This window comes from Paenibacillus graminis (genome assembly GCF_000758705.1).
Taxonomy (GTDB): domain Bacteria; phylum Bacillota; class Bacilli; order Paenibacillales; family Paenibacillaceae; genus Paenibacillus_AQ; species Paenibacillus_AQ graminis.
The window spans coordinates 5,301,106-5,412,726 of the sequence record NZ_CP009287.1; the positions used below are offsets into that span (position 1 = coordinate 5,301,106).

Here is a 111,621-nt window from a genome sequence, read left to right on the forward strand (position 1 = left end):
GTTGAATTTATCACTTATGCTTCGTACCATAATGTCATTACTAATCATATTGTTCCTTACTTCGAAGAAAAGGGGTTATTTCTCAAAGAATTATTACCAAGTCACATACAAGATTACTATCAATATGAGCTTGAAGAAAATGGAGTAACAACCAATACGGTTCTCCATTATCACGCTAATATTCGCAAAGCGCTAAAGCATGCTCTTAAAAATGATTTAATTAACACTAATCCCGCAGATAAAATCGAACGACCTAAGAAGAATGATTTTGTCGGCAGCTTTTACAACAAGCAAGAGATCAATATCCTGTTTGAAAAAGTAAAGGGCGAACTGATAGAGCTAGCAGTCATTCTTGCCGCTTTTTATGGATTGCGGCGAAGTGAAGTAGTTGGGTTGAAATGGACAGCTATAAATTTTGAAAACAAAACGATTAGTGTTAGGCACACTGTAACTCCGGTTTATTTTGAAGGTCAGGAACACATCATTGAAAAGGACCGGGCTAAAAACAAACCAAGTCGCCGCACCTTACCTCTTGTGCCAGCCTTTGAGGAATTACTGCTGCGTATTCGTGAGCTTCAAGCTCTCAATAAAGCCATATGTGGTAAATCCTACTGCACTGATTACGAGGAGTATATCTATCTGGATAAGTTGGGACAACGAATTAAACCCGGCTTTATCACACAGAACTTTACTAAAACTCTTAAAAAAAATGGTCTTCGTCATATTCGTTATCACGACCTGCGTCATAGTTGTGCAAGCCTTCTACTCGCTAATGGAGTCAGTATGAAAGAAATTCAGGAATGGCTGGGACACAGCAACTATTCTACAACGGCCAACATTTATTCTCATCTAGAGTACAGTTCCAAAGTATCTTCGGCATCAACAATGAGTGGTGTTTTGGTCTTTTAATAAAAAAAGATCGTAATCCCCTCAACATTTCATGAGAGTCATACGATCTTCTCCTCATTCTCTCCTTCGGAAAAAGGAGAGAACTGCAGGAGAGAACTCGATAAAAAGTTCTCTCCCAAGCTGTTTCAAAAAACAAGGTTTTTCGGAAAAAACCCTTATAAATCAAGGATGCCGAGGACGGGGGTCGAACCCGTACGGTACTCACGTACCGCAGGATTTTAAGACATGAGTTTTCATATCAATGGAATGGAATAAAGCCCAAAAATCCAGTCAAATCAAGGCTTCAACCCGTTCTTGTATTGTTCTCGTTTGGACTGGTTTCTACTGGTTGACCTACAGCCTGCCCCCAGTTCGTCCCCAGCCCGCCCCCTGATTTTATTTGAGAAGAGCCGTATATTCTATAGACGGAAGTACCACTTTTACTATAACAGGAGTTTTGATCCCTTGCGCAGAAATTAAAATCTGTGCAAGGGTTTTTGCTGCTTCCTGGGTTATTGTCTGATTAATATCTATTTGGTGTAATTGCATGCCGCACTTCCTTTGCGCTCAATAATTATATTGTCAAATAAAAACTAAATGCAACCATATCAATTCCTTGAAACGATCTGGTTTCGAATTAACACATTTGTCAATAGGAATTTAACGCGCGAACCGGGTTATCAAGTTCGAATAAATGTGTTACATTGTAAATGAATTTTATAGTTAAGTTGCTTTCTTAAGGGCTTGTCTGCCAGGACAGGCCCTTGAGCATTTTAATGCCAGTTATACTGGATTTTTGACTGATCCCGAATGCATCATGAAGTGCTTTGTAACCTCCAGTGGACATAGTACATCGTTTTGTGTCCCTGGTTATAGAAGTATCAAAATATGCTATCTTATATTCCGAGTCCACCGCTTTTATTTTATTCAAATTTGCTAATACACCGCGATCCAGTCGTATAAAATTCAGTCCTACCTTTCCAAAAGCTGACTCCCAAAATCTCAGTGGGCCTACAGTATAATAATGACCTCTATCAGTATAGATAGATATTAAAACGCCATTATCAAATTGCATGTAGAGTATCTCATCGATTAATAATTGCTGAAGTCCTGCCCCATTTTCATTCTCCGTAACAGTTAGGTAATTCATAAAACCCCTCCATTCATTTTTTTCACCCCTTCATTAAGTGCCATCAATTTGTCCTTGTGTTATAATTCTCTCAAATCACCCTCTTAATTAAATATAGATATTGGAGGTATTATGGCGCTTCTTCAAGGGAAGTGCCTACTGCGGGATCTCCGAGAATCTGTCGGTTTTACTCAGGCAGATTTATCCACTCAACTTATGGATTTATATGGAGTCTCGATATCCACCAGCCACCTCTCGCGAATTGAGCGCGGAGAAAGACCCATGACAACTCTTCAAAAGAGAGCTGTTTGTTTGGTACTAAATTGTACTGAAAGGGATCTGTATGAATGGATATTAACGTAGTAGGCGGAGTGTTTGTCACTCCCCCGCGATAGAAGTTCCCCATAACACGCAATCCAATTCTAGTCAATAATCATTCCTAGCGCGAATATAGTTATATTAAATACCAAATTGTGTATTCTGTATATCTTATTTGGCTGGACAGATTTCCATAGCAAATCCATCTTAGTCTATTTACATTTTTACCTTTTTGTGATATAAAAAAGAGCCCTTCAGGGCTCTACGTAATAACTAATGTTGGGTTAAAAGAAAGTATCTGATCCGCCACCTCTTTAAATCTATAACTCGCTATCATACACCGCTTAGATTTATTGGAGATATCGTGATCGAAATATGCAATTTTCAATGTTTTGTCAAGCACAGTGACTTTTTCTAGATTCATGGAATTGCTACGATCAACTATCCCAAATCTATACCCACTACAATTCAGAACTTTATTCCAATATTTCAGAGTACCAACCATGAAGTAAACATCGTCCGCAGTATGTACGGCAACCTTGTCTGAACTCAATGCAAAATTAAGCATTAAAACAAGACCAGCGTCGATATTCAAAATACCTGATGTTCCTTCGGGATCGCGAGTTACGGTAAGTAGTATCACGTCCCCACCCCCAACCCCCGATTATTTAAGCAGTTCTTCAGGCACTTCTCCTGAATATACATACCACGCACTGTTTGTGCTTACTGTTCCCAAGGCAATAAGTCCCAAAAGCGCTGCCACATTAAGCAATGTATATCTTTTGATTTTAAAATAAATATTTTTCATGTTTTTTCACCTCCTTTCAATCTAATCAGTGAAATGCTTTGAGCGAAAAATGCGGCCGCCAGTACAGAAGAACCAATAAATATGTTTAGTGAAACAATTATCATAGAGATTAACTTTAACAAGGGGTAATACTTTTTTGGTGTTCGTGATTGCTTTTCAATGTTAGAAGGAGCATAAATGGCCACCAATATCAGGCTGATCAGCCCTACACTTAAGATATGTTTATATTGGAGGTCTGTCAGGGATATTGCGGTGATGAGTGCGGTAGAAAACAGCACGCATTTCATCCCAGACTTCATATGATATCCTCCTGAAGCTTGACGTAATAGTGGAAACGCCAGTAGTGCAATTATTACTTCTGCAATTCTCCCGGTGATCAATGAGATTAACAACGATAAAATAATGATCATTGCTGCATTGATAACTACCGAGAGCGCAAATCTCATTACCGCTGTTGATGTAGGGCTATCAGGGACATTTCTTTTTATACTTTCAGCCATTCTCATAGCAAGATATTCAATCACGTTCCTTCTCCTTTTTAATCGCAAAATAGATAAAGAATAATAGTGCAATTGATACAGAAATTACATCCGTTAAACTATTTCCGTTGTAAAGCAACCATACAGATGTAACAAGCGCAATGCCAATAAGTATGCATACATATAAAGTCTCGCGTCTCAGTCTCAGTCTTTCAAATTCGAATGTGAACCCTCCACCTAGCGCATAAAACATCCTTGCACCACCGATGCCTATTACGCTACTTATCACTTGTAGAAAGTAACCCTTCTCCGGATGTGAACTTAATTCAGAAACAGATAAATATCCAAATGATAATTGAACTAAACCAACTTGCAATAATACAAATGCGAAATAGCCCATAACTGAAATAACGGCTGACCACATAACTGGTATGCGAGTTACAGTAGTAAATAATAATATGAACAACAAAATGTTAATTAGAGGTACAAACGCTGGTAATTCTAGGTCTTTCCTCAGGAAAAAACTTTGTAAATCCATTAATAAAATAATAAATAGCGCCGGGAAAATGATCTCAGAAGGTTTTAGTCTAAACAGTGCACAGGTGATGAAATAAATAGCTATAAACTCCAAAGTTGAAAAGAAAACAAATCCCATAGGTTCCCACGACACTAAACAACACCGCCTGACATAATTTTCATCTACTAGATAAAGTATAAAACTTTTGACCTATATGAGTATAGTAAAATTTACATTATAACCACTTGCCAGGCGGCGTGTTTTACGGTTATTCACACTTCAAATTCAGACCAGCCAGGCGGCAGTTTTCCCTCCGAAACAAGGTCCAGAAATTCTGCCTCTATCAACACCAGAAACACACCTCCAATCTCCACGCTCGCACCTATAATCACCTGTTTTTTATCCAAGGTTACGGACTCACCGACTCCAATTACAACTCCCTGCTTGCCGCCATACCCGCTACCATGTCCTTTAGCGATCCGGACCGGCAGCCCAACGTGCAAATCTTCAAATTTCATTGCATAACCACCTTCCCGGTACGGCGCAGCCAATCCATTTGGGCGGTGATGTGCGTTTCCCATTTTACATCTTTTGTTCTTCGGGCTTGGATCAATTGGTTATTCAGGAAATTCATGTCCAAGCAATAATCGGCATTCGCTTTAAGGCAGTGCTGCAGTTCTATAAACAGTTCCTCAGTTAATGGTCCCTTCAAATTTTCCTGGAATATTTCAGCTAGTCTGTGATGTGCAGGTAACATACTTCATCACTCCTATCATGTGAGGACGCGCGCAGTCCTCGTTTGGCGGATTCCGCGACCATCCCGGCATAAATATCCGGTAGGTTTCGACCAGCCTGCCAGGCCGGTCCAAGGCGCCGCAGCGCTCATCAGGCGGTTAATAATATTCATCGCGCATACCTTTTGCCTAATGACTTTCACGGGAATCCTTTGGTTCGTGAAAGTTGACCGGCTCACCGTAAATTCCGTAGAAAGTTGCTTGCACCCCAGAGATTCGGCCCGCGCAGGCCATTGCATTTTCTATATCTCCGGCTTCTCGCGCTTCCTGCATATCCCGCCGGTACATCTCTATCACATTTTTAGCCCATGCTCTCGCTTCGATTACGCTTTTCATTTTAAGACCTCCAAGGTTAATGCCCTCCGGCTGTAGTTTTGTGGGACCGTAGCCCCGTGTTATTACAGTTGATTTTTGAAGATAAACTTTGCCTGCTGGAAATTTTCCGTTTCCGCAATTTCTATCCCTGCGACCAGCACTTTGAATTTTGGCATTACGCGGGTTTCGAACATGGTCGGTATTTTCACTGAATGATCCCTTACTTCAACCGTTTGGCCGTCCTTGTTTTTACTTCTCATTTTCACATTGTCCATATCCCTTATCCCTCCTGCGTATGCCCGTCCGCATTACCCTTGACTCTAATTTAGTGTCGGTTGATGTATCCAATATATCACGACCCTATTTTAGTGTCAATAACAAATTGACACATTTTTCGAGTCATTGTATGCTTGTCTTGAGGTGATTACATGAAGAAAGTCAGATCGAACCTAAAAAAACTTGCCGACGATAAGGGCAAGTCGATTAGGCAAGTTGCAAAGGATATAGACTACCGGTTCGAAACCGTCCGGCAGATGTATAACGATGAATCAAAACACTTCCCTCGGGATCTTTTGGACAAGCTGTGTGCCTATTTTGAATGTGATATAAGTCAATTACTTGTTTATGAAGATAATGAAGAAACCCCGCCAGTATAATCACTGACGGGGCATTTTTATATTAGACTCGAAACATATCATCTGTTTCGGTCCGGCTTTAACTGCATAATTCAATTTATTCTCTCTATTTGTTGAATAATACTAAAATTTGGGATATAATGAAAATATTGATTTTACCACATTTTTGAAAAAAAGGAGTGATTAGATTGGTTAGAAAAAAAAGAGTTTTATATTTTTTACTAGCTTTAGCTCTCATTGTTTTCCCTTTCAGTAATAAGGTAACAGCAGATTCCTCGGTTACTTCTGATGTGTACTCTTATATTGAAGTTCCTGGAATAGTAGACAAAATACCAGATAATCACCAGATAAGATTGAATACACAAGCTATACAGGCTTACCCATCTTGTAACAAAAATGGTTGGACTTATGGAGATACAGGTTCTACTCGTTTTACATCTCAACAATCTTTTAGCGGAGGATTGCAATGGGGCTTTGAAGTCACACCTTCTGGTTATGCAATCTTAGGAAGCCCCCCAACTATTACTGTTTCTATGGCTGGAGCTTCAGTTACTAAATCAAGCGGAATAACCAGAACATTATACCCAGGTTCTTTGTATAGCCCGCATACTTATGGTTATCCTGCTACTTATCACGGAAGCATAACAAACTATAATTATATTGGTAGTACAGCTCCTGCTTACTTTGAGTCAGGCGATTTATTAGGTCTGACGTTTAATTTTGTTGGTTCCACAGGTGGAAGTGGAACAGCTTTTGTTTATTGCGAATATCAATAATAGGATGTGGATTATGAAATGGATGAAAAGAATAACTCATCTCAGGAACCAACAAACTATTTCGAAACCATAATCAGTTCTAAGAAAACTGCGGGCGACAATATCCCTCAAAATATCAGTTGGTATGAAGAGCCTATGATTTTTGACACCTTACGTGAAGCAGACGAATGGATTGGTAGTGAAGCTTATAACAAAATTGGTTATGAGTTTGATGGCTATATAACTCTAGATGCTAAACTTGCTTATTCTTTGGTCTACCAGTTGATTAGAAACAAAAAATTCAGAGAATCTGCAGAGGTTTATGCAGATGAAAGGTTCATTCATAATACTAATTACTATTTTGTATGGATTAATAAGGAAAATTCTAAAAATTAATAAAGATTCAAAAAGAGTCATATATGAATACGACTCTTTTTTGAATTCTTTTCTTACTATGAGTTAATTATGGCTACCGTCCGTACCCCACGTTATCGCCGCAGGCTGGTCCTTGATCCGCTCCCAGCTCTCGATCACCACCGCGCTCTCTGGTGGACTCCCGGGCTTCCACTCAATGTACACTTCGTCTGCCAGCTCTTACAGCACTACTTTGATCTTTTCCGGAGTCCGTCCACTTTTGGTCTCCAATTGTGCAAGGGTGGGCACGTACCTGTGATGCACTGAACTATGCCACATGATCATCAGCAGCTTCCGTGCCATATCATCAAGCATATCTCCGCTCCTGCACCGGCTGCCAAGCGAGGATATTGGCGGACAGGAATACCCGGGGCGCGCCGGTAGTTAGGCAGGTCGCGCGTATACGGCCATCACGGATGCCGTGTACATCAATCTTCCTCTGCGTGATCTTCCCTGCTTTATCAACATATACGATTTCGATGGTTTGACCTGCTGCCATTTTCATCTTCATCGCCTCCAAAAAAATAAGAACATTTGTTTGTATTATAACCAAACGTACGTTCTATATACAATATGTAAGATATTCTTTTACTAGGATAAAAAAGATTTTCATCATATTTACTCACTTTATTACATATATAGGCATATTTGTTTAGACAATCTTTCTTTGTTTTTGTAAAGTCAGGTAGCATTAATACATAATAAGGAGTGTACCGAATGAAGAAAATCAAAATAATATTAATGTTTTTGCTTATTTTCGCAGCTTTTCCTATTTCCAACATCTTAGCCGCAAATGAAGATTTATTGTCGGGCAAGTTATTTGTTTCACCTAATAATAAAGTTAGCAATCTAGCTTATATCACTGACAATAAAGACAGTACAACATCATGGTGGACTGGAATTGAAACTATTTATTATGAATTCTCTGAGCCAGTTAACATTTCTAGTGGTAGATTTATACTTAATACTTCAAACTCTAAAGCTGGAGTTAAATTATATGATGATACGGGAGCACAAATATATTATTCAAACTCTTCGGCTGGTACATATACCATTGGGGCGCTATCTAATGTAAAACGTATTGAGGTTATAGGTACATATTCCAACGACTTCGGTGGATCAAGCATTGCGGATTTTAAACTTTATGGATCTGTGACTGTTCCAACACCGACGCCAACAGTAACGCCTACACCTACAGCAACACCTACTGCAACACCAACACCAACACCAACACCAACACCGACAGCAACACCTACTGCAACACCAACACCTACTGCAACACCAACACCGACAGCAACACCAACACCGACAGCAACGGCAACGGCAACAGCAACACCTACACCAGCGCTTGATCCTACTCTTGATGTAGCCATCGCTCCCGAAAAAATCGGTGTAGGCAAAGAGTTTACTGCTGATATTTCACTTAAGAACGTGAAGGATATTTATGCTGAAGACTTCGAAATCAGATATGACAATAAGCTTCTCCAATACCTAGGCTTTGAAGAAGTAACTGGCTATAAGGTATATAACAATCCAACCGATCAAAACGGTTCCGTTCGCTTTGTAGTAGCCAGCCAAGGGGAAGAATATGGTATTAACAAAGACACTGTAGTTATAAAACTTAAGTTCAAGGCAAAAGCGGTAGGAACAGCTGTGGTCGATTCTACGAAGGCAAGGATCGCGGACACAAAGGAAGAATATGATCTAAAAAAAGACAACTGCTTAGAGGACAGCATTATTATTGAGGCTGCTGATGTCAACAAATCAGGACAGTACACCCTACTCGATCTCTCAATTGATGCTAGATATTTCAAGTATTTCGCGGCTGATGTTGACCCTGTAAAGTACAACGCACAGCAAGCCGGTGATGAATACGTTAATGATGATGATCTACTCTTCATTGTGGATCAAATGCTAAACAATCCAGACTACCAGCCTAATACTTAAATACAATATCAGCAAGAAACCCGTCAAGCTCAGACTTGACGGGTTATTTTATGTATACTCTAAACTCAAAACGTTCCCGGATAAATCGGCCACCAGCAATCTTCACACTTTCTGGAGAGTATCCCTCTACTATACCCCCGTAATCCATGATATGCCCTTCAGGATCGTCTTCTGGCCTGAACCATACAGATACCTTAGACTGCGTCAAGGCTGCGACCAGGAAGTCCATATCACTCTCCAGGACTTTATATGTGGTACTCAAGCAATCACTCCTTATGAAAATACCCCGCCGAAATTGGCAGGGTACAGTACTTCCGTTACATCTATTTTAGCTTGGCTGGAACAATGTGTAAATGCTATTTCGCAGAATATTCATCCACACTGAAGGTAAGAATCTTATCGAAGATCACATATTCAGTACGTTTGCTGAACGGCCCTTTATTATTGTCATGCTTGTTGATTGCATACGATGCAGTACCTGTACCGGCTTGCTTATTCTCATACCAAGTAATGAAGGAATTTACTTCTTCCATGCTCAGGTCAAACTCTTTTTCAAGGCCGGTGTTCATCGTCACAACCAGGATTGCCCGATCGCCTGTAGGCTGCTCTGGTGTTGGAGACGGGGTTACAGTTGGTGTTGGCGTAGCTGTTGGTGTTGGCGTAGCTGTTGGTGTTGGCGCTAAGGTCGGTTCTGGTGTTACAGTAGGCTCTGGTACCGCTGTTGGCGAAGGTGTTGGTTCTGGTGTTTCTTCAGGTTGGCTATACAAATTAAATTCAACTAAATTAAGAGTCGAAGATGGTCCTTTTTGTACAATCCATACCTGTTTCACATTTATAGCTGGTTTAGAAAATCTGTAGATACCACTATCGCCAATAATTTCTTCACCGAGAATGCTCCCATCAATGGTATTCCCCTTACTATCTAATAGAAAAATGAATATTTTCTCCTTATTGTAATTTGTTATTTTCATTTTATAAGAATTTATACTAACAGGATTACTGAAAGTGTAGAATATTGTATCTGATTTATTACTATCACTTCGCTCATATATCCAAGGAAAGTATGTTTGGTCATTATTGTCCGTTATTACATTCGTATTACCTAATTGATTAGTCGTATTTGAACCAATAGCAATTGTTTGGCCATCCAATAGACCAACAGGACTTTCAGCGGCTTTTGTTAAATTTGGTACAGCAATTAAGATAATCAAGCATAAAACTAAGAATCCAGCAATTTTCTTTTTCAATATCGTTCACTCCTTCAATATGTATGCATCAAGCCTACACTAAATAAAGGCGAACAAACAGTCTGTTATTCGACAGAATTTTACAATACACTTAAGGGTTATTGAGGAAATATGTGGATTTAAGTCAATGAACAGAAAAAAGCCCACCGACCACTTAAGGGTTGATGGGCTTTTACATTTTCCGATGCTTTCGGACTGCACGCTCGGTGCTTCCGATCCGTGTAATAATACAATATCACATTTGGAACATTATGTATATGACGATAAGGAAAATTTTCCTGAACGCAAAGAAATACCCCACCATTATCGGCAGGGTACGGTACTTCCGTTACATTTATTTCATTGTACCTGGAACAAGTTGTAAATGTTATTTCGCAGAATATTCGTCTACGCTGAACGTAAGAATCTTATCGAAGATCACGTATTCTTTTCTGCTGGTAAATGGGCCTTTATTATTGTCATGCTTGTTGATTGCATATGAGGCGGTACCAGTGCCGGCTTGCTTGCTCTCATACCAAGTAATGAAGGAATTCACTTCTTCCATACTTAGGTCGAATTCCTTTTCAAGACCGGTGTTCATCGTTACAACCAGGATTGCTCGGTCGCCTGTTGGTTGTTCTGGAGTTGGAGACGGGGTTACAGTTGTTGTCGGCGTCGGCGTCGGTGTTGGCGTCGGTGTCGGTGTTGGTGATGCTGTTGGAGTTGGTGTCGGTGTTGGTGATGCTGTTGGAGTTGGTGTCGGCGTTGTGATTGTTATTGATTCCACTGTACCGATACTCCTATTTGCAGTAGTGTTTGAACTCCCCCCAATGACAAATATTTGATCTTTGTACACAACAGCACTAGTCCCGCTTCTAGCTTCATTTAAATTACTATGCAACTCCCATTTATCAAGCAAAGGATTATAGAATTCTGTTGTTTTAGTTTCTGAAGTGGGGCTTACTCCCCCGACAGCATAGATTCGATCATTTACTACACCGACTGCCGGTCCTCCTCGAGGATAGTTCATGCTTGCCTTAGTATTCCATGTATCGTTCTCAGGATTATATACACGCAAAGTATCGTAGGAATTAAGTGATTCGTTACTAAAGACCCTTCCACCTACCAAGTAAATATTATTGTTATAAGAGACTGCGGTAGCTACATGCACATTTCTGTCCATATTATTTTTCTCTGCCCAAGTATCATTAATTGGGTCATATTCATATACATTGTTATGCGAAACATATCTGTCTGTGAATGACAATCCCCCAAAAAGATATATTTTTCCATTATAGCTTGCTGCAGTTTGCCCCATGAGAGATGCCGGCATATTTGTCTTTTTTGTCCATGTATTAGTCGCCGGATCATAAACTTCTACATTGTTGCTAAAAACTCCGTTGTTGACCGTGTAATAATTACCTGTGTAACCACCAAAAACATATATTTTTCCATCAACTTCAGCAAATGCAGAACCAGACCTTGGAGTTGGGATGTTTGCTTTCATCTCCCAAGTTTTGCTTTCAATATTGTACTTTTGAACATAATTGAAAGACATATCACCCCCAGATCCACCAATAACATAGATATTTCCATTGACTTGGGCGACAGCCGCACCCGCCACAGGATGAGGTAGGTCAGCAACAACTGCCCAGCCCCCACTATTTTCTGCTGCGTTTGCTTTAGGGAATGAGAAAGATAGACCTATCAATATAGCGCATAATAACAGCATTCCCTTTTTTATAGAATCTCTTTTCATATTAATTTCCCCCTATTTTTATGTTACTTCGTAAGGGTACTCTAAAAAATGCCAAACAAACAGTCTATTATTCGACATTTATTTACAATACACTTAAGGGTTATTGAGGGAATATGTGGATTGAAGTCGGGGAGATGGCTTATATCATTGGGTAGGGAAAATTTCCCTGAGCACAAAAAAAGCCTACAATCTATATAGACTGTAGGGGCCTATTAATATTTAGGTTTCGTCTTCTTCTGCCGGATGTTTGGAAATGAGATCACTAACGCTCGTTTGTAATATAAGAGAGTCAATCTTTGCTTTTATTAAATGCAAAAAGTTTGCTCCATTTGAAATCATTCTAAAATCCTCAATGTTAAAATCAATAATGGAAATTTTCTCGTCTAATCTTTCTTTTTGAAGGAACAATTTTTTAGTGAGACCTATTGCAGAATCCCAACCACCTCTTGCTGCCATACCATGAAATGAGAAGAGAAATCCGAATCTCGAAGAATTAGTACAGGTTAAAGAGTAAAGTTTCCCTACCCAAGTAACACTTATTTTTTTGTCATAATTTTTGCATTCCGATACCAAAAAACTGCTGTTAGTTTTATTTACAGGCAGGAACTTTTCAAACATTATGCCTTTGAAATTAAACTCAACAAGTTGATCTATTTCATTTGTGCTGTTCCGGATGTTGTCATGAACTTCAAAAAAACCAGATTTCTGCCAAAGAAACGAAACTAAATTTTCTAAAGCTTTACCTTTTTGTAGTGTATTGTTATCACCTTGAGTAATTTTTGTTTTAGTCACTTTCTTTTTGTTAACTTCCTCAAGGTTTTCTAGTAAGACTTTATACTCCAACATATCCTCGTCACTAAGTTTTGACAATGTATTAAAATGTTCTTCAACATCATCAATGTCTGTAAACTTCAGATAATCTAATGGTGAATAACCAGCACTACTCATCGGTTACCACCTTAAATACAGCTACGCTGTTCTTAACGTGCTCTAACTCACAATCACATGATTCGCAGAACGTAGATTCGGGAATTTCAGCAATAGTATTGTATATTTCCCCAGTAAATTGCCCACAACGATGACAGTACATCTCAAAAACAACATTGATAATTTTCAAACGTTTGATTATGTCCAACACCTGATACGCAACCGACATAGTGACATTTAACCGACGTATTAAGAGACCCGGATAAATAAGCTGCCCCTTTTTATAAGTCGATAGGATCTTTAGTAACTCCTCCATCTTCCGATCCGTCAATATTTTCGAGTCGATCAAACTCGATTTTATTTTTAATAATGTAGTCGGTGACATTATTCATCTTCTCCATATTGGATTGTTGTCCATAATACTGCAAAAAACTATACTCTTGATTTAGGTAATCATGCTTAAATTTCACTGTAGTACTCTTGCCTTTATCTGTATCTTTCCAAATCAATGCAATCCAAGGCAAGCTCGCGTTTGTCTCTATTTCTGCTATAAACCCATCGAGAAGTTGCTTTATCTCTGAGCTTTTCTCAAAAAGCTCCTCATTGGCTCTAATTAATTCCTTAAGTTCACCAAGCAAGGGAAGGATATAATTTTCATTAGCCCCTGCGTCGAGAACAGCTTTACCACCATTAGGTAAACTCATTGACTGCGAGTGTACACTTACTTCGTCTTGTTCAAGGGTTTTTATGTAGTCGATTACGGCCGGAAAATTGATATTTTCAAATTGGCAATTCAATTTCCCTTTAAACCAATTTAACACAAGTTCGATCTGTTGAGTGTAAAAAAAATCGTCATCTTGAAAATAAGGCTTGACTCTATCCATTCTAATTTCTACGACATTAAGGTGTTTATGATAAACAGCTATGATAGGGTACTTGTACTGTTTCTTTGTTTCTGTATTTGGAGGGAAGCCTGAAAGAAGCCGACTGAATTTGAACATAATGATATTTCCAATGGAGTATTGGGTTGGAATAATTGAAGTAAACCTCTTTTCATCAAACACGTAGTCATTGGGTCGATTGGCTGAAAAAAAATCAACGCTTTCGCCAGATTTGAGTCGGACATCAATAAGACTTTCGTCAATTTCAGTAAGAGAAAACAAGACTGCGAATTTATATGATTTTAAAAATTCGTCCTTTTCTATGTGCCTAACCACCGTTTGAGCCCTTGCGATACCTTCTGAGAGTTGAAGTCCTTCATCTTCTATATCAGATAAATCCAAGACAGATTTACCTCTCACCATTGTCTTACTCTTTTTAAGACGTACAACATCACCTTTTTCCATTTCTTTCAACAATTTAGCGCGAGCATATTTCGGATAACTTTCACTTACTGTTGAAGAAAGTATTTGCGAATAATTTGTTACGTTTTCTGGTATCTCCTGCGTCTCATTGTTAGGATGTTCTGTCATTAATCTCACCTATCATTAGTATATTTGGGATATTCCACCTAAAATATACCATCTAAGCTTAAGGAAGGATATGGTTTTCTTATTTATTTGCCCACCAGCTTAAGCCAGTGGGCAAATGTACATCTAGTCCTTATCAGTATATCCCTTGCCTGCCTCCGGGTTGCTTACAATCCCCAGTACTACCAGGATGCCCAAGACCGCATTAACTGCCGCTGTCACCTCGTCATACTTCTCCGGCGCCAGTTGAAACCCGAAGATCGCTCCAACGGTCTGCACTCCCAGCAGCACTGCTGCCGTCAAAGATACCCACAAGCCACGATTCCGCCATTTGCTGTTCATTATTTAGCCCCCTTGGTTGTGAGTGTGGCCGTCTTCGTTACGTTGTTCCAATTCACCTTAGCGCCGAGCGCCTCGCCTACGGCAGCCAACGGAACATATACTCTACCCTCAATCAAAACGCTATCGTCCGCCAATCTGTTACCGTTGACTACTGTTCCTGCCTTATCCACTTTCATGTCTTCATCCTCCTTTGTTTTTAACGCGGCATATAATCGGCTCCACGGAAATTTGGGTCCGGGGCAGTGTGGCTTTCGAACCGGGTCCACCTGAAAATGTCCAATGACATGCCGCTCGTCCAGAGCTATAGGCTTGCCGTAGAGGCGCTTAACCTCAGCGCTGATATATTTGTGCAGCCATACCGTAGCGGCGAACTGCGCCTGTGTGAGCGTCCCGTCCGTGCCCTCATGCTCAATGCTGACGGTGTATTTGTTTGGGTTTGTGGGCGATTGCTCCTTTATTAGTGGCGCTGTTGCTTTTGCGATTGAAGCGACTGACAATCCATTCGCCCAGGCCATGAGGTCAATCGGTACATACTGATGGATCTCTCCGGCCTTGGATACGCCAAAATGAGCGCTGCTCTGTTCGTTGCCTGACGATGTAAACCAGGCATCCATGCTGCTCATGGTGCCGCTGCTGATATGGTCCACGATTGCAATCGGAGCGTGACCGTCCCGGCTGCTGCTGTTGGTATACTTGTTGCCTTTTTGAATGATATTCATATGAACCTCCTTATGCTGATTGGTCATTGTCTGGATGCTCCGGCTTGGCCGGGTTGTTCTTGGCCTTATCCTCCGAAAGCTGTAGTAAAAAGTCTTTCATGACTTGCGGCAACGGCACACCGATAACGCCAAAATTTTCAATAACCGATAATCCTTCGCGGCCGGCATAAAAAAGGATCGCAGCCATCCGGAATACCGGCGCTCCAGGCTGCACCCAATCGTCCACCAGCGCTGCCAAGCCGACAACAAAAAGGACGGTTACCTTTCGGATACCGCCCCAGAACATAATGTCACTGCTGACCGTCTTGGTCTTGATTGCCCCCGCTACGCCGCTGGCATAATCAGCAAGCATAAGCACGATAAGCAATTCCAACGGTTTGTCGTACCCTCCCAACCAACCCGCAGCCATAGCAAGCAGTCCGGCCCCCGCACTCGTTACGCCCGTAGCTATCTCCCGTGTGCCAGAGCCTACGGCAGCTGTGTAGACCGTAGTAACGATATTTTTAATATGATTGAGCATTCCCCCTGCTCCCCTCTATTTCTAATGTAAAAAAGTAGCCCCCGGGGATCCGAGGGCAAAATAAAAACGCCTCTATGGGCGTCGATGATGTGTTGTTATTATGAAATAAAGAAGCACCTCTTATGAAAAAGAGGTGCTGGTGTTTTTGCTAATTAAATTAATCGTAAACTGCAAAATTTAAACGATATGCAGGAGCAGTCGTAAAATTTGGTGCATCAACAACTAGATATACAGTTGCCCCTGGAGGGACCATAACATTTGAAAACAATTGTCCCTCGGCAGTACCTGCTTGAGCAGTATAAAGCGGTCCGAGTTCGTTCTGATTAATATAACTAACAATCAAGCCTGCTCTAGTAGGTCCGTTTCCACTCATTCCACCAATGCGAGGCACCACTCTTTTATAGCTAGATGATGTATTGGTCCATTTAAACCAGTCCTGATCCGTTGGGCTTTGTATAAAAAGATCGTAAATAGCACCTCCACCATCATTGAGGACAATAGATACTGCCGTTGCGCGAGTATCTCCAACACCTACAATATAAGGTGTCACTGTACCAGTAGGAGCAATTTCAGTTGAATTAACATCTTCGGCAAATGCGGAAGCCGATGGTACCATAACTACTGCAGAGATAAGAAGTACAGAAAGAAGCTTTTTAATTTTCACTATTCTTCCGCCCTTCGATACATTTGTTAATCGGCCGACTACATAGTAAATATTACCTTAATTCCCATCTAGATAGTATAGTCCAAAAGATGCCAAATCTTTATTTTTATCAGCACAATAAATTTGTTAGATATTGGTGAAAAACAGATATAGAAGTCAATTTCTGTTTTCTATCCTTTTCTATGCATTTATAATGTAGGGAGAAAGCCCCCGGACATTGTCCGAGGGCAAAATAAAAACGCCTTGAATCGGCGCTGTGTAGGTTTGCTTCTCACTAAGTTGATTCTTTCAACTTTTCTTTTGGTTCCGGTTCTTCTTTAGGTTGTATCGCGGCCAACATTTCACCGACTGTATGATCTACCTTCTCTAGAATTTCATGTTGACGACCCGGGTAGAAGCTAAGAACTGAAATAATGGTTTCAATGAGTTCATCTGCTGGTTTTGTGAGATCAATCGACAGCTCGATCTTCTTTACAACCGTCAATGGTATTCCTCCTTCCGGACAACAGTAAAAGGCCTCTCCGTAAGAGAGACCTTCTTAGTTATAGGATATAGTAGTTTATATGCTGTATTACTACGGGTTTATTTTAGCATCATCAATCGTTGTTTGTGTACCAGCTATGCATAATTCAACAACTATGATGCTTGGTTACTTTGGCAGAAGATTCAAATCCTTTCGAGGGAATAAAAAGATTCCTAAAAAAGACTCAAAGTTCATCACCATATAGTTCATTTTCCCCTCCGGCATTCTTATAGGCCGAGAGAACTTTCTGCATTGCCTGTTTCTGTCGTTTACTCAAAACTATGTCTTCCTGGTACAATCCCCCTCCAATACATCGCACAATTGTTTTCTCAGCATTAGCCATAGCCTTTATCATTTTTAAATCATCAAGATAAACATCACTATCATAAACTTCCTGAACAGTGGTGTAAGAAAAGGACTTTTGTATTAAATTATCTGCATGATTAATTTCAAAGATTTGTCCATCAGCATTTATCTTAATCCACCTTGTGTTGATCTGAGCTGTACCGATATAATTAACTACAAATCTAAGATCTGAGACAATACCTTCTTTATTTTTGATAAAGTAAACGTAAGCATCACTTTTACCTATGTTATCTATGGTTGTTTGTGCATAATATGCCGAGAATTCTTCTACCTCGTCCCTTTTTTCAATCAGACCAGATAACGCTTTTTTGACTTCTTCGGGTGATTTCGTAGGTTTAGGTGGTGTATTATTCGCCACATTTGAAGAGCACGCGGTTAAGAAAATGGCAGCAAAGAATAGTAGTAATAGTCTCCTTCTCATTCTACTTCAGCAACGCGGCAATCTTCGCATCAAGATCTGTAAGTTGTTGTTGGAGTGTGGACAGTTCAGTTTTGCGTTGCTCCAGAATAGACTTATATGAATCAACAGTACCTTGAACCTGTTGGGCCAATGCACTGTTTGTACTTAAGTCTTTGACCTGTGCTTCATAAAGAGGTATCACATTCGTTTCCAGGTCAGTAATATTTGCCTTTTTTTGCTCAATGACTGCACTTACCTTTTCTCGCTCAACCTGCAAATCAGCAACACTTTTCTGCTCAGACGTCGCCGTTGCTGACGACCCTTGGTTTGTTTCACTCATAATAATTTTCTTCCCTTCTACTTTAAGCCCGGCACCAGTGGCCTCTGCGACAGCGCGGACCGGTGCGTAAGCTGAACCGTTTATAATAACTGCTTCAGCTACCTTCTTTCCGTTCTTCTCAATAGTGTAGACTCCCGACACTTTTTTTCCAATTAAGCTGACTGATTCCGCAAAAACAGACGCTCCTCCAAATAATAACGCCCCGACGATTACACCGGAAACAAACTTTTTCAATGTAAGCACCCCTTTGGTAAAGATTTCTACTCTTATTATCGTCATAGAACGATAAAAGTTTCAAGCTTATTTGGGGATATTTACTTGTGCCAGAAGTATTCCCGTAGCGCTCCAGAGTTTCAAGTTTCTTGATGTTGGGTCAAAGGTCATGTTGCTCGCTGCTGTAGTATTGCTAATTTTTTGATCTAGGATATCTTGCAAGGTTGAGAGGGTTGAATTATTGAAAAGCTGATTCCAAGACGAGATTCTTACATATCCACTTGTCGGATTTAGGTTAACATCTGTCCCGGAGATTGTCGCGCTACCTAATGCCTGAAATATGAACCCTGATGTCGGAGAATTAAAGATCGTCGATTCGCTCCCGTTAGCAAGGAAACGAATCTTACTGACTCCACCGTCATACGCCGGAATTAAGATCCCACTATTGGCATCGGAGTATACTCCAAACGCTACACTTGTAGGATCAATTTCTACTCTCGGATAAACACCAGATGATCCTGTTCTAAATCTAGCACCTGTGATAATACCTCCAATAATCTCTCCACTGGCATAAATGTTCCCCTCGAACGTCCCACCTCTGGCATTAATGGTTCCTTGGAATGTCCCATCACCTGCAAACACACTACCGGCAGAATTAACAACAAATCTCCCGTCTCCCACATTAATAGATGATCCCACGATAGCCCCGCCTGAAAAATTAGAATTAGCGATGGACGCATAATTTGCCGTCAATTTATTCGCTACCAAATTCCCGGCCATATCTACTCTGAACGGTGCTTCATTGAAGTTTGCATGTCCCGCAGCAATCCCATTGGTATTAATCTGGGTAACTGCATTCCCGCTCCCGATTAGCATTGAGACAAAACTACCAAATTGCCCAATAACCGTCTCTGCAAGCACCCCGCGTGCCGTCACCGCCGACCGGACAGTCTGCCATCCATCAGTTGAAATACCTAGCCCTTTAGAAGTAAGCCTGACTTGTTCAAGGGGATTTGTCTTCTCTTGCGCCAATATTCCGCCGTCAGGTGGATATATCAATTCTGTTTTTGAGTTATTAATATCTATAATGACTTGCTTTGCTACAGCTTCGAAAAGTTCTGTTCGAATCCTGCCATTTGAATAGAGATTATCTACAAGTTTTTTGCTCTTATCCAAATCGGCAATAATATCATCCATATCTTTTACTGCAATATTGGATAATGTGGCCTGTGCGTGCTTCTCTTTGGTATATGGGTATTCTGTCAATTCCATAATCCGGGCCTTTAAATTAACTAGTTCTATGTCTGGGTCATGGCAATAGGCAGTGTCTCCAAGGTTTGGCTTGGGTTCGCCGCTTTTAATTTTGTATAGGTCAGCACTGTCGGCTGTAACCTCGAAACTCGGGGTCTCCTTTTCTCTCAGGGTCTTCCTTCCAACTTCCAAGAGGTCGGAGACTTCTTCGATATCCTGTTCAATTATTTCCCCGTCAAAAAACGGCACTGAATTACTTGCCCAAGTTGCAGCGTAGGGAGAAATAAGGTAATTGACTTGCAGGATTCCGTTAACAATTGCCCCCGGTACAGCCTCCAGTAACGTCCTCTCTTCGTTTGTCAGGATTGATGATGGTTGACCTATCCACGTTCTGCCGTCCTTCATTTGGCAATACAGACGGGTTACAAGCGATGATGCATCGTCTTTAAATTGGTCTGAGACGATATTCTTCTTTATCCGGTACTGTAACCCGTTGTCTGCTCCGATTTGCTTTTTGAGGTGAATAACGAAGTTATCAGGTTCAATCTCACACCCATACATTTCAATAATCTTGTTGAGCGCTTGAAGGCAATTTCCTTGTCCAAAATCCTTAACATCATATAAGTCAAAGGTGTCGTCAATAGAAAACGTAAATCGTCCCCCTGTGGCCGCAGAAATTAAGTTGGTCAATTGCGAAATATGAACACCGTAAGCTTCAGCAATGTAGGAGGCGTATGGAAATTTGAAATCTGTAAGTTTGAACATTACGTGCGTACACATAATGGATGCCGTAAGCTTCCTATCTTCTCGGACTCGGGACCGACTATTGATTACATAATATTGTCCGCGTTCGTCCTTGACATGGCCTTTGATCAATATCTTTTCAAGATAGTCTTTAGAATTCATCGGCACCAAAAAAGACAACTCATAATCTGAATTGATACGGCGTTTACGCTCGACATCATAAACTTTCACTAGCGCTCCGATTGGCACCATATTTTTATCATAGGCCTGAAGGTAGTTCAAATAGCATCTTCCTCTCCTTAAGGAAAAGTTTCCTTACGTACAAAAAATAGCCCCCGTAGATCCGAGGGCAAAATAAAAACGCCGCTAAGGGCGCTACCTGTAATTTTTATTTATCTTCAGCCAGATATTCCAGTCCGCTTTCGGTCAAAACCTCCAACACACCAGGACGCAGTGTAGACGGCACTTCCACATACTTGGTCTTACCCAAGATTACACGCTGTGCGAAAAACATAACTACCATGATATCACCCCCTCTCCAGGCCAGTAGCCAATAGAGCAACCGCCGGATCATTTGTACAGTTGACTTGCCATTTCGGAGATTACATCCTCGATAAAATCCGACCGTTCGGATTGTGCACTGAGTTGCGCCTTCAGCAGTGCATTCTCCTTTCGAAGCACTTCAAGCTCTGAAGGTGGTAATGGTGGTGCACTCGCCTGTTCACCGGCTAGTTCTTCGGCCGTTTTCTCTCTTATTTCGTGACCGTCTAATTTGTACCGGCCAGCGCCTTGGCTAAGTTTGTGCCAATCCTCCGTGTCTATTGGCAATGCTGATTCTGGTATGTCTTCTCCATGAATCGTGTCTACATAAAAACCAGTTATATTTCCATCACTTGCAAAGTCTACATAGTACTGCATACTCTTATCCTCCTTATATCCACCAGCCAATTGCCATCCAACGCACCCGCAACAAAGACGTTGAGATATTCTGAACACTAAAGCCCGTCCGATTGATAGTGTCTAGTACCTTTGCATTTAAGTCACCCATTGGCGTTAATAAAACTTGAGGAGTACATCCCGTCGCAAAAGCGATCGGAAAGATAATATTCGATGTTGCACTGACACCAAGAACCGCCGTACCCCATGCAATTAGCAGACCGTTGGGCATCTGGGTATACCCGTTGTCTCCCTTAGAGATTGGCATAAGTGTAGCCGTCATACCGTAATGCCAGATTTCCCATCTATTCGATCCGTCATAACTTTCTACTTCTGGGTTTGTGTCTCCGGCATGGCGTTTTAATACAAGCCCCGCACCCGATTTTTTGTATATCCGACCCCCGCCGTTAAAGGTAACCCCTTCTCCATCGTCCGAGAAGTTAATCTCGCCGGACATCGTTCCCCCTGCTCTAGATAAAGCAGCATTGGCTGTAGTCTGTGCTGCTGCTGCTGCTGAAGCAACACTATCTACATCAGCTTTACGTGCAATATCTCCCGCTGCTACAGGAGCAGCAACCTGTGCTCGTCCACTTGCATCTCTCTTTATGATTGTGTTCGGACTGGCTGTAATAACAGCATCACCTGTTATTACTTGTGTATTACTACCTGTACCATTTCCAATAAATAGCTCATTTGTGTCCGTGCAGTATCCCGGCTCTCCCTGCGCTAACACCCCCAGCGTTGCTAATTGCGCCTTGGTTCCGCGTCTTAACTGTATCTTATTTGCCATAGTGCGCCTCCAATCTTAAAATGTACCGCCGTCAATGACTGCCGTCTGCGCTGCGATTGCCTGATTTGTCCGCTGCGGCGTCATGTATTTGACAGCGCTTGTGCCTGCCTCAGCTTCCGCCTGCGTTGCGATACCGTAGTTTCCCACGCTGCCCAACCCCACGTCCGAGGCAGCGAGTGTAACAGCTCCAGTTTTACCGGCTACCGATGATACCGCAGCAGTCGGGGCAAGTATCTCCTGCCAATTGGCAAGCGTAGAGGCACCGGCCACACGCAAAATAAACGTTTTGCTAAGATCCGTCCGGACAGCAATATCTCCAACCTCTGCTGTTAAAGCCAACATTGCCGCTTGAGTGGCGACTACGAACGTATCCGATATCGCTAGGGCAGGAAGGACGCTTGTGTCCAGCTTTCCCCCGCTGTCAAGCACAGGGACGTTACCAGCGGCAGTGCCTGTATTTTTGCTTGCGGCTGTCCCGGCGTCCGTGATCTTGGCAAGTGTTAGGCTCGGGATATCTGCCGCTGTGAGTTGTGTTGCGCTTGTTACCTGTCCCTTGGCGTTAATTGACAACTTGGTATATGTGCCAGCTGTAGCGATATTGGGCAGTACAACCGTGATGGTTGCGTTGGTAGATCCATCAAAGGAAGTGGAGCCCGTTGCATCTCCAGAGAGTCCAATCGTTCGCGGCGTTTTAAGCTTGTCTGCTGTGGTCGCATTAGCTTGGTCCGGATTTACCGTCACGTTGTTCCCCTGCCCATCACCAATGAGTAGCTTACCTGTATCCACCACGAAAGCCGGTTCCCCTTCTTGCAGGGTTAAACCCGCGAGATTCGAAGCCGGTCCGCGCCGGAGTTTTATTGTTGTCACGGCCATAAAATGATGCCTCCTTTATATTGTTCCGCCGTCAATGACAGGACCCCCGGGTGATGTATCGAACCCGCCGCCATCAATCGGCATATACGCCAAGAAATTCTCTAACGCCGTCACTTTCGCTTTCAAACTCACTAGCTCTGGTATTGGGTCAGATCCATCACTGTTATGGCTGCTACCGTGAGCTCCAGGCGTGGCTGTCCCAGTAGCCGTTACCGTCATTGTCTTGGTGGTTGGGTTGGTTGTAACTGTGATGCCTGTACCGCCTGTTACCGTGAGGGCATCAGATTTTGCTGCTGCATCAATGTTGTTGACCTTAGCGAAGGAGTTTTGATTGACTTCAGCCCCCGCCGCAATCCCCGCCAGTTTTGTTTTTTCAGCTGCTGTAGTGTGCAGGTTGACATTGTCCACGTGTGCCTTGGTCGTTTCCAACGTAATAGCCGGGGCAGTCAAGGCGCTGGGCTTCCCAGTGATACCCTTGATCAAGGTGAATAAACTGGAGAATAGCGCCGTTATAGATCCGGTCAGGCTCGGCGTTGTATTGTCCGTTGCTGTCCGGTTGCCGATTACAGTGTCTGTGGCAGAGTTAGCCCCACCGGCTCCAGCCGTAATGCCAGCTAGTTTTGCCTTTTCAACTGCGGTAGTGTGGATGTTGCCATCCGCAATGTGGTTGGCTGAGTTTGTAACCGCTATATCATGTGAGTCTAATGTTGTTTCGATGTCCGTATAGTTGTCGTTGTGTTTGTTTAGATTCGCCATATCGAGTTCTTTGTTTATGACTCTACGATTAAATGCCAAAGGTATCCCTCCTTTCTACCTAATAGAGATATTTGTACCTAAAGATAAATGCGAGGTTGAACGCTAATGAACCACCTGACGCTGTGAATGTTGTATTCCCAGGCGGGAGTTCAAAGAAAATTCCACTGCTTCTGGAATAGGCATTCTGACCGTTTAGGCGGACAGTGCATTCTCCTGGATCGCAGTTGATCTCCCAAATGTCTGAAGCGCTACTTGTACCAGACAAAACAAGGGTAGAAACTCCGTCTGTTAGACTTAGATTTGAAAAAGCACCACTAATCCGTAAGATTGGATATGCCGGTATACTGCCTTCATTGCGCACGACAATACTTTGTCCACTGGAACCGATCCACACTGCATAATCACTGTACAAATATCCTTGACCAAACTCCAATCCTTGACCGTATTCACGGACAGTTGTATCTTGGGTTGACTCAGGCCATGGGTTATTCATTTTGATAGGGATCGTTACCTCACCATCAAAGATGAGTTTGGTAATGTCCATCGTTCCCGCATACCTTCCAACAAACCTCTTTCCTTCTAAATCGCTAAATGTAAATACAATGTCACCTTTTCGGATATTAAAGAGAGCCGCTACAAGAGCGACTCTCCTTTGGTAATCCATTGTTGGATCATCAGCCATGACAACGCACTCAAGGTTGAATATACGTGGCCCGTAATTGCTTCCAAAATCCAAAGCTCCATCCCGGTCCGCTAGTTCAATTGTGTTGTCTTTAGTCGGGGGCAATACCGGAATATTGTGAGATTTCAACCCAAGCCCAATAGATTCAAACTTAACCCCGTCTGCCGTTGCTCCAATCAATTATTTCGCCCCCGATCTGGCCTGTGCTCTTCGAACAAAATTATCTCTCTCATTCCAATAAACCTTAATATCTGATTGGTTCTCAAAGTAATTATCTCCTGAGGATAGTTCGAAATGGTTGTGTATTTGCTGCGGATTTGAACCCCCTGATGCCGCTGGCATCGAAAACTGAGGCATTGAGAAATTTAGTGATGGCATTCTGAAATTCATTAATTTGAGCAAGTTATCCTGTTGGCGCTCATTCATAACAATTTCACCAGCATGCCCTTTTACCATCACCGATTCTCCGCGTGGTCCTAGTATTTTCCCACCTTCCTTGAAGCTTTGGAGTTTTCCAGTATCTTTGATGATTCCGTATTTCTTACGTAATTCCTCATTACGTGCAGCTAGTCTTTCCATCTCTGCTTTATTCCCTGATTTCTTGGCTGCATCCCAGGCGTCTTTGTTGGCGTTGTATTCAAGTACATCTGAAGTCTTTTGTGCTATACCTCCTACACCCACAGCACCGTTTGTCACGATGGAAGTAATAGCAGCATTGTTTACGGAAGGTGACAGAGCATTTATTGCACTCATCTTTGCTTGATAGTCCAAGATAAATTGATCCAATTGAGCTAATATCTCAGCATTCTTCTCAGATTCTTTGAGTACCTGAATGTTTTTCAGGACTTCGGCACGGTTTGCAGTGTCCGAAGAAAATCTTTCGAATGCTGAAATCAGATCCTCATAATGAGATTTGGCAGTTTCAATATCCCTATCAAATGCCGCTTTTTTGGTGTCTCGCTCGTCCTCTATTGCTTTTTTTTGTTCTTCAAGACTCCGCTTTGCCAAATCGCGGTCGTGGTCCAGCTGCAACTTCTCAATGTCCTTTTGAACCTGCTTACGCTCCGTAATTCCGTCCGGGCCAACTGCTGAAGCCAGCAATGCCAGTCGCGCTTGTTTTTCTGCTAAGGCAGTTGCAAAATCTACATCTGCATTTAACTCTTGCTGTTTGCTGAGTAAATCATCAATTGCTTTAATCTCAGCATCTTTCCCAGCCACATAGGCATCCCGTTCCGCCTCAATTGCTTTGATTGCTGCATCCCGCGCGGATTCGATTTTAGACTTATAGGTGGACCCTAAAGTCTCAACAGTCTTCGTTTCATCTTCAATCAACTTCTGCCGGAGTGCATATACCTGCTCGTCAGCTTCTAGGCGCTGCTCTGTGCCTACGCGGTACATGGCTTGGGTTTTTAACCACTCCTGCAATTCCTGGGCTGTATTGACTTCTCCTATAGCCTTACGGTGGTTCAAGTCCTTCTGGAAGTCCGAGAAGCCTTGTTCAATCAGAGCCTTCTTTTGTTCATAGATACTCTGTTCTAGAGCAAAGCCTTGCTCTGCCGTTCTGTTCTTGTCTTTTGCCATGCGCTGAAAGGCCGACAGCTCCATGTTGATAATTTCGACCTTACTCTTTCCGGCCATCTCCATTTTTTTAGATTCTTTGTCGATCCAGTTGATGGAGTTGGAATAGCGTAGCTCGTTGTATTGCTTAGTCAAGTCATAGACTTGCTTTTGAGCCTCGGCTTTTTGACCCGCAGTAAGATAAGACTTCTTCTCTTCCTTGGTGTAAAAGTCGAGCGAAACCTTTACCATTTCAACCTCTTGAAGGTTAGCCTGGCGCATCCGTTCTGTCTTCTTTTCTAGGTTCGCCTTGTCTTCGTCATACCGCTTATCACTAAGGGCGACAACATCGCGGCTCCACTGCTTCATAGCGTCCTTGTCTTCCGCTAGGTATGTTGCATGCCGCTTCTTGAGTCGTTCATAACCGGCTGCTTGTTGATCTATGGTCCAGTTTTGGCGCTCGGCGATGTATTTAAAGTTATCCAGGTCTTCAGCATATGCTTCTTTTCGCGCCTCTGCTGCTTCTCTGGCGGCTTGTTCAGCATCCTTCTTCGCCTTGTCTGCCGCCTTCTCAGCAGCGCTTTTTCCGCTTTTCTCTTTCTTTTCTTTATCTGCACTTACACCAAAACCCGGGTCCTTATATAGAGCACTCAATGCATTTATTTTATTTTGGTAATCAATTTGTTCCTTAGCATAAGAATCATATATCTTATCCAGTTCACTTTTAGCCGCCGCTTCCTGTTTGGCCTTTTCATCCAGGATGCCGCCTTTATCTTTGAATGCTGGTTTGAAGTACTTCAAATCATCGCCCGATGACAATACATCAGAAGTAACGCCATTCACAGCCGCTTTCAACTGAGCTAGGCTTTTAATTGCTTCAGCTTCTATCCCATAAGCTTTAAGGCGCTCGTCAATCGCCAATCTGGTGTTAAAGGACGAGGCCTTTTCAGACTTAAGATCGTCAATCGCCTTTTGTATTTTGGCTTTTCTCAAGACTTCAACAGCGTCTTTTTCAAACTTCCATCCATCGGCTGTCTTATATATTTCTGTAGCCAATTGTGGGTATTTCAAAATCAAATCTGCTGCTGCCGAAGCGTTAAGGGACTGCTCCCCGGTCATTTCTTTCAACAGGGTATTCATTTCACTAATCGCAGTTCCATTGCCCTCGATTTGTTCTCGAAGATCAGACAACACTTGTGCTTGATCCTGGGCAGATTCTGATGATGTACCCGCCTTTCCGGCGAATTGATCAAATTCAACAGCAGCTTGACCTAAAGATACACCTACATCTGTTATCGAGAGAGTAAGTTTATTGTTTTCTTGTTCTAACGTTTTGATTTTTTCTTCTAACTCTGCTGCATCTTTTTTAAATTCTCCTGTACCCAAGGCCTTGCCAATCGGATTAGCAATTATTTTCTGCACTCTTTCAAGTTCTTTAGTAGCTTCGGTAATTTCGTTTATCTTTTGCTTCTGCTGATCATACAAATCAGCTTGTTGATCCTTCAGGACATTTTGTCTCGCTTCATTCTGCTTTAGGATGAGTTTATTGAGCGCCTCTACTTGAGTTTGGACGGCTTTGTCTGTGTATCCGGCTGATTCAAGTTGCTTGGCTCCTTCTTTGCCCAGGGTAATAACCAGCGCCTGAGACACTTCATCGAGTTGTTTTTTAACCTGCGCCTGCTTTTGTTGAGAAAGATTTGCTGATTGAAGAGACGCTTCCAAAGACTTATGCGCGTCAACAAGTTTCGGCAAAAGCTCGATTTGCCGCTGGTATTGGCTAATCATTTGTTGGCTCGCAGCCTCATCATCTTTCATTTGCTGAATACGATCTCGTTCGGCCTTTTCAGCTTTGCCACTCTGGAAGATATAGATTGCTATAGCGCCCGCCAGCAGCGACAGTCCAGCGGTTGCTGCTGCCATCGTAACCGTTGACGTCGCTTGTGCTGCTGTCATGGCTGCTGTGGCTGCTGTAGCTCCCTCCGTGGCTGTTGTCAGAGTACCCTGAGCAATTACCGCTCCTTCCGTTGCGGCTTTCCTCTGGACCGTTGTGAGTGTTGCTCCCTGCGAGGTGACGATATTCACCTCATTGGCAACCGTGTTGGTGGTTACTGCCGTTGTTTCGGCAGTTTTTGCTGCCGTCAGGACCTCAATGGCTGTTACAACGTTCATAATCGGCGCTCTCAGTGTTTTGTACGCAAGTAGTAATCCAGCTAATGCGGCTGTTCCTTCAAAAACTCCTGCTGGCACTTTGGTTAAACCAATCAATAGTTGGTCAATGGCGTCCATGACATCTTTAATTGTCTTTCGTAATCCGTCATCACCGGCATTATTGAATATTTCAAGTAAGGACGCTTTGGTCTGTGCCGCTTTCCGGCTAATCGTATCCATCTGTACCTTGAGGTATTCTAGGGTTGATCCGGTAGAGCCGATGGATGCCGCTGTTCCAAGCAAGATATCGCCAGCATTCAATGACGCAGCCAGTTTCGCGTATTGATAGACCCCTCGCGAGATATCGGCATAGGATTTTGTCAAATCATAGTTCTTATCGATAACCTTCGTGGAAAGGTCAAGCAAGATATCGTCAGCTCTACGCCATTGTTCCTTTCCGTCAACGACTTCTTTTGTTGCAACGCCAAGGCTCTCGATTTCTTTGACGGCTTTATCTGTGCGAATCGTACCGAGAACCGTCTTCCACATGTTACCTAGGTTCTCCCCGGATAGGGCAGTGTTGCGGATACCGGATGAAATCAAACCGTTCATCATATCAAATGAAACGCCTGTTTCGGCAGCAATTTTACCTGTTCGTTCAAAGGCAGCTCCCAAATCTTTAGCCGGAGCCATCGTGTCATGTGCTACTTTTGACCAGGAATCCAGAATGCGCCCACCGAGCACGGCAGCATCATTAGCGTCTTTGACTTGAACGCCATACTGTGCCAATGTAGACTCCATACTCTTTGTGGCGTCTTCTAGGCTTACTAGATCGACTGTGGACAGCATAGTGGACTTCCGGACCATTTCCTGCACTACGCCTGCATCTTTGTACATACGGCCCCAAAGACGTGCTGATTCGGTTACATCGGTAATCTCAGCTCCCAGGTCATGGGCTGTTTGAATAAACTTAGTTGTTTCATCGTGAAGCAATTTTGTATTCATTACTGCTTCTTTCGTGCCTTCGTTGTACTCCAAGAAATACTTTTCGTTGGTCTGCACATATCCGGCCATGTTCGATTCAATGTCCACCAAACCGACTCTTAGGGCTTCCTGTACTTCGTGGATGCCTCGGTAAACAGTATTGAATACAAGGGCATGCGCTGCCATTTGTTGCAGCCTGGAAGCCCATGCTGATGTGGTCGAGGTCATATCCCCGCCAATATTAGACCCGGAAAGTTTACTTGTCTGATTGGCCGTCTGTTCCATAGCACGGCGAATCTTTTGTTCTTCCTGGAGGACCTTCTCTCGCAATTGCGCTTCTTTGATCTCGCGCGTCCGCAAGGCCTTAATCCAAAACTGCTCGTATGATGCAGCATTAGCCCGGGCTTGTTGGCTTTCTGTTTCCCCTAGTTGGATTAGCTTACGTCGAATGTTTTGTTCTTCCATTAGTACGCGTTCTCGGGTCTTGTCTGATGTACTGTACCCATTAGCTGCATTTGCTTTTACCGCACTGGCTGCAGCTTTGTTTTGGAGTGTTTCCATCCTCATTTGATGTTCTCGCTCTTGCTGTTCAATGGCATCGTACCTTTTCTTTACGATGGCCTCTTGTGCCGCTAGTTTGGCATTTACGATTTGATTCGCTTGGTCCATTTGGTTTTTCTTTGTATTAAGCAAGTCAGCCTGAGCCGTCCGTTGTTTTATCAATGCTTCGGACTCAGCCATAATCTTCTTTCGCCGTTCGTCAGATGTTAGTACCATTTTATCGGCTGCTGCTGCCAAAGAAGTATAGTTCTTTGTGGTAACGGTTATCTCTTGATTCAGTACTTTGAAGGTCTCTGCATTGCCTTTAACGCCTCGGTCAATTGCCTGGAATGCTGGCAACATTTTCGAAGTATCAAGGCTAAGTCTAGCTCCAACTACGTCTTTGCCCATGTCTGTCAATGTATCTTCACCCCTTGTTATGTGATAAGGAAAATTTTCCTGATCTATTGGGAAACGTCCGTATATACAGAAAAAGAGACCTGCCGCTTGGTGACGGAGGTCTCTTCAATTTATTTTTTGGGGTAAAACCCTACGTCAGAAAGGTATTTTACTTTCTTCGGTTTTTTGACTTCTATTTCCCCGCCATGCAGGATAATTTCGAATTCTCTGTTCTTATTCTTAGCTTTCATGAGGGCTCTAATTTTAGGAATCGTCATGTCGATCCACTCACTATCAGATATGCCATTGCTTACGCACAAAGCCCACATCTCAAGCCAATTCGTTTCCTGTTTGTCTTCCTGGTCTTCGTCGTCATCTTCTCCTTTATCCGATTCAGGATCTGGAGGAAACGATTCTTTATAGAAATCGGTCCAGGAGTGTATCCAGCACCTCAACATTTGACTGTTCATATTCTTCGTCGGTTAGTCCATCGACAAGCACTAGGCTAAATGCTTCGCGATATGCCGCTTCAACCGCTGGGAAGTCAATTGTTTTTTCCTCGCCGTTGACTTCACCGGTCCATGTGTCCCGCCCAATAGAGTAAGAGAAACTATACTGTTTGTCCTTCATTAATTGCCGGACTTTGCGAATCAGCCCGATACTCCCAATTTTAATGTTCTTTACAATGCCTTCGGCTAATTTAATTTCATTGCCAATGTTTAGGGTTTGGTCGATTTGAGTGTCCAATGAGTATTCCTCCTTGAAATGAACATCCCCCCGCTTGATGAGCGAGGGAATAAATTTGATATTTGATTAAATGCCGAAGATCAATTCAACTGCAATCCCGTCTGGATTTTCCGCAGAAACGTCAGGTTCCATTATTTCAAGAGTCATGGTGTTTGTCGTCGGCTTTTTCCGCTCCTGAGAAACGTCCAGTGTTCCGCCACCAAGAGCTTTCCAAATGGTCAGTTGGCAAGGGACTGGATTTCCACTCACATCATCAACGAGTTCAAAACGATGGACCAGTTTAAATGGCTTGGGTCTGCGTTTTCCGCTCAGTTTGCTCTTTGTAGAATCATCTTTCGTCCATGAATATGTGATAACGATAACCTTGCCGTTATTTGCGGCATCGGACGTAACCTTTCCCGCAGCGGTAATCATGTACTGTACTGCGGTTGGTGCCGATGCAGCACGAGTTAAAGGGACAAGTTCTCCGGTCTCTGCATCTTTAAGAAACACTTTATCGGTAGCCGCTACGAATGTTCCGCCGTATTTTGTGGGTGCCTTGACTGTGTAGCCATTAGTTGGGTCCAAGACACCAGTTTCCGTTTCATCAAACTTAACTGACCCGCGTTCTGTTTCTGCACCTTGTGAGAGTTCAGCCAAAATAGTCGAGAAGCGCGGAATTTCGATACTTGCTTTGTCTGCCAAATCTTGGGCAGTATAGTGGAAGGCGTAACCAGACTCTCCACCCATGACCTTTTGCCAATCCAATTGAAGTTGGAGGGACACTTTAGAAATCTTATCATCCAGGTACTTCAGTGTTCCATCTGATTGATAAACAGAAACAGTGCCCACGCCATCAAATACCAATGGTCTCATATAGTTGTTAGCCTCCTTATGGCATAAAAAAAGAACCAGTCAGTTTATTTGACCAGTTCCCATAATCGCAAATCAATCTCTTTCATGCGCTTAAATTCATCGGTTAATTCATATCCTCCAACCGGCGAGGCGTCTTCTCCTGTAATTCCTAGCTTTTTAGCCAACCTGATTTTTTCTTTGATCAGTTTTTCAAGTTCTGGAATCTCTTCTTTTGCACCTTGGTTCTCTTCCATTATTGATCACCCCATCCTTTCAAGACATTTTGCAATGCTTTCCCGATTGCCTCCGCAGTTTTTGTAGTGTTCCTAACTACCTCATTCAATAGTTTAGCATCTTCTTCATGCATGCTTACTCCTCAATTCATACGGATATAGTCAACATCATATATGCCTTTGTATCCTTTGACGCCACTGATACCTGTTGCAAAGTCGCCGTCATAGACTAAGGCACAGAGGAAGGAATGAAATCCCGGCTGAACAATTCGCCTGTCGTGAAACAGTTCAAAGGACCTTTGGAATAGAAGCTTTGCCTCATATCCCGTCTTGCCATAAAAGTCGATGCAGAACTTTCCTTGAAAGACCAAATGATTCCGGGCGGTGAACTGACCTGGAATGATGTACTGGCAGATATGCGGCACTGTTTCCTTTGTCACAACAATTTCAGGCTCTACGCCCTTTGTGAAGCGTTTGATCATATCGGTGGGTATTGCAGCAGGAGTAAGCCCCAAAAGCGCCATAAACGCCGCGTCAGCCTTGTGTGTGTTCTGAATAGCGTCAATCAGTAGTATGCTCATCGCTTGTCCTCCGTAAAGTAACGATGGTACGGGAAGTTCGTGATGATTTCACTTAAGCCTTCAAGAATGCGTGCTCGATTCGATTGAATGGCGATCCGTAGGAAGTATGTCGGCGGCGTTGGCTTGAACTTCGGATCAATATCCCCGCGTTCTGCTAACTCCTCCAGATCCACTCCAGCATAACCGCCGCCCGAGAACCGCATTGTACCGTCAATGCTCTTGTAGTTACCCTGACCGCGCCCGACAACCACCTTGCTGCTTCGTGATCTTAGGCGGTTCCAGGCATCAGAGTTCATGTAAGTAACCAATCCGGGGTTCTGAGAAGAATCAGCCATCAGGGAACCTTTACCGAACTGTTCGAGCCATGCCTGCCAGTAATCCGCCGTGATATCCCCTTGGATCATCTTGTTTGCAAGCACGAACATATTCATTTCAAGTTTGTCTCTCACAGCTGGATAGTACCGTATTCCGCCCTTGGCGGTCAGTAACACCAGTTTAGTGAGTCCGGTTATCTCAACAGCCAACTTACTCTCCAAGTCCCTGGATGCTCTTACAGCATCGTATCCGGTAATCATCGCATGTCCTCAGATAACTGGATCTGGTAAAGCCCGGGGAATTGGATGTCGTCAATCACATCCACCTGATATGGGCGTCCATTCAATACGATACGATCTGGTCCAAGTAATAAGAGATCATTAGGACGACGAACATCCACCGTATTCTGCAAACGAATCAGATGTGTTGAAGTCGGCAATAGGCCGGGGTCTTCTTGTCGTAATTGTCCTGTGACGTACCTGACGAATGATTGAACCTCCGTTTCAATGTCCTGAAACTCAGGTTCACCGATAGGATTGTCATTTTCGTCATACTGCTGCACGTAACGCTGAACCTTGACGATCATGTTCGTCTTTACCATCCCGCAGTATTTATCACGGTCCGGCGTGGGGCGTAAGGAACAGACGAGAAACGTTTCTCCTGTCTCAATCAGCGCTCCTGGGAGAACTGACGATTCTGGAGCAAAACGCCCGATGTAATCCGACTCTCTCCCAAACTGAGAAGATCCGCTCGATCCGCGAGACAGAATTACCGCCTCCGGCAGTCCGTTCACTGTACAAGGCGTGTGCCGGTGCGAGAATTCATGAAACATATCCTCACCTACCTGAAGGAACGATGCTGATACTCAGACAGCAAGTCCGCTATCTCTGGAGTGATCATGTCGTTCCCGAAATATTCTATTGTGGAGTCAACGTCTTTTCTCATTTTTACGTTTGGATTGGAACTGCTGGACAACTGAGCAACAAGTAGACCACAAGCCACCTTCACCTTATCCGGGATTGGCTCCCAACCACTGGTATAGGTAACTTCCAGCTCAGTGTAAGGTGCTCCGAATGGCGAACCGCCGCATATTACAGCACCTATCACTTTATCCACATCCAAGGCGTTCAAATCGGCTTCGACGAACTCTGGCGCTCCGAAGAAATTATCACCGGTGATGCCATATGCTGCCCTGCCTTTAACCTCCGTTATGTCCTTAACTGGGTAGTAAGACAAATGCCCTCGCTGGTCCGTCAACGGTATACGCTCCGTGTAGGTAGTAACGCCGATCTCTCGCTTGCAGCGACCATCTATGATGACAGATGCCCTAATAATTAATGGGAGGGTCAGCACCACTCCTGCGGGAACGTAATCGGTGTCTGCTGTTGTTAGGTATTGACTCATTCGATATATCCAGATGCTCTTAATAGTTCAGCCGTTTCTGGAAAAAATTCCGCTTTGCCGTTTTTGAAACTGTATATCCCTACACCAATATGAACAGAATGCAGGCCTTCCCGACCTTCCTCCCATCCCAACAATGTGACGGATTCTAAAGAAAGAGGTTCTTTGGCTTCTTCTTCACTTGATGTAGGGGTAGTATGTGGATCGTTGTTCACGCTATCGATCGCTGCATCATTACTGCCTGTGGGTCCACTGGAATTCTCTTCATCAGTTAATACCTGATTTTTGATTTCATTATCACTTCCTGCTTTGGCTTTACTCAATTTCATCTTCTCCTTTCTATATTTGGGCGGCTGTATCGCCGCCCCGAAGGATTTACTAAGCTATTGCAGCAATAGTAGGACGCGTGATGGTTCCATATGCATGGGCATAACTAGGACCTTTTGCAACCGGTGCGCCATATTTGATTGCGATATATTTTTCTTGAATGTCAGATGTTGTGCCAAGTTGGAAAAGGAAAGCATCCTTTTTGCCAACATAGTGATACTCGATCATTGGTTCAGTCAGAATCGCGATGCCGTAATCCGTCATCAAAGGATCTGTTCCGTTTACTGCAAATGTCATAAATGGCTCAGGGATGAGTGGGAGAACACCAGCAGAAGTCATAATTGCCAACACGGTAACACCAGCAACCATCGTCTTAGTCAAACTGTTGATCTGTGTTTCGTTGTTCGATGAGTTCTTTTCTTCTTGTTCCAGGTAGTGATGGGCAATTGGATGGATATAGATAGCTGTAGGCATCAATACATAAAGCTCACTTGATGTCATTGCAGCCACTTTGGCGCGAATGGCGTCCACTATAGATGCCGTAGAAGAGACAGAGAAGGTATTGGTAATCTGCTTAGACAACCCTCGATACTGCATCGTGGTAGGTACTGACAAGCTCGTATCATTACCTCTCCAAAGCGCTCTACCATGAGTCAGACCGACCCCATTGATCATGTCGTTAAGGTCCTTGGCTTTGAGTTCTGGAAAATTGTTTTGCTGCTGGCCCAATGTCAGATCATAATGGCCAAATACAACTTCGTTTGTGATAGCTTTCATTTTCAAACTGTGCGGCGTTCTTGGATTGCTCGATGCAGCCGCCGATACTACTCGTGGATCAACGAATTCCCCGCCGTTAATAGTGTTTTGTTCGTAGTACGTTGAAAAGTCGCCGGTTGCAGGAACATATTCGATCCGGCCTTCTAAGACTGAACTTCTCCGGAGGGCATCCGTGATCTCTTTCTGGAAATCGTCAACGATGATAGCACCTGGTGCGATAATCTGTGCCGCTGCTCGGAAGTCAATAAATTGTGCTACTGATTGATCTGCCATTAATTATTCCCCTTCTTTCACGCCAAAGGATGCTTTGGCTTTCATTTTAAGTACCATGGATTCTCCAGACGGAAGATTCAGAGCATCTACGCTTGCGCAGAATGTAGAAAAATCAGATGAGTTAGATTCTTCCACTTTTCCATATTTAGAAAGCAGATTCGCTGCGGAAACGGTTTTACGTTCCGGTTCTTGCGGTGTTGGCGAAGTCTTACCCGCCTTGAGATCAGCCAGTTCCTTTTCAAGCGCTGCTGTCTTATCGTTTGCTGCCTTGAGGTCCGCTGCAGCCTGTTCTTCCGCTGTCTTTTGCTCGGCCTCTGTACTAGCCGCCTTCATGCTCGTAAGGTCGCTTTTGATTGAGACAACCTCAGTTACAACACTTTGGACGCTGGCTGTCATTGATGTCATGCTCTCTTGTAGCAGCTTCATGCCGTCTTCCATTGCTTTGATTTGTTCTGGAGTCATTTCGACATCCTCCTTATTTGATTTATTATTTTTGGCTGCAAAGCTCGTTGTTTTATAGGCAGCAGCTTCAGCGAAAAGAATCGCAGCGCCGGTGCCGCAGAACTCCATTACATCCAACACGTTTTCCATGTCTGCTGCATTCTGCACCGAAGCTTCCATTTCAAGCGAAGCGCCGAACTGATACTCTGACCAGTTGTATTCAGCCGCTAAGCCGTTGTAATAGCGAATGGTTGCTACAACATCCGGGAAGTCCTTGCCGTAAATGTATCCGTCAATCCAGGCGTAACCATCCATGGATCGGTAAGCCTTGTCGATCACGGCCACCTTGAAACGAGGATCATGGTCAGCCATTCCTGCAGTGTAGTCGATGTTTAGTGCCATTCCGACAAACGTTTGAAGATATTGGTCGCAGACGCTTGAAGAAATGCGAATAAGTTTGCCGTCTGCCCCAGAAGGCGAACCGTCACTCGGTTGATCGACTGCGAATAACGCGCACTTGAAAGGGATTTTGTTTGGATGGCTCCCGGCATCTGATAGTTTGAAGTCCTGGACGCGCATTTTCGAATTGCTCATTTTCAATGTCTTAAGCATTTTTGGTTCTCACCTCCCTTCAGGGCAAAATAAAAACACCGTTACGTTTGCTCGGTGTTTGGGTCTTCCTTATCCGGTTGAGATACGGAAGGTTCAGGAGGCGGATCTTTAGCAGCTTCCAGTTCTTCCTGAGTTTTATTGATATCAATGACTTCCAGCTTGCTCGGCTGTAACAGCACTTCGCCGTGTTGGTTCGGTAAAGCTTTTTTGCCGCGTTTGTCTCTTACCTCATCTGGAGTATCGACTCTTCGATCAAGGTAGATAGCGTCAATGTCAGCTTGTATTTTTACATCCTTAAGTTTGGTTGCATATAAGAACTTGAATTCAATCACGCCACCCATTTTAAAGATACCGTCAATAATGTGATTGTTGATATGCTCTACGATGTTCTCTGCGATTGATTGCACTGTCGCTTCCGTATCCTCATCTTCACTATCTGCCGTGGTACGATTAACATCCTTTGTCTGCCCTAACTTCTTAGGTGATACACCGAAAGAGATGGCTATAATTTCAATAAGGAATCGCTGCCATTCAAGGAACAGCGCTTTATCATCGGTTGCCCCCAGGTCTAAGACGCTCGGATTTTCGCCGCCAATAATCGGCATTCTACCTTGACCCTGTACTTCGCTATCCCAAAAAGATCGATAAGCCTTGACTGCATTTGAATCAGCCGTTTTCCCTAGATTAAGTATTTTCCTTAAGAATGTGTTCTTTGTTTGATTTCCGGCAGTTTTATGAGAATCAATGAAGTTGTTTGCTGATTCCCAAACCGTTTCAAGTGGAGCTAAGCCAAATGGGGTGTTTGTCCTTGGATTCATTCGAATATACATCATTTCAGAAGCAGTTAGATGTACGTACTTACCGTTCACCCTTTGGGCATAGCGATATGAATCGGGTTTTCCGTCCCAATCTGGGTGTAGGTCTATCGAAAATGTATCGACTGGATACATCCTAAAAGGTCGTAATGGATCGCCAGCTTTGAGCATTTCAGAACTCCCGGCACTACACACAAGCATATCTTCAACTATTTGTTCAAGCCATGATCTGAATGAATCTGATGGGTTCGGTTTAAGCAAAGAACGCTCTATGATCTTACATAGCTCCTGATACTTTTCAGAATCGTCCTCGTTGATTGCGGATACTGACCAATTCAGCTTGGTTATGCCGTCTTTTATGACGTTTATCGCTCGACGTGGTATAGGTGATTCACTTAACTTTCTTAAATTTGTCGGTGTTCGCTTAGGAATAGGCTGGCTGTTTCCACTACGTCCCCACCATCCCCAAGATTCGGGGTAAGCTTCAGTTTGTCGCTCCGGTTCATTCTTTGTACGTCCTGCTGCAAGCCAGTCGATGATCTTCTGTCTTACGCCCAAAGTGTTTCCTCCTTTCCTTGCAGACTTCTATGAATTAAAAATAACAGAGGATTTATTCGGTTTAACTGCGGATTTTTGCAAAAAAAAGAAGGTAGGAAAATTTTCCTGACCTTCAGTTTTCGTTCATTTACAATATCTAATATTGATATGGATATATTATGAATTTAATGGGGTCTTTTTTTAAAATGGCAAATCATCATCATCAATATCAACAGGTATTTCCTCTCTTTCAATCATTATAAAGGAATCATTCCAAGTGGTAATGTCCCAAGGTCTTAGATTGTTGGATTCATCAAATAAGGATTCATCAATCTTAAGAGTAAATTTCGTAGTCTTAGCCTTATTTATCCTTTGCCATTCCAAATAATCCAAAAAAGGGTCTTGAGTTCTTGTAAATCCAAAAGCTTCCAAGAACTCATTTAGTTCTCCTACATTAGTGAAAGTAATCTTGAATCTTAGGCCTAGTTGATTTTGAAGTCTTTGAAATGCTGGATGATTGAAAATCAATACATCCTTTATAGCTTCTTTGTTCGTTTCATCCCTTTTTGATTGTACTGTAATGATTTGTTGTAATGTCGCAGCTGTTTGTTTCAGAGTATTGATTAAATCAAGTTTTGGTTTATCCGCTTCTTCTTGTAATAATCTTTGAAACAACCCAGACCATTGTTCTTTAAGGATCTTTATGATGTCTTGCGATGATTCGAAATCAAACATAGGATTATTCCTTGGTAATAACTCAAGTTCTTCAATGAATTCATATATTCTCTTGTCGTTTACAAATCGATACTTTATTTCAATATCTTTATTTATTTTATATGTTTCGTACTCGGATTTTACGTTTTTTTCCACAAAAATATAAACTTGCTTTCCTAAATCAAATGCTTGTTTGAATTCTTTTTGTGTAATTGAATAATTATCACCGAATTCCGACCCGAATCTACCACCTACTACTGAAACCAAAATATCACAGAGCTCAATCTCTTTCAAACAATAATCTGCTGGGGCCTGTTCTCTTCCATATGCGATTTGACCTCTTTCAAACAAAACAGGATCATATCCTTGCTCTCTGATAAATCTAGCTATATCTTCGCGGATATACCTTAAGTCGTAATAAGTAGAACTTATAAAAACGCGCGGTTTTGCCAATAATGTCACCTCATCAATAGTGGATAATACTATTTAAGAGAAAATGGCGATTCTTGTCAATTACTTTCCTTATCCAAAGGCAAATCCGCTACCACCTTCACGATCATTATAAATCGCATATCTTTTAGAGTCCTGAGTATGGTTATTTTTATCCTCTGGCTCCTCGGTGTGTTGTCCAGCCTTCTCCTTCCATTTGTAATTCTCCGTTTCCTTGATTTCGTTCTTGCACTCTCGGTTTACATAGATGTTTGGACGGCCTGTACCAGACTTCACCTTGTACAGAGTGGATACCTCCCGGATACCTGGAGCTATAGTATTGTTAGCCTCTTTCACCGGCAAATCATATTTCTTGTACGTACTAATGTATTCCGGTTCAGAAGGGTCAGCCCATATTTCATCAAAGTGATATCTATTGTCCATTTCCTTATAGCGCTTAACAAGGCAGTCTTCTAATACTCCGTCATTGCCTACCACGAGTACATTGACATGTTGTGCATAGGCCTCTTCGACAATGTAATAATCCTCACCTACGCAGCCAATGGCAAGCAGTACAGCCGGATCGTTCCATCCATGATCCATGCCGCCTATGAAACGACTAAAGGTAATATCCTTTGTGCTCCCGTCTGGATAGGATATCTCATATAGGTGAATGCTTTCATCCAGGCAGCGCATATCCACAACATGAGTGCCACGCTTGAATTCGTCATAGATCTGTCCATGGAATACGTTAAACTTAGCCCGGATTTCACGTTCAACATATCGTTCTGGGTAGGTTTCTATCATCCGCTGAATATTTCGCTGCAACTCTGGTATGGGATTATCTAATGAAGTCCAGTAGAAATTGCGCCACTCCGGGTCATTCTGATACTGTTCTTCCTCCAAACCAGCGTCAATCCATTGACCTCTTAACACAATGTCTTCTGCGAACCAGTTTATTCCTTCAGGCGTGGTTGTCCAGACGCTCCACCCACCTTTATCCGCCAGCGCATAGGATAGATAACCTGTCCATGTTTCAGCCTTCATCTTGCTGGCTTCATCTAGCCATACGCCGTCAAGCCCCTTACCAACAAGAGACTTGGGGTTATCGGCTGACTTGAACTGAATAAGGACCCATCCTTTTAACCAGACTCGGTTCTTGGATAGGTCCCACGATTCAATCAGGTCTTCAGGTAACACATCAGACAGTTCTTCTTGCTGAATTTCTGACATTGCATAGGTTGGAGATACGCACCAGTATTCGAGCTTGGGTTTGGGCTTCTTCATTTTCTTGAGGTTCTTTGGTGGATTGTAAGGAAGACCTTTGCCGCGCTCCATATCGTCCAGGATGTTATCGAAAAACTTTCTTGCTCCAACATTGGTCTTGCCCCCGCGTCGTCCGCAGTTTAATACATTATTTCGGACTTGACTTTCCATAACCTCTATTTGTTTGGCGTGAGGAGACCAGCCTTCGAAGGGATCTAAATCAAGGGCGAGTGACATTCGACCACCTCTTCACATTGATCTCAGTTGGTTTATCGTTATCTCCATTCTTTAACTCTTCTATTTGCAGCCTCGTCTTCTCGATCTGTGCTTGCATACCTTCCAGCTTGATACGGCGCTCATCTTCTTCTGGAGCAATAGCCTTAAACTGCTTGATCGCGCTCCGGAGTTCAGACATAGCTGCAGACTGAGCCTTTAAATATGTCGCGTAACGATCCCATGCAAACTGGAATTCATGTTCTTCTTCGGCCACCATTTGCACAAGATCCGGCTCTTTCTTCGTGCCGTTATTATGAATCTCGAATTTCTGTTTTTTCAGTTCCTTGATCATTTCTCCCTGGTCATTTACAAACATAATCCGCTGCGCCCACACGATAGCTCTGAACTGAGTGGTGATGTTGTACCAAATCATGTCTACAGGGTCCATATTTTCAACAGCATCCATGATTTCAAGGTACTCGGAATTTTGCGGCATGAACTTGCGGAAGAATCCATGCGTTACGGCCTTACTGTTTCCTTTAGGACCGCCCGGGCCACCCTTATTTCCTTTTGCATTCCTATTACCCTTCGGTGCTCCGCGCTGCCTTCCCGTTTCTGGTATCTCGTCCCACTTATCAACGCTTTTCCACTTTCGTACCATCGAAGGATTGAGACCGAGTTCTGCCGCGATTTCGCTCAATTTCTTCTGCCGTCCACTCTTCAGCCAGATCTTCAGTGCCTTTTCCCGATCTGGACTTTTTTCTCTCGTCAACTATATTCACCTCTGCCCTACTACGTATTTGAGTTGGATTTCACACTGAAAGTCAAATTTGGTCAAACGTTACCAATGAAAATAAGCCTCAGAAATTTCTCAGGCTTCGGTAATCAGCTGTATTCTACTAATATTTGCTAATTGAATTCACTACAGTATATATTGTTTGTCATTCGTAAAGTGCGGATTTTCCTTAATGGGATTTGTTTTGTTCTTCGTTCCCCGAAATGAATTCATCATTGCCTTATTATAGTGAATTCATTAGAGTTCGAAGTCCTCCAAAGCATCGTCTAGAGTGTCCTGTAGTAGGCCAACATACCTCAAAGTCACCTTTTCCTCCGAATGATTGAAGTGATCCATTAGTAACGCTATATCCTTCGTTTCGAGGTACAATCTATAACCAAATGTCTTTCTCATGGAGTGAGTGCCGATCTCTTCAAGATCAAGTTTTTTAGCTGCACTTCTAATAATCTTGTATGCCATGTTTGGTGTGATGGGATATGTTTTCCCTCTTTTACGTTTTCTGCTAGGAAACAAATATTCGAAGTCTGATTTGTCTTTGATGTAAGCATCCAGAGCCTTACGAAGCGATTTGCGAATAAGTACACTCTTTACCTTTCTGGTCTTCTTTTCAGTGATCGTTATGTGCGTCCCCTTAACATCGCGCACCGTAAGGGGAAGAATGTCTGAAATACGAAATCCTGTGTTGATTCCAACTAAGAACATAATGAAGTCACGAATATTTTTAAAATATAAGTAATTCTTCATCGCATCAAGCTTTTTAGGATCTCGTATTGGTTGTACAAACTTCATTTCATCACCTCCATTTTAGAGTTAAGGAAAGTTTTCCTGAGCAAAAGAAAGAGCGCCTCATTGGGCGCTCATGGGTGAAGATAAACTTGTTATAGGTATAATGTAACATTACTTCTATATGTTTTTGCTACGATTTTTTGTTTGCTATTCAAATAAATGCATGGCTATTGATGTATGATACTGGATAGGTATAGTTTTGAAAACATAGAAAAGAGAGGTTTTAATATGTACTCTGTTGAACAACTACAGGCGTGTGATTTTCTCTTAAAGCGAATAATCTCCGAGAGACAGTTCGTGAATTTGTTTCAGAAGAATCTGAAGTTAGTGATAGAAATTAATGGATCATATTGGTTTGGAGATTTCGTAGATTTTGATGGACGACGTGTTACGAGACATTCATTTGACGATCAAGGGGATACATTATCCACAAAATACTCAACTACTGGAAGCGATATAATGCCATTGTTAAAAACCATTTGGGAAGCTTACGCCAATTTCGCAAAACCTCCAGCAGCCGATCCTTTCTGGAACAACCCTCTCTTTTGGATGGAAAGTTTACCCCTGCTTTTTGAAACACTTGTTAAAATTTTGAACCAAGCCATTTTTGATGAATTGAAAAGTCCTTTATTACCATTTTTACTTAATGCGAAATCTTTAGACAAAAGAATAGAACTCCCATTTATTAATCTTTCTGGACAAAAGGTAAATTTAGTGTCCATAATAGAGGATAGGCAATAAATATAAGAAGCGGTGTGACGATTCTCACCTAAAGTGAAAATACAGCATACCGCTTCTTTGTTTAATGTGGGTAAGGATTTGCACCTTGCATGTCGCGCCCGGAATCAAACCAGGTACCGCGTCCAGCTGCAAAGCACCATCTTGGAGCCACTACTAGCGTCTACCTATTCCGCCACCACATCAATAAAAAAGGCACCTTGAAGGTTCCTTACACTCTTTCGAATGTTACAGCCTGTAGATTTCGATCTAAGCTTATCACCTTGAATTTAAGACCTCTCCCAAAGGGCGAAGACTCCTCTGTGTGGATTTGATAATATGTACATCGATTTAATTCTAAATCCATCTCAAACGTCAAGGAAATAAATTCGATAAATTCAGATTGATCATCACTATTATTCTTCACATAGATATTTTTCGATGTTCCAACCTCGATGTTTTCATCTTCAAATTTGTAGTTAGTTTTTTTCGGTTCATCTCCGTTTTGCGTCCAAACTATTATATTCGTAACCATTTCCAAATTGATCCCCTCCATCATCCACTTTTCGACAACAAAGGTATATATTCCTGCTAGAAATAACATAAAAACAGTCGATGATGCTTAGGTTTCAACACGCTTCTCAGGCGTGTACCCAGCACTAGCCCCTGCATAAGGCCATCGACTGTTTTTATGATGTGCCCATTTATCCGTGAGCACTAACGGTATATTATTGGGCGGTAATTTATAATATGCGGCTACCGCTAATCCGCCATGCCCGGCTTGGGCGTTTCCCGCGCACCTTTACTGCTTCGGGGTATTCTCCTCTGTGCGCTGTCTCAATTAGGTTAGGTCCGGTATTCATTGACGTATCCGGTTCACGTTCTCGATCCATATCTTTAGCCGCTGAGATCACAGTTGCCCAGGAGGTGGAGGGTATGAGCTGCGGTGTGATATGACCCGTCACAGTTTACCGCAACCAGATATGGAGTATTACGGAAGCTCTCGCCTCGGTATCTTTATTATATTTTGGACATATTGCTGATACGCTACGGGATTTGAGCCTTATCAATTTGATTAACAAAAAAATACCGCTCCAGGTATCTACCCTTCGCGGTTGTTGAGTTGTCTTAATCCGATTTCGCCTTCCTTATTTCGGCCTAGTCCGTAATCGATCGTTACATAATCAAGAGTGCCGTTGAACAGTAGCGTGTTCGCCAGTGAGGCGATAACCTTCCGGCGTTTTTCAGCGAACGTGGTTGCCTCAATACCGTAGGCGACTGTCTTGTATCCCTTACGCATGTATTCAACAGCATCTTTGTAACGGTATTTCCTTTCTCCAACGAACAGCAATTGGACAATCATATGCTCATGAGGATCTACCACGTTATTTGCTGCGTGCAGCACAGCGTCTGTGACTCGTTTATACAGCATGTAGTTAAGCTGGCGTGTCTCTTTAGCTATGAGTACGTTAGCCGGTAAGTTGGAGATGTGGTCGCTTGAACTAAGGCGTTTGACTGCTCCTTCTACTCCGGCCATATCAAAGTCATTCAGTCCGTTCTCTGGCTGCTGTTTGAGGACAAATTCGTAACTGTCCACCAAGCCTTTGATGGCTCGATAACTGTTCAGCAACCACAGAGCTTTACGAATATCCTCTTTATCGGCGTTGATGAAAAACTGAACTTGATATACACTCGCTATTTGTATCACATCATCCTTGGAGTTGTAGTCATTCTCCGGTGCCGGTATCAGTTCTATCATGAGCAAAACCTCCTTGCGATTATCTTATATATTTACTGTCAGTATAGAATGGATTTCATACGGAGTTACTACGGATAATTGATCTTTAGTTATACCGTATGCTTCCATGCCACGGCGTAGGAATTCCTCCGGGTCTTTGTCAATCAGTTCATAATCGTCAATATCAAGTGCTCTTTCACCGATAATCATTACATTTTCCTTTCTGAATAGCTGAACATTATTTTGGAATACTAATTTTATCTAGAAAAAGTCACACGCTTATTAGTGAGTAATCTGAATCTCAGGTAGAACACCAAGGAGGAAATTGAATGTCATTACAGATTAAATACTTAAATATGCCCAGAAATCGCCCTCAGCCTGTGCAAACAATTCCAAATAGAGCACTTACAGAAGAAAAAGTTTCATTTGATAAACCAGTAAAAAATTGTTGGGCATGTATAAGTTATATAAACTTATACAATACCTTAAATCCTAAAATTGGAATTAACAATTTTGATTTAGGAGTTGAAGCTGTTAAAGACGAAACTGACCCGAACACTGTTATTGTAAAAAGCGTCTATATTGTCCAGCCTACAGAAAATACTGATGTCCACATGTATACTGGGTATTTCAATATGCTCGTCTTTGCAGACCTGGAAGATTAAATAAGGTTGCTTTGGTTTGTCTTTCTTCTTAGGAGCGGTTTATTCTGTCGGACGATTGCCTTCGGCCAAATAGTTAATTTCGCATCAATAGCGCCATGTCGTACCCAGATTCGATGAACTGCACCGTCAACTTCCGGTTGATATCATTTCCCAGCCGGTCATAGATTTCGTACATTTCATCTTTGGTGAAGCTAGTGCCCAACAACTCATTGAAATTTCTCAGGACCCGCGGTGCCCAGTATTTGTTTAAGCTCTTTGCAATCGGACGAGATACCCAGGCAAACATTTTGCATTTGAAGTCCAATTCCGAACGAACATCGACTAAACGAAAGTAGACATTATTTTTAGGTTCTAAGATGATTTCATTGCTGCGATTTACAAATGACTTCGGAAATACTTGAAGTGCCTGGGCTACGATATTGGTTAGCCCCACATCAACAGATGATTTAATTTCCGAGCTGCTCATATCCTCTTCTCCCCCTTATACCTCTAGTAGTTCTGGATTCTCGAAAATTGAACCTATGACTTCATTCGTTCCAGTTTCGGTGAACAGGTATTCTCCGTTATCTCCTCGCTCTACGCACCATGAACCGTCTACCATTTTCACAACACCAATAATGTTCAAATCGACTGTGCATCCAATTGAGAAATCTTCGTGCTGGACAATATCCCCTTCGTAGATCTCCCGACCGTTCTTGTCCTTTAATCCAGTGTATTGCAAGAACACCGCTGTTCCATTTGTCCACTCTTTGGTTCCCCAGTTCATCAGTTCTTCCAGCGTATGCTCGTATGACATTTTCTTAATTCCCGGTAACCATATTTTGAACTTAATCTCTCTGCCCATCGTGTATCCTCTCCCTTTGGGGTCTATGACCCTTTATAAGTTAAGTACAGCCAAACTACTCGTTATTTTCCTCCTTGGGTGCTGGGGCTGCTGGAATCACTAGTGGTGTCCAGTGCGTGTGATAGTCCGGCCAGTTTGAATCTAGTGGGCTTCCGCAATACGGCGGCTCCTGGATCGGAAACGTCCACCAAAGTACATCTCCGTAATCTTCGTGCCAATCATCAATTGATTGCGCGGTAATCTCTGGTGTGGGTGCTGGTGGTTGTGCTGGGGTATCTGGGTAAAGGGTGGCAAGAACGTCACGAGCTTCGATATAGCAGCGATCTAAGTACTGTGAAATACCGTCCCACTTTGACAGTTCTTTTATCGTTTCCAAAGCCTCTTTCAGCCGTTGTTCCCTCGCTCTAATCTCTCGTTTTTCTCTCATTTGTTTCAAAGATTGTTCCCGGTATACCCTTGCTGTGCTTTTCTTGCTCTCGTATTTTTGGAGCCAGTAAAGCATTGGCTCTGTCCATTCTTCGAACGCTCCCATTTTAATCATGCTCTGTACGCGGTCCATATCATTTTGCCAGTCCCTCGATGGTGTTTGTGTCATTGGGCTTCCTCCCCTACCTCAGATTCGTCACAGAAGCATTCACTTTCTACGCTGCCGCAGCCGACACAAATCTTCTCTATCGTCCATCCAAGGAACTCATATTCTGTCTCCACTGAGTACTCTTTGCCACATGAGTCGCACGTTACTTCATGCGTCCCTTCTTCCCATTCTGCGTAGTTATCTTCTACATCATGATTGCAATAAGGACATGATTGCGTTTTTACTAGCTCTGTCATGCTTATATCCTCCCTTAGTGGGAGAGTAGGGTTACTCCTACTCCCTTAATGATCTGGTTCGGCCCCCGCGTTGCTGGGTTATTTAGTCGAATTGGTGGCCTATCGGCCTGTACCAAGCACTCCAGCAATCGCCTCAAGCGCCCTCTTTTCAGCATGGTTGCGTTCCTCATTCGCCAGATGTTCAAAATTTGGATGGAAATATACCTCCGGCTTATGTCCTTCTCTTTTTTTGTGACCAAGTTCGCCAGCCTTAACAGCTGCATTAAGCACGGTTCGAACATTGGCGTCTAACTTAGTCACCACCGCAAATCGAGCCATCCTTACCTTCAGCACATTCGCTTCGTCGGCTGTTATCTCTCTACGCTGGACTAAATCTATTAAGTGTTCCATATCGTTCTGCGATAGCTTATTCATGTCCGTTCCCCCTGCATCGTGATATATGCCGCCTCTGCCCTCTCTCGGGGTGTGGCGGTGGCTATCCGTACGCCTTCTTTTCGACTAATAATTTTGCCGCCTACCCAGCCCTGAATAATTGCTAATTCCCAAATGTAGCGCTCTCCGTCCACTTTGCATGCTGCTGTCTGTACCTCTAGAGAGGCAGCAGGGTCGTTGCAGTAGTCTGGAGCGTCTGCCCACGCGTACGACTCATCAGCCTGCCATTGTCCATATGAGGGACCTTTTATGATCTGATAGCAATTCGCCGATTTTCTTACGCTGTACCCCATCAACTCCGCAAGCTTACGGTTAAGCTCCTGGTTGCTCCATTCCTTTACTTGTGTCATGGCTGGGCCTCCCCTTCCTCAAGGGATTTTTCAAGGCATACAATCGCATTATGGGAAACGATTTTTATGTCTTGCGTATTCGTCAGCAACGCCAATGTTTCAAAAGATCCCTTCGCATTCTCCAGCGCCTCCCGTTGCCGGGCTATGGTCTGTTGTGCTTCTGCCAGCTCTGAACTGATCCGCTCTATGTCACCGAGATACTTCTGATTAACTGCGAGTGCGGACTGAAGATCCACTTCAAGCTTTTTGATTTTGTTGATTGACTTTATGTCCGGCTTCTCTGCCTCTTCTAGAGCAGCCAGCAGCTCTTTAATGGACTCGCCGCCCAGTGATCCATACATTTCAAATGCTGCTTTCATTTGTTCTTTCCGTTCTGGTGTCACGACTGCACCCCTTCCCAATTCCACAAGCCCTGCTGCCCCTTGGCTGGGACCGGCTCTCGCAGCTGCTTAACATCCGCCAGTTCCCAGGCATAACGTCCATAATCATAAAAACCAAATTGATATTCATTTGATTCTTTCCCCAGCCAAATCTTTGGATATCCATCTTTCATCAAAACTGCGTCACCGGTGTGGTCGATGTGTATCTCGTAGCAATTCACCAATACAGCAGTTGCAACCACATTCCCCTCATGCATCCTATCTATAGCCCTTGAATTAATGCTGTACCTTTCATAAAAGCAATTCATGATTGAGTTTTGAACACTTGTGGGAAGTGTGCGTAACATTGAAAGTGGTTCCTTTTTACTTGCATGGATAGCAATCTGCCCACGATAATTTGTCTTCCATCCTCGCGTTTCAAAATGCTTACCGCCAATTGCAATTAATGAAGCCCAAGGTTCATGTATGGTTATAGCCTTCATGTCCGCTCTCCTTTCAATCTGGATGTGTATTTCGGGTCATACTCTACTTCGACGATGAATTCTGTTCCACAGATCCGGCACTCAACATCATGTTCCCCGGGTTCATGTACTTCTTCGCATGATTCCTCTGAAAAGCATACTGGGCAAATTGTCTTGTCTTCCCTGTAACAATCCCACTCATCAAGCTCCAACTCTTTGGCGCGGGCAAGAGCAGCCTTCTCTTTTTCTAAGCGCTCTTTCTCCTTACACTCATTACATTCAAATCCCTTAGGGTGCCCCCAATGAGGAGTTTGTGCTTCATGACGTTTCTTGCCGCATGTTATACAGCCGTCATGTTCGTCACAATTTACGTAGCTCCAATCTTTTGAACCCAAGCACACCACACATCCACACACCCAATACCAACCATCCTCAAACCGCTCTGCATATAGTCCGCGTTGCGGCGGATCAAGACGAACCTCATTATCTTTGCCCGAATTCCAAACGCTTGAATTACCACAACGGCTTCTGTTTTCCCAATCAAGTGGAATCTCTGGGATTGGGATTTTTATGTCTTTAAGGCTCATACCTTCACCGCCTCTCCCCGAGTTATCACGGTCACATCTGGCCGGAATCCCCATGCCGCTCTATTGTCAAATTCAACAGTTCCAGATGGGCATATTTTTGTTATGATGTGAGGCTTGTTGAGATTAAAGTCAGCATTAGATCCTCCGCTGCCCATGCGTGTAATCATCACGGTATCACCTACATTAGCCCCAAGACGTTCAACATCTCTTGCAATCTCCTGAGCTTCGTAATGCTCCTCGTCTATCTGATGAGTCAGCAGCCGGTAAAATCCACCTTCTGGCGCTTCAGCTTGGTAAAGATCAGGTTTTCCGCCATGGTGATAATAGTCGAAATAGATACGTGCACCTTCAAGTTCTTGCCCGCAGCATGGGTGATTTGGATCAATGATTTTAACCTTCATCGTTTATCTCTCCTTATAGGGGCTTTGCCCCGGTGGTATTTGCAACGTCCTTAGCCCAATAGCGTAAGATTGATAAAGGAGTTGAATATGATGGGTCTTGCTTATTGGGCGTTTATACTTTTGGTGATTATTATTGCTGGTGGATTAATTGGGCTAAAAAAGCGCAAATGATCTATAGGGCTATAACAGCCCCTCATTTTGCTCAATTTTGTAGACTTAGGAAAGGAACTGATCATATGTTCATTTTTATTTTTCTTCTTGGTAGTGCTGTAATTGCTCTTGGTATCTTTGCAATTAGGCATCCAGATTCATGGTGGTTTAAGCGTATAGGTGATGATCGTGAACCCAGTGAAGGGTGGATGGGCTATATAAAATTTGCTGGGAAGATAACAATTGGATTGGGTGTAATGATTATCATATTTGGCACACAATATCTCACTGGTTAATCAAACACAATCAATAAGTAGGCGATATGACAACCACTTATTTGTTTACCTTTTCCGTTTTAGATACCTGATTCATCCCTTTTCTTGTGAGCACTATTGTTCTTGACTGATACCTCTTCCAGCGCAGCATTTTCTTCTCTTCCAGCCGTTCGATAAAGGAATGAGTTGTCGATAATGACTTGTGGCCCATGGCTTCAGCAATCTCGCGTAGAGTCGGCGGGAATTGACATTCAAAAGAGTGACTATCTATAAAGTCGATGATTTCCTGTTGCTTTCGGGATATTGCCTTCATGCTCAATCCTCCCGTTCGGAGTAATTAGTTCATTAATTTTATTCCGTTGTTACACGAACTTTCTTGGTATTTATTCCGGTCTTTCTCACCTGTTTCAACCATTCTGTTTCTCGTTTTTCGGCTATTTGATCAATCATATCTATCAAGTTCACGCGAATGTATTCCCGACAATCATCAGCTATAACTCCACACGTAACAGCCTCACTTGATATAAGCGCTAATAGATGATCTACTTCCTCTAATTTGCGATATATATCTAATTCGTAAGATTCAAAAATAGGTATCAATTCACGTTTGTTTACAAGATCCCTTATATGTGCAGGATCACGAGCCTTTGCCATGTGAAGCCCTCCTAAATCCTAATCATCGAAATGTTCTCCATAGCTGTATACCTTCGGTTCTTCTAGCGGTCTTCCAAATACGTCAGCCATCAGTGTTGTGAACACTGCCATATCCTTATCTTCAAATGATTGAAGCAAACGGACTTCTTTCACCTTAAGGCTTCTGCCAGCTGCGGCAGCTAGGAGATCCACTACTGGTTGTATCTGATTCTCACGCTGTTGCTTTTCTTGTTCCTTTTGTTGCTGAACAGCAAGTTTGTGATTGTATTCATCCCAGTCTTTTTCATCAAACCAGAAGTGATCTCCGTATTTTTCAAGATAAACTGAAATCCAATATTGAAGGAGTTCATCAGTTATTTGGATTTTGTCGTGACAAGGCCAGCAAACCCTAAGTCCGTTCGTTTTTACGCCCCGCCCCTTCCGCCCTTTCGGCCACACATGGTGCGTGGTGTTTGAAGCAGCTGATTTACAACACGGACATATAGTTCCTTGTTCCGCAATAAGTTCATTTACGACTTCCTTCGGGAACTCACAACGGTCCTTTGAGCTTTGTCCTGATTTGTGATGAGCAAGGAGTCCCTTCTTCCACTCTGGAATTTCCTTTTTGGCCTTCGGTTTGTTTGATCGCAAGCTGTTGTAAGTCTTCTTCTCCTTGACTGTTTTTTCGGGTTTCCAGAATGTTTGATGTTCTCCCATGCTCTTTTACACCTCCTATGTATCTATTCTATGGCTATATCATTGCTGTTCCGCTGCGGTGTTACTGCGGTGTTACTGCGGTTTTATGAGATGCGTTCCAAGTAACCAGCCTGTTCGAGCGTTGCATAATGACGTTCACGCTCAGCGGCGGTAAAGTGGATCGGTAGTACAGTGTGAGCAGCATAAAAGGCAATTGCTTCTCTGATTTCCTGTGGTTGATCGTCAAGTTCAGCAAGATCAAGTCTCTTTTTAGTCATACATTCGCTCCTCTGCACCTAAGGAAAACTTTCCTTTGGAATATTTATTCGTTATCGCATTTCGTATATTTATCTGTAACTCAATAATATACGATATCGAATATAGAGTCAATGCGTCTTGCTAAAAAATATTCGCTATCGTATAATCGATGCAAGAGGTGATATCATGAGCAATGTTAAGCCCAATCTAATGCCTTTATTAAAAGAACTAGGTCTTACCCAAATGCAGTTATCTGAGAAGTCCGGCGTACCTCAAGGATCAATCAGCAGATTTGATAAAAATACTCGGCATGAGGCGAATCACTTATTCGCTATCTCTGAAGCATTAGGAGTACCGATTGAAAAGTTGTTTATAAGGGAGCAAGAGGAATAAATCCTCTATGCTCCTTCTTTATTGTGTTTTGATTTCTTGGTGATTTTTTTCGGTGGTGTGTTCGGCTTAGCGTTGTGGTCCCAAAACGTATCTTGTGGCATGTCCCGGTACTTCTGTAGTTCTTCATTGGATAGATAATAGCGAGTGTAAGTTCCACTTGGTCCAGATATTATTTCTTCTTCTCCTTCTTTCATGACTACACTCCTCAGTGAAGTATTTGCTTTTCCTCATTAACTTCAGGTTGTACCCAAACCGGATTCCAACTCATTTCAAAACCTACGCCCTGCTCTGACATGACCATAGCCATCAAAATTACGTTTGCCATGCCCTCAGCTGCATCAGGTGGAACCGCGTTTCCTACATACTCTCTGGCCTTTGCATCGCTGCATCCGTCAATCTGGAAAGGCCTGCCGTCAGGAAGGTATCTCGGGAATCCTTGTAGACCAACTGCCAGCTCGTAAGTTGTGAAAGGACGGTGCCAAGTCCCATCCACCGAGATAATCATCATCACACAACGCTCGTTATATTCCGGTATTCTCGGATCTGCAATAGCTGCATTTCTAGAATGAACATCCCCAGAACCTGTTACTGTCGTGGCGGTTTCATCCCACTTTTGAACACCGTATGAACCTGATCTTGGCTTACATCCTAACCTTGGGTCGTTGATTGATGCTGCTCCGCATTGAACATCTGTCTGCCCAAGCACAGTATTTGCAGCTTCATTCCAATCTTCCACCCGGTATGTCCCGGGGTAACGTTGACTCCTGGTATTTAGCCTTGGGTCAGCTACTGACTGCGCTCCGCTGCCCAATGTATCTTCTCCAGTGACAGTATGCCCCTGCTCATCCCATGGACGAACTGTGTATCCATTGCTTCTTCTGGCACCATCACGTCCGTTCACTCGCGGATCAGCAACGGATGATGCAGAATTCATAATCCGGGCTGCGCCCCTGACCGTCTTAGAGGTCTTTCCCCAATCCTGCACTCCGTACCCATCCACTCTGTTGTAGTCGCCATCGTAGTGATCTCCTGGAGTGCGAGGATCTGCGATAGCCAGTGCCCCGCTTCCGAATCTCGTTCCCGTTACACAAGGGGCTGGTTCATCGCACCGGACAATTCGATAAACCCCCGGATGCCTTCCTTCTCGATCGCTGAGTCTTGGGTCTCCAACAGATAAGGCCCCATTGTTAGGACGTGCTGCTCCGGTCACTGTCGGGCTCACATCATCATATTTTGAGACTCTATATATGGTCGGATGTGTACCTTCTTTAAAGCCCGTTCTAGGATCGTTTACTGCCGATAAACCGTTACTCCTGCCAACACCAGCACCGCCCGTTACCGTTCTCCCTGGCTTATCCCATTCATCAATTGCCCACGCCCCGGCTCGCGGTTCATGTTCGAGTCTGTACTTTTCAAACTCAACACCTTCAAGGTCTCGCCAGTCACCTCCAGCTGGAATAAAGGCAAGTCGTTCCCAAGTCTTCCGTTGAAGCATTGGGAGACGGTGCATAGGTCCACCGTTCACTTCATCCCCAGGCATTGGAAGGTTGCCTATAACTTCACCAATCGTTTTCAATGTCTTAATTTCAGGTTTATATACAAAGGCCGGCATACGCTTTTCATTTCTGGCTATGAGCAAATATCGTTTGCGATGTTGCCCCAAGCCTCCGATCTCCCCGCAGTCGTGAGTTTCATCGTTAACCGCATAGCCATATTTGATGAGTGTATCTTTGATCTTTTTGAGGATGTGTTTACCTCTTGTCATAATGCGCGGTACATTTTCCAACAAGAATAACGCAGGAAGTTCGCCGCCGTAGTCCCGACATGCTGTTAAGGAAAGATCGATTCCTCGAATGGTTAAGAGGTTCAGCGCCTGATACTTCTTACTGCTTGCCGACTTCTCCGGGAGCAAGCCGCTGAATCCCTTGCAAGGCGGCGAGGTGAAAATGACGTCTGGAACCTCTTCACCGAAAGCTTTCCATAGATCCCACGCATCTGCTTCGTGCCAATTTGTCGGAGGCTCAGCAACACCGTGGAAATCACGGTACTGCTGATGATCGAATAAATCCATTCGTACAGCCTTTCCACCTGTAATCTGTTCGTAGTTTCGGCAGACAACTGGATCAGAGTCGATACTGCATAGGCTGCGGAACCGTGCTGTTTTATTCATGTACTCAGCTCTGGCACCCTTAAAGCCCAGTGCACCGCCACCCAATCCCCCGAAAAGAAAAGCAACTGAGTATTGAGTTCTCATTTAATCACCTCGCTTTCGGGGTACATGAGGATATCGTCCGTAATTTCAAAACTCTGTTGATTGGGATCGGTATCAGCAGCCTTTAACTGTTCCATCTTCCAAATGATCCGAGACAATTCGCTTTTGTCGTGTTCATCCAGGTATCTATCGATATCAGCGCTAAATAAAGTGATAACTTTGCTCATCTTCATCGACCTTCCATTCTTCATTATTTCTATCAATTAAGTGAGAATTAATCCTGCATCTTTCCATGGGTTTCACTTTGTTTTCGGTTTAAGCCTCAGTCCGATATGGCTGCACGACGTATTTGCTTCCTTCGTTGTCGTCACCTCGAAAAATAACAGAAGTCATTTTTCCGGTATATTCAATCGATAATACGTCTGAATCAATAGCTTTAAGGAGATCGATAACATACTTAGCGTTCAACGAGATACTGAATGGTTCTCCTTCTAGGGAAAGTGAGTAGACATTACGTTTTCCCTTCCCCATTCCCTTCCCGTTACCTCGAATGGTTAACTCCTTGGCATCTGCAGTCAATCGGACTTGATTCATTTTTTCTTCTTTTGCCAAGATGAAAATAAGGTCCAGCGACTTTGCAAACTCCTTTTTATTTACTTTAATAGTTGATAGACCCACCACTTGCGACAACATTTTTTCAACATCTGGGTAGCGCCCCTCGAGAACACGGGAATAAAAGGTAAACCGTTCTGTTTTGACAAAAACTACGTACACTTCTCCGGATCTTAGTTTAGAAAAACCGAAATGAAGTTCATCTTTATCAAAAATGATCTTTTCCAATTCAACAAGCCCGCGCGCCTCTACAATTGCACTTCCAGACTCCTTCACTTCCATAAAGCGCTGGATTGTGGCTACTCTTCTTCGATCAGTTGCCAAAAATTTAATCAAATTGTCCTGTAGCGTAATATTCACGCCGGTTATCTCAGGTACATTTATTTCAGTAGCTACAGAAAATGCCGTTTTCTTGATAAGTTCCTTTAATTCTTTTCCAGACATTTCGGTAGTATCACCCCAGTTGATATCTGGTGGTTTGGGGAATTCTTCAGGATCAAAGCCGGAAATCTCAATCTCTTCATTTTTATTGAGAATCGTTATTCCGAAATCCTTATCAACATCTATTTCGATTTCTCCGCTCATTTTGCTAATGAGTTCAAGGGCAATTTTGGGCAAAACCACCGATCCGGCACGAATAATTTCCACTTGTTCATCCATGATGTAGGATTGGATCGTGGCTCTTTCACTAGCTCCAGTGACGTTTACCCCTTCATCAGTTGTCTGGATTAGAATGCCGGACAATATCTCCATGACCGGCTTGCTCGATACTGCCTTGTCAGCATCTGCTAGAGCCTCGGATAGTAAGGAACTGTCTACAACTATCTTCATGCGTTTTAACCCTCCCTGCGGCGATTCCTGCCGCCCACATGTAAAGCTTTAACGAATGGCTCAATACGTTCCATAATGCGCGCGGCGTTTATCTCATGTTGTCTACGATCCATCTGATTTTTGGAATCTCTTGCAGTTACGAAATAATTCGATAACTCCGATAACGTTAAATTTGAAGTAAAGATTGTTGGTTTGGTTTCCATTCTCATATTAAGCACTGGACTAAGTACGCCGTCTCTTGTCCATGAACTGGACTGCCCTGCACCTATATCATCCAGTATCAGAATATCCACTTCCATCAACGCAGCTAACTTGGAATGAACATCATTGGTTGAGAATGATTCTTTTATCTCTTCCAGAAATTCGGGAACGTACACCATGATCACTTCCTCACCCATCCCAGCCATTTCATTTGCAATCGCCCCAACTACGCGACTTTTCCCAACTCCCATAGGGCCATAGAGATAAAGCCCTTTGCGTGTGACTCCTTTTTGGTATCCTGCGCAAAAGTTAATGCATTCTGCTATAGCCAGCCTTCTTAGTGGGTCATTCTCCAAATCTTCAAAAGTAGCTGCGGTGATATGAGCCGGTATATGGTGACTCTTAATCTTTTTTTGATTGCTTGTTTGCTTTTCGAAAGCTAATAACTTCGGGCATTTTTTCAGTCTAAAAATCAACATGGATTGCTTTTCGCTCACTTCCTCATGACTGGAATGCCCAGGAAACTCATTTTGGCAAGCGTTTAACCCTGGGCAGGATTGGCAATGATCAAAACATGATATGTGATTTCCTAGGTTACTCAAATCCCTCTCTACATCTACTTGATCTGGATATTCAGCAAGCAATCTCAGCACCTCTGGATGATCCTTTATACGTTTTATCAGCGCAGCTTTCCTCTCAAGAAATCGGTCTGGTAAGATCCGTTTTATTTCTTCGCCCACATTTTTCACTTACACACCCCCGCGCTTGGACCTCATCTCCGCCAACATTTTTTGAATGTCTTCCTCAGTAGGGACATTGATTTTTTCTATTTCAGTTTGCTTAACAGGTTTGTTTTTAATTTCCGGTTCATCTGCCTTTTTCTTTAATGCCGCTGAGTGAAGGTCGTATATAATCCCGGTGCAATAACTGAGACTCTTTATCTCAGACTTGCGATGTTGAGGCTTGAAATTATCAAAGGCTTTTGTGATTCCGGCAAGAACGATGTGGATCGGTACCCCATCAGTAATGAGTTCTTTTATTGTGATCTCATCCTTTGCTGATATCTCTAATCCTTTTCCTCTTCGAGCAAGATAAAGATTAGCGACTTGTCTTCTGTAATCCAATTCATCAGCATCCCGGTCGGAATCGGCATCCCCGGCAAGAACGGCATCTTGGCTGTTTAAATTAGGATTATTGGATATAGGTACGATAATTTCGAATCCCGATTCTCCAGAACAGCAGCAGTTATCTTTTTCTTTATCTATTTCTAAATCTACTTCTACTTCTATATCTGTTGCGTTACCATCCGTTACTGTAACGTTACAGTAACGTTTCTCTCCTTCCTCCAATAACAGAGCCTTTTTTCCATCACGATGTTTCTTTACTCGGGCATTTGTTTGCAATCTCACCTTATCCATTCCATCGACATTTTGGTGTTTCTCCCAATTTGTCAAAAAGAAAGCGCCATTATCAGAAAGCTCGAACATCCCAAATTTCTGAAAAGTAGCCAATGCCATACGTATTGTCGATAGAGGTCGGTTGAGCATCGAAACAAGCATGTCCTCTGTGTATGGAATAGTTTCGGTCAACATAATGTAACCGCCCATATTGGAGCGCCCTGCAAGGGCTAACAGCTTCACCCAAATGACAATGATGGTGTCAGCCTCCGGCATGGCTTCAATCAGTTTTATTTTTTCATCATCAAACATAGTAACGCTTAACTTGATCCATTTTATTTCAGCCATTTTCTAATCAAACCCCTTTGGCATGGTGATAGTGGCTGCACGAAGAATGAATTTCAGATTGACCCAGAACTGCTGGTGTGATATTTTGTAAATAACTTAGTTTTGATGTTTCTTGGATGGCCGCGTCCCTCAACGTGGTCATTTTTATTTCAATTCCCTCAATCAATGCTTCCAATTTCCCGGTTGCTTCTTTTAACTGTTGAGCAGCTTGTTCAGTCAATCCCGGCATGTCGCCCACAACATAAATGTATTGACGCAAGGATTTGATACGGATTTCCAGCCGCCGTTTGCGATCTAGGGCATCAATGATTTCTATTTCAGGTGGAGTAAGGTTCAACCGAACAAAATCTACTCGAAGTGAACCGTCACTTAGATTGTCATGTAAAGTAACGACAGCATCAAATTGTGTTTCCGCCAGTTGTGTCATTTCAAATTGCTCACCCAAGGCGATGACTGGAATGCTGAATTCTTGCATCTTTATCCCTCCCTTGTTTGTAAAAATTGCTCCAGGGCATCAATTTCCGAATCAATTTCAGAGCATAGTAACCCTCGTCCTTTAAAACCCTGCAATTCATTCATTCGCTTCCATGCTTCACGACGTTGCTTAAGGCGTTCATCCGTCATCACATGTAATCCTCCGGCTGAAAGTTCTTAACAAAATCAATGGCATCATCAAAATCAATTCGGCGGATGTGACTGTATTTCGCAACACTGAATTGCTCTTTTAACTTACTCCAGATCATCCGCCGGTATCTTCCGACCATTTCCTTAAACTTCAAGTCGGAGTCCTTAAAACGATGCTTTGTGAGTTCATTGGATTTCAATCTCACTGCCGTCTGCATCTGGTCGCATTCGGCATCATTAAGAGTGACACTATCCCGAACCTCCTGAACCATCATTTTCATTTCTTCTTTGTCTTCAGCCATTTCTGTCTTCATAGCACCCATTGCTTCGAACAACATCCGAACCGCTGCCCCCTGTTGCTCGGACCATTGTAATTGTTGACCCACTACAGCAAGAATTTGTCCTGTCTCCATTACTGAACCACCTTTCTGCCATTTACTGCTGGCCGCATCTGATCTATAAAGGTCTGAAGCATGTCCAAGCTTTCATTAAATCGCTTTTTTTCACTACTTGATGCTGATGATACAGCTCCAAGGTTGAGTGTGGTCACAGCAGATTTTTGAAGAAACTGCTTCACATGAATGGTGAGTTGAATTGTATTTGAATCAGCCTCATATCGAAGTTTCTTCAACTGTGCGGCTCTCTGCTGTTCGTTGAAATCGTCTGGTTGTTGGAGTTTCAAGGCTTCCAACTCTTCCTGGATTCTTTTGTACCCAGCGTCAAGGTCCCGGACCTTCAACGACTCTGCTTCAATTTCCTTTTTCCACTTCGCGTCACGCGCTTTAAGCGCTGCCTGAGCCTCTTTATCCTTTTGTGCAATAAATGCCTCATTCTCTTCTTGCTGTCGTTCTATGGCGGCACTGACCGCCTCTTCCACTTGATCCGCTGGGATCGAGTCTTTGAATTGTTGCCGGAGGAGTTCTTTTTCTCGTTCGGCTGCTTCAGCTCGGTCATTTGCTTCTTTCGCCTCTCTTTCAGCAGTTTCAAGGCGCTCTTTAGTCTGAACAAATGCCTTGTGAGTGCTAATGAGTCCAGCGTCAAGTTCCTGAATGATTTCCGGAGTGGCGTTTTCAGCAACGTATTTTGCTTTGTCGTAGTTACGGCCGCTGCCGAATCCTGCTTGTTCAGCTACGATGTCCCGAACCTGTCCTTTTTCAGCCTCAGGTAAATTTTCCTTTTCGGTGGCGGACATGCGTTCCTTCGCTTTAATGCGTTCAAGTTCCTCTATCTTTTTGCCGTAAGCGATTCGTTCTGAAAAAGTAAAGTCTCTTCGGTGCTCATTCTCGCTGATCTCCAACTGCAGGTGGTGAGCGTAGTCACGAACCTCCATGACATTTACCTCTACCTGTTCCCTTCCCAAGTGCATATGAGCTCTTAGACGCCGTTCTCCGGCGATTAACTGGTAATCCGAAGTTACAACAATCGGATTGATTAAGCCGTTCTCTGCGATGTCCTGGGCTAGTTCTTCAATGCCAGAAAAGTCTTGCCGGATACGATCTACTACTTTGATTTTGCTTATATCAATAAGTGGCACTGTAATTCTCCTTTCCTAAAGTACTGGTAAGCAATAATTCTCAACACGGTTTAAAGTGTCACGATGCGGCCTTGTCTCACGCTGCTGAAGCATTGTCTTCAGTTCCAAGGTCTTCGCACGAGCAAGACCGGCTTCTCGTAAAACAATTTTGTCTCCAGTAGTTAAGGCGACTCCTGTTACTCTTGATAGAGCTTCATAAGCAACTTGTAGTTCTTCTTTCACCGCTTCAACTTCCCTTCTTGTAATTCGCAGCCCGCTGCTCAGCTCTCCATGCTTCTAAATCAGAGAGCCGAAACTTGATTACTTGTCTTCTTGAACCCGATGTCCCATATCGTTCATGCGGAATTCTTCCTTCTTGACACATGCGGTATATCAACTTTTCGGAAACTCCTATGTGAGCTGCCGTCTCTGCTACGTCAAGAGTCCTATCAATCAGACCATTCAATTCAGCTCGGAGTCGATTTTCTGAATCAATTACTTGTTCAGAAACAATTGCACGTATCACATCTTCAAATGCAATTAGCGCTTTGTTCATGAGATATTTCCTTTCTTTTATGGTGTGTTATAATGCTACTCAGACTTGTTTTTTACCAAATCGTCAACGGTACACCCAAGAGCATTGGACAGTTTAACTAAAGTTTCTGCGTATGGACCATGTTTTTTCTTACCAATGTTGTAAAGCGCGGATACTGTCACACCACTTTCTTTAGAAAGTCGGTATATAGTCCACCCTTTTGCATCAATCAATCTCTGCATGTTGTTTTCGATTGCCTTTCCCACTTCTCTCACCTCCTAAACACATACTACTACTCATATGAGTTATATTCAATAAACATATACCTCGTATGAGTAACAAAACACTATATTCTCTCCTATTTCCTCTTTATTTCTTGACAAAGCTAACTTATTCGAGTTATTATAACTTCATTGAGTTATACCTATTCTGAGTAATAGAAAGGTTGTTTCCAGTGAGTGGTATTGCAGAACGAATTGAAGCAGTTATGAAAGAACGCAAAGTAAGCAGATACAAACTAGCAAAAGACACTGGGATTCCATACACCACCGTCACTCAGATTCTTAATGGAAGAACAAAAAGCCCACAAATAACTGCACTCCAAAAAATAGCTGATTATTTTGATATGCCGCTTGACCAACTCACTAAAGAGACTGATGAATCACCTAAACATAACGCACCAGAATGGGCTTCAACCAAAGATCTAGCAGACATAAAGAAAATCCTTGAAGAAGATCAACCCGTCTTATTTGATGGAGTGCCGATTACGGATGATACACGCCAAAGAGCTATGGACATTCTCACTGGACTGCTTTGGGAAGCTAAAGAACTAAATAAGAAAACATATGGACATAAGAAAAAGCCAGTCCCTAAAGATGAAGAGTAGGTGACCAGTTTGGAAGAAATCATTCGCAAACTGGTTCGCAAATTCAAGACCAATGATCCTTTTGTGATAGCTAAAGGACTTAACATAATAATCCGATATGCAGAGTTTGGTCCCGGTACGAGAGGTTTTTATTACAGGCGGTTACGAAGGAGATTTATTGTTATTGATAGTTGCTTGCCAGAAGAGTGGCAACGTGTAGTGTGTGCTCATGAACTTGGACATGATCGGCTTCATTCGGGTTTAAGCCAATTTTGGATTGATGAGCACACTTTCTTCAATACAGGAAAATTCGAACGACAGGCAAATATTTTTGCTGTAAAACTGTTAACCCAACTCGCTGAGCACGAGCCAGGTGAAACGGAAGAATCATACCTTTTAAGATGCGGCATACCAAAACAACTTCATAACTTAGAAATGTAACTTTGCGCTTTCCAGCCGCAAGGCTGTTTACCATACACAAAAACAGAACACGGGTTCTAATTGGAGGAAATGAAATGGCAAAAGGAAGCATTGAAAAAAGAGGGGAGAACAAGTGGCGACTAACTGTAGATTTGGGGCTTAATAATGACGGCAGCCGAAACCGTCCTCGAAAGACAATTACTGTTGAAGATAAAGCATTATTAAAAACAACTAAGAAACTAAAGGATTATTTAGATGACGAGCTTGCGAAGTTTAAACAAGAGGTATTGAGCGGCAGTTACATTGCGCCATCTAAACTTACTTTCAAAGAATTCTATGAAAATGAATGGAAACCTAAAGACGCTGAACCGAGACTAAAGCGAACGACATACCTGTCTCATTGCTCCAAAATAGATCATCATGTTTTGCCGATTATAGGACATTTGCAACTCGATGAGATCACAACAATGAGATTAGTGACGTTATTCAATGATTTACGCAAACCAGGTGCACGGATTGATAAGCGAGGAGGAAAAGAAACCATTAGTTCTCGCACGATTCAATATATTTATGATGTGACTATGAGTATATTCAAACGAGCTGTAGAATGGGGGGTCCTAAGTAAAAACCCATTGGAGGGCATACAGCGCCCGCAGATCAGCAAGGAAGATAAAAAGGCCCGGAAAGACAGAAAGAATTTTTTCGAAGAAGAGGAAGCTACAGAAGTCATTGATACATTAATCAAAAGTAAAACACATTGGAAGCTTTATTTTCTTGGAGCAATAATTGGAGGTTTTAGACGTGGAGAGTTAATTGCCTTAGACGAAGACGATTGCGACTTTGCAAATAACCGATTGCGTATCGATGAGAACATTTCGCATACTGAGAATGGACAGGCCGAGATCACAGACACAAAAAACGAAGCATCCGATGACTATGTAGATATGCCACAATGGTATATGGATGAACTGGCTGCTCATGTAAAAGCCATGCGCAAGTTACGTTTTGAGGCAAAAGCGTTGGGGGTATGGAAAGGCGGAGATCGTAACTTTGTATTCCATTCAGGGACGGGAAAACCATATTACCATACATCGCCATCACAGCAGTGGACAATATGGTGTAAGCGAAACGGATTCCGTAATGTATCCCTACATGGGCTGCGCCATACAAACGCTACCTATTTGCTTGGACAAGGTGCATCCATTAAAGAGATCCAACATCGGTTGCGACACTCGACTTCTCAGGTAACTACAGACACGTATGCTCACGTTACCAAGAAACTAAGTCGCAAAACAACAGCACACCTTGATGTCTTCGATCCTAAAGTTCGTCCCCAATCCGTCCCCAAAGCCGAAAAAGGCACTCGTTCTCTGTAAATCAATTCAAACTACAAAAAAAGAAAACCCCTTATGTGTCAAGGGATTTCCTAGTTTAATGTATGCCGAGGACGGGGGTCGAACCCGTACGGTACTCACGTACCGCAGGATTTTAAGTCCTGTGCGTCTGCCTATTCCGCCACCCCGGCATGGTAGAAGCGTTGATAACGCGACAAGAAATATGATATCACGTATCCGGTGGATACGCAATCTAAATTTGCATTAAGTTTTGTTTACAGAAAAACGGCCCGACCAGCCGGAGCCGATGGGCCGCTTGTGCTTCACAGAATGACTAGCGGCGTTCGCGCTCGCCACTTTTGTTTCTCATGCCAGCCAGACCGAGCAGTCCTACCAATCCCAGCCAGCCCCAATCGAAGTCATTGTCGTTGTCATTAGCGTTGGCAGTTGTAGCGTTAGCCCGGTATCTGCCGGTCTGCGTAGTATTGGATAGTGGAGAAACGGTGCTGTTGTCTCCGCCACGGTTACGCATAGTTCCAGTGGTTCCGGTAGTTCCGGTACCAGTGGTGTTATTCATCATGGTGTTGCCCTGCTCGTTCATCATACGGTTGCCGGTTCCGTCCATGCCAGTTGTACCGGAAGCGGTGGATGCATATCCTACGCCCAGCAGACTCATGGATAATACAGTGCCGCAGGCAAAGCTTGTTATCAGCTTATTCAAGATGTTATACCCCCTTGTGTGGTTTGTCCCTGATAATTTCCCCCTGCGGCGTCGAATCTATGCAAGAAATTTTATACGGTCACCACATTCACCGTCTTGCTGGCAGGATCATAAGTCACCTTGGCTCCGAGCGCTTCAGCCAATGCCCGTACGGGGACGTAAGTGGTTCCGTTATCCAGAACTCCGGCTGTAAGCTTCACTCCGTTCAGGGTGATTGAAATCTCCACATCCTTGTTCACTTCATCCTCACCCCCGTTGATCCGTTTTAAGGCTTTCTTCACCTGATCTGCGGCTGGACGGCGGCCTGCTTTCAGCTCTTGAATGGTCAGTCCAAAAGCCATCTGAAAATGGGAATAATCCTTAAAGGAAGTCCAGTCTCCGCCCCATTCGAGTCCCAGCTTTTTGGCTTCCTGTACGACCTCTTGCCAGTCTGCAAGCTTATCCCCGTCCCCATCCCGGCTCATATCCCAGGAGATGTTCCGTCCATCCGGCAGCAGCAGCGCAAAGTCTATCGCCAGTCCGTAATTATGAAAGCTGCTGCCACCCCGCGCATTGGTTACAATCGCACCCTTCTTGGTTCTCCCCAGCGCATAAAGGGCATTTTGTTCGGCTATGGTCCGCAAGCCCTGGGTGATGACAATCGGGATGCCCCGTACATAACATCGCTGTATCAAGACATTGGCAGCCGCCAGCAAGGCGGGATGGAGACCGCCGAGCCGGGCTGCCGATTTGCTGTTCACCTGATCCAAAGTCAGCATTTGATCACCTCCTGGTATAGTAAATGTCTTCTATTCTGCTGTTGCTTGTACCCTTTTCCCTAATTGTAAAAGAAAAAAACCCGAACACCCCGGGGCTTTCGCATCTTTATGGATTGCCGTTTTCATGGATGGTTCCCGCCTAAACAGGCCAATATAAAAGCGAAAGGTGGGAAGACCTAATGGAAATTCACAGTGACAGCTACAAGGTGGCAGCCTTGAGCGATCAGGGGGACGCGGTGGAGATCATCCGCCAGGCTGAAGCGGCCATAGCCCAAATTAATGGGAACAAACCGGTGACCCTGATCGCTTATGAGAGGACAGAGTCCAACTCCCACAAATAAAACAGGAGTGGTTCAGCAATAAAAGCCTGCTGCTTCAGACGATGTATGCCTCCACAATATCATCGACCTGAATCCACTTCCATTCCTCCGCCCACTGCAGCTTGATCTCACGCGAGTGGGTGTGAATGGAAGTCACAAAGCCGTTCAGCTGCTTATTCGCAAACGAATCAGCCAACACTACTGTTACCCGGACATGGCTCCGCAGCGACAGCGCCAGCGTACATTCAATCTCCTCCAGCTTCTGCCCATCCTGAACCGGCTTTCCCCGGTGCAGCGTCTCCCGTTCATCCTTATGTATCCGGCTTTTGTGCTCCGGCAGCATCATCCTGCTGCTCTCCCACACGCCGTATCCCTCCTGCTTCTTACCCATTGTGCGATTCCTCCCTCCAAGGATGACCTGATTCATTTCAGCGATGTCAATTCAAATTAAACGAACGTATGTTTGTATTATATGCGCATTCCCTCTTTTTAAGCAATCAGAAAAAAATAACAGAACCGCAAGCAAAAGGCGCCCACAGTGTTCGCTGTGCAGCGCCTTTGCTTGTCCAATGAGAAGAAGGCCTTGTTCTCTGCCTGGGCAGGGATTTTGTTTTATTTAATCTCTGTTGCGGAAGCTCCCTTACCGGTCTGCGGGTTTACCTGGATATCTGTTTTGCCTGTGCCGGCTTGGCTGTGTGTATCCGCTTGAGAATCGGCGGCAGTCCCCGTCCCTGTACCAGCCAGGGTGTCCGTAGCTGCACTTCCGGGTTCAATCAGCCCTGCGGCCACCCTGGCCTCATTCAGCTTGGAGATGCCATACAGCATCGCCACATCCGCCTGCTGGTTCATGTCCTGGAATTCCTCGGCAGTAACATCCGGAGAAACCGCACTCTTCGAGGCTTGCTCCTTGATGGAATACGCGCTCTGGAACGCAATTACCGATTCTTTAAGCAGCTTCTGGATGTTCTCCGGCAGGCTTTTGGAGATCTTCACATCCTTGACTTCATCGGCGATATCCGAAGCGGTGTCCTGGAATTCATCCACTGCCTTCTCCATCTCGTTGTCACTCGCTTTTCCTGTCGAATACGAAGTTAAGGTTGTGTTGAATGCCTCTAATGAGGACTTGCCCATTTCATCAAACTTAGACATTTCATTATAAAAGTTCTGTACGTTCTCCTGCACCTCTTCATGGGAAGCAGGCGCTGAGTTATTATTGCTGCAGGCGCTTAGAATACCAACCATCATCAGCAGCACTGCCAGTAAGGCTTGTCTCATATTAAGTATCCCTCCACTTAACAGAATAATAGCGAGTTTTGTAAAGTGCAACTGAAAATAATGTTAAAATAGCAGAGATGAAACATTCTGCAGGATTGAAGCGTATTTTGAGCAGGTACAAACTAAAAAGATCCCCAGTAGTGACCGGAAATCTTTGTTATATTATAATGATTTCAACATGAATGATAGAGAGGAAGATAAGCTCATGCCTTACTGCACAAGCTGTGGAGCAGAATACAAGCAAGGGGCCAAATTTTGCGGGGAATGCGGCGCAAACACTACTGAAGATGCAGCTGCTCCCGGACGCCGGACGGCATCCGGAGCGGCGCCTGGTTCCGGCTCGGGACCTGAAACAACGCTGTGGCAGGGCAAGCCGGCCGGCATCTCTGACCGCCTCAAAGGCATCGTGCGCCTGAATACAACCACGTTCACCATCACCAGCCAGCGCATTATGGTCAAAACCGGGCTAATCGGGAAGGACGTGGAAGAAATCGAGCTGCTGCGGGTCAATGACTTTTCTGTGGCCCAGTCCATCCTCCAGCGTATTCTGGGTATCGGAACACTTACAGTGTTCTCGGATGATGCTTCGTCGCCACAGCTGCTTCTCCACAGGATCCGCCAGCCCCAAACGGTGAAGGATGTGCTGCGCAAAGCCGTACGCGATGAGAAAATCGCCAACAATATCAGCTACCGGGAACAAATCTAGCCCGCTGGCCACATTTAAGGAAGATACAATGCCCCGGCTGGAATGACGCTTTTCACCTGGCTGGGGCTTTCCCACATCAGCACCACCCGCGCATCCCCCTGGTTCTCATAGTACTCTACCTTTAGCTCATGCAGCTTCCCGGCAATCAGATTCACCTTCCCCTGCCGTTCCTGTCCGCTTTGCTTCATCCAGCTGTCAATCACCAGCACTCCGTCAATCCACACGCGTATGCCATCGTCCGATGACGAATAAATCGTGTAGCTCTCCGTGTATGCGGCGCTCAGCCTGCCGCTCCAGCGCACGGAGAAGAAATCAGCAGGGAGTGCCGGATCAGGAGCCGCCTGCCGCCAGATGAAATTAATGACGGTATCGGTCCGGGTGAGCGCAGGCTCGCCGCTGAGCGCTGCATTGCTGTAATATTGCCCGTACAGGCCCGGCATGGGTGCAGCTTCAGCCATAGAGGCATTCTGCGCCGCCTTCTTCGCATATTCCTCTCTGGTGAGCACAAATGAATGCTTCATAAAAGCCTTAATAACTGCATCGCTGTTCTTCTCATAGAGCAGCTTACCCCAGCTCATCTGGTAAGACCATTTATTCTGAGTTTTGGCCAGCACCGCCGGGGATGGAAGTTCCCCGTTCTCGCCTATGGCGATCAGCTTGCCGCGTCCCAGATTCCACATGGCATCATGGTGACTCTTTTTGAAATCCGCTTCGTAGATATCCAGCGCCAGCACATCCACCTTGCCAGCTCCCGGGTAATAGTCCGCCGGTTCATCAGACCACTGGTTTTTGGCATTAGGGCTCCACACCCACAGCAGATTATGCAGCTTGTGATAAGCTGTGTACCGGTCGAACATGATGTTCCACAGCTTGCTGAACGAGCTTTTCTGGCCCCACCAGAACCAGCCGCCGTTCATCTCATGGTAGGGACGCCAGAGTACCGGCACGCCTGCATTAGCAAGCTTTTTCAAAGACCGGGCTGTCTTGTCCAGCTCCGCAATCAGCGCGTTGTACTGAACCGTACCCGGAGTGATATATTTGGCAAAATCCGCTTCACTAAGACTCCTCGAGACATTCGACCAGGCCGGAGCCGTCCCCGGTAAATTCTCATGATAGCTCATGGTTACGATTCCGCCTGACTTATGCCACCGGATTGCGCTGTCTACCACGGCCTGCCGCTGAATATCGATTTGTTGCGCCGTCTGATTATCAATCGCTCCCAGCTCATAGCCGTGGAGTGCGGCATATTGTCCGCTGGTCGTCTTCAGCTTGCCGTTGAATTCATCCGGGCTCTCCAGATAATCATGCTGCCCGCTGATCATTCCTTGTCCCTGCAAACGGTATAACGTTTTCAGCAGCTTCCGGGCCGGAGACGCAAGCGCAGCATCTGCAGGGTTCATCTGCACATTCCGGAATGAGGCCTGCCACTGTACATCCCCGACCAGCCGTGATGCGGAATCCAGCAAATCCCGAATGCGCGATTCCATCTTTTCCACCATCCTCTCCCTTTTTTCTACATCATATGGGGATCTATCGGACAAGTGCACGGCGAACCAACATACAATCGGCATAAATATACCGCACCCATTAAAAAACCTGTCAATTCAGTATTCTAAAGGAAGCAATAATTAAGCTATACTGATTAAGTCTGCACTTATGGAACCAATGGTTCACAATATAAGCATATGCTTTCAGCCAGTTATCTACGAAGCTGTATTCTGGAAGCATAGCTATCCAAATTTTAGGAGGCAGCAAAGTGAAGTCCAAGAAATTCATCCCAAGTCTCATCATCACAGTGCTGCTCCTCATTGCCGCTTACTGGTTCGAACAGAACGGCAATCTGCCTGGCAGCCAGCCGGCTGCAGAAGAGACAGACGTAGTCCAGTTGAGGTTCCCGAGTGAACGGTTCCCGGAGACAGCCCGGCACATTCAGGAAGCCATCCGCAGCGGAGAGTCTAGTATCTGCACTATTGACCGGCAGGAAGCAGACGAAAACCGCAAGGAATCTCTGAAGGGGGTTCCCACCAAAAAAGGCTATGACCGTGACGAATGGCCGATGGCCATGTGCGAGGAAGGCGGCAGCGGGGCCGACATTGAATACATAACGCCTAGCGACAACCGTGGTGCCGGAAGCTGGGTTGGCAACCAACTGGAGGGACTGCCCGACGGTACCCGGGTAGAATTCATGTTCAAATAACGGAGGATAATGGTTCCTGAATGAATCCGCAGCAGCTTGGCGCTGTATCACCCGGCACGCCTTCCTTTGACCGGCTGCCAGGCCAGTATCCGTTCTACCCGGAACATCCGCGGGCTGCCTGTGGCCAGACAACCAGCCCGGAGCAGCCCGCCTTTGAGGCCAAGCACCTCTATTCTCCGCTGAGTGATGTTACCGGCTTTATCCTCGTAAATGATCTCGATCACCTGTCCGAGCAGCTTTTCCATATCCTTTGTGCTCACATGAAATCCCTCCCCTTAGAGAAACAGGAACATTTGTATGTATTATATGCGAACAAATGTTCCTTATGCAACAATACAGATAAAAGGCGTAAAATAGGTGGGATATTATTCCACACGCGGAGAGCCAGAGTGTTCTATATCTGTTATCGGGGAAAAAAACTGTATGGCCCTATGTCTGAAGAGGAGGCCTTAAAAGAGTGGTTCGCGCTTTCAGGAACGGTCAAGGAACTATATATTGTTGAAACGGATGAGGCCACAGGTAAAATCAAACGCCAGATCGGACCTTCTGTCCGCAGGAAAAAGAAATAGCCCTATCCGGCAACCGCCAGACAGGGCAGCACTCGCTGAGCGAATGTTTAGAATATACAGGCTTTAGTGATAATAACCAGCAAAATGAACAATACCAGAATCGCACCTGTCGAAGTAAAAGGACTGCAAACCGGCACTACTGGAGGTCCTTGATTCACTCCACCAACATTATTGCCACAACCGCAACCATAATCTGCTCCCACCATTCATTCCTCCTAATAAATATTGACTACAGCACAGAATATGTAGAAAGCAAACATGCCGTATGGGCCAATTGGCAAAGAAATACCATTCACCTAATCAATTGTGCCCGTACAGTCGATATACTAAGGGGAGCCATAGAACCTAAGCTTTTTTTCGAAGCAGGTTTTACGGAACTCAGGGCATTACGCTCACTAACTTTGTTTAGGAGGTGCGAAAATGGACATTGCCGCTCTATCTGTATCGATGAACCAGAGCAGTCTGAAACAGGCTGTGGGCTTTCAGGTGCTCAGCATTGCCAAGAATCAGGCTGAAATCCAGGGTCAGAATATTACACAAATGCTTGCACAGAGCTTAGACCCAAACTTAGGAAAAACACTTGATATTAAGGTTTGATTGCTTTATGCTTAGATACATAAGAACACAGGTTCGCAGAACCCACTAAGCCCTTCGGGCTTTTCTTTTGACCATAAATACGAACATACGATCTTATATTTGAGGTGAATCACATGCATTCTTATTATCAAATGACTGCTCTTGAGAAGTGGACGGAGGATCTGTATGAACGGCTGGAGATCATGGAGCCGGCACAAATATCGATTGCATATATTGCCGAGCGACTGAATATCTGGGTTCATTACCTGGATGTCAGGAGTAAAGGGATTGAGGCCTCTGCCGGCATGTACAGCATGTTCATCGATAACCGGCTACCTGAGGAACTGCAGCGCCTGGAATTCCTGCATGAGCTTTGCCACCTGCTCCGTCATGCCGGCAGCCACACACTGATGCCTGAGCAATTCACGCAAGCAGAGAAGGATGAATCAGAGCGGTTTATTCTGTATGCGGCCATGCCTTACTCCATGATCTCGAAGATGGCACTGCCTGAGCTGCGGGAAGATGCGATTCTGAAGCTTGCTGCAGCTTTTCAGGTCCCTTGCGAGCTGGCTCTGCAGCGGATTGATCAGATTCAGCGCCGGATGTTCCAGGGACAGCTGATAGCCGTTATGGAGCGGAACGAGGACAGAAAATTAATCCACAGACATATTCGGTAAATGCAGCGGAGATAATAATACACATCATGCAGAGCGAGCCTCCAGACTAAAAGGCAAAATTAACCCGTAAGGGGGAGCAGTATGGAAGCCATCCAAGTTATCCAGCTATTATTGACCCACCCGGATTACAGCGTGGACGCAGTACACCCCGAAATTCCGGATTTTGTCGGCATCGAAGCCATTGAAGTAGACCATGAAACCCAGACCTTCTCCATCCTATTGCAGGAGCCGCAAGATGATTGATGTCTTAACTACTAAGCAATACAATCTAGCCGGAGAACCCAAAGGTGACCCTGCCGTTATCCGGCAGGGCCCATAGATATGATTTCTGTTGATTGAGACGGCCCAGCATCAGCCTGCACTTACAAATTGAATAACACCGACAGCGGTCATTACAAGAAATAATGCCAATACAATTCCAAGCATAGTCCACACCCAGGTTTTACCGCCGGAATGCGGAGGTTTCGGGTAGTTCTCCAATACAGTAATGCGGCGCTCCAGCTCCCGGATTTTCTCATCTTGCTCAGTCATATTCTCCCCCCTTATCACTCTATAATTCAGAATATCCCATGCGTCCACACAATCCCCTCGCTGCTTAACACGGTACCTGTTATTCCCCAGTCGAACTTGAACCATAAACAAGCTATCTTTCCCTCTGTCAATAGTTCGTCATATTTTATAACACAAAAATGTTTTTGTTTGTTTAAATCCGTGTAAATAATACTATAATCGCAAAAACCTGAGTATTTTTTACATAATCAAGAATTTATCATGTATTTAATGTAATTATATATACCGCAAGCAACTAGACAAGGAGGTGACAGTATTTGAAAATAACCCTGCCGCACGATATCCCTCTGCTCTTTTATATTCCGGTAGCTAAAGCGTTTTACCCATTCCCAATTTATTTCCTGCGTCTTGCCGCTCCTGCCCCCTATGACAAGAGCATATCCAGAATCCTCAACTCCCTGAACGAAAACAACTATTCTTCTATTGATAAAGTGCAGAATGCCACGATTGGAGAACTGAGACGGGTTAGAAATTTCGGTGAAAAGGGACTTGTTATTCTTCTTGAGCTCTTGCAAACCTTATCGCAGCAGCCAGAACTAGTACTCGAAACCGATAAGCTTGATGACAGCCTCCGTGTGGAACTGGATCATCTCAAACAGGTGATGCCTGTAAGACTGCAGCTGCTGGAGATTGGAATAGAAATATAACAATGAGGATTATCCCGACCAAGCTCCTTGAAGAATGTGCCCCGCTTCAAAAGGAAACCTAAAACAGCTTATGTAAACCTCCCGCTTCTATTCCTTTACAGCCTACATAATAGTAAAAACCCCTTGCTAGGCAAGGGGTTTAGTGAAGTGGGCCCTACAGGACTCGAACCTGTGACCAATCGGTTATGAGCCGACCGCTCTAACCAACTGAGCTAAGGGCCCGGATCTAGGATTCCGTATATACAATGGCTGTCTGAGAAAATAAAATTGGTTGCGGGGGCAGGATTTGAACCTGCGGCCTTCGGGTTATGAGCCCGACGAGCTACCGGGCTGCTCCACCCCGCGTCAGTAATCATATTCAAACAGCGACAATAGATAATATACATTATATCCGGGTCAAAAGTCAAGGATGATTTTGATTAATGAGTCAGGGAAGGAAACGAACCCCATACCGGCCCTTGCGCGAACGGTATATTTCCACAAAACGCGGGTCATGGTAGCCGTAGATCCAGCCGTCCTGTTCCAGCCTTTTGGCCAGGCAGCCTGCTTGAAATCTTGTCCTGAACAGCTTCGCAAAGTATATCCAATTCATCGTCCCCTCTTCTCCTTTTCACCAAGTGATGTCTTTCCGCTGTGAAGTTATTATACCCCGTTTCAGAAGAAAACCTTGGGCCGGACCGGGAAGAGGGGCTGCCAAATTCTGTGTGGGTTTGCTTCAGACAGAAAAGGGGCTGTCCCAAAAGTAGATTTTCTATGAAGGGGGACAGTTCTCTTCATTCTTAAAACCACAAAAAGTGAGCAGAGCAGCGATTCTCCCGTTACTGGAGAATCGCTGCTCTGCGTTCTTGGTCATTGGCTGCTTGCTTTAGCAGATTATGGGCGAGGGAAAGCCACCCGACTTCGAGGGTCACTTTTTCCATCCCTCGAAGCAGAAATCGCCGGAAGCCCCGGTTGTTCTTCAGTTGTCCAAACACACTCTCCGGTTCTGTCATCCGGCGCACGGCCAAATCGTAACCTTCTTCACTCCGTAGAATCTCCCGAGCCTGACTTTGGTACCGCAGCCGTTCCAAACTGACGACCACTTCCCGATTTCCCGTCGTTTTTGTACAACGTTCCTTCAGTAGGCAACCAGCGCAACTTGGGCTACGGTAATGACGTTTTCTGATTTTATATCCGCTCTCCAACGTTTCCTTGCTTTCTTTGCGGAAATGCAACGTTTGTCCGGCTGGGCATGTCCATGTATCCCCGGCTTCGTACGTCCAGTTCTCAATCTTTCCGATACTCTCTTTCCAGGCTTTGCTCTTTTCTTTGTGGTAGCTCCCGTATTTGACCACGGCCTTCACGTGTTCGTTTTCCAAATACGCATAGTTCTCTTCACTGCCGTAGCCTGCATCCGCAATCACCGCCCTCGGAAGCTTCCCCAGGATCTGTCTTGCTTTTTCCAAATGTGGCTGCAAACAGCGGGTATCGGTGGGTCTTTGGTGTAGACTGTAGGCCAAATAAACTGGTTTTCGGTCCCAATCTGTACATTGTAGCCCGGTTTGAGTTGACCATTTCGCATGTGATCTTCCTTCATCCGCATGAAGGTGGCATCCGGGTCCGTCTTACTGAAGCTGTTTCGGTCCCCGAGCAGGGTTTGGTATTGCTCATATTTCAGCAGTCTGGGCAGCAGATCCTTGCGGAGCTGCCGAACGGCTTTTTTCAGTGGTTTGTCCTTAGGCTTGTCCAGCAGTTGCGACTCTAGCTCCTGGGTCATTTGTTCAAGTTTCTCACTACTCATCTCGGTGGGCTCACCTAGTTCGCTCAGGTCTTGGCCGCGGTGTTCCTGTTCTTCTTGTTCCTCCGCAGCCTCAATGTCGGCAAACAATGTATGTACCTTTTCTTGCAGCTTGGACTTATGTTTACTAACGGCTTTCCCCCAAACAAAGGTGTAGCGATTGGCATTGGCCTCGATCTTGGTACCATCCACAAAGTAATGCTCCAGAGACACGTATTTTTCGTCAGCCAGAAACTGAAGCACGGCTGTAAATACCGTTTCAAGGACATTCCTCATTCGCTAGGAACGGAAGCGATTCAGCGTGCGAAAGTTGGGGCGTTGCCGTCCGGCGATCCACATAAAGGGAATGTTCTCCCGTACTGCTTTGGCGATTTGACGAGAGGAATACATTCGCTGGGCGTAAGCGTAGATAATGACTTTGGTGAGCATCTTAGGGTGATAGCTGTCGCGGCCGCCGCCGGGGTAAGCCGCGTCAAAGATGGCGTCGTCTAGCCGATTTATAGCGGCATTCACGACACGAACGAGGTGGTTTTCTGGAATATCTTCTTCTAAATCCATTGGCAGGTAAAGTTGGTCCATGGTATATTGAATGTACAAAGAAATCGCTCCTTTTGAGATGGTTGGTGGTACTTCCATTTTACCAAAAGGGCGATTTCTTTTGTGATTTAAGAGAAGAATTTAGAAACTTTTCCCGCTTAAACAGCGGAGAGGACGGACTGATTGTGGAAAAGCGGAAGCGTTCGCCTTGGTCTCCGGATTTTCACCGCTAAGGGGAATAAAAAAAATCTGGAGAGCACAGCGATTGGAACAACGGTCTGTTCGCGCAGCGTCCACCCAAGTACTCACGTTGATCCTACTTAAAAACAGAGGGCTATCCCAAGCGCCATTTCATGGCTTTTGGGACAGCCCCTTCGTATGCTTATATTTCTACCTTAGGTTCCTACTTCTGCACACCAAACGAAGCCGGATCTTTACGCCAGGATTGCAGCAGCTCCACATCCGTGTCGGCGATGGTTCCCTGGGCCAGGGCCACATCAATTAAAGTGGTGTAGTTGGAGAGGGTCTGCAGCGGCACCCCTGCTGCCGCGAACGCTTCAGTGGCGCGGTCCAGCTCATAGCTAAAAATAGCCAGCACGACCAGCGGAATGCCCCCCGCTTCCTGAACGGCCTGAGCGGCCTTAATGGAGCTGCCGCCAGTGGAGATCAGGTCCTCGATTACGACGACCTTTTGGCCAGGGTTGATTAGCCCTTCGATCTGGTTTTGCTTGCCGTGGCCTTTGGCTTTGTCACGGATGTATGCCATCGGCAGATTCAGCTTGTCTGCTACCCAAGCAGCATGCGGAATGCCCGCAGTAGCTGTGCCTGCAATAACTTCGGCATCCGGGTAGGTGCTGGCGATGGTTTCAACAAAGGCGTCGGCGATGTAGCCCCGGACTTCCGGGAAGGACAAGGTCAGACGGTTATCACAGTAGATGGGGGATTTAATGCCGGAGGTCCAGGTAAAAGGGTCCTGCGGGCGCAGGGCTACCGCACCGATCTTCAACAGGTAACGGGCAATTTGTTCACTTTTATTCAATAATGGGCTCATGCTTGGGTCATCTCCTCAATAATGGTTAGTGCGGCTTGGCGCGGGTCCGCCGCCGCTGTAATCGGGCGTCCGACGACCAGGAAGTGGCTGCCCTGACGGATTGCTTGTCCAGGTGTCATCACACGGGACTGGTCATCCAGGGAAGCCCCGGCAGGACGGATTCCCGGTGTCACTGTGCGGAACTCCGGCCCGCAGGTTGCGGCGATAACCGCAGCTTCCTGCGGAGAGGCTACCACACCGTGCAGACCCGCCCCAGCCGCAAGCTTGGCATAACGCACAACTGTGTCCGTTACGGTCCCGGCAATGCCGATCTCACCGTTCATCATCTCCTGGGTAGTGCTTGTAAGCTGTGTGACTGCGATAATCAGCGGAATATGCAGCGATGGATGCAGACTGACCGCCTTCGCCGCACCTTCGAGCGCAGCAGCCATCATTGCCGTTCCCCCGGCCGCATGCACGTTGAACATATCCACTCCAAGCTTGGTCAGGCTCTCTGCCCCGCCCCGCACGGTGTTCGGGATATCATGCATTTTGACATCCAGAAAGACAGAATAGCCGCGTGCCTTCAGCTCTCTGATGAAGTCCGGACCCGCCGCATAAAACAGCTGCATGCCCACTTTCATATAGCATGGAATGCCTTCCAGCTGCCCCATCAATAGTCCCGCCTTCTCTACATCCGGAACATCGAGGGCAACCATCAGCCGTCCCGCCATTTGGTCCCGCTTCTCAACTTGTCCGACAGTCTCATGCCCATGCTGTGTGATATTCTGCTCCATTTGCTGATCCTCTCCCTTTGTCATCGTCTAGCGCTCCTTGCCATGCGGCACCGCATGTACTTTCTCGAACAAGGATGTGCCGGCCAAGGAATTTATCCCCGGGCGCAGCGGAACGGTCTGCGCTAACGCAAACCGTCCCAGTGGTGCCGCCCCAAAAGGCTGCCTTGTTCATCTTTCAATTATTGTCCGACAAAAGCAGGCATCGACTGTGACGAGAAGTTGATCGTCTGCAGCATTCTCAGCAGCGCGGTCACCGTATCGAGAGAGGTCATACATACGACACCGTTCTCTACCGCTTCGCGGCGGATGCGGAAGCCGTCGCGCTCCGGTGTTTTGCCTTTGGTCAGGGTATTGAAGACGAAGTTGGCTTGACCGCCGCGAATCAGATCGAGGATGGTCGGCTCTCCCTCATCCAGCTTATTAACGTTCATCACGTTCAGGCCCGCTTGTTCAAGCGCATGTGCGGTACCGCCGGTGGCAATGATTTTGTAGCCCATGGCATGGAAGCCCTTCATCAGCTCTACGGCTTCAGCCTTGTCTTTGTCCGCTACCGTAACGATGATGGCCCCGGTCGCCGGAATTTTCATACCTGCTCCAATCAGCCCTTTATAGAGGGCTTTGGCATACAGTTTGTCGCGGCCCATCACCTCACCGGTAGATTTCATTTCCGGTCCGAGTGTAGGCTCTACTCTGCGCAGCTTGGCAAAAGAGAACACCGGTACTTTGACTGATACATAGTCACTCTCCGGCCACAGACCTTCTGTATAACCATCTTCTTTCAGCTTGCCGCCGAGAATGGTTTTGGTGGCCAGATGGGCCATTGGAATGCCGGTCACCTTGCTGAGGAAAGGAACCGTACGCGAAGAGCGCGGGTTGACCTCGATGACATATACTTCATTTTGATAAATGACAAACTGGATATTTACCAGCCCGATCGTTTTCAGTTCTTTGGCAATCTTGATGGTGATATCGGCAATCTTCTGCTTCAAACCTTCATCCAGATATTGCGGAGGATATACGGCGATGGAGTCGCCGGAGTGAACCCCTGCGCGCTCTACATGCTCCATAATGCCCGGGATGACCACGGTCTCACCGTCGCAGATAGCATCTACTTCCACCTCTTTGCCCAGCATATAACGGTCAATCAGCACCGGATGCTCCGGATTGACCTTCACCGCTTCAGCCATGTAGCTCAGCAGTTCTGTATCATTGTAGACGATCTCCATAGCACGGCCGCCCAGCACATAGGAAGGACGAACCAGAACCGGATAACCGAGCGATTGTGCAGTTTCTACCGCTTCATCGATATTGATAACCGTCTTGCCCTTCGGTTGGGCGATATCGAGACGAGCCAGCAGTGCTTCGAATTTCTTGCGGTCCTCAGCTTCATCGATGCTATCCAGGCTGGTGCCCAGAATATTCACGCCGGCCGCAGCCAGCGGTGCAGCCAGGTTGATCGCCGTCTGTCCGCCGAACTGGACGATGACGCCAATCGGATTTTCCTGAGCAATAACGTTCATAACATCCTCGAAGAACAGCGGCTCAAAATACAGCCGGTCCGAGGTATTGAAATCCGTAGAGACGGTCTCTGGATTGTTATTGATAATTACAGCTTCATAACCGGCTTTTTGAATCGCCCAAACTGCATGAACCGTAGAATAGTCGAATTCGATACCCTGGCCGATACGGATCGGACCGGAGCCCAGCACGATCACTTTTTGCTTATCGGAATGAATAACCTCATTCTCTGTCTCGTAAGTCGAGTAATAGTATGGCGTAGAGGCTTCGAATTCAGCGGCGCAGGTATCCACCATTTTGAATACCGGAACCAGCCCTTGCTGCAGACGCATTACGCGAACATCGGATTCCTTTGTCTGCGCAAGGCCAGGACGTCCCTCTGCACGGATCTCGGCAATCGCACGGTCGGTAAACCCTTTACGCTTCGCTTGATAGAGTGTTTCCGGCGACAGCGTTTCTTCGCTGCGGATCACCTCTTCAAAATTCACCAGACCTTCGATCTTCGAGAGGAACCACCAGTCTACATTTGTAATATCCTGAATCTCCTGCAGGCCATAACCACGGCGGAAAGCTTCAGCAATCAGGAACAGGCGCTCATCATCCGCTTTGTTAAGTCTTGTGCGCAGCACACTGTCTTCCAGCTGTTCTGCACCAGGAAGCCTGAAGCGGTGGATGCCGATTTCCAGGGAACGGATCGCCTTGTGAATCGACTCTTCGAAGGTACGGCCAATCGCCATGACCTCACCGGTTGCTTTCATCTGCGTGCCCAGCTTGCGGTTGGCGTAGATGAACTTGTCGAAGGGCCAGCGCGGGATCTTGCTGACGATATAGTCCAGTGTCGGCTCGAAGCAGGCATACGTCTGGCCGGTAACCGGGTTGACGATTTCATCCAGCGTATAGCCCAGGGCGATTTTGGCTGCCATCTTGGCAATTGGATAACCGGTCGCCTTCGACGCCAGCGCCGAGGAGCGGCTGACACGCGGATTCACTTCAATCACATAATACTGGTAGCTCTGCGGATCAAGCGCAAACTGCACATTGCAGCCGCCTTCGATGTTCAGCGCACGGATGATCTTCAAGGAAGCGCTGCGCAGCATCTGGTATTCACGGTCCGACAAGGTCTGGCTTGGCGCTACGACAATACTGTCGCCTGTGTGTACGCCAACGGGGTCAAAGTTCTCCATGTTGCAGACCACGATACAGTTGTCGTTCGCGTCGCGCATCACCTCATATTCAACTTCCTTCATGCCGGCGATGCTTTTCTCTACCAGACATTGGCCGATCGGGCTGTAGCGGATACCCGCCTTGACGGTTTCCCGCAGCTCTTCCTCGTTGTCGCAAATCCCGCCGCCGGTTCCACCCAGCGTGTAAGCAGGACGGACAATCAGCGGGTAGCCGATTCCAGCTGCGAAGCCCATGGCTTCCTCCACACTGGTGATGATTGTGCTCTCCGGTACCGGCTGCTCCAGCTCGCGCATCAGTTCGCGGAATAAATCACGGTCCTCCGCCTTTTCAATGGATTCCAGCTGTGTACCCAGCAGCTTCACGTTTTCCTGCTCCAATACGCCTGCGCGGGCCAGTTCCACAGCCATATTCAGTCCGGTCTGTCCGCCCAGCGTCGGCAGCAATCCATCAGGACGCTCCTGGCGGATAATCGCGGTCACAAATTCAAGGGTAATCGGCTCGATGTAGACCTTGTCGGCCATATTCGTGTCAGTCATAATGGTGGCCGGATTGCTGTTGATCAGCACAACCTCCACGCCTTCTTCTTTCAGCGCCTGGCAGGCCTGGGTTCCGGCATAGTCGAACTCGGCTGCCTGGCCGATGACGATCGGGCCGGAGCCGATGACGAGGATTTTTTTAAGTTTATCGTTCTTTGGCATGTTATAGGGCTCCTTTCACGGCTTCACGCTGCGGTGTAATAGTTGGTGCCGTGATTCTGGCGTTGGCCGCAAGCTGCGCCTGGCGCGAGCCTGCCGGTGTCTTGGCCTTGTGATCGGCAATCATCTGCAGGAAACGGTCGAACAAATAGCTGCTGTCATGCGGTCCCGGCGCCGCTTCCGGATGGTATTGCACCGAAAATGCAGGGTAACGGGAATGTTTCAGTCCTTCAACGGTCTTATCATTGTTGTTGATATGCGTCACTTCAAGGTCGGTCTTCAGCACAGACTCCTCGTTAACCGTGTAACCATGGTTCTGGGAGGTGATGAAGCAGCGTCCGCTTTCGAGTTCTTTTACCGGATGGTTGCCGCCGCGGTGGCCGAATTTAAGCTTCTCCGTATCCGCACCGCAAGCCAGTGCGAACAGCTGATGCCCCAGGCAGATGCCGAAGATCGGATATTCGCCGAGCAGCTCAGAGATCGTCTTCACGGCGTAAGGCACATCCTTCGGGTCCCCAGGACCGTTGGAGAGCTGAATGCCGTCGGGATTCAGGCGGCGGATCTCATCTGCGGTCACATCATGCGGCACAACAACCACATCGCAGCCGCGGTTGTTCAGTTCACGCAGGATGCCGGTTTTGGCACCATAATCGACAAGCACGATCCGTTCCTTAGTGCCAGGGCTGTTATAGGTTGCTGTGGTTGAGGTACGGGCCACCTGGTTGCGCAGCTCTTCAATGGTCGTATCCCCCATCATTTCCATGAGCTCTTCCACACGCTTATTGGAGGTGGTAAGGATCGCCTTCATGGTGCCGTAATGGCGGATAATGCGGGTGAGCATCCGGGTATCGATTTCGCTGATTCCGGGGATGCCATATTCCTTCAGCAAGTCGTCTACGCTGTATTCGGCGCGCCAGTTGCTGGGCACCGCCTCATGGCGGCGCACGACAAAGCCGTGCACGAATGGACGCACAGATTCGAAATCATCGCGGGTGATGCCGTAGTTTCCGATCAGGGGGTAAGTCATAGTCACGATCTGGCCGCAGTAGGAAGGGTCCGACAGCACCTCCTGATAACCTGTAATCCCTGTGTTGAAAACAACCTCGCCCGTCTTCTCGCCTTCCGCACCAAATGCGGTGCCAGTGAACAGCGTTCCGTCCTGAAGCAGCAATCTCGCCTGCATTTCCTTCCACTCCTTCTTGTTTCTGTAGTCTGGTTCTTATGTCTTGCCTGGATTTTCGGAGCAAGCGCGCGAAAATGCCGCCGTATGTCAACCTGCCCCCATACAGCCGGCAGCTTCGCCCTACCCGTCCGTTATTCTTCAGTCCATACAGCTGTGCCGTTTACCCATGTCTTGACCGGCCAGCCTTTAAGCTTCCATCCGCCAAAAGGTGTATTGCGACCTTTGCTGGCAAACGAAGCGGGTTCTACTTCCTTTTCTTCTGTAAGATCAATCAGTGTCAGGTCCGCTGGAGCGCCAACCTTGAGGCTGCCTGTATTCAGCCGGAATACCCGGGCCGGATCAGCCGTCATGCGCTGTACCAAAAACGACAGGTCCCATTTGCCGGCAGCGACAAAAGCGGTATACAGCAGCGGGAACGCTGTCTCGAAGCCCACGATGCCGAAAGGCGCAAGCTGCATGCCTTTGGCCTTCTCCTCTTCACTGTGCGGTGCATGGTCCGTGACGATGATGTCGATCGTTCCATCGAGCAGACCGGCGATGCAGGCCTCCACATCACGGCGCGAGCGCAGCGGCGGGTTCATTTTCCAATTGGCGTCCAGCCCCGGAATGTCTTCTTCTGAGAGCAGCAGATGATGCGGGCATACCTCCGCGGTCACTTTGATGCCGATTTCCTTAGCCTGGCGGATGAGCCGTACCGATTGCTCTGTGCTGACATGGCAGACATGGTAGTGTACCCCGGTTGCTTCAGCGAGCAGAATATCACGTCCGACATGAATAGCCTCCGATTCATTCGGAATCCCCTTCAATCCGTGCTTGGCGGCAAAAGTGCCTTCGGCTACCGCGCAGCCCTCAACCAGCGAGTTGTCTTCACAGTGGGCAATAACGGGCATATCCAGGCCTGCCGCGATCTTCATCGCATCCTTCATCATCTGGGCGCTCTGTACACCCACACCGTCATCCGTGAAGCCAATCGCTCCAGCCTCTTTCAAGGCGGCAAAATCAGTCAGCTCGCGTCCAAGCTCATTCTTCGTAATTGCTGCATACGGCAGCACCTTCACCAGTCCGGCTTCAGCGGCTTTATCCTTCACGAACTGTACAATTTCCGGACTGTCCGTTACAGGACGGGTATTCGGCATGCAGGCGATTGTAGTGAATCCGCCTTTTGCTGCTGAACGTGCCCCAGTTTCTATGGTTTCCTTATGCTCAAAACCGGGCTCACGCAGATGCACATGCATATCGATCAGCCCCGGAATCAGCAGCTTGCCTTCCGCTTCAATGATTTCCCCGGCTTCATCCACAGCCTCGTTATCATTCTTGATCGCTGAGATAACTCCATCCTGCACTACGATATGTTTGCGCTCTAGCACGCCTTCCCCATTCAGTACACTGGCGTTCTTGATGATCACGGTTATGATTCTCCTTTTACCCGCAGGCGTTCGGCCGCGAGATCTGTAGTTATTATATAATAAAAATTCATCTTTGTGTATAATTATTAAAGGGATTGTGTCAGGTTTTTAGTGAATCGCTCTTTCAATTACTGCCATGCGCACAGGTACGCCGTTAGCCATCTGAGGAAAAATCCGCGATTTGTCGCTTTCCACCACAGCATCATCAATTTCGACATTCCGGTTCACCGGTGCAGGGTGCATGATAATGGTGCTCTTGTCCAGTTTTGCGGCACGTTCTTCCGTAAGTCCGAACTGCTTGCGGTATTCTTCCGCTGACTGCAGGATGCCCGAGGCATGGCGCTCCAGCTGCACACGCAGCATCATGACCACATCAGCTTTCAGCGCTTCCTCCATAGTTACATAAGGCGCGAACTCGGCAAGCTCGGGAGCTTTCATATTATCGGGAGCGCAGAACTGAACCTTGGCGCCCATCTTCGTCAGCCCCCAGAGGTTCGAGCGGGCCACCCGGCTATGCATAATATCCCCGATAATCGACACTTTGAGGCCCTTCAGCTCGCCAAAATTTTTACTCATGGTGTACAGGTCCAGCAGCGCCTGTGTCGGATGCTCGTTATTGCCGTCCCCCGCATTGATCAGCGGGATGGATACCTTCTCCGCCAGCTGCTGCAGCACCCCGGCAGGCTTCAAACGCACAACTCCGGCGTCGATCCCCATCGACTCCAGCGTACGCACGGTGTCGTAGATCGATTCGCCTTTTTCTACACTGGAAGCCGCAGCCGTAAAGTTCAGTACTTGAACACCCAGGCGCTTCTCGGCCATTTCGAAGGAGAACCGGGTCCGTGTGCTGTTCTCAAAAAACATGTTGGCTACAAAATGCGATCTCAGCACCGGTGTCAGCTTCTCGGCTTGATTGTCCCAGTAGGCCGTTCTGTTCAAAAGCTGCAGGATCTCCGTCCGGTCCAGCTCCTTTATCCCCAGCAGACTGCGTTCCTTCACCTTGGTTGCTGTCATCATTGTCATCGTTCCTCCCGGTTGGAAATAATGTAAACCTCATCCTTGCCGTCGAACTCAGTCAGCGCCACTTCGATCTGCTCATGTCTGGAGGTAGGTACGTTTTTGCCGATATAGTCCGGCCGGATTGGAAGCTCACGGTGCCCGCGGTCTGCTAGTACAGCAAGCTGGATCATCCGCGGGCGTCCGCAATCCATCAGCGCGTCCATGGCGGCGCGGATCGTGCGGCCGGTGTACAGCACATCATCGAACAGGATCACTTTCTTGTCCTTAATACCTGTGGAACCGGCAGGCAGAGTAAGATTGCTGTTCACCACCGTGCGGTCCATGGCTTCGCGGTCGCCGCCGCCTTCACGGTCATCGCGGTAATGCGTGATGTCCAGCTCGCCGTATGGAATATCGACTCCTTCAATCTCCTTGATGCGTTCCGCAATCCGCTGCGCCAGATACACTCCCCGTGTGCGGATGCCCACCAGCAGGCAATTCTCAATACCTTTGTTTTTCTCCAAAATCTCATGGGCAATGCGCGACAGCGCCCGGCGGATTGCCGTTTCGTCCATAATCACATTTTTGTCAGTAACCATCATCCCTGCCATCCTCCTGCTTGACCGCCTGTTCAAGTTCCCGGAAAACAAAAAACTCCTTGCCCGAAGCAGGCAAGGAGTGAAATCCGCAGATTCAAAAAGATGGCGTGCCCGCGCGCATAAAAAGAACCTCCGTAGACATACGGATTCCTCTCTCAATGTCGCGAACCTCGATTCACGTTACCTTGCCAGCCTCACGGGACTGAATTAAAGGCGCATATTCAACTACGAGAATTATGACAGATGTTATGGCGTGTGTCAAATGAGGATGGAACAAAAAAAAACTGTTGTTATGGTGAAAGGCGTAACTCCGGGGAAAGTTTGGACTTCCGGCCGCTGTCTAAGCAGTAATTCACTCATTAGCAACTATCCAAAAAAGCCGCCGCAGGTTTCTCCGCGGCAGCCTCAATAAAACCACATCTAAACTAAATTAAAATTCAAATTCAACATCGCTAAGGCGTCTTTGAATCTCCGAGATTACCCGTTTCTCTTCTTCTTCGCCTTTGGCGATGAAGGTTACAGAGAAGCGCACGAACGGGCCGGCATCATCCCAAGGCACGGTGGAGATCAGCTTCTCGCGGATCAGGAACTGCGAGAAATCTTCGCCGGATTCAAAACGGCGTCCGCCCTTGATACCTTTTGGAGCAGCCACATAAAGGAAAAATGAGCCTTTGGGTTTCTCAGCAGAGAAGCCCAGACTGTTCAGCGCATCTACCAGCATGTTGTGGCGGCGGGAATACTTGGCGGCAATTGCTTCGGTGATTTCAGGATGCTCCAGGCCATAAGCCGCTGCCTTTTGAATGGCGATGAATTGACCGGAATCATTGTTGTCCTTCACATCGCTGAATGCCTTGACTACCAATGGGTTACCGGCTACGAAACCGATTCTCCAGCCGGTCATGTTGTAGGACTTGGACAGGGAGTGCAGCTCTACGCCGACATCCTTCGCACCTGGTACGGACAGGAAGCTGAGCGGCTTCATACCGTCATAAGTTAAGGCAGCGTATGGAGCATCGTGAATGACGACTACATCATATTTCTTCGCCCAGGCTACCACTTCACTGAAAAATTCAGGAGTTGCGCTTGCGCCTGTCGGGTTGTTCGGATAGTTCAGGTAGATCAGCTTCGCTTTGCGGGCAACCTCTTCCGGAATGGAATTCAGGTCAGGCAGGAAGTTGTTTTCTTTCTTAAGCTCTACAGTGAACACTTGTCCACCCAGATATTTGGTGTGTGTGCCCAGCACCGGATAACCCGGAACTGTCATAATGGTAATGTCTCCCGGGTTAATGAAGCAGGATGGCAGCATCGCCAGCGCAGGCTTCGAACCAATGGAGTGTACCACTTCAGTTACAGGATCAATGCCGTCTACTCTAAAAACTTCCTTCAGGTAAGCTGCGGCTGCGGCTTTGAACTCCGGAATCCCGTTGTCGGAATATCCACGGTTTTCTTCTTTGGCGGCTTCTACCGCGAGCTTGGCAACAATACCTTCGTCCGCCATTTCATCGGGTTCGCCAACGCCCATATCAATCAGCTCAATATTCGGAAAATCCTGTTTCGCCGATGCTTTGGCGCGTTTGATTTTCTCAAATTTGTAGATGGCTGTATCTTTGCCATAATTCGCACCGCCGATGCGGTCCGCAAAATTAGTCTGAATGAAAGTCTCCTGATATTGTTCAATGCTCATAATCTTTGTCTCATCTCCTGGCTTTTTTTATTCCTACATCAACTGAACTTATGATTTTTGCATTTTCCCTCTTATTCTTAATATCTCAAGTTCAATTTGTATATGTTCTAAATATGCCGCAAAGCCGCCTTCAAAACCATGGATTTATAATCACTTGATTTGTACTTATCTGCTCCGCAGAGCAAACAGCACTTCTTCCATATCGGCCGGAATGGGCGCACTATACTCCATATATTCACCGGTGGAGGGATGCACAAATCCCAGCACAGCGGCATGCAGAGCCTGTCCGTTCATAGTCGTCCCTTTGCTGCGCCCGTAGATGGGATCTCCGACCAGCGGATGACCGATAAACTTCATATGCACACGAATCTGGTGCGTGCGTCCGGTCTCAAGCTGCAGCTCCAGCAGAGTGCAATCCCCAAAACGTTCCAGCACGGTAAAATGGGTCACAGACCGTTTGCTGTTCTTTTCGGTTACGGTATAGAGCTTGCGGTCATGCGGATCACGGCCAATAGGCGCATCTACCGTACCTTGGTCATGGGACAGATTACCGTGTACTACAGCGATGTAGCGGCGGGTTACACTATGCTCTTTGAGCTGGGCTGCGAGCGAAGCATGGCTGGCGTCATTTTTGGCGGCCATAATCAGTCCAGAGGTGTCTTTATCGATACGGTGCACAATCCCCGGACGAATCTCGCCGTTAATGCCGGACAGGTCCTTGCAATGATACATCAGCGCATTGACCAGTGTGCCGGAGGGATGCCCGGCTGCCGGATGAACCACCATCCCACGCGGTTTATTTACAACAATAACATCGCTGTCCTCATAGACCACTTCGAGCGGAATATCCTCCGCAATCAGGTCTGTCACCTCAGCTTCCGGTACAGTAACTGCAACCAAATCGCCTTCGGCCAGTTTATAGTTGGCTTTCACCGGAGCGCCATTTACGGTTACATGACCTCCGCTGATCCACAGCTGTACCTGGGAGCGTGAAATCTCATCTTCCCAAGACTCCGTAATGTATTTATCGATCCGCTCCCGGGCATTCTCCCCGGCAACAGTCCATTCCGTGACGTCCCTTTCTTCTTCCGCGGCACCGGAGGGCACCTGCTGATTGACGTCCTTATTCAACTCATTCATTCCCTTCCTTGACTTCCTTGGTTTCCTTAACCTCGTTGATTTCTTCTCCGCTCTTCATATCAAGCAGCGTATCCAGAATAATCAGTACCACTCCGATCACAATGCAGGAATCCGCCACATTAAAGATCGGAAAAGTGTAGCTGCCGAAATTGAACATCAGGAAGTCAACAACCTCACCGTTCAAAAGCCTGTCCAGAAAGTTGCCTACAGCTCCGCCGAGCACTAATGCCAGTGCAGTGGGCAGCAGCTTGCGGGTTGCTCTGGCCTTGTTCAGATACCAGACGATGCCCGCCACAACTATAACCGTGACCACGACAAAGAACCACTGCTGTCCCTGAAGAATACCAAAAGCGGCTCCTTGATTGCGGTGGGAGGTGATAATGAAAAAATCCTTAATGACCGGAATCTGCTCGCCGAGCTCCAGCCGGGTAGCAATCAAATACTTGGTACCCTGGTCCACCAAAAATACGATAAGCGCAATCAGATAGTACACCACAGAAGTTGTCACTCCGTTCTTATTTTTCCCGCTGCAGGCGGTACGAATACTGTATAAAGACTTGTATATTGTAGCACAGGCCTCAAGAAGCCGTCTATTGCAAGGACAGGGCTTAACTCCCCAGACCGGGGAGTATTTGCCATCGCTAAAAAGCTTGCTCTCCGGTCAACCTATCCAATAAGCATCCGGGACATGTCGCAATCGAACGATGCTTAAGAATGTAATACGAAAGGAGCTACCCCTATGAGCCATCTGCCGGCAGAGCAGCTTGCCAAGCTGCGGGCTGCGGTTATTCAGCAGCGGGAAGATATTGAACATAGATTGAAAAACAACGCCCACTACGGGCTGCAGGACTCCATGCGTGATATGACTGGAGATCTGACGGAGATTGACAACCACCCCGGCGATGCCGCCACGGAGCTGTATCACCGGTCCATGGATATTTCATTGCTGGAGCGTGACGAGCATGAACTGGATGACATTGCTGCAGCCTTAGCTGCCATGGATGAAGGAACCTACGGGATCTGTGCAGTCTGCGGCGAACCCATACCTCTGGAGCGCTTGAATGCCGTACCGCTTACCCGCTTCTGCAAAGAGCACAACCCCCGCCAAAGCTCGCCTTTTACAAGGCCTGCAGAAGAGGAATTTTTGTACCCGCCGTTTGGACGCACCAGTCTGGATGAACGCGAGGAACAGAACCGGTTCGACGGTGAAGACGCCTGGCAGATTGTTGAGAGCTGGGGCAGCTCCAATTCACCGGCCATGGCCGAGGGCAATGACATTTCTTCTTATAATGATATGGAGATTGAAGCTGACGAAACCGAAGGCTTCGTGGAGCCTTGGGAGAACTTTATCGCTACAGACATCGCCGGGAACCATACGATGGTCATCAAGGGATCAAGCTACCGCCACTACATGGACAGCGGGGAAGGAAGCTATCTTCTCGATCCGCTGAGTAAAAAAGAAAGGGAGTAGCCTGAGGCTGCTCTTTTTTAAATTTAGGGGTTATTTTAAAAGGTCTTCAGCTCCAGTTGATGCTGTACAATCCGCACAATGTCAGCAATGTAATCGCCGATGATCGGCAGATTGAGCGCCCCAAGAACCTGAAGCACATAAATGATCGTTGCGGCAAAAAAAGTAAAGCCCAGCGCAATCCCCAATCCCCGCGCCGTTCCCGACAGTACATTCAGCCAAACCAGACGCCAGGGTGAGTTCAGGAGCTGCGTATACTCGGCGATCCGCGCTTTCTCCATCTGCTGGACCAGCCCGGTTGTCAGCCGGTAGACGGCATTCAGCTTTTCTTCCGGCGGAATATCAGCAGGATCACCGCTAATGCCGTGGAGATCCGGAGAAGGATTGTCCGGACCATATGCGTTCACGTGCACAGAACGCTGATGCATGGTTGCCGCCTGCTCGATCTGACGCGGCGAATGGTGCTGTTTTGGAGTGCTGCTGTCCACCTGACTGCTTATGCCTTTCTGCGTGCTGCTGCCCGACCCGGATGTTCTGATGGAGATTCTCCCTGTTTTACCGAAGCGGTGCTTGTCCTCTTGCCGTCCCTCCATAGCGTTGACTCCTCCCTAGCGTCACTTAAGGTCCACAAAGTAAACGAGCCCGGTCAAAAGAGAGAGGACTCTCTTTAAGCACCGGGCTCGTCATTTTGCCGCTAACCCCTAGAATCTTATCCTTTGCCGCTAGTATATGCCATTAAGGGACAGGTAATGCAATCCTTTAAGCTTCGATGTGAATTCCGATCGATTTGCCTCCGGCCTCTACGGTCTCAAACGCATGGTCGCCATCGAAATCAACTGTAGTTACCAGCACATTCTCGCGGAGCACATGTTCGAATGCCGTCACTGCGGCTTTCAGCTCGCCGTCCAGCTTAAGGGTCAGCGCGATCCGCTTCTCAATCGGCAGATCCAGGCGTTTGCGGTAATCCTGGACCGCACGTACGATCTCGCGCACCCAGCCTTCCTGCACCAGCTCCGGTGTGATCTCCGTATTCAGCGCTACCGTAAGTCCGTACCCGGATGCCGAAGCAAAGCCCGGTTTGGCCTGCTTCTCTACGAGCAGCTCCTCAGCGGTAACCTGCAGCTCTTCCCCTTCCGGGGATACAATCGCAATGACACCTTCCTGTACGGTTTTGCGGGTAGACTCACTATCCAAAGCTTTCAGGAAGCCCTGGAGGAAGCCGACGTTTTTACCGTACTTTTTGCCGGCCACCTTCAGATTGAGCTTCAGTGTAAAATCTACAAATCCGCTGTCGCTATGCTCCACCACAATTTCTTTGACATTGATTTCATCCTTGATGATCTCTTCGTAATCGGCCAAATGGAAGCTGCGGTCGATCGATACGATCAGCTCGGACAACGGCTGGCGGTTCTTGATGCCGGTCTCATTGCGGACGTTGCGGGCCAGCTCAACGATCTGTCTCGCACTCTCCATATCCTGCTCCAGCTCCAGATCGATCAGACTCTCATCGGCCACAGGATAATCGGCCAAATGCACACTTTCTCCACCGCCCAGATTCATAAAGATATCCTCGGACAGCATCGGTGTAAAAGGAGCCATTAGCGTAGCGGTAGTCAGCAGAACATGCGTCAATGTGCGGTACGCATCAAGCTTCTCCTCGCCCAGCCCGCTGCCCCAGAAACGGTCACGGGAACGGCGGATATACCAGTTGCTCAGCTCATCCACAAAGTTCTCAACCGCCTTGGACGTATTAACGAAATCATTAACGGCAAGGCCCTTATCCACCAGAAGGATCAGGCTGTTCAGGCGGGACAGAATCCAGCGGTCCAGCTTATGCTGCGATACTTTGAACGGATGATCGGCAGGATCGTAGCCGTCGATGCCGGCATACAGCGTCAGGAACGCATGGGTGTTGACCAGCGTATCTACAATCTTGGATTTGGTCTCACCGACCAAGCCGCGCGAGAACCGTTTGTTGTTCCATGGCGCGCTGTCGGACAGGATCGCCCAGCGGAACGCATCCGTGCCGTATTCGTTCATGATTTCCCAAGGATCAATGACGTTGCCTTTGGATTTGGACATTTTTTGGCCGTTCTCATCAAAGATGTGGCCGTGGGCAATCACAGCCTTATACGGAGCTGTGCCTTTGAACAGCGTCGAAACCGCAAGCAGGCTGTAGAACCAGCCGCGTGTCTGGTCAATCCCTTCGCAGATCATGTCTGCCGGATACTGGTCCTCGAACTTGTCTTGATTCTGAAACGGATAGTGGCTTTGGGCGAACGGCATCGAACCGCTGTCGAACCAGACGTCGATCACCTCCGAGGTCCGCACCATTACTCCGCCCTCGCTGAACGGACTGCGTAATTTGATGTTATCCACGTAAGGCTTGTGCAGCTCGATATCCTCCGGTACTTCCCCGATAGCCATCGATCTCAGTTCAGCAATGCTGTGCGGTGCAAATTCCTTGCCCGTATCCTGGCAGACCCAGATATTCAGCGGAGTCCCCCAATAGCGGTTGCGGCTGATGTTCCAATCCACCAGTTCCTCCAGGAATTTGCCGAAACGGCCTTCCCGCACATGATCAGGATACCAATCCACACTGTTGTTGTTCGCAATGAGCTGGTCCTTGATTGCCGTTGTCTGGATAAACCAGCTGTCTGTTGCATAGTAGAGCAGCGGGGTATCACAGCGCCAGCAGAACGGATAGCTGTGCTCGTATTTCTCTTTGCTGTACAGCAGGCCTTTCTCGGATAGCACCTTCACAATATCCAGATCGCAATCCTTCACAAACCGTCCGGCAAAATCAGAAACCACATCCGTATATTTACCGGAAGTATCCACTACGTTCACAAAGCTGATGCCATTCTCACGGCAGCTCTTATAGTCATCTTCACCATGTGCCGGAGCCATGTGCACGATCCCTGTACCGCTGGAATCGGTAACGAAGGAGGCACCGACGATAACATTATGTTTTTCGGCCTGGATGTATCCGAATGGCGGTGTATAGCTCTGGCCGATAAAATCCTTACCCTTGTGTGTGGACAGGATCGTATATTCGCCCTTCAATACCTCATCTACAAGATTCTTCGCCAACACATACACGCCGTCTTCCTGCTGGGCACGGACATACTCCATATCCGGGTTCATCGCCAGTGCCATATGCGCCGGCAGAGTCCAAGGCGTGGTCGTCCAGGCGAGCACGTAGTCGCCGCTGCCGTCCAGCTTGAACTTGGCTGTTGCGCTAAGGTCTTTGACCGTCTTGTAGCCCTGTGCCACTTCATGCGAACTCAGCGTCGTCTGGCAGCTTGGGCAATACGGGCTTACCCGGTGTCCGCGGTACAGCAGCCCTTTCTCATGGACCGTAGCCAGGATGTTCCATACACTCTCGATGTATGTATTGTCCAAGGTAACATACGGATGATCCAGATCGGTCCAGTACCCGATGGCCTCCGTGAACTCGCGCCATTGCTTCTCGTATCCGAAGACACTCTCCTTACACTCCTTAATGAACTTCTCCACACCATATTCTTCGATTTCCTGCTTGCCGGAGATTCCCAGCTTCTTCTGTACGCCGAGTTCTACCGGTAGCCCGTGAGTATCCCAGCCTGCCTTACGCACTACCCGGTAGCCCTTCATCGTCTGATAGCGGCCGATAAAGTCCTTGATAACCCGCCCGAGCACGTGCCCGATATGCGGTACGCCATTGGCCGTCGGCGGCCCTTCATAGAACACATAGTTCGGACGGCCTTCGCGGTTCTCTATAGATCTGCGGAACGTATTTTCGTCGCTCCATTTCTTCAAAATGCGGACGTCTCTGGCCCGCGCTTTTTCTTTGACATCTACCTTTTGCATTGGTGGTCAATCCTTCCATGGTTTTGTCTTAAAATACCTCTTCGCTCCCTCTGGACACACGGTACATTGTCTAACTTCCGGGGAGAGGCGGGTATTGATCTGCTATTGTCGTAATGCCCGCATTTCGCCGCTAGCGGCACGCTCTACCTGGCGACCCGCCCGCGATCCCGAAGGGCAGCGCTGGGCGGGGTGCCTCTGCGGCGGCGGGGCGAAACCCGCCGGGGCCTTGCCCTTACCCTGGCGACCCGCACGCGTTCCCGAAGGGCAGCGCTGGGCGGGGTGCCTCTGCGGCGGCGGGGCGAAGCCCGCCGGGGCCTTGCCCTTGCCCTGGCGACCCGCCCGCGATCCCGAAGGGCAGCGCTGGGCGGGGTGCTTCTGCGGCGGCGGGGCGAAGCCGCCGGAGCCTTGCCCTTGCCCTGGCGACCCGCACGCGTTCCCGAAGGGCAGCGCTGAGCGGGGTGCCTCTGCGGCGGCGGGGCGAAACCCGCCGGGGCCTTGCCCTTGCCCTGGCGACCCGCACGCGATCCCGAAGGGCAGCGCTGGGCGGGGTGCCTCTGCGGCGGCGGGGCGAAGCCCGCCGGGGCCTTGCCCTTGCCCTGGCGACCCGCCCGCGATCCCGAAGGGCAGGGCTGGGCGGGGTGCCTTTCGCCCTTTGTTTTTCGCACTTCCGCATGGAAGGCCCCGCAGGCGTCCCCGCCAGGGGAGCCTAAGAAGGGACGCTCCCCCGCCGAACAAATCCTTTCCCTTCCGCAGACGCCCATTTTTCCACGAACAATCCCTTGTTGCGGGTGTCCAGAGGGCGGCCAGCCCTTGGGGTCCCCCTTAGAAGGGGGATTTAGGGGGATGCAAAAATAAACGTCGCCCCGCCCCCAAGGGGCGAGACGACGCTCGCGATACCACCCTAATTCTGCGCCTCATGCACATCCGCAGGCGGTGTGTATTCAGTACAATCTCAGTTCCGCGCAGCATGCTGGCCACGCGGGTCCGGGATAACGTCCGGCAGACGGCTTAGGCCTACACACGTATTGAACGCTTCAGCTTAGCTTCTAGGGGAAGATCTTCCGAGCAAGGCGTGAACAATCGGCTCGCAGCAATCACCGACTCTCTGGAGAACGTTACCTTATCGTACTTGTCCCGTCATCGAATAGATATGAACAGATTACAGATATGTTCTAGTTATAGACGTTTTAAGCAGAAATGTCAATCATGAAGGCGGCAGCTGCCCTCCGCAGCAGATAGGGTCGCGGTGCACAATTGAACAGCCTGAAGGGATATCTGCCGCTCAGAGCGCGTTCTCACTTACCTCACGGCTCTCTAAGGCGTTCCAGTCGTCAGTGGACAGCAGCTCCAGCTGCGCTTCCAGCAGTGTCCGGAAACGGGTGCGGTAGATAGAGGCCTGCTTGCGCAGCTCTTCCGTTTCGATCGCAACCTTGCGGGATTTAGATAATGCTTCGTTAATAATCCGGTCGGCGTTTTTCTCCGCTTCCTTGATGATCAGTTGGGATTCCTTTTTGGAGTTGTTCTTTACATCATCGGCTGCTTCCTGAGCAACGAGAATCGTTTTGGACAGACTCTCTTCGATGTTCACAAAATGATCAAGCCGCTCCTGAAGGGACAAAAGCTGGTTGTGCAGCTCTTTATTTTCACGGATGACGCTCTCATAATCCTTGATGACCTGATCCAGAAATTCGTTGACCTCATCCTCATCATAACCGCGGATTCTCCGGGAGAACTCCTTGTTATGTATATCGAGTGGTGTTAATGGCATGCTGTGCACCTCCTAGAAATTTCGGACCTCTTGTGCCCCTGAACCCTAATCTGTCCGCAGACAAAATAGAAAGACTATTTTAAGTAGAAGCAGCTGTGTAATTTCACTCGGCTGCCGCTAGGGGCCGCCTCTTCTACAAGTATCGGCGTTCAGCTTTCAAAATGTTTGGCTCCCTATAGAGATATTCAATTTCGACAGGCAGCACTGGATTCCTGCATGGATTTCAGACAAATTTGCCGACCTGTACCCGGTAGCGGCCTTTTTTGGTCAGAGACCCGATCTCCAGAACCTTGAACCGGCCAAAACCCTGAATGGAGACCATATCCCCTTCCTTAAGTCCGCAGGAAGGATCTTCCTCAACCTTCCAGTTCACGCGGACCCGCCCCGCCTTGATGGGCGCAAGGATTTTACTCCGGCTAAGCCGGGTCACATCCGCCGCAATGCCGTCAAGCCGCAGCGATGCAACCGTCAAGTCTATGGTCTCCAGCTTCACATCGCTGCTGCGCAGACCCGATAAAGACAATATCTCTGTACTGACATTAATCCGGTGCACTCCGGTCAGGTTCATCGCCAAATAATCGGCGATGTCCGCCGCCACAACTACATGACAGCCATCCTCGAGCACATGGATATCGCCGATTTTACCTCTCTTAATTCCCAGTCCCAGAATCGCGCCCATGTAATCGCCATGTTCCAAGGCCAGAAACTTTTGTTCTCCGGAGGAAATGGCGAGTACCTTCAGCTCCATATCTTCGGCATCAAGGTCCCGGTAATCGGGAGCCACCAAGGCTCGCTTCCGTTCTGCTTCCGCCGATCCGCCTTCCCACCTTACAGAAACATCAGGGTGGCGGTTAACTAGCGTCTGTAGAATAAAACCTTGGCGGGGGTCTAAAAATTCTGTCAGCTTGGTTTCATGATACTCTCCTGCACTGGTGACCCATTCCCAGGCCTTGTCCACAAATTGCCGTTCATCGGGGTGGAAATGTCCGTAAATTTCATTCTTCATCGCAGCAGCCTAAAATACATATGCCACAATATACTGCAATCCATTCTTAGCAAACTCCAGCACAAACAGGGCAATAATCGGGGAGATGTCTATCGTTCCGAACAGCGCCGGAATAATCCGCCGGAAGGGGGTGAGGTAAGGTTCCACCAGCTTGCCCAGCAATTCTCCAATGAAGCTGTCCCGTACATTCGGGAGCCAGGACATAAGGACGTAGAAGATGATCATCACGAAGTAGATGTTGTATAGAATTTCAATAATTAGATTGATTTGGGACAAAGCCCGTTCACCTCATTCTGTTGTAGTCTTGATCGTCACCCAGAATCTCCGAAATGGAGCCTTGGATTTCAACGGTATCCGGTGTGCACATAAATATATTGCCCCCAATTTTGGAAATCCCTCCACCCAGGGCATAAACGGTTCCGCTTAGAAAATCAATGATCCGCATCGCCTGATCATTCCGGACGCGCTGCAGATTGATTACTACGGTGCGGTGGGCTCTGAGATGGTCAGCAATTTCCTGAGCCTCCTCGTAAGAACGGGGCTCATACAGTACGACTTTCACATTTTTTTGCGAATGGATACTGACGACGTTGGCCCGCTGATTTTTGCGGGTTTCTACAGGGGCAGGCTCATATTCTTCCTCATCGCGGGAAATTTGCTCCCGCTCTACAATTTCCTCTTCCTCCTGCAAGCCCAAAAAACTCATAAACCGGTTCATCACGCCCATCAAGCTCCCTCCTCATGACCTACTAATACCGTTCCCAGGCGCACCCAGGTGGCTCCTTCCTCTATCGCCACTTCAAAATCATTCGACATTCCCATCGACAGCTCTTGTATAGGTTCAGGTGTCAAGGCCAGCAGATTAAGCTTATCGCGAAGCTCCCTTAACCCGCGGAACACCGGACGGGTCTGCTCCGGCTCCGCTTCATAAGGCGCCATAGTCATCAGTCCGATGACCTTAATGTGGTGCAGACCGGCGATTTCACGCAGAAACCCGGGCACATCCCCGGGGGCAAGCCCGAATTTCGTATCTTCTCCTGAGATATTCACTTGGAGGAAGACGTTCACGGTAAGTCCCGCAGCATCGGCCTTTTTGTGCAATTCACGCGCCAGCGACAAGCGGTCAAGCGAGTGTATATATTGAAATTTGCCAATAACATCCTTGACCTTATTGGTTTGCAAATGTCCGATGAAATGCCACGTTCCTTTATGTCCCAAGGCATTCCATTTGGGCTCAGCATCCTGCCAGCGGCTTTCGGCAATATCCCCAAGCCCTGCCTCCAGCACCGCGGATACCGTTTCCAGCGATACATATTTCGTTACAGCGATAACCTTGACGTCCGCCACATCCCGGCCGCTTGCCGCACAGGCACGTGCAACACGTTCCTCTACGCCGGCAATTCTTTCCTGCAGTGTCAACGTTCAGCTCTCCTTTATTCCGATCCAGCTCGTCATTCTTCCTGTAACTCCGTTTTCTTTCCGGTACGAAAAGAACAAATCCTGATTACAGCTTGTACACCATGATGTACATTCGATATGAGTCGGCAATATTCCTGCTTTAATCATAATGCGTCGATTCATTTCTTTCAAGTTCAGCATGCTTTTACGGCTATCCGCTTCCGAAGTTCGGTATAAGTCCTGGGAGGCACCGCAAGCCGCCGCCTTCAGTCCATCCTCAAGCTGCCGGATATGTCCCATTACATGGTCGTCTACTTCATAACAGCAGCCGCCAATTGAAGGTCCGATCCCGGCAAGAATATTCTGCGGACGGCTGCCATACACAGTCTCCATACGGGCCACCATAGCAGCAGCAATCTCTGCCACGGTTCCTTTCCAGCCCGCATGTGCGAGTCCAACCACTTTCTTCTGGGGATCGTAGAAATAGAGAGGCACACAATCTGCATAAAAAGAGGTCAAAAGCACACCGGGCACACTGGTGAGCAAACCATCGGTCGCTTGAAACGCTGATGCCCTGTCCAAACTGCCCCGCCCGCGGTCCTCCGCTTTAACCTCAGCTATATCTTTACCATGGGTTTGCTCTCCGCAGGTCCAATCCTGCAGTGTAAATCCGAGGCTCTCTGCAAGCAATGTACGATTCCCGAGCACATCCGACGGTTCATCTCCAACATGAAAAGCACAATTAAAACTGTCATAAGGCGCCTTGCCTATACCACCCTGTCTGCCTGTGAACCCTGCAGTGATTTCGGCATGCTCCGTACGCCAAGGCTCCAAATGAAGCAGCATAGGCGTGCTGGTCTTTTGCATAAACGGTTCCATATCTTCACCTCGCCCTAAGTGTACCACAAGATGCCTTCATAGAGTGGAGCCGGACTGCTTCTGTTCCAGACTACCTCATACTCCATACATCCCCAAAATAATCAAGCAGAAACAGCTTTTATATTAAAAAAAGACGCACCTGGTCAATAAGTGCGCCGGTCACTGCGGTCTCCCCGTTCCAGATACATCGTTTCCCGCTCTTCCTGATTTTGCGGCGTCCGGATTTCCTCCATCTTGACGAGTACAACATCGGCGCCGATCTTCACGATATTCCGCCAAGGAATAATCAGATCTGTGCCTCCTCCGAAGAGGCCCATGAAACGCGTATACCCCGGAATAATGATGGCATCGATCACGCCGCGGCGGAGATCCAGCTCCAGATCACTGATCTGCCCCAGCCGCTTCCCGTCGATAATATTAATCACATCCTTCGTCTGAAAATCAGAGATTTTCATTTTTTTACCGCTTCCTATAGAATCGTCGTTCACCTCGCCACCCCTGTACATTCAGACGTATAGTCCAATATATGTTACCCGGGTTTGTCCGCATGCCATGATTAATTCAGGTGCCTGTCCAATAAAAAGGGTGCCCGGACAGCGATTATTCACTGCACCCGGAACACCCTTGTCCAATCCTGCTATGTGTGTTTAAGACTTAACATGCTTCTGCATCTGCTGAATGGCCGACTTCTCCAGGCGGGATACCTGAGCCTGCGAAATGCCAATCTCATCCGCAACCTCCATTTGGGTTTTGCCTTCAAAAAAACGCATCGACAAAATCCTTTTTTCCCGCTGCCCCAACCGCTGCATCGCCTCACGGAGCGCAATTTCCTCGATCCAAGACACATCCTTATTCTTGTCATCGCTGATCTGATCCATCACATAAATCGGATCTCCGCCGTCGTGGTAGATGGGTTCGAACAAAGAGACCGGGTCCTGAATCGCATCGAGGGCAAATACCACATCTTCTTTGGGGACGCCAAGCGCCTCGGAAATTTCAAAAATCGTCGGCTCCCTTGAATTCTGATTCGTCAGGCTGTCCCGCACCTGCAGCGCTTTGTAAGCGATGTCCCGCAGGGACCGGGAGACCCGGATCGGGTTGTTGTCACGTAAGTAGCGGCGGATTTCACCGATGATCATCGGCACCGCATAGGTGGAGAACTTCACATTTTGCGATAGGTCAAAATTATCGATGGCTTTCATCAACCCGATGCAGCCTACCTGGAACAGGTCGTCAACGAACTCTCCCCGGTTGTTGAATCTTTGAATAACGCTAAGAACGAGTCTAAGGTTACCGTTAACCAATTTCTCTCTGGCGGATCGCTCGCCCTGCTGCTGCAGCGAAGTGAACAGCTCCCGCATTTCCACGTTCGTCAGAACGGGCAGCTTGGCGGTGTCCACACCGCAAATCTCGACTTTATTTCGGGTCATGATGATTTACCTCCCAAGGAGAAACATTACTGTACATTATCTCCCCGGCCCGGCATTTTATTCCTTGGCTTTTTAAGCTTAGACCATCTTGTTGAACTCTTTGCGCAGCCGCTTGATGATTCTTTTCTCCAGACGCGAGATGTAGGATTGGGAGATTCCCAGCAGATCGGCAACGTCCTTTTGCGTTTTTTCTTCACCGCCGCGCAGCCCGAAACGCAGCTCCATAATCAGTCTTTCCCGCTCGCTTAGCTTCTCCAGCGCCTTCTGCAGCAGTTTGCGGTCCACCTGCTCTTCAATGTTGCGGTAGATGGTGTCATTCTCCGTACCCAGCACATCCGAGAGCAGCAGCTCATTGCCGTCCCAGTCAATATTCAGCGGCTCATCAAAAGAAACCTCACTCCGGGTTTTGCTGTTGCGCCGCAAATACATCAGAATCTCATTCTCAATGCAGCGTGAGGCATAGGTGGCCAGCTTGATTTTTTTCTCCGGGTCAAAGGTGTTGACGGCCTTGATCAAGCCAATCGCCCCGATGGATACCAGATCCTCAATGTTAATGCCGGTGTTCTCGAATTTACGGGCAATATAGACCACCAGCCGCAGGTTGCGTTCAATCAGCATGGCACGGACCGCCGCATCACCGCTGGAGAGCCGCTGCAGCAAGAATTCCTCTTCTTCTCTCGTAAGGGGCGGGGGCAAAGCCTCACTTCCGCCGATATAATAGATTTCTTGGCTCTTCAGCCCCAGCAGAAACAGCATGCGGTAATATTGCAGTTGCAGCGCAATCTTCCATTTGACCATTATTGTTCCTCCTTCAAGAAGTGCACAGTTGCCCTGAGATGGTTCTTTGTCCTTCAATGAATCATGAAGGCACCGCCGCCTCCGCAGCGGCCTCTCTTTGGGTCAGGTCAGGGTGTATGACCGCCCGGTACGCGCCGTCTCCCGACAGTGTCCCGCCATCCAGCCCGATAAGGACCCTCTTGCTGAAAAAGGTTTCCTCTCCAAGCTTTATCGTCACCAGATCCGGCTTCAGCGCGAGCATAAGTGATGCTCCGCGGTTGACTCCCCTATAAGGCACAAGCCGTAATCTGTCCTGCCAGGCAAAAGACTGCCCGTCCGCTTCCAGCAAGAGCTTGTCGCTGCTAATCTCGGTCAGCCTACCTTTCCAGGAGGCCGGCAAATGTCCCTCCCACAGGGACGCTTCCATCACCATAACCGGAATCCGGGTCAACGGATCATTCAGACGGTTGCCGGTATCCAGCAGCCCGGGACATGAGACGCTCACCCCCTCAATCTCTACGCATACTTCGCCGATGTACGTCTCCAGTCGTTCCCTCCGGACTTTTGAGGACTGGATCAGTTTGAAAAGAAGCAGGACCAGAGGAAGAAGCGCAAGCACAAACCAAAACCCGATTTTCAAACGGTAAGCTTGGCCGCCAGAAGAGGTGAACAGAATCCCGTTCCAGATGTCGCCAGAGCTTTGCAGCAAATAGTGGACGCCGACAATTCCGCCGGCCGCTGCAAAATTAATCATATAAAATGCCCCTAGTGCCCGAAGGTAGCTTTGCAGACTCCTGAAACCAAAAGCGATCCACAGCATAACTACCGACAATCCAAACTTGATGAGAAAGGTGTACAGGAACGAAAGTTCCGGCACAAACATCATCACCACATAAAGTGCGCCAACCAGCGCGGAGAGAATGAGCCGCCACCAAGAGACTTTCAGTTTGACCAGCCAGCCTGTGAGCCATAATAGAATTCCGTCGATCAGCAGATTGGCCGCGAAGATCAAGTCAATATAAACAACCAGTGGATTCACCTGCCTGTTAAGCGGGGTATCTATCCGAAAGACCAAGGTTCAAGCTCTCTTTTTGGACGATATGATTAGTATAAAAAGACTCGCATCCAAAGTCTGTCTAAACTTGGGGGGCATTCCTGAGGTTTTTTTGTCGGTTTATAGCATCGCTGGGACTTGGCTATTTGTACCGGGCACAATATTCGGCTCGAGGCGCAGCCAAACGCACAAAAGCCAGCCTCCGGAGGGCTGACTTCGAACAAGCATATTGTATTTTATTGGATAGATTGTATTTCTTCGGCGGTCAGGCCTGTTGCTGCCTGTATGGAGGAGGGGTCAAGTCCCATAGCCAGCAGGTTTTTTGCTACTTCTAGCTTGCCTTCTCTCAAACCTTCCCTTTTGCCTTCCTTGACTCCTTTTTGGATTCCTTCTTTGACTCCTTCTTTGATTCCTTCTTGCATACCCTTAGCAAAACCTTCTCTTTGGGCGCCGTCCCTTTGCGAGGCTTCGTCATGCAGAGCTTTCTGGCGTTCTTCGTATTTACGGCGCGCTTCAGAATCCTGACTTAAAAATTCCAACGTCTCCATTGCCTTTCTCAAAGCCGGTTCATTCATCCGCAGTACCTCCCAATTCGAATTATTGTTCCCTTTTAGAAATAGGAGCCAATTGACCAAACCGCTTTCACCGGGAACAGCCGGCTGATTCAGCTTAGGCAGCTCCAAAAAATGAATCTCTATGTCATCCGTAAGCGGTGCCCCGCTGCTATCCTCACGCAGATGAAAAACACTGTGAGTATGTTCATTGGGCAGCACCTTGTAATTCAAGATATTAATGGTTACGCATTTTTTGAGTTCTGTGTATCTGCCGCCGGTCTGCAGTTGTCCGGAATACCGTTTGCTCCAGTAATATAATGTCCGCTTCTCCATATCGTATTTGTTAAACAGCTGCATTTCGATGTTGATCAGCTTGCCATCCACGGTTTTTGCCCAAATATCAAAGATTGACAGCTTATCCAACGGGTCATCCTTATCTGTATAGGGGTTCAGCAGCACCACTTCATCCAAAGGGGCATCCCCGGCATCCGTAAGGATCCGGTTTAAAAAAGCCAGCAGCACATCTTTGTTATTCTCGCTGGCAAAAATTCGTTTGAATACAAAATCCACCCGGGGGTCCAGCAATTCCATGATATTCACTCCCGTTATCCGTATTATAACAGCTAAAAAAACAAAAAAACACCATATCACTCCATAGCAATGGCTATGGGGATACGGTGCTTCCGTATACTCGTATGTGACTATAGACTAATCGTTATTGCCGCGTGTGCGGTTGCGCAGAAACGTCGGGATGTCCAGCTGGTCCGATGGCGTCTGATTGCCAAAAGGACGCAGGTTGGCGCTCTTATCGGCTGCAGGCTCACTGCTCGCTGCCGGGCGGCGGTTAGGCGCAATCGGAGATGGCTTATGTTCAAAACCGGTGGCGATCACCGTTACTTTAATTTCATCCTTCATGCTCTCCTCAATAATGGCCCCGAAGATCATGTTCACTTCAGGATCGGAAGCAGAAGTAACAATCTCAGCCGCTTCATTGACTTCATACAAAGAGAGGTTGGATCCGCCTGTGATGTTCATGATGACGCCGCGTGCGCCTTCGATAGACGTTTCCAGCAGAGGGCTCATAATCGCTTTGCGGGCTGCTTCCGAGGCGCGGTTTTCGCCAGTGGCAATCCCGATGCCCATCAAGGCTGAGCCGCGTTCTGTCATAATGGTCTTCACATCGGCAAAGTCAAGGTTAATCAGACCCGGAACAGCAATCAGGTCGGAAATACCCTGCACCGCTTGCCTGAGCACGTTGTCCGCTTCGCGGAAGGCTTCCAGCATTGGAGTTTTCTTGTCCACAATTTCAAGCAAACGGTCATTCGGGATGACAATAAGCGTATCTACCTTTTCCTTCAATGCCTCAATGCCGAGCTCCGCCTGATTCGAGCGCTTTCTTCCTTCAAAAGTAAACGGACGCGTTACAACACCAACTGTCAGCGCTCCGCATTCTCTGGCGATTTCAGCAATCACAGGTGCGGCGCCTGTACCGGTACCCCCACCCATGCCTGCTGTTACAAATACCATATCCGCACCCTTTAGCGTATTGGAAATCAGATCGCGGGATTCTTCGGCCGCTTTCTTGCCCACCTCAGGATTGGCACCAGCGCCAAGCCCCCGGGTAAGCTTGTCCCCGATTTGCAGTTTATGCTCCGATTTGGCCATATGCAGCGCTTGGGCATCTGTATTAACTGTGATGAATTCAACACCCTGTACGCCGTTTTCAATCATCCGGTTGACAGCGTTGCTTCCTCCGCCGCCTACGCCGATGACTTTTATTTGCGCCAAGCTCTCCATTTCAAAATCAAATTCCAACATATTGTTCCATCTCCCCCTAGAATAGTGCTTGGATGGCCGGTCCAAGTATATCTGGACTTACACTTATATGAACTCGCTGAACATATTCTTTAGACGTTCCACCAAACCGGGCTTCTTCGCGGTATCCTGGCTTGGTACAGCGTTCTGCTTGTTTCGGTTGACCGTCTTTTTGTTGCCGCTTCCCCCGCCATTGCTGCGTCCCCGAAAGTTGCGGACAACATTATGCAGGATACCTACACCACCGGTGAAACCGGGGTCCCGGACACCGATATAATCAGGTACAGCAATGCGCACTGATGCTGCCAGCTCGGTTTGAGCTGCTTTCAGCACGCCTGGCATGGATACAGTCCCACCCGTTAGTATATAACCTCCGGGAAGCTCTGTGTAACCAAGCCGTTTTACTTCCTGGCGGATCAGATGAAAAATCTCCTGCACTCTCGGCTCGATAATCGCAGCCAAATCTTCCTGGTTGAACTCTTTTTCCACATTGCTGCCGATACGCAAAACCTTGAACACTACGTCAGAAGCAGCATCATCAATCCAGGCGCAGCCATATTTCAGCTTGACCTTTTCCGCCTGATCCGTAAGTGTCCGAAGTCCGTAGGCAATATCATTAGTTACAAATTCTCCGCCGATCGGAATCGTGGAGGTTGCACAAAGGGAACCTTCTTCATATACGGCTATCGTCGTTGAACCTGCCCCGATATCCACCAGTACAGCACCCATTGATTTCTCATCTTTGGAAAGCGCCAATCCACCGGCTCCCAGAGACATCAGCACAAGATCTTTAACTTTCAGCCCTGATTTCTCTACACAGCGAAGCAGATTATGTATTGGCGTTTTGGCTCCGGTAATAATCGTCGCCTCCACTTCCAGACGAACACCGATCATTCCGCGCGGATCCTGGATACCTTCTAGACCGTCTACGATATATTGTTTGGCGACAACATCAATCACTTCGCGTTCAGGAGGCAGTGCGATAACTTCAGCCGCCTTGATTACCCGGTCAATGTCATCCTCGCTGATTTCACGGTCCTCATTCTGAACAGCCACAACACCATGACTGGACTGCAGGCCGATATGATTGCCGGATATGCCGACATAGACCTCGGAAATTTGGATGCCAACCATTTGCTCCGCATGGTCTACAGCGCTCTTGATCGATTGTACGGTCTGGTCGATATCTACGATCGCACCTTTGCGTATTCCTTCTGAATCAGCAGATCCAACGCCAATAATATTAAAGGTTCCATTGGTAACTTCCCCAATTATTGCCCGAACTTTGGATGTACCGATGTCCAAACTAACAATGATGTCATTGTTGCTCAAGCCCTATGGCACCTCCTGATATGATCAAAATAAATGGTAAAGCCAGTAAAAAAGCTTGTTCCCGGTCAAGGGAAACTCCTCTGTACATATTCAACATACCTAATCCTTTCCCTCTTTTTTCTACAAATTTTTTGAATGGAATAATATAACAAGCATTCCGCATAAACATAGTTGCCTCCTAAAATCTGTAAAACAAGAAGACTATGCAGTAAAAATAAGTTTAATCAAGAAACACCATCCATATTTACGGCTTCAGTTCAAAAAATCCGCAGAAAAAAGAGGGATACAGCTTATTGCCCGTAAATCCGATTGTATCATTTTTCCCGCCTTAATAGTAGGGACTATTTACTCTTGTGCGTCCTGTTTATCCTCATTTGCTGCCTCTGCGTCCTGAAATGGGACATAGGAATCAGCTTCCAGCATTTTGATCAGTCCCGGCTCTTCAGTCTCGATAATCTGATTCAAATATTCCACCTTATTCTTAAGCAGGGAAATCGCTGTGATCACCTCAAAATGCGACCGTGTATAAAGTTTGATCCGGTCCGGAAAGGACAGCGTCGGCGAGGGAACGATCTCGGAAATATCACTTGTCAGCTCATTCGGGATGCCGGCGAGCGCCTGGCACAGCTTGCTCTTGTAGGGATCTTCTTCCTTCCAGCCTGTCAGGATGGGCTTCTCTACCGCGATTCCGGTTTCATTCACAGGAACGGCGGCGCCGCTGGACAAAATGGCTTCAAGTACACCGGCCTGGTCCAATTCATAAGCGACAGCAGGATATTCCTTAATGCTTATGGTGACTGTGCCTGGAAAACTTTTCACCACCGCAGCCTCCTGGATCGTTTTAAGCTTCTTGAGAGAATCCTCCACAGAAGTTTTGGAGACGGCAAAAAACTGTCCCCCTACCGCCAGCCCGCTTTGTGTCAGAAGTTCGTTCCGGGAGGTGTATTTGTTGCCTTCAAATTGAATCTCTGTAATGCGGCTGAGCGACGAACGGAAAAAAATCACGGCCAGCAGTGCGATGAACAGCAGCAGCAGAATGATCGTAACCTTCCGGCTCATTTTTTTGTTTGGCTTGTCCTCTTTAAGCAGAGGTAGACGGGTTTTAGGCATTCTCGTATCTCCGTAATAAGGCCCTGTCTCCTTCCTCGCAGCAAGCCGAAGGAGACAGGGAGCTTTAATTGGCCAAATCTAACGGACCCGGCACAGGTACTTTGCGGCTGATGCGCGCTCCAAGCTTCTGGAAGAGTTTTTCAATGCCATCATAGCCGCGGTCAATATGGTGGGCCTGCTCAACCACCGTAGTTCCATGAGCTGCGAGTCCGGCGATCACCAGGGCGGCCCCGGCCCGCAGGTCAGTTGCTTCCACCGTAGCTCCATATAACCTCTGCACTCCGCGGATGAAAGCCCGGTTCAGGTCAATGGAGATATCCGCTCCCATCCGGGCCATTTCTTCCACATGCTTGAAGCGACCTTCGAACACCGTCTCTTTAATGACGCTGAATCCGTCGGCCAGCGACAGCAGCACCATAACCTGGGACTGCAGGTCCGTAGGAAAGGAAGGATAGGGTGACGTTACAATTCTCTCAACCGCGCGCGGTCTTCCCATACAGCTGATATTAATTATATCATTGCAAACTGTAATTTGAACACCAGCCCGTCTGAGCACATGAATAAGCGACGTTAAATGACCGGCATTGGTATGGGTCAACGTCACATTGCCCCGGGTCGCGGCCGCAGCAATCATCACGGTACCGGCTACAATCCGGTCCGGAATCACCTCATAGCTGCAGGGATAGAGCTTTTTCACACCTTGAATGGTAATCGTATCGGTACCCGCACCAATGATCTGAGCTCCCATCTGGTTCAGAAAATTCTGCAGATCCTGGATTTCCGGTTCCCTGGCCGCACCCGATATCGTGGTGGTCCCTTCGGCCATGGCAGCGGCCATCATAATATTTTCTGTCGCTCCGACACTCGGATAATCCAGATGAACTTCGCTTCCCGTCAGCTTGGCTGCCCTGCAGGAAATCCGACCATTAGACTCCTCAATCTCCGCACCAAGCTGTTTGAGCCCCTGCAGGTGAAGATCGATCTTGCGTTCGCCAATCGCACAGCCTCCAGGCTGATAAATCGTCACCTCGCCGAATCTGGATAGCAACGGTCCCATCAGAAAAATGGAGGATCTCATCTGCCGCATCAGATCCTCTGGAACATGAGATGTGCCTAAGGGCGAAGTATCAATCGTTACTGTCTCTTCTTCATGGGCACACCTGCACCCCAGCCGTTCCAGAATGTTCAGCATCGTTTCGATGTCCAGCAGCTTCGGCACATTGTGCAGTGAGTGAACTCCTTCGGCCAGCAGGCTAGCCGCCAGAATCGGCAGTGCCGCATTTTTTGCTCCATGGATACGTATGGTGCCTGACAGGGGATTTCCACCCTCAATCACCAATTTGTCCAATGTATCACCTCCGAGATTACCGCTCACCCACCACTGGGCACTTCCCGAACAAGAATCAATGAACGGTCAGGTAAGCTCCCTGTCCTGCATTCATGGACTAAGAAGTGCTCTGGGTGATTGTCACGATTATAGGATTATCCTATGTTCGTGGCCCCGGGTGTGTGACAGAGAAGCGCAGGGGTCAGGAAACACCTTCCAGCCGGAGGATCAAGACGTTCCTTACTGCTTCCGTTTTGCCGCCAGTCTACGCAGCTCGCTCACAACAAGGGCAGCGGAATCCCTTTTGCCCAGACGCCGGGAAGCTTCCGACATCTGTCTGCGCACAGACTCTGCACCGATAATCTTCTGGACGGCTTCCATCAGGGACTGGCCGTTCAAATCCTTCTCAAGCAGCACAACTGCCGCGCCTTCACGTTCCAATTGCCTTGCATTCGCTTCCTGGTGGTTATTTGTCACGTTAGGGGACGGGATGAGAACGGAGGGGATGCCAAGTGCTGTAATTTCAGCAAGAAAAGAAGCGCCCGCCCGGTTCACGATAAGTGAGGTGCAAGCCAGCACCTCAGGCATATTGTGGACGTAAGGAAGAAGATGCAGCCAGCTCGGCTCACTGCCCAGCTTCTCACGCAGCGCTTTGCGGGTTTCTTCGAAATAAGCTTCACCGGTCACATATACATAGTGGACACCATTACCCTTACCCACAAAGGGGGCCATCTCAATCATCGCCTGATTAATCGCCCGGGCTCCGCCGCTACCGCCTACCATAAGCACAACTGTGCTGCCCTCGGGAATACCGAGCGATGCAAAGCCGCGCTGGGGGCTTGCAGCAGTGACCGTAGTCGCCCGGGGATTGCCGGTGTAAATGACATGTTTGCCTCCGGGAAAAGCCGATTCTGTTCCTTCAAAGCTGACAGCAACCGTATCGGCGTAACGGCTTAGAAAACGGTTTGTCAGCCCCGGAATTGCGTTCTGTTCATGAATCAGCGTAGGAATGCCAAGCTTGGAGGCCGCATAAACGACCGGTCCGCACACATAACCGCCTGTGCCTATCACGACATCCGGCTTGAATTCCCGGAGCATTTTTTTGGAGGCTTTGACCCCTTTCAGGAAACGCAGCACCGTCTTCACATTGTCCATGGAAAGCTTGCGGCGGAAGCCGGTAATATCTATCGATTGAAACGGGAGATTCTCATTTGGAACCAGCTTGCTCTCCAGACCCCGCTTTCCGCCAATATACAGGAAGGCCGGATCTTTTTCTTCTGCTTGAAGCTGCCTGGCAACGGCGACAGCGGGATAGATATGTCCCCCTGTGCCGCCGCCGCTTAATACGATACGCATGTCTTTCACCTCGCATAACGGGATAGGTTGAGTAAAATGCCGAGTGCCGTGAGCATCAATGTCAGCGATGAGCCGCCATAGCTGATCAGCGGAAGCGTGATGCCGGTAACCGGCATGAGGCCGATGACGACGCCGATGTTGATGACGACCTGAACAGCCACCATACAGACGATGCCAACCGCCAAATAGCTCCCGAAACGGTCCGGAAGGCTCATCGCCACCTTCATGCCCCGCCAGATCAGGATCAGAAACAGGAGCAGCACGATCAGGCCTCCGATGAACCCAAGCTCCTCAGCCAATATGGAAAAAATAAAATCGGTCTGCGGCTCCGGCACATAGCTGTACTTTTGCCGGCTCATGCCAAGCCCCAGTCCGCCAAGTCCCCCCGGGCCAATCGCATAAAGCGACTGGATAATCTGGTAGCCGGCGCCCAGCGGATCGGACCAGGGGTCCAGAAACGCCGTAATCCGCTGCAGGCGGTAAGGTGCAGCAGCAACCAGCGCCGCAAAACCAGCCACACCCAGAGCGCCTAGGGACAGCAGGTGCTTCATCCGTGCGCCGGCTGTAAAAACCATCATCAGGGCGGCTCCAAACATGACGGTGCCTGTCCCCAGGTCCGGCTGCAGCATGATCAGCGCAAAGGCCGAGCCGATCAGCGCCAGCGGAGGCAGCAGCCCCCGGGTGAAGGTCGAGATATCATAATCCTCCTTGCCCAGCCAGTTGGCCAGATACAGAATCATCCCCATCTTCATGAATTCGGAGGGCTGAATCCCGAAGGAACTGATGCCGAGCCAGCTGCGGGCTCCGCCGCGCACAACGCCGATGCCGGGAATCAGCACCATGATGAGCAGAATGAAGCAGACAATCAGCGCCGGTCTGGCAAACTTCTTCAGCACCAGATAATCGGTGTTCGCGGTGACGAACATTGCGCCAAGCCCCAGCGCCGCGAACAATAGCTGTCTTTTGACAAAATAAAACGAATCGCCATAATTGCGGAAGCCCAATACGGACCCTGCGCTGTAGACCATCACCATGCCGATGGCCAGCAGGGACAAAATAACCATCAGTATCCAGATATCGGGCGCATGACGGGATTTGTTCATCAGGAGCACACCTCTTGCCTCGGTAGTAGGGGCTTATCCACCCCCCTACTTAAAGGTTATGCACCGCCTCTTTAAAAATACGCCCGCGCTCCTCATAGGATGTAAACATATCCCAACTGGCGCATGCAGGAGACAGGAGCACGATATCTCCCGCTTCCGCCAGAGCGGAAGCCTCCCGCACGGCTTCTTGCAGCACGGCGGCGGCGCTCTCCCCATTATCGACGGAGATAATGCGCTTTACTCCTGCCATGCCCGCTACGGCTGCCAGCTTGTCCTTGGTCTGCCCCAGCGCCACAAGGGCTTTGATACCGCCGAGGACAGGCAGCAGCTCCATATAGTCGGAACCGCGGTCCAGCCCGCCGGCAATCAGAACCACCGGCTTCCGGAAGGAAGCCAGCGCCATGGAGGTCGCTTTGGAGTTAGTCGCTTTGGAGTTGTTGTAATACGCAGCTCCCGCTTTATCCGCCACATACTCCAACCTGTGCTCCACGCCTCTGAAATTTGCCAGCACTTCCGCCAGCCCGGCAGGGTCTGCACCTGCAGCGATGGCTATCCCGCAAGCAGCCAGCGCATTCTCCACATTGAAACGGCCCGGCAGGCCGATCGAATCAACAGCGGCAATTTCCGTCTCACTCTCGGAATAATCCCGGTAGACAATCATCCGCTTAAGCCCATCATCGGTATCCGGAACAAAGGCAGGACGGACAAAGACCCCCTGAACCAGTTCCTCAGTCATGGAGAACGGGAGAATTGCCGCCTTGATATAAGGAACCAGCTCCCGGCAGACAGGATCATCCCAGTTCAGCACCGCAGTATCGCTTGGCTCCTGATTGGCAAACAGCTTGGCCTTGGAGGCGATGTAATCCTCCATTCCCCCATGATAATCCAGATGGGTCTCTGCCACATTCAGCAGACAGCCCACCTTAGGACGGAAAGCTTTCGTGCCTTTGAGCTGAAAGCTGCTAAGCTCGACAACCATCCAGTTGTCTGCGTGAGCCTCCTGTGCGGCCTGGCAGAGGGGTGTGCCGATGTTCCCGGCCACGATAGGGCTCATTCCCGCAGCGTCCAGCATACGGCCCACCCAGGTGGTTGTCGTCGTCTTGCCGTTCGAACCGGTAATGCCAATCATTGGCGCTGCGCACAGGTGGTAGGCTACCTCCACCTCGGTCACTACCTCGATGCCCAGTTCCAGCGCTTTTTGAACAGGAGGCACGGAATAGGGAATCCCCGGGTTCTTAACCACAAGGCTCACGCCCGGATGAATCAATCCCTCCGGATGACCGCCGCATATAACAGAAATTCCCAAAGACTCCAGTTCGGAAGCTTCGGGACTTTGATCTCTTTCTTTTTTGTCGTTAACCGTTACGGCCGCGCCGCGCTCATGCAGCACCTTGGCCACCTGGACGCCGCTTTTGGCCAGGCCCAGGACGACCACTTCTTTACCGCGGTATTGATCTGGATGCTCCATTCATTACAACCCCTTGCTCAAGATTAATCCAACTGCCGCCAGCACCAGGCTAACCGCCCAGAAGGAAACGACTACCCGCCATTCCGACCAGCCGCCAAGCTCAAAATGATGATGGATCGGGCTCATGCGGAAAATGCGTTTGCCGCGTGTTTTGAACGAGGCAACCTGCAGTACGACAGACAGCATTTCAATAACGAACACACCGCCGATTACAACAAACAGCAGCTCGCTTTTGGTGACAATGGAAATTGCCCCGATAGCCCCGCCGATCCCGAAGGAACCGAAATCACCCATGAATACCTTCGCCGGATGCGCATTGAACACCAGAAAGCCAAGAACCGCCCCGATCATTGCCGCCGCACAGACACCAGCCGCAATCGAGGTAACCTGCATTGCCACCACGGCAAAGGCAGCGAGCGCAATCGCGCTGACGCCTGACAGCAGCCCATCTACACCATCGGTAAAATTCACGGCATTTGTTACAGCCATCATCATGATGATAATGAACGGATAGTAAAACCAGCCGCCCCAATCGAAGCTGATGGACGTGCCCGGGATACTGATGCCGGTATTATGCCCCGCGTTAATCAGCAGTCCGCACATCACCGCTCCGACCAGCAGCTGGCCCAGCAGTTTCTGGCGCGGCGTCAGCCCCAGGGAACGCTTGAAGGCAATTTTGATATAGTCGTCCAAGAAGCCGATCAGCCCATAGCCAAGCGCAGCTACCAGGAGAACATAGAAGTCAGAATTCACGACTGAAAATTTCAAAAAAGACAAGGTGAAGGCCACCATGATGATGATCCCGCCCATCGTTGGTGTCCCGGCTTTTTTCAAATGGGTTTGTGGTCCGTCGTCACGGACCTGCTGTCCGAATTTCATCCTCCGCAGCAGCGGAATAAAGAGCGGAGCGGCAATGACCGCAAGGATAAAGGACACAGCAATAGTCAGCAGAAGTAGTTGATAATCCATGGGTACACCCCCTCCATTAGTTTGGTTCTGTCTGAGAATGGTCATTCAGGCTGTGCAGTACTTCCTCCAGGCGCATTCCCCGGGAAGCTTTGAACAGCACAACATCCCTGGGATCGATTTGGCCGGTCAAGGCTGCCGTAAGCTCCTTTTTATCCGTAAAAGCAAACACGCGTTCAGGACCAAACCGTTCTTCCGCCTTCCGGGCGATGTGCGCAGAAAGAGGGCCAAAGGTAAATACCAGGTCTGTTTGGGCAGGATCAAGGTAACTGCCGATCTCCTCATGAAAAAGTGCCTCATCCGGCCCAAGTTCCAGCATGTCCCCGAGCACAGCGATTCTTTTGCCGACGCATTTCATGGCCTGCAGCACATCAATGGCTGCTCTCATCGAGGTAGGGCTTGCATTATAGGCGTCGTTCAGCATAGTCAGACCTGAAGCCGCCTGCATCATTTCAATCCGCA

General features: G+C 47.0%; 139 protein-coding genes, 3 tRNA genes and 1 pseudogene (2 of these 143 cut by a window edge). 21 read left to right on the forward strand and 122 right to left on the reverse strand.

The window, feature by feature from the left end:
* Positions 1-909, forward strand: partial view of a tyrosine-type recombinase/integrase gene (locus PGRAT_RS22760; protein WP_025705943.1) — the 3' portion only. Its footprint begins 303 nt before the window's first position; the window shows 909 of its 1,212 coding nt (coding positions 304-1,212); its start codon lies beyond the left edge, outside the window; the stop codon is at positions 907-909.
* Between the two features lie 375 nt (positions 910-1,284).
* Here PGRAT_RS22760 and PGRAT_RS33430 read toward each other — a convergent pair whose 3' ends face one another.
* Entirely contained in the window at positions 1,285-1,437 is a 153-nt protein-coding gene (locus PGRAT_RS33430) for a hypothetical protein (RefSeq protein WP_155990406.1), read from the reverse strand.
* 187 nt (positions 1,438-1,624) lie between these two features.
* Positions 1,625-2,038, reverse strand: coding sequence for a LytTR family transcriptional regulator DNA-binding domain-containing protein (locus tag PGRAT_RS22765; RefSeq protein WP_025705944.1), 414 nt, complete (start codon positions 2,036-2,038; stop codon positions 1,625-1,627).
* A gap of 111 nt (positions 2,039-2,149) precedes the next feature.
* Between PGRAT_RS22765 and PGRAT_RS32610 the strand changes: the two genes are divergently transcribed.
* On the forward strand, positions 2,150-2,380 hold the full coding sequence (locus tag PGRAT_RS32610; RefSeq protein WP_081758845.1) for a helix-turn-helix domain-containing protein: 231 nt from the start codon (positions 2,150-2,152) through the stop codon (positions 2,378-2,380).
* Positions 2,381-2,597: 217 nt separating this feature from the next.
* On the opposite strand, the gene PGRAT_RS22770 is transcribed toward PGRAT_RS32610, so the two are convergent.
* From PGRAT_RS22770 to PGRAT_RS22800, 8 genes are all read right to left on the reverse strand, one after another.
* Positions 2,598-2,978, reverse strand: coding sequence for a hypothetical protein (locus PGRAT_RS22770; protein ID WP_025705945.1), 381 nt, complete (start codon positions 2,976-2,978; stop codon positions 2,598-2,600).
* A 21-nt stretch (positions 2,979-2,999) separates the two neighbouring features.
* Positions 3,000-3,143 (reverse strand): cyclic lactone autoinducer peptide, encoded by a 144-nt coding sequence (locus tag PGRAT_RS32615; protein ID WP_081758846.1) that lies wholly within the window; start codon positions 3,141-3,143, stop codon positions 3,000-3,002.
* Positions 3,140-3,667: an accessory gene regulator ArgB-like protein gene (locus PGRAT_RS22775; RefSeq protein WP_025705946.1), complete on the reverse strand. Its 528-nt coding sequence runs from the start codon at positions 3,665-3,667 to the stop codon at positions 3,140-3,142. Before PGRAT_RS22775 ends, PGRAT_RS32615 begins: the two co-directional genes overlap by 4 nt.
* Positions 3,660-4,292 (reverse strand): hypothetical protein, encoded by a 633-nt coding sequence (locus PGRAT_RS22780; protein ID WP_025705947.1) that lies wholly within the window; start codon positions 4,290-4,292, stop codon positions 3,660-3,662. The genes PGRAT_RS22775 and PGRAT_RS22780 overlap by 8 nt, the downstream gene beginning before the upstream one ends.
* Before the next feature lie 119 nt (positions 4,293-4,411).
* Positions 4,412-4,657, reverse strand: a complete 246-nt coding sequence (locus PGRAT_RS22785) for a hypothetical protein (protein ID WP_025705948.1) — start codon at positions 4,655-4,657, stop codon at positions 4,412-4,414.
* Positions 4,654-4,896, reverse strand: a complete 243-nt coding sequence (locus PGRAT_RS22790) for a DUF7667 family protein (protein WP_025705949.1) — start codon at positions 4,894-4,896, stop codon at positions 4,654-4,656. The genes PGRAT_RS22785 and PGRAT_RS22790 overlap by 4 nt, the downstream gene beginning before the upstream one ends.
* A gap of 166 nt (positions 4,897-5,062) precedes the next feature.
* The gene (locus PGRAT_RS22795) at positions 5,063-5,269 is read right to left on the reverse strand and encodes a hypothetical protein (RefSeq protein ID WP_025705950.1); all 207 of its coding nucleotides are present in this window, start codon (positions 5,267-5,269) and stop codon (positions 5,063-5,065) included.
* Between the two features lie 62 nt (positions 5,270-5,331).
* Entirely contained in the window at positions 5,332-5,523 is a 192-nt protein-coding gene (locus PGRAT_RS22800) for a hypothetical protein (RefSeq protein WP_025705951.1), read from the reverse strand.
* Between the two features lie 153 nt (positions 5,524-5,676).
* Here PGRAT_RS22800 and PGRAT_RS22805 point away from each other — a divergent pair, with 153 nt between their 5' ends.
* The 3 genes from PGRAT_RS22805 to PGRAT_RS22810 all read left to right on the forward strand — a co-directional run bounded on the left by PGRAT_RS22805 (position 5,677) and on the right by PGRAT_RS22810 (position 7,034).
* Positions 5,677-5,904 carry a helix-turn-helix domain-containing protein gene (locus PGRAT_RS22805; RefSeq protein ID WP_025705952.1) on the forward strand — a complete coding sequence of 76 codons (228 nt, stop codon included), beginning with the start codon at positions 5,677-5,679 and terminating at the stop codon, positions 5,902-5,904.
* A 167-nt stretch (positions 5,905-6,071) separates the two neighbouring features.
* Positions 6,072-6,659, forward strand: coding sequence for a hypothetical protein (locus PGRAT_RS33435; RefSeq protein ID WP_155990407.1), 588 nt, complete (start codon positions 6,072-6,074; stop codon positions 6,657-6,659).
* An 18-nt stretch (positions 6,660-6,677) separates the two neighbouring features.
* Positions 6,678-7,034, forward strand: a complete 357-nt coding sequence (locus PGRAT_RS22810) for a hypothetical protein (protein ID WP_051424734.1) — start codon at positions 6,678-6,680, stop codon at positions 7,032-7,034.
* 198 nt (positions 7,035-7,232) lie between these two features.
* On the opposite strand, the gene PGRAT_RS34690 is transcribed toward PGRAT_RS22810, so the two are convergent.
* Both PGRAT_RS34690 and PGRAT_RS22815 read right to left on the reverse strand, forming a co-directional pair.
* Complete coding sequence (locus tag PGRAT_RS34690) at positions 7,233-7,367, reverse strand: hypothetical protein (protein WP_272945710.1); 135 nt, start codon at positions 7,365-7,367, stop codon at positions 7,233-7,235.
* Positions 7,360-7,557 carry a hypothetical protein gene (locus PGRAT_RS22815; protein WP_081758847.1) on the reverse strand — a complete coding sequence of 66 codons (198 nt, stop codon included), beginning with the start codon at positions 7,555-7,557 and terminating at the stop codon, positions 7,360-7,362. Before PGRAT_RS22815 ends, PGRAT_RS34690 begins: the two co-directional genes overlap by 8 nt.
* Positions 7,558-7,769: 212 nt before the next feature.
* Here PGRAT_RS22815 and PGRAT_RS31820 point away from each other — a divergent pair, with 212 nt between their 5' ends.
* Positions 7,770-8,999, forward strand: coding sequence for a cohesin domain-containing protein (locus tag PGRAT_RS31820; RefSeq protein WP_052415725.1), 1,230 nt, complete (start codon positions 7,770-7,772; stop codon positions 8,997-8,999).
* Positions 9,000-9,042: 43 nt separating this feature from the next.
* Here PGRAT_RS31820 and PGRAT_RS22830 read toward each other — a convergent pair whose 3' ends face one another.
* From PGRAT_RS22830 to PGRAT_RS23000, 35 genes are all read right to left on the reverse strand, one after another.
* Positions 9,043-9,261, reverse strand: a complete 219-nt coding sequence (locus tag PGRAT_RS22830; RefSeq protein WP_025706530.1) for a hypothetical protein — start codon at positions 9,259-9,261, stop codon at positions 9,043-9,045.
* Positions 9,262-9,355: 94 nt separating this feature from the next.
* Positions 9,356-10,246 carry a hypothetical protein gene (locus tag PGRAT_RS34465; RefSeq protein ID WP_025706531.1) on the reverse strand — a complete coding sequence of 297 codons (891 nt, stop codon included), beginning with the start codon at positions 10,244-10,246 and terminating at the stop codon, positions 9,356-9,358.
* A gap of 367 nt (positions 10,247-10,613) precedes the next feature.
* Entirely contained in the window at positions 10,614-11,984 is a 1,371-nt protein-coding gene (locus PGRAT_RS22840; RefSeq protein ID WP_052415726.1) for a Kelch repeat-containing protein, read from the reverse strand.
* A gap of 219 nt (positions 11,985-12,203) precedes the next feature.
* Positions 12,204-12,932, reverse strand: coding sequence for a hypothetical protein (locus tag PGRAT_RS22845; RefSeq protein WP_025707291.1), 729 nt, complete (start codon positions 12,930-12,932; stop codon positions 12,204-12,206).
* 260 nt (positions 12,933-13,192) lie between these two features.
* Positions 13,193-14,383 carry an RNA-dependent RNA polymerase family protein gene (locus PGRAT_RS22850; protein WP_025707292.1) on the reverse strand — a complete coding sequence of 397 codons (1,191 nt, stop codon included), beginning with the start codon at positions 14,381-14,383 and terminating at the stop codon, positions 13,193-13,195.
* Between the two features lie 123 nt (positions 14,384-14,506).
* Positions 14,507-14,722: a phage holin gene (locus tag PGRAT_RS22855; protein ID WP_025707293.1), complete on the reverse strand. Its 216-nt coding sequence runs from the start codon at positions 14,720-14,722 to the stop codon at positions 14,507-14,509.
* On the reverse strand, positions 14,722-15,441 hold the full coding sequence (locus PGRAT_RS22860) for an N-acetylmuramoyl-L-alanine amidase (RefSeq protein WP_025707294.1): 720 nt from the start codon (positions 15,439-15,441) through the stop codon (positions 14,722-14,724). The genes PGRAT_RS22855 and PGRAT_RS22860 overlap by 1 nt, the downstream gene beginning before the upstream one ends.
* Positions 15,442-15,451: 10 nt before the next feature.
* Positions 15,452-15,961: a phage holin family protein gene (locus PGRAT_RS22865; protein ID WP_025707295.1), complete on the reverse strand. Its 510-nt coding sequence runs from the start codon at positions 15,959-15,961 to the stop codon at positions 15,452-15,454.
* Between the two features lie 157 nt (positions 15,962-16,118).
* The gene (locus PGRAT_RS33440; RefSeq protein WP_025707296.1) at positions 16,119-16,625 is read right to left on the reverse strand and encodes a hypothetical protein; all 507 of its coding nucleotides are present in this window, start codon (positions 16,623-16,625) and stop codon (positions 16,119-16,121) included.
* 274 nt (positions 16,626-16,899) lie between these two features.
* The gene (locus PGRAT_RS22870) at positions 16,900-17,109 is read right to left on the reverse strand and encodes a hypothetical protein (protein ID WP_025707297.1); all 210 of its coding nucleotides are present in this window, start codon (positions 17,107-17,109) and stop codon (positions 16,900-16,902) included.
* A gap of 223 nt (positions 17,110-17,332) precedes the next feature.
* Positions 17,333-17,872: a hypothetical protein gene (locus PGRAT_RS22875; RefSeq protein WP_155990487.1), complete on the reverse strand. Its 540-nt coding sequence runs from the start codon at positions 17,870-17,872 to the stop codon at positions 17,333-17,335.
* Between the two features lie 64 nt (positions 17,873-17,936).
* Entirely contained in the window at positions 17,937-18,488 is a 552-nt protein-coding gene (locus tag PGRAT_RS31825) for a hypothetical protein (RefSeq protein WP_025707299.1), read from the reverse strand.
* Positions 18,489-18,554: 66 nt separating this feature from the next.
* On the reverse strand, positions 18,555-20,744 hold the full coding sequence (locus tag PGRAT_RS22885) for a phage tail protein (protein WP_025707300.1): 2,190 nt from the start codon (positions 20,742-20,744) through the stop codon (positions 18,555-18,557).
* A 106-nt stretch (positions 20,745-20,850) separates the two neighbouring features.
* Complete coding sequence (locus tag PGRAT_RS34695; RefSeq protein WP_272945720.1) at positions 20,851-20,985, reverse strand: hypothetical protein; 135 nt, start codon at positions 20,983-20,985, stop codon at positions 20,851-20,853.
* 47 nt (positions 20,986-21,032) lie between these two features.
* A complete protein-coding gene (locus PGRAT_RS22890; protein ID WP_025707301.1) occupies positions 21,033-21,380 on the reverse strand; it encodes a hypothetical protein in 348 nt (115 codons plus the stop codon).
* A 13-nt stretch (positions 21,381-21,393) separates the two neighbouring features.
* Positions 21,394-22,188 (reverse strand): hyaluronate lyase N-terminal domain-containing protein, encoded by a 795-nt coding sequence (locus tag PGRAT_RS22895; protein ID WP_025707302.1) that lies wholly within the window; start codon positions 22,186-22,188, stop codon positions 21,394-21,396.
* Between the two features lie 15 nt (positions 22,189-22,203).
* Complete coding sequence (locus tag PGRAT_RS31270; RefSeq protein ID WP_047171582.1) at positions 22,204-23,061, reverse strand: hyaluronate lyase N-terminal domain-containing protein; 858 nt, start codon at positions 23,059-23,061, stop codon at positions 22,204-22,206.
* A gap of 15 nt (positions 23,062-23,076) precedes the next feature.
* Positions 23,077-23,856 (reverse strand): hypothetical protein, encoded by a 780-nt coding sequence (locus PGRAT_RS22910; protein WP_042267271.1) that lies wholly within the window; start codon positions 23,854-23,856, stop codon positions 23,077-23,079.
* A 19-nt stretch (positions 23,857-23,875) separates the two neighbouring features.
* Positions 23,876-24,679 (reverse strand): phage tail domain-containing protein, encoded by an 804-nt coding sequence (locus PGRAT_RS22915; RefSeq protein WP_025706325.1) that lies wholly within the window; start codon positions 24,677-24,679, stop codon positions 23,876-23,878.
* Entirely contained in the window at positions 24,680-30,139 is a 5,460-nt protein-coding gene (locus PGRAT_RS22920; RefSeq protein WP_081758864.1) for a phage tail tape measure protein, read from the reverse strand.
* 405 nt (positions 30,140-30,544) lie between these two features.
* On the reverse strand, positions 30,545-30,874 hold the full coding sequence (locus tag PGRAT_RS22930) for a hypothetical protein (RefSeq protein ID WP_025706327.1): 330 nt from the start codon (positions 30,872-30,874) through the stop codon (positions 30,545-30,547).
* Positions 30,875-30,940: 66 nt separating this feature from the next.
* Positions 30,941-31,729, reverse strand: a complete 789-nt coding sequence (locus tag PGRAT_RS22935; RefSeq protein ID WP_025706328.1) for a hypothetical protein — start codon at positions 31,727-31,729, stop codon at positions 30,941-30,943.
* A 44-nt stretch (positions 31,730-31,773) separates the two neighbouring features.
* Positions 31,774-31,962: a hypothetical protein gene (locus PGRAT_RS22940; protein ID WP_025706330.1), complete on the reverse strand. Its 189-nt coding sequence runs from the start codon at positions 31,960-31,962 to the stop codon at positions 31,774-31,776.
* Between the two features lie 122 nt (positions 31,963-32,084).
* Positions 32,085-32,522 (reverse strand): hypothetical protein, encoded by a 438-nt coding sequence (locus PGRAT_RS22945; RefSeq protein ID WP_025706331.1) that lies wholly within the window; start codon positions 32,520-32,522, stop codon positions 32,085-32,087.
* Positions 32,519-33,058: a hypothetical protein gene (locus PGRAT_RS22950; protein WP_244884033.1), complete on the reverse strand. Its 540-nt coding sequence runs from the start codon at positions 33,056-33,058 to the stop codon at positions 32,519-32,521. The genes PGRAT_RS22945 and PGRAT_RS22950 overlap by 4 nt, the downstream gene beginning before the upstream one ends.
* A gap of 35 nt (positions 33,059-33,093) precedes the next feature.
* Positions 33,094-33,669, reverse strand: a complete 576-nt coding sequence (locus PGRAT_RS22955; protein ID WP_025706333.1) for a hypothetical protein — start codon at positions 33,667-33,669, stop codon at positions 33,094-33,096.
* Between the two features lie 8 nt (positions 33,670-33,677).
* Entirely contained in the window at positions 33,678-34,241 is a 564-nt protein-coding gene (locus tag PGRAT_RS22960; protein ID WP_025706334.1) for a hypothetical protein, read from the reverse strand.
* Positions 34,238-34,561 carry a hypothetical protein gene (locus PGRAT_RS22965; protein ID WP_025706335.1) on the reverse strand — a complete coding sequence of 108 codons (324 nt, stop codon included), beginning with the start codon at positions 34,559-34,561 and terminating at the stop codon, positions 34,238-34,240. Before PGRAT_RS22965 ends, PGRAT_RS22960 begins: the two co-directional genes overlap by 4 nt.
* A 55-nt stretch (positions 34,562-34,616) precedes the next feature.
* Positions 34,617-35,615 (reverse strand): hypothetical protein, encoded by a 999-nt coding sequence (locus tag PGRAT_RS22970; protein ID WP_025706336.1) that lies wholly within the window; start codon positions 35,613-35,615, stop codon positions 34,617-34,619.
* 3 nt (positions 35,616-35,618) lie between these two features.
* On the reverse strand, positions 35,619-36,668 hold the full coding sequence (locus PGRAT_RS22975) for a hypothetical protein (protein ID WP_025706337.1): 1,050 nt from the start codon (positions 36,666-36,668) through the stop codon (positions 35,619-35,621).
* A gap of 41 nt (positions 36,669-36,709) precedes the next feature.
* Positions 36,710-38,041, reverse strand: a complete 1,332-nt coding sequence (locus PGRAT_RS22980) for a phage portal protein (RefSeq protein WP_025706338.1) — start codon at positions 38,039-38,041, stop codon at positions 36,710-36,712.
* Between the two features lie 180 nt (positions 38,042-38,221).
* Entirely contained in the window at positions 38,222-39,187 is a 966-nt protein-coding gene (locus tag PGRAT_RS22985) for a DUF4062 domain-containing protein (protein WP_025706339.1), read from the reverse strand.
* Between the two features lie 69 nt (positions 39,188-39,256).
* On the reverse strand, positions 39,257-40,666 hold the full coding sequence (locus PGRAT_RS22990; protein ID WP_025706340.1) for a terminase large subunit domain-containing protein: 1,410 nt from the start codon (positions 40,664-40,666) through the stop codon (positions 39,257-39,259).
* Positions 40,650-41,417 (reverse strand): phage terminase small subunit, encoded by a 768-nt coding sequence (gene terS / locus PGRAT_RS22995; RefSeq protein ID WP_025706341.1) that lies wholly within the window; start codon positions 41,415-41,417, stop codon positions 40,650-40,652. Before terS ends, PGRAT_RS22990 begins: the two co-directional genes overlap by 17 nt.
* A 261-nt stretch (positions 41,418-41,678) precedes the next feature.
* The gene (locus PGRAT_RS23000; protein ID WP_025706342.1) at positions 41,679-42,230 is read right to left on the reverse strand and encodes a tyrosine-type recombinase/integrase; all 552 of its coding nucleotides are present in this window, start codon (positions 42,228-42,230) and stop codon (positions 41,679-41,681) included.
* Positions 42,231-42,554: 324 nt separating this feature from the next.
* Between PGRAT_RS23000 and PGRAT_RS23005 the strand changes: the two genes are divergently transcribed.
* Positions 42,555-42,968, forward strand: coding sequence for a hypothetical protein (locus PGRAT_RS23005; RefSeq protein ID WP_155990426.1), 414 nt, complete (start codon positions 42,555-42,557; stop codon positions 42,966-42,968).
* A 208-nt stretch (positions 42,969-43,176) separates the two neighbouring features.
* Here PGRAT_RS23005 and PGRAT_RS23010 read toward each other — a convergent pair whose 3' ends face one another.
* The 3 genes from PGRAT_RS23010 to PGRAT_RS33445 form a co-directional block, all read right to left on the reverse strand.
* Positions 43,177-43,485, reverse strand: a complete 309-nt coding sequence (locus PGRAT_RS23010) for a hypothetical protein (protein ID WP_025706344.1) — start codon at positions 43,483-43,485, stop codon at positions 43,177-43,179.
* 561 nt (positions 43,486-44,046) lie between these two features.
* On the reverse strand, positions 44,047-44,703 hold the full coding sequence (locus PGRAT_RS23015; RefSeq protein ID WP_025706345.1) for a hypothetical protein: 657 nt from the start codon (positions 44,701-44,703) through the stop codon (positions 44,047-44,049).
* Positions 44,704-44,727: 24 nt separating this feature from the next.
* On the reverse strand, positions 44,728-44,892 hold the full coding sequence (locus tag PGRAT_RS33445) for a hypothetical protein (protein ID WP_155990427.1): 165 nt from the start codon (positions 44,890-44,892) through the stop codon (positions 44,728-44,730).
* A gap of 119 nt (positions 44,893-45,011) precedes the next feature.
* Here PGRAT_RS33445 and PGRAT_RS23020 point away from each other — a divergent pair, with 119 nt between their 5' ends.
* A complete protein-coding gene (locus PGRAT_RS23020) occupies positions 45,012-45,347 on the forward strand; it encodes a hypothetical protein (protein WP_025706346.1) in 336 nt (111 codons plus the stop codon).
* Between the two features lie 73 nt (positions 45,348-45,420).
* Here PGRAT_RS23020 and PGRAT_RS23025 read toward each other — a convergent pair whose 3' ends face one another.
* The 10 genes from PGRAT_RS23025 to PGRAT_RS23070 form a co-directional block, all read right to left on the reverse strand.
* A complete protein-coding gene (locus PGRAT_RS23025) occupies positions 45,421-45,813 on the reverse strand; it encodes a hypothetical protein (protein WP_025706347.1) in 393 nt (130 codons plus the stop codon).
* Between the two features lie 15 nt (positions 45,814-45,828).
* The gene (locus PGRAT_RS23030; protein WP_025706348.1) at positions 45,829-46,191 is read right to left on the reverse strand and encodes a YopX family protein; all 363 of its coding nucleotides are present in this window, start codon (positions 46,189-46,191) and stop codon (positions 45,829-45,831) included.
* 55 nt (positions 46,192-46,246) lie between these two features.
* Positions 46,247-46,786 carry a hypothetical protein gene (locus PGRAT_RS23035; protein ID WP_025706349.1) on the reverse strand — a complete coding sequence of 180 codons (540 nt, stop codon included), beginning with the start codon at positions 46,784-46,786 and terminating at the stop codon, positions 46,247-46,249.
* On the reverse strand, positions 46,783-47,022 hold the full coding sequence (locus PGRAT_RS23040; RefSeq protein ID WP_025706350.1) for a hypothetical protein: 240 nt from the start codon (positions 47,020-47,022) through the stop codon (positions 46,783-46,785). Before PGRAT_RS23040 ends, PGRAT_RS23035 begins: the two co-directional genes overlap by 4 nt.
* A 99-nt stretch (positions 47,023-47,121) precedes the next feature.
* On the reverse strand, positions 47,122-47,436 hold the full coding sequence (locus tag PGRAT_RS23045; RefSeq protein ID WP_025708724.1) for a hypothetical protein: 315 nt from the start codon (positions 47,434-47,436) through the stop codon (positions 47,122-47,124).
* Positions 47,433-47,804 carry a hypothetical protein gene (locus PGRAT_RS23050; protein ID WP_042266981.1) on the reverse strand — a complete coding sequence of 124 codons (372 nt, stop codon included), beginning with the start codon at positions 47,802-47,804 and terminating at the stop codon, positions 47,433-47,435. The genes PGRAT_RS23045 and PGRAT_RS23050 overlap by 4 nt, the downstream gene beginning before the upstream one ends.
* Entirely contained in the window at positions 47,801-48,187 is a 387-nt protein-coding gene (locus PGRAT_RS23055) for a hypothetical protein (protein ID WP_025704850.1), read from the reverse strand. Before PGRAT_RS23055 ends, PGRAT_RS23050 begins: the two co-directional genes overlap by 4 nt.
* Positions 48,184-48,666: an ASCH domain-containing protein gene (locus PGRAT_RS23060; RefSeq protein WP_025704849.1), complete on the reverse strand. Its 483-nt coding sequence runs from the start codon at positions 48,664-48,666 to the stop codon at positions 48,184-48,186. The genes PGRAT_RS23055 and PGRAT_RS23060 overlap by 4 nt, the downstream gene beginning before the upstream one ends.
* Entirely contained in the window at positions 48,663-49,232 is a 570-nt protein-coding gene (locus PGRAT_RS23065; protein ID WP_025704848.1) for a hypothetical protein, read from the reverse strand. Before PGRAT_RS23065 ends, PGRAT_RS23060 begins: the two co-directional genes overlap by 4 nt.
* Entirely contained in the window at positions 49,229-49,633 is a 405-nt protein-coding gene (locus tag PGRAT_RS23070; protein ID WP_025704847.1) for a hypothetical protein, read from the reverse strand. Before PGRAT_RS23070 ends, PGRAT_RS23065 begins: the two co-directional genes overlap by 4 nt.
* Before the next feature lie 104 nt (positions 49,634-49,737).
* On the opposite strand from PGRAT_RS23070, the gene PGRAT_RS34470 reads away from it, so the two are divergent.
* Positions 49,738-50,079, forward strand: a complete 342-nt coding sequence (locus tag PGRAT_RS34470) for a DUF6199 family natural product biosynthesis protein (protein WP_238326774.1) — start codon at positions 49,738-49,740, stop codon at positions 50,077-50,079.
* Positions 50,080-50,116: 37 nt separating this feature from the next.
* On the opposite strand, the gene PGRAT_RS23080 is transcribed toward PGRAT_RS34470, so the two are convergent.
* From PGRAT_RS23080 to PGRAT_RS33450, 4 genes are all read right to left on the reverse strand, one after another.
* Positions 50,117-50,371, reverse strand: coding sequence for a LexA family protein (locus PGRAT_RS23080; protein WP_025704845.1), 255 nt, complete (start codon positions 50,369-50,371; stop codon positions 50,117-50,119).
* Between the two features lie 38 nt (positions 50,372-50,409).
* Positions 50,410-50,712, reverse strand: a complete 303-nt coding sequence (locus tag PGRAT_RS23085; protein WP_025704844.1) for a hypothetical protein — start codon at positions 50,710-50,712, stop codon at positions 50,410-50,412.
* 18 nt (positions 50,713-50,730) lie between these two features.
* Positions 50,731-51,408 (reverse strand): HNH endonuclease, encoded by a 678-nt coding sequence (locus PGRAT_RS23090; RefSeq protein ID WP_025704843.1) that lies wholly within the window; start codon positions 51,406-51,408, stop codon positions 50,731-50,733.
* Positions 51,409-51,491: 83 nt separating this feature from the next.
* Positions 51,492-51,665 (reverse strand): hypothetical protein, encoded by a 174-nt coding sequence (locus PGRAT_RS33450; protein ID WP_155990363.1) that lies wholly within the window; start codon positions 51,663-51,665, stop codon positions 51,492-51,494.
* Positions 51,666-51,831: 166 nt separating this feature from the next.
* Here PGRAT_RS33450 and PGRAT_RS23095 point away from each other — a divergent pair, with 166 nt between their 5' ends.
* Positions 51,832-52,038 carry a helix-turn-helix domain-containing protein gene (locus PGRAT_RS23095; protein ID WP_025704842.1) on the forward strand — a complete coding sequence of 69 codons (207 nt, stop codon included), beginning with the start codon at positions 51,832-51,834 and terminating at the stop codon, positions 52,036-52,038.
* Between the two features lie 5 nt (positions 52,039-52,043).
* On the opposite strand, the gene PGRAT_RS23100 is transcribed toward PGRAT_RS23095, so the two are convergent.
* The 13 genes from PGRAT_RS23100 to PGRAT_RS23150 form a co-directional block, all read right to left on the reverse strand.
* Positions 52,044-52,232, reverse strand: coding sequence for a hypothetical protein (locus tag PGRAT_RS23100; RefSeq protein WP_025704841.1), 189 nt, complete (start codon positions 52,230-52,232; stop codon positions 52,044-52,046).
* A gap of 11 nt (positions 52,233-52,243) precedes the next feature.
* The gene (locus PGRAT_RS23105) at positions 52,244-54,292 is read right to left on the reverse strand and encodes a DNA cytosine methyltransferase (RefSeq protein ID WP_025704840.1); all 2,049 of its coding nucleotides are present in this window, start codon (positions 54,290-54,292) and stop codon (positions 52,244-52,246) included.
* The gene (locus PGRAT_RS23110; RefSeq protein ID WP_036704197.1) at positions 54,289-54,477 is read right to left on the reverse strand and encodes a hypothetical protein; all 189 of its coding nucleotides are present in this window, start codon (positions 54,475-54,477) and stop codon (positions 54,289-54,291) included. The genes PGRAT_RS23105 and PGRAT_RS23110 overlap by 4 nt, the downstream gene beginning before the upstream one ends.
* Before the next feature lie 88 nt (positions 54,478-54,565).
* The gene (dnaN, locus tag PGRAT_RS23115) at positions 54,566-55,693 is read right to left on the reverse strand and encodes a DNA polymerase III subunit beta (protein WP_025704838.1); all 1,128 of its coding nucleotides are present in this window, start codon (positions 55,691-55,693) and stop codon (positions 54,566-54,568) included.
* Positions 55,694-55,698: 5 nt separating this feature from the next.
* Positions 55,699-56,643, reverse strand: a complete 945-nt coding sequence (gene dnaI / locus PGRAT_RS23120; RefSeq protein WP_025704837.1) for a primosomal protein DnaI — start codon at positions 56,641-56,643, stop codon at positions 55,699-55,701.
* Positions 56,644-57,639 (reverse strand): phage replisome organizer N-terminal domain-containing protein, encoded by a 996-nt coding sequence (locus PGRAT_RS23125; protein WP_025704836.1) that lies wholly within the window; start codon positions 57,637-57,639, stop codon positions 56,644-56,646.
* Positions 57,640-57,646: 7 nt separating this feature from the next.
* Positions 57,647-58,114 (reverse strand): hypothetical protein, encoded by a 468-nt coding sequence (locus PGRAT_RS23130; RefSeq protein ID WP_025704834.1) that lies wholly within the window; start codon positions 58,112-58,114, stop codon positions 57,647-57,649.
* 2 nt (positions 58,115-58,116) lie between these two features.
* Positions 58,117-58,266 carry a hypothetical protein gene (locus PGRAT_RS33455; RefSeq protein ID WP_155990362.1) on the reverse strand — a complete coding sequence of 50 codons (150 nt, stop codon included), beginning with the start codon at positions 58,264-58,266 and terminating at the stop codon, positions 58,117-58,119.
* Complete coding sequence (locus PGRAT_RS23135; RefSeq protein ID WP_025704833.1) at positions 58,263-58,676, reverse strand: ORF6C domain-containing protein; 414 nt, start codon at positions 58,674-58,676, stop codon at positions 58,263-58,265. The genes PGRAT_RS33455 and PGRAT_RS23135 overlap by 4 nt, the downstream gene beginning before the upstream one ends.
* On the reverse strand, positions 58,676-59,797 hold the full coding sequence (locus PGRAT_RS23140; RefSeq protein ID WP_025704832.1) for a ParB N-terminal domain-containing protein: 1,122 nt from the start codon (positions 59,795-59,797) through the stop codon (positions 58,676-58,678). The genes PGRAT_RS23135 and PGRAT_RS23140 overlap by 1 nt, the downstream gene beginning before the upstream one ends.
* 15 nt (positions 59,798-59,812) lie before the next feature.
* The gene (locus PGRAT_RS33460; protein ID WP_155990361.1) at positions 59,813-60,019 is read right to left on the reverse strand and encodes a hypothetical protein; all 207 of its coding nucleotides are present in this window, start codon (positions 60,017-60,019) and stop codon (positions 59,813-59,815) included.
* A gap of 4 nt (positions 60,020-60,023) precedes the next feature.
* A complete protein-coding gene (locus tag PGRAT_RS23145) occupies positions 60,024-60,332 on the reverse strand; it encodes a helix-turn-helix transcriptional regulator (RefSeq protein ID WP_025704831.1) in 309 nt (102 codons plus the stop codon).
* Positions 60,333-60,367: 35 nt separating this feature from the next.
* The gene (locus PGRAT_RS23150) at positions 60,368-60,577 is read right to left on the reverse strand and encodes a helix-turn-helix domain-containing protein (RefSeq protein ID WP_025704830.1); all 210 of its coding nucleotides are present in this window, start codon (positions 60,575-60,577) and stop codon (positions 60,368-60,370) included.
* Positions 60,578-60,765: 188 nt separating this feature from the next.
* Here PGRAT_RS23150 and PGRAT_RS23155 point away from each other — a divergent pair, with 188 nt between their 5' ends.
* From PGRAT_RS23155 to PGRAT_RS23165, 3 genes are all read left to right on the forward strand, one after another.
* Complete coding sequence (locus PGRAT_RS23155) at positions 60,766-61,197, forward strand: helix-turn-helix domain-containing protein (protein WP_025704829.1); 432 nt, start codon at positions 60,766-60,768, stop codon at positions 61,195-61,197.
* Between the two features lie 9 nt (positions 61,198-61,206).
* On the forward strand, positions 61,207-61,617 hold the full coding sequence (locus tag PGRAT_RS23160; protein ID WP_025704828.1) for an ImmA/IrrE family metallo-endopeptidase: 411 nt from the start codon (positions 61,207-61,209) through the stop codon (positions 61,615-61,617).
* A gap of 74 nt (positions 61,618-61,691) precedes the next feature.
* Positions 61,692-62,972 carry a site-specific integrase gene (locus tag PGRAT_RS23165; protein WP_025704827.1) on the forward strand — a complete coding sequence of 427 codons (1,281 nt, stop codon included), beginning with the start codon at positions 61,692-61,694 and terminating at the stop codon, positions 62,970-62,972.
* A gap of 63 nt (positions 62,973-63,035) precedes the next feature.
* On the opposite strand, the gene PGRAT_RS23170 is transcribed toward PGRAT_RS23165, so the two are convergent.
* From PGRAT_RS23170 to PGRAT_RS23180, 3 genes are all read right to left on the reverse strand, one after another.
* Positions 63,036-63,121: transfer RNA gene (locus PGRAT_RS23170), tRNA-Leu, on the reverse strand.
* Between the two features lie 143 nt (positions 63,122-63,264).
* Positions 63,265-63,651, reverse strand: coding sequence for a WGxxGxxG family protein (locus PGRAT_RS34475; protein ID WP_025704826.1), 387 nt, complete (start codon positions 63,649-63,651; stop codon positions 63,265-63,267).
* Between the two features lie 71 nt (positions 63,652-63,722).
* Positions 63,723-64,409 carry a M15 family metallopeptidase gene (locus PGRAT_RS23180; RefSeq protein WP_025704825.1) on the reverse strand — a complete coding sequence of 229 codons (687 nt, stop codon included), beginning with the start codon at positions 64,407-64,409 and terminating at the stop codon, positions 63,723-63,725.
* 179 nt (positions 64,410-64,588) lie between these two features.
* Here PGRAT_RS23180 and PGRAT_RS33465 point away from each other — a divergent pair, with 179 nt between their 5' ends.
* Positions 64,589-64,750: a hypothetical protein gene (locus PGRAT_RS33465; protein WP_155990360.1), complete on the forward strand. Its 162-nt coding sequence runs from the start codon at positions 64,589-64,591 to the stop codon at positions 64,748-64,750.
* A gap of 34 nt (positions 64,751-64,784) precedes the next feature.
* Here the strand turns inward: PGRAT_RS33465 and PGRAT_RS23185 are convergent, their stop codons facing one another.
* A complete protein-coding gene (locus tag PGRAT_RS23185; RefSeq protein ID WP_025704824.1) occupies positions 64,785-65,120 on the reverse strand; it encodes a YolD-like family protein in 336 nt (111 codons plus the stop codon).
* A 221-nt stretch (positions 65,121-65,341) separates the two neighbouring features.
* The gene (locus tag PGRAT_RS23190) at positions 65,342-66,004 is read right to left on the reverse strand and encodes a hypothetical protein (protein ID WP_025704823.1); all 663 of its coding nucleotides are present in this window, start codon (positions 66,002-66,004) and stop codon (positions 65,342-65,344) included.
* Between the two features lie 205 nt (positions 66,005-66,209).
* On the opposite strand from PGRAT_RS23190, the gene PGRAT_RS23195 reads away from it, so the two are divergent.
* Positions 66,210-66,710, forward strand: coding sequence for a PH domain-containing protein (locus PGRAT_RS23195; RefSeq protein ID WP_025704822.1), 501 nt, complete (start codon positions 66,210-66,212; stop codon positions 66,708-66,710).
* 14 nt (positions 66,711-66,724) lie between these two features.
* Here PGRAT_RS23195 and PGRAT_RS23200 read toward each other — a convergent pair whose 3' ends face one another.
* Positions 66,725-68,197, reverse strand: a complete 1,473-nt coding sequence (locus tag PGRAT_RS23200) for a glycosyl hydrolase (RefSeq protein WP_042267282.1) — start codon at positions 68,195-68,197, stop codon at positions 66,725-66,727.
* Positions 68,198-68,466: 269 nt separating this feature from the next.
* Here PGRAT_RS23200 and PGRAT_RS23205 point away from each other — a divergent pair, with 269 nt between their 5' ends.
* Positions 68,467-68,907 (forward strand): NucA/NucB deoxyribonuclease domain-containing protein, encoded by a 441-nt coding sequence (locus PGRAT_RS23205; protein WP_025704820.1) that lies wholly within the window; start codon positions 68,467-68,469, stop codon positions 68,905-68,907.
* A gap of 47 nt (positions 68,908-68,954) precedes the next feature.
* Here PGRAT_RS23205 and PGRAT_RS23210 read toward each other — a convergent pair whose 3' ends face one another.
* Positions 68,955-69,167, reverse strand: coding sequence for a hypothetical protein (locus tag PGRAT_RS23210; RefSeq protein WP_420329500.1), 213 nt, complete (start codon positions 69,165-69,167; stop codon positions 68,955-68,957).
* A 729-nt stretch (positions 69,168-69,896) separates the two neighbouring features.
* Here PGRAT_RS23210 and PGRAT_RS32620 point away from each other — a divergent pair.
* From PGRAT_RS32620 to PGRAT_RS33475, 3 genes are all read left to right on the forward strand, one after another.
* A complete protein-coding gene (locus PGRAT_RS32620; RefSeq protein WP_081758711.1) occupies positions 69,897-70,073 on the forward strand; it encodes a YjfB family protein in 177 nt (58 codons plus the stop codon).
* A 113-nt stretch (positions 70,074-70,186) separates the two neighbouring features.
* A complete protein-coding gene (locus tag PGRAT_RS23220) occupies positions 70,187-70,729 on the forward strand; it encodes an ImmA/IrrE family metallo-endopeptidase (RefSeq protein WP_025704817.1) in 543 nt (180 codons plus the stop codon).
* 81 nt (positions 70,730-70,810) lie between these two features.
* Positions 70,811-70,972, forward strand: a complete 162-nt coding sequence (locus PGRAT_RS33475; RefSeq protein WP_155990357.1) for a hypothetical protein — start codon at positions 70,811-70,813, stop codon at positions 70,970-70,972.
* 108 nt (positions 70,973-71,080) lie between these two features.
* Here the strand turns inward: PGRAT_RS33475 and PGRAT_RS23225 are convergent, their stop codons facing one another.
* Positions 71,081-71,260 carry a hypothetical protein gene (locus PGRAT_RS23225; RefSeq protein ID WP_025704816.1) on the reverse strand — a complete coding sequence of 60 codons (180 nt, stop codon included), beginning with the start codon at positions 71,258-71,260 and terminating at the stop codon, positions 71,081-71,083.
* A gap of 296 nt (positions 71,261-71,556) precedes the next feature.
* Here PGRAT_RS23225 and PGRAT_RS23230 point away from each other — a divergent pair, with 296 nt between their 5' ends.
* Complete coding sequence (locus tag PGRAT_RS23230; RefSeq protein ID WP_025704815.1) at positions 71,557-71,946, forward strand: hypothetical protein; 390 nt, start codon at positions 71,557-71,559, stop codon at positions 71,944-71,946.
* Positions 71,947-72,094: 148 nt separating this feature from the next.
* On the opposite strand, the gene PGRAT_RS23235 is transcribed toward PGRAT_RS23230, so the two are convergent.
* The 14 genes and pseudogenes from PGRAT_RS23235 to lspA all read right to left on the reverse strand — a co-directional run bounded on the left by PGRAT_RS23235 (position 72,095) and on the right by lspA (position 86,992).
* Positions 72,095-72,168, reverse strand: a tRNA-Ile gene (locus tag PGRAT_RS23235).
* Positions 72,169-72,214: 46 nt separating this feature from the next.
* Positions 72,215-72,291: transfer RNA gene (locus PGRAT_RS23240), tRNA-Met, on the reverse strand.
* An 82-nt stretch (positions 72,292-72,373) separates the two neighbouring features.
* Positions 72,374-72,538, reverse strand: a complete 165-nt coding sequence (locus PGRAT_RS33780) for a hypothetical protein (RefSeq protein WP_019909365.1) — start codon at positions 72,536-72,538, stop codon at positions 72,374-72,376.
* 226 nt (positions 72,539-72,764) lie between these two features.
* Positions 72,765-74,320 (reverse strand): annotated as a pseudogene (locus PGRAT_RS34980) (IS1182 family transposase).
* A gap of 343 nt (positions 74,321-74,663) precedes the next feature.
* A complete protein-coding gene (gene pyrE / locus PGRAT_RS23250) occupies positions 74,664-75,311 on the reverse strand; it encodes an orotate phosphoribosyltransferase (RefSeq protein ID WP_025706509.1) in 648 nt (215 codons plus the stop codon).
* On the reverse strand, positions 75,308-76,087 hold the full coding sequence (pyrF, locus tag PGRAT_RS23255) for an orotidine-5'-phosphate decarboxylase (protein WP_042268292.1): 780 nt from the start codon (positions 76,085-76,087) through the stop codon (positions 75,308-75,310). The genes pyrE and pyrF overlap by 4 nt, the downstream gene beginning before the upstream one ends.
* A 179-nt stretch (positions 76,088-76,266) precedes the next feature.
* The gene (gene carB, locus PGRAT_RS23260; RefSeq protein WP_025707725.1) at positions 76,267-79,488 is read right to left on the reverse strand and encodes a carbamoyl-phosphate synthase large subunit; all 3,222 of its coding nucleotides are present in this window, start codon (positions 79,486-79,488) and stop codon (positions 76,267-76,269) included.
* Between the two features lies 1 nt (position 79,489).
* Positions 79,490-80,668 carry a glutamine-hydrolyzing carbamoyl-phosphate synthase small subunit gene (carA, locus tag PGRAT_RS23265; RefSeq protein ID WP_025707724.1) on the reverse strand — a complete coding sequence of 393 codons (1,179 nt, stop codon included), beginning with the start codon at positions 80,666-80,668 and terminating at the stop codon, positions 79,490-79,492.
* 131 nt (positions 80,669-80,799) lie between these two features.
* Complete coding sequence (locus tag PGRAT_RS23270) at positions 80,800-82,080, reverse strand: dihydroorotase (protein ID WP_025707723.1); 1,281 nt, start codon at positions 82,078-82,080, stop codon at positions 80,800-80,802.
* A gap of 102 nt (positions 82,081-82,182) precedes the next feature.
* Positions 82,183-83,091 (reverse strand): aspartate carbamoyltransferase catalytic subunit, encoded by a 909-nt coding sequence (locus tag PGRAT_RS23275; protein WP_025707722.1) that lies wholly within the window; start codon positions 83,089-83,091, stop codon positions 82,183-82,185.
* Between the two features lie 2 nt (positions 83,092-83,093).
* The gene (pyrR, locus tag PGRAT_RS23280; RefSeq protein WP_025707721.1) at positions 83,094-83,672 is read right to left on the reverse strand and encodes a bifunctional pyr operon transcriptional regulator/uracil phosphoribosyltransferase PyrR; all 579 of its coding nucleotides are present in this window, start codon (positions 83,670-83,672) and stop codon (positions 83,094-83,096) included.
* A gap of 430 nt (positions 83,673-84,102) precedes the next feature.
* The gene (locus PGRAT_RS23285; RefSeq protein WP_025707720.1) at positions 84,103-85,356 is read right to left on the reverse strand and encodes an LL-diaminopimelate aminotransferase; all 1,254 of its coding nucleotides are present in this window, start codon (positions 85,354-85,356) and stop codon (positions 84,103-84,105) included.
* Positions 85,357-85,521: 165 nt separating this feature from the next.
* Positions 85,522-86,496, reverse strand: a complete 975-nt coding sequence (locus PGRAT_RS23290; RefSeq protein WP_025707719.1) for an RluA family pseudouridine synthase — start codon at positions 86,494-86,496, stop codon at positions 85,522-85,524.
* On the reverse strand, positions 86,489-86,992 hold the full coding sequence (gene lspA, locus PGRAT_RS23295; RefSeq protein WP_025707718.1) for a signal peptidase II: 504 nt from the start codon (positions 86,990-86,992) through the stop codon (positions 86,489-86,491). The genes PGRAT_RS23290 and lspA overlap by 8 nt, the downstream gene beginning before the upstream one ends.
* Positions 86,993-87,235: 243 nt before the next feature.
* Between lspA and PGRAT_RS23300 the strand changes: the two genes are divergently transcribed.
* A complete protein-coding gene (locus PGRAT_RS23300; protein ID WP_025707717.1) occupies positions 87,236-87,967 on the forward strand; it encodes a TraR/DksA C4-type zinc finger protein in 732 nt (243 codons plus the stop codon).
* 35 nt (positions 87,968-88,002) lie between these two features.
* Here PGRAT_RS23300 and PGRAT_RS23305 read toward each other — a convergent pair whose 3' ends face one another.
* The 23 genes from PGRAT_RS23305 to PGRAT_RS23420 all read right to left on the reverse strand — a co-directional run.
* Positions 88,003-88,326 (reverse strand): DUF5665 domain-containing protein, encoded by a 324-nt coding sequence (locus PGRAT_RS23305; protein WP_036706103.1) that lies wholly within the window; start codon positions 88,324-88,326, stop codon positions 88,003-88,005.
* A gap of 397 nt (positions 88,327-88,723) precedes the next feature.
* Positions 88,724-91,816 (reverse strand): isoleucine--tRNA ligase, encoded by a 3,093-nt coding sequence (gene ileS, locus PGRAT_RS23310; RefSeq protein ID WP_025707715.1) that lies wholly within the window; start codon positions 91,814-91,816, stop codon positions 88,724-88,726.
* A gap of 1,282 nt (positions 91,817-93,098) precedes the next feature.
* Positions 93,099-93,584, reverse strand: coding sequence for a DivIVA domain-containing protein (locus PGRAT_RS23320; protein WP_025707246.1), 486 nt, complete (start codon positions 93,582-93,584; stop codon positions 93,099-93,101).
* A 223-nt stretch (positions 93,585-93,807) separates the two neighbouring features.
* Positions 93,808-94,590 carry a YlmH family RNA-binding protein gene (locus PGRAT_RS23325; protein ID WP_025707245.1) on the reverse strand — a complete coding sequence of 261 codons (783 nt, stop codon included), beginning with the start codon at positions 94,588-94,590 and terminating at the stop codon, positions 93,808-93,810.
* A gap of 9 nt (positions 94,591-94,599) precedes the next feature.
* Positions 94,600-94,866 carry a YggT family protein gene (locus PGRAT_RS23330; protein WP_020427824.1) on the reverse strand — a complete coding sequence of 89 codons (267 nt, stop codon included), beginning with the start codon at positions 94,864-94,866 and terminating at the stop codon, positions 94,600-94,602.
* A 7-nt stretch (positions 94,867-94,873) separates the two neighbouring features.
* Positions 94,874-95,317 carry a cell division protein SepF gene (locus PGRAT_RS23335; protein WP_020427825.1) on the reverse strand — a complete coding sequence of 148 codons (444 nt, stop codon included), beginning with the start codon at positions 95,315-95,317 and terminating at the stop codon, positions 94,874-94,876.
* Positions 95,317-96,009, reverse strand: coding sequence for a YggS family pyridoxal phosphate-dependent enzyme (locus tag PGRAT_RS23340; protein WP_025707244.1), 693 nt, complete (start codon positions 96,007-96,009; stop codon positions 95,317-95,319). Before PGRAT_RS23340 ends, PGRAT_RS23335 begins: the two co-directional genes overlap by 1 nt.
* Positions 96,010-96,012: 3 nt before the next feature.
* Positions 96,013-96,867 (reverse strand): peptidoglycan editing factor PgeF, encoded by an 855-nt coding sequence (gene pgeF, locus PGRAT_RS23345; protein ID WP_025707243.1) that lies wholly within the window; start codon positions 96,865-96,867, stop codon positions 96,013-96,015.
* A gap of 143 nt (positions 96,868-97,010) precedes the next feature.
* Positions 97,011-97,322 carry a YlmC/YmxH family sporulation protein gene (locus PGRAT_RS23350; protein WP_036706008.1) on the reverse strand — a complete coding sequence of 104 codons (312 nt, stop codon included), beginning with the start codon at positions 97,320-97,322 and terminating at the stop codon, positions 97,011-97,013.
* A 192-nt stretch (positions 97,323-97,514) separates the two neighbouring features.
* A complete protein-coding gene (gene sigG / locus PGRAT_RS23355; RefSeq protein ID WP_019909334.1) occupies positions 97,515-98,297 on the reverse strand; it encodes an RNA polymerase sporulation sigma factor SigG in 783 nt (260 codons plus the stop codon).
* Positions 98,298-98,375: 78 nt separating this feature from the next.
* Positions 98,376-99,098 (reverse strand): RNA polymerase sporulation sigma factor SigE, encoded by a 723-nt coding sequence (sigE, locus tag PGRAT_RS23360; RefSeq protein ID WP_025707241.1) that lies wholly within the window; start codon positions 99,096-99,098, stop codon positions 98,376-98,378.
* Positions 99,099-99,156: 58 nt separating this feature from the next.
* The gene (gene spoIIGA / locus PGRAT_RS23365; RefSeq protein WP_025707240.1) at positions 99,157-100,104 is read right to left on the reverse strand and encodes a sigma-E processing peptidase SpoIIGA; all 948 of its coding nucleotides are present in this window, start codon (positions 100,102-100,104) and stop codon (positions 99,157-99,159) included.
* Positions 100,105-100,364: 260 nt separating this feature from the next.
* Positions 100,365-101,273 (reverse strand): Rpn family recombination-promoting nuclease/putative transposase, encoded by a 909-nt coding sequence (locus tag PGRAT_RS23370; protein WP_036706007.1) that lies wholly within the window; start codon positions 101,271-101,273, stop codon positions 100,365-100,367.
* Between the two features lie 117 nt (positions 101,274-101,390).
* The gene (gene ftsZ / locus PGRAT_RS23375) at positions 101,391-102,500 is read right to left on the reverse strand and encodes a cell division protein FtsZ (protein WP_025707238.1); all 1,110 of its coding nucleotides are present in this window, start codon (positions 102,498-102,500) and stop codon (positions 101,391-101,393) included.
* Positions 102,501-102,563: 63 nt separating this feature from the next.
* Entirely contained in the window at positions 102,564-103,829 is a 1,266-nt protein-coding gene (gene ftsA, locus PGRAT_RS23380) for a cell division protein FtsA (RefSeq protein WP_025707237.1), read from the reverse strand.
* Entirely contained in the window at positions 103,816-103,998 is a 183-nt protein-coding gene (locus PGRAT_RS23385; protein ID WP_025707236.1) for a hypothetical protein, read from the reverse strand. The genes ftsA and PGRAT_RS23385 overlap by 14 nt, the downstream gene beginning before the upstream one ends.
* A 176-nt stretch (positions 103,999-104,174) precedes the next feature.
* Complete coding sequence (locus tag PGRAT_RS23390; protein WP_025707235.1) at positions 104,175-104,939, reverse strand: cell division protein FtsQ/DivIB; 765 nt, start codon at positions 104,937-104,939, stop codon at positions 104,175-104,177.
* Positions 104,940-105,003: 64 nt separating this feature from the next.
* Complete coding sequence (gene murA, locus PGRAT_RS23395; protein ID WP_025707233.1) at positions 105,004-106,287, reverse strand: UDP-N-acetylglucosamine 1-carboxyvinyltransferase; 1,284 nt, start codon at positions 106,285-106,287, stop codon at positions 105,004-105,006.
* A gap of 219 nt (positions 106,288-106,506) precedes the next feature.
* A complete protein-coding gene (gene murG, locus PGRAT_RS23400) occupies positions 106,507-107,622 on the reverse strand; it encodes an undecaprenyldiphospho-muramoylpentapeptide beta-N-acetylglucosaminyltransferase (RefSeq protein WP_025707232.1) in 1,116 nt (371 codons plus the stop codon).
* Between the two features lie 5 nt (positions 107,623-107,627).
* Complete coding sequence (gene spoVE / locus PGRAT_RS23405; RefSeq protein WP_025707231.1) at positions 107,628-108,725, reverse strand: stage V sporulation protein E; 1,098 nt, start codon at positions 108,723-108,725, stop codon at positions 107,628-107,630.
* 49 nt (positions 108,726-108,774) lie between these two features.
* The gene (gene murD / locus PGRAT_RS23410) at positions 108,775-110,193 is read right to left on the reverse strand and encodes a UDP-N-acetylmuramoyl-L-alanine--D-glutamate ligase (protein WP_025707230.1); all 1,419 of its coding nucleotides are present in this window, start codon (positions 110,191-110,193) and stop codon (positions 108,775-108,777) included.
* Positions 110,194-110,196: 3 nt separating this feature from the next.
* Positions 110,197-111,162 carry a phospho-N-acetylmuramoyl-pentapeptide-transferase gene (gene mraY / locus PGRAT_RS23415; protein ID WP_025707229.1) on the reverse strand — a complete coding sequence of 322 codons (966 nt, stop codon included), beginning with the start codon at positions 111,160-111,162 and terminating at the stop codon, positions 110,197-110,199.
* Between the two features lie 16 nt (positions 111,163-111,178).
* Positions 111,179-111,621, reverse strand: partial view of a UDP-N-acetylmuramoyl-tripeptide--D-alanyl-D-alanine ligase gene (locus PGRAT_RS23420; RefSeq protein ID WP_042267289.1) — the final stretch only. It continues 970 nt past the right edge of the window; only the last 443 of its 1,413 coding nucleotides appear in the window; its start codon lies off the right edge, out of view; its stop codon occupies positions 111,179-111,181.

Bases quoted from the DNA above. Each gene is read 5' to 3' on its own strand.
- PGRAT_RS33430 (WP_155990406.1), bottom strand. From the start codon at position 1,437: ATGCAATTACACCAAATAGATATTAATCAGACAATAACCCAGGAAGCA.
- PGRAT_RS22765 (WP_025705944.1), bottom strand. From the start codon at position 2,038: ATGAATTACCTAACTGTTACGGAGAATGAAAATGGGGCAGGACTTCAG.
- PGRAT_RS32610 (WP_081758845.1), top strand. From the start codon at position 2,150: ATGGCGCTTCTTCAAGGGAAGTGCCTACTGCGGGATCTCCGAGAATCT.
- PGRAT_RS32615 (WP_081758846.1), bottom strand. From the start codon at position 3,143: ATGAAAAATATTTATTTTAAAATCAAAAGATATACATTGCTTAATGTG.
- PGRAT_RS22785 (WP_025705948.1), bottom strand. From the start codon at position 4,657: ATGAAATTTGAAGATTTGCACGTTGGGCTGCCGGTCCGGATCGCTAAA.
- PGRAT_RS22790 (WP_025705949.1), bottom strand. From the start codon at position 4,896: ATGTTACCTGCACATCACAGACTAGCTGAAATATTCCAGGAAAATTTG.
- PGRAT_RS22795 (WP_025705950.1), bottom strand. From the start codon at position 5,269: ATGAAAAGCGTAATCGAAGCGAGAGCATGGGCTAAAAATGTGATAGAG.
- PGRAT_RS22800 (WP_025705951.1), bottom strand. From the start codon at position 5,523: ATGGACAATGTGAAAATGAGAAGTAAAAACAAGGACGGCCAAACGGTT.
- PGRAT_RS22805 (WP_025705952.1), top strand. From the start codon at position 5,677: ATGAAGAAAGTCAGATCGAACCTAAAAAAACTTGCCGACGATAAGGGC.
- PGRAT_RS22810 (WP_051424734.1), top strand. From the start codon at position 6,678: ATGGATGAAAAGAATAACTCATCTCAGGAACCAACAAACTATTTCGAA.
- PGRAT_RS34690 (WP_272945710.1), bottom strand. From the start codon at position 7,367: ATGCTTGATGATATGGCACGGAAGCTGCTGATGATCATGTGGCATAGT.
- PGRAT_RS22815 (WP_081758847.1), bottom strand. From the start codon at position 7,557: ATGAAAATGGCAGCAGGTCAAACCATCGAAATCGTATATGTTGATAAA.
- PGRAT_RS31820 (WP_052415725.1), top strand. From the start codon at position 7,770: ATGAAGAAAATCAAAATAATATTAATGTTTTTGCTTATTTTCGCAGCT.
- PGRAT_RS22840 (WP_052415726.1), bottom strand. From the start codon at position 11,984: ATGAAAAGAGATTCTATAAAAAAGGGAATGCTGTTATTATGCGCTATA.
- PGRAT_RS22845 (WP_025707291.1), bottom strand. From the start codon at position 12,932: ATGAGTAGTGCTGGTTATTCACCATTAGATTATCTGAAGTTTACAGAC.
- PGRAT_RS22850 (WP_025707292.1), bottom strand. From the start codon at position 14,383: ATGACAGAACATCCTAACAATGAGACGCAGGAGATACCAGAAAACGTA.
- PGRAT_RS22855 (WP_025707293.1), bottom strand. From the start codon at position 14,722: ATGAACAGCAAATGGCGGAATCGTGGCTTGTGGGTATCTTTGACGGCA.
- PGRAT_RS22860 (WP_025707294.1), bottom strand. From the start codon at position 15,441: ATGAATATCATTCAAAAAGGCAACAAGTATACCAACAGCAGCAGCCGG.
- PGRAT_RS22865 (WP_025707295.1), bottom strand. From the start codon at position 15,961: ATGCTCAATCATATTAAAAATATCGTTACTACGGTCTACACAGCTGCC.
- PGRAT_RS34695 (WP_272945720.1), bottom strand. From the start codon at position 20,985: ATGGTAGTTATGTTTTTCGCACAGCGTGTAATCTTGGGTAAGACCAAG.
- PGRAT_RS22890 (WP_025707301.1), bottom strand. From the start codon at position 21,380: ATGCAGTACTATGTAGACTTTGCAAGTGATGGAAATATAACTGGTTTT.
- PGRAT_RS22895 (WP_025707302.1), bottom strand. From the start codon at position 22,188: ATGGCAAATAAGATACAGTTAAGACGCGGAACCAAGGCGCAATTAGCA.
- PGRAT_RS31270 (WP_047171582.1), bottom strand. From the start codon at position 23,061: ATGGCCGTGACAACAATAAAACTCCGGCGCGGACCGGCTTCGAATCTC.
- PGRAT_RS22920 (WP_081758864.1), bottom strand. From the start codon at position 30,139: ATGGGCAAAGACGTAGTTGGAGCTAGACTTAGCCTTGATACTTCGAAA.
- PGRAT_RS22935 (WP_025706328.1), bottom strand. From the start codon at position 31,729: ATGAGACCATTGGTATTTGATGGCGTGGGCACTGTTTCTGTTTATCAA.
- PGRAT_RS22940 (WP_025706330.1), bottom strand. From the start codon at position 31,962: ATGGAAGAGAACCAAGGTGCAAAAGAAGAGATTCCAGAACTTGAAAAA.
- PGRAT_RS22945 (WP_025706331.1), bottom strand. From the start codon at position 32,522: ATGAGCATACTACTGATTGACGCTATTCAGAACACACACAAGGCTGAC.
- PGRAT_RS22955 (WP_025706333.1), bottom strand. From the start codon at position 33,669: ATGTTTCATGAATTCTCGCACCGGCACACGCCTTGTACAGTGAACGGA.
- PGRAT_RS22960 (WP_025706334.1), bottom strand. From the start codon at position 34,241: ATGAGTCAATACCTAACAACAGCAGACACCGATTACGTTCCCGCAGGA.
- PGRAT_RS22970 (WP_025706336.1), bottom strand. From the start codon at position 35,615: ATGGCAGATCAATCAGTAGCACAATTTATTGACTTCCGAGCAGCGGCA.
- PGRAT_RS22975 (WP_025706337.1), bottom strand. From the start codon at position 36,668: ATGCTTAAGACATTGAAAATGAGCAATTCGAAAATGCGCGTCCAGGAC.
- PGRAT_RS22990 (WP_025706340.1), bottom strand. From the start codon at position 40,666: ATGTCACTCGCCCTTGATTTAGATCCCTTCGAAGGCTGGTCTCCTCAC.
- PGRAT_RS23000 (WP_025706342.1), bottom strand. From the start codon at position 42,230: ATGAAGTTTGTACAACCAATACGAGATCCTAAAAAGCTTGATGCGATG.
- PGRAT_RS23015 (WP_025706345.1), bottom strand. From the start codon at position 44,703: ATGATAGAACTGATACCGGCACCGGAGAATGACTACAACTCCAAGGAT.
- PGRAT_RS33445 (WP_155990427.1), bottom strand. From the start codon at position 44,892: ATGATTATCGGTGAAAGAGCACTTGATATTGACGATTATGAACTGATT.
- PGRAT_RS23020 (WP_025706346.1), top strand. From the start codon at position 45,012: ATGTCATTACAGATTAAATACTTAAATATGCCCAGAAATCGCCCTCAG.
- PGRAT_RS23025 (WP_025706347.1), bottom strand. From the start codon at position 45,813: ATGAGCAGCTCGGAAATTAAATCATCTGTTGATGTGGGGCTAACCAAT.
- PGRAT_RS23030 (WP_025706348.1), bottom strand. From the start codon at position 46,191: ATGGGCAGAGAGATTAAGTTCAAAATATGGTTACCGGGAATTAAGAAA.
- PGRAT_RS23035 (WP_025706349.1), bottom strand. From the start codon at position 46,786: ATGACACAAACACCATCGAGGGACTGGCAAAATGATATGGACCGCGTA.
- PGRAT_RS23040 (WP_025706350.1), bottom strand. From the start codon at position 47,022: ATGACAGAGCTAGTAAAAACGCAATCATGTCCTTATTGCAATCATGAT.
- PGRAT_RS23045 (WP_025708724.1), bottom strand. From the start codon at position 47,436: ATGAATAAGCTATCGCAGAACGATATGGAACACTTAATAGATTTAGTC.
- PGRAT_RS23050 (WP_042266981.1), bottom strand. From the start codon at position 47,804: ATGACACAAGTAAAGGAATGGAGCAACCAGGAGCTTAACCGTAAGCTT.
- PGRAT_RS23060 (WP_025704849.1), bottom strand. From the start codon at position 48,666: ATGAAGGCTATAACCATACATGAACCTTGGGCTTCATTAATTGCAATT.
- PGRAT_RS23065 (WP_025704848.1), bottom strand. From the start codon at position 49,232: ATGAGCCTTAAAGACATAAAAATCCCAATCCCAGAGATTCCACTTGAT.
- PGRAT_RS23070 (WP_025704847.1), bottom strand. From the start codon at position 49,633: ATGAAGGTTAAAATCATTGATCCAAATCACCCATGCTGCGGGCAAGAA.
- PGRAT_RS23080 (WP_025704845.1), bottom strand. From the start codon at position 50,371: ATGAAGGCAATATCCCGAAAGCAACAGGAAATCATCGACTTTATAGAT.
- PGRAT_RS23085 (WP_025704844.1), bottom strand. From the start codon at position 50,712: ATGGCAAAGGCTCGTGATCCTGCACATATAAGGGATCTTGTAAACAAA.
- PGRAT_RS23090 (WP_025704843.1), bottom strand. From the start codon at position 51,408: ATGGGAGAACATCAAACATTCTGGAAACCCGAAAAAACAGTCAAGGAG.
- PGRAT_RS33450 (WP_155990363.1), bottom strand. From the start codon at position 51,665: ATGACTAAAAAGAGACTTGATCTTGCTGAACTTGACGATCAACCACAG.
- PGRAT_RS23095 (WP_025704842.1), top strand. From the start codon at position 51,832: ATGAGCAATGTTAAGCCCAATCTAATGCCTTTATTAAAAGAACTAGGT.
- PGRAT_RS23100 (WP_025704841.1), bottom strand. From the start codon at position 52,232: ATGAAAGAAGGAGAAGAAGAAATAATATCTGGACCAAGTGGAACTTAC.
- PGRAT_RS23105 (WP_025704840.1), bottom strand. From the start codon at position 54,292: ATGAGAACTCAATACTCAGTTGCTTTTCTTTTCGGGGGATTGGGTGGC.
- PGRAT_RS23110 (WP_036704197.1), bottom strand. From the start codon at position 54,477: ATGAGCAAAGTTATCACTTTATTTAGCGCTGATATCGATAGATACCTG.
- dnaN (WP_025704838.1), bottom strand. From the start codon at position 55,693: ATGAAGATAGTTGTAGACAGTTCCTTACTATCCGAGGCTCTAGCAGAT.
- PGRAT_RS23125 (WP_025704836.1), bottom strand. From the start codon at position 57,639: ATGGCTGAAATAAAATGGATCAAGTTAAGCGTTACTATGTTTGATGAT.
- PGRAT_RS23130 (WP_025704834.1), bottom strand. From the start codon at position 58,114: ATGCAAGAATTCAGCATTCCAGTCATCGCCTTGGGTGAGCAATTTGAA.
- PGRAT_RS23135 (WP_025704833.1), bottom strand. From the start codon at position 58,676: ATGGAGACAGGACAAATTCTTGCTGTAGTGGGTCAACAATTACAATGG.
- PGRAT_RS23145 (WP_025704831.1), bottom strand. From the start codon at position 60,332: ATGAACAAAGCGCTAATTGCATTTGAAGATGTGATACGTGCAATTGTT.
- PGRAT_RS23165 (WP_025704827.1), top strand. From the start codon at position 61,692: ATGGCAAAAGGAAGCATTGAAAAAAGAGGGGAGAACAAGTGGCGACTA.
- PGRAT_RS23180 (WP_025704825.1), bottom strand. From the start codon at position 64,409: ATGCTGACTTTGGATCAGGTGAACAGCAAATCGGCAGCCCGGCTCGGC.
- PGRAT_RS33465 (WP_155990360.1), top strand. From the start codon at position 64,589: ATGGAAATTCACAGTGACAGCTACAAGGTGGCAGCCTTGAGCGATCAG.
- PGRAT_RS23185 (WP_025704824.1), bottom strand. From the start codon at position 65,120: ATGGGTAAGAAGCAGGAGGGATACGGCGTGTGGGAGAGCAGCAGGATG.
- PGRAT_RS23190 (WP_025704823.1), bottom strand. From the start codon at position 66,004: ATGAGACAAGCCTTACTGGCAGTGCTGCTGATGATGGTTGGTATTCTA.
- PGRAT_RS23195 (WP_025704822.1), top strand. From the start codon at position 66,210: ATGCCTTACTGCACAAGCTGTGGAGCAGAATACAAGCAAGGGGCCAAA.
- PGRAT_RS23200 (WP_042267282.1), bottom strand. From the start codon at position 68,197: ATGGAATCGCGCATTCGGGATTTGCTGGATTCCGCATCACGGCTGGTC.
- PGRAT_RS32620 (WP_081758711.1), top strand. From the start codon at position 69,897: ATGGACATTGCCGCTCTATCTGTATCGATGAACCAGAGCAGTCTGAAA.
- PGRAT_RS23220 (WP_025704817.1), top strand. From the start codon at position 70,187: ATGCATTCTTATTATCAAATGACTGCTCTTGAGAAGTGGACGGAGGAT.
- PGRAT_RS33475 (WP_155990357.1), top strand. From the start codon at position 70,811: ATGGAAGCCATCCAAGTTATCCAGCTATTATTGACCCACCCGGATTAC.
- PGRAT_RS23225 (WP_025704816.1), bottom strand. From the start codon at position 71,260: ATGACTGAGCAAGATGAGAAAATCCGGGAGCTGGAGCGCCGCATTACT.
- PGRAT_RS33780 (WP_019909365.1), bottom strand. From the start codon at position 72,538: ATGAATTGGATATACTTTGCGAAGCTGTTCAGGACAAGATTTCAAGCA.
- pyrE (WP_025706509.1), bottom strand. From the start codon at position 75,311: ATGAGCCCATTATTGAATAAAAGTGAACAAATTGCCCGTTACCTGTTG.
- pyrF (WP_042268292.1), bottom strand. From the start codon at position 76,087: ATGGAGCAGAATATCACACAGCATGGGCATGAGACTGTCGGACAAGTT.
- carB (WP_025707725.1), bottom strand. From the start codon at position 79,488: ATGCCAAAGAACGATAAACTTAAAAAAATCCTCGTCATCGGCTCCGGC.
- carA (WP_025707724.1), bottom strand. From the start codon at position 80,668: ATGCAGGCGAGATTGCTGCTTCAGGACGGAACGCTGTTCACTGGCACC.
- PGRAT_RS23275 (WP_025707722.1), bottom strand. From the start codon at position 83,091: ATGATGACAGCAACCAAGGTGAAGGAACGCAGTCTGCTGGGGATAAAG.
- pyrR (WP_025707721.1), bottom strand. From the start codon at position 83,672: ATGGTTACTGACAAAAATGTGATTATGGACGAAACGGCAATCCGCCGG.
- PGRAT_RS23285 (WP_025707720.1), bottom strand. From the start codon at position 85,356: ATGAGCATTGAACAATATCAGGAGACTTTCATTCAGACTAATTTTGCG.
- PGRAT_RS23290 (WP_025707719.1), bottom strand. From the start codon at position 86,496: ATGAATGAGTTGAATAAGGACGTCAATCAGCAGGTGCCCTCCGGTGCC.
- PGRAT_RS23300 (WP_025707717.1), top strand. From the start codon at position 87,236: ATGAGCCATCTGCCGGCAGAGCAGCTTGCCAAGCTGCGGGCTGCGGTT.
- ileS (WP_025707715.1), bottom strand. From the start codon at position 91,816: ATGCAAAAGGTAGATGTCAAAGAAAAAGCGCGGGCCAGAGACGTCCGC.
- PGRAT_RS23320 (WP_025707246.1), bottom strand. From the start codon at position 93,584: ATGCCATTAACACCACTCGATATACATAACAAGGAGTTCTCCCGGAGA.
- PGRAT_RS23325 (WP_025707245.1), bottom strand. From the start codon at position 94,590: ATGAAGAATGAAATTTACGGACATTTCCACCCCGATGAACGGCAATTT.
- PGRAT_RS23335 (WP_020427825.1), bottom strand. From the start codon at position 95,317: ATGGGCGTGATGAACCGGTTTATGAGTTTTTTGGGCTTGCAGGAGGAA.
- pgeF (WP_025707243.1), bottom strand. From the start codon at position 96,867: ATGGAACCGTTTATGCAAAAGACCAGCACGCCTATGCTGCTTCATTTG.
- PGRAT_RS23350 (WP_036706008.1), bottom strand. From the start codon at position 97,322: ATGAAAATCTCTGATTTTCAGACGAAGGATGTGATTAATATTATCGAC.
- sigG (WP_019909334.1), bottom strand. From the start codon at position 98,297: ATGACCCGAAATAAAGTCGAGATTTGCGGTGTGGACACCGCCAAGCTG.
- PGRAT_RS23370 (WP_036706007.1), bottom strand. From the start codon at position 101,273: ATGGAATTGCTGGACCCCCGGGTGGATTTTGTATTCAAACGAATTTTT.
- ftsZ (WP_025707238.1), bottom strand. From the start codon at position 102,500: ATGTTGGAATTTGATTTTGAAATGGAGAGCTTGGCGCAAATAAAAGTC.
- PGRAT_RS23385 (WP_025707236.1), bottom strand. From the start codon at position 103,998: ATGTTTATGCGGAATGCTTGTTATATTATTCCATTCAAAAAATTTGTA.
- PGRAT_RS23390 (WP_025707235.1), bottom strand. From the start codon at position 104,939: ATGCCTAAAACCCGTCTACCTCTGCTTAAAGAGGACAAGCCAAACAAA.
- murG (WP_025707232.1), bottom strand. From the start codon at position 107,622: ATGCGTATCGTATTAAGCGGCGGCGGCACAGGGGGACATATCTATCCC.
- spoVE (WP_025707231.1), bottom strand. From the start codon at position 108,725: ATGAACAAATCCCGTCATGCGCCCGATATCTGGATACTGATGGTTATT.
- murD (WP_025707230.1), bottom strand. From the start codon at position 110,193: ATGGAGCATCCAGATCAATACCGCGGTAAAGAAGTGGTCGTCCTGGGC.
- mraY (WP_025707229.1), bottom strand. From the start codon at position 111,162: ATGGATTATCAACTACTTCTGCTGACTATTGCTGTGTCCTTTATCCTT.